This window comes from Sinimarinibacterium thermocellulolyticum, from assembly GCF_040327995.1.
In the GTDB taxonomy this organism is placed as follows: Bacteria; Pseudomonadota; Gammaproteobacteria; order Nevskiales; family Nevskiaceae; genus Solimonas; species Solimonas thermocellulolyticum.
The window spans coordinates 1-94,438 of sequence record NZ_JBEPIJ010000013.1 but is presented as its reverse complement, the minus strand read 5'-3'; the positions used below and the strand labels follow the sequence as shown (position 1 = coordinate 94,438).

Below are 94,438 nucleotides of genomic sequence, written 5' to 3'. Positions count from 1 at the left end.
CGTGCTTCAGGATCGCAACGATCTGGGTTTCGGTGAAACGCGACTTCTTCATCAGAACCTCCTGGCTGTACGATGCCAGAAAGCTCTACTTTCAAGTTGTCGCCGCGGCGGGGAAGCTTACGAAATGCTCCTCGGGAACCGCGGGCGCGAGAATGTTGAACAAGACCTCGCTCGCCGGGATCGGTTGCTCGGCCTTGCTGTAACCGAGGCGGAACTTGAACGCGGCGAAGCGATACTGTGCCCCGAACTTGAGCACCGACACGTCCTGCCAGCCAAAGCCCGGTCCGGTCGCCGAACCCAAGCAGGAAGGACTCGGATCCGTGCTGCCGCCGAAGCCCAAGCCGGCGAGCAGGCGCGCTCGTGCGCACTGGTTGACGAAGTCGTTGGGATCGAAGGGGTTGCCCACCGAGCGGATCTCGCTGAAGTTGATGCGCTGATAATCGACGGCGAAGCGCACGTCGGGATTCACGTGGACGGACAGACCGACGTTCCAGGTCGAGGGGATGTCGAAGTCCCCCTCCTCGGCGAACAGGCCAGCATATTTGTCGAACTCGGTCATGCGTATGCGCGACTGATAGGCCGCGCCGAGTCCCAACCCGGGGATCAGACCGGTCAGCACGCCGATACGCGCCCCATATCCGTAGGACAGGTCATAACCGTTGCCGCTGACCCGGTCGGGCGCGTTGGAAAACTGCGCAAAGGCGCGCAGACCATCGGCGCGAAAGCGCTGCCCGGCAAGCACGGGCGCGATGCCGATCGAACTGCGCTCGCCCAACTTTCGCGCGTAGTGCGGCACGATGAACAGCTGGATCAGGTTCACGCTCGCGGTCTGGTCGTGGTCGCCGCAGAAATTGCCGGTGTCGGTTTCACCCGGCAACGGCGCCCCGCCGCCGAACGTCCCCTCGCACTGCGTCTCCAGATCGATCAGATTCACGCCCACGGCACCGACGGCGAACCCCTCGGCAAAGTGCGCAGAATTGCCGTGGTACTCGGTGTTGAGCCCGCCGTTGCCGTACATGGCGATGCCGACCGTCGATACATCGTCGAGCCGGCGCGTGTACGCGAACGACGGGATGTAGAACATCTCGTTGTCGCTGGACAGGCGGCCTTCTTCGATGCGCAGGATGCTGTTGGCGGCGTCCGCGCCACGCGGGCCGGTGGTGTAATCGCGGTGTGGCGAGAAGAAGCTCAGCGAGGCATCGAAACGATTGCCGACCCAGGCCGAGCCCGCCGGGTTGATGGTGACGATCAGGGCATCCTCGGTCAGCGCCGTGCCGGCACCCCCGAGAGCCCGCTGCGACACGGAGTATCCGTGCGCGAAATAGCCGTTGGTCGCGTGCACCGGCGCCGTGACGCCCAGGATGCCCAGCACCATGCCTGCGGTGATTCCCTGCCGCAGTCGAATCGCCTGCTTCATTGCCGTTGTGCTTCCCATCGTTCGTCTCTCCTTGCCGATCGCACCCGGCCTTTGGGCCGTCTGTTGCTCCGTGCATCTAACTCTGTTCGCGGACCCGAAGCGCGACCGCGCTCATCCCGAAGCAGCGGCCAGGCTTTCTCGTTCCAACTCCAGAAACACCGTATACGCATTCGCCCGATGCGCCTGCTCGAAAGCCGGCAGATCGCGCCATCGCCGCCAGTCCGCCTGCCGATACGCGTCTTCGAAAGACAGCATGTCTTGCACCGCCACCGCCATCTGTGCCCGCAGGTCGAGCAGGTACGTGCGCATCCCGTCGATGGCGGCGCGAAAGTCCGTGCTGGCCGGTCCGTGTCCGGGCACGAAGACGCGCACGTGCGCATCGTCGAGGCGCTCGAGCGCACGCAGCCAGTCGCGACTGCCGGCCTCCCCCAGGGTGGGAATGCGGCCGACGAAGAGCAGATCGCCGCTGAACAGCACACCGTCTTCGGGAACCAGCATCACCAAGTCATCCGGCGCGTGCGCCGGTCCGACGTAGCGCAAATCGATCGTCACGCCGCCCAACTCCAGGCGCTCGTCGGCATCGAGCCAACGGTCCGGCAGCGGCAGGGTGAAGTCCGGCGCAAAGGCCTCGGGCAAGAGCCCACGGCGTTGCGCGAGACGTTCCCGGGCGCGCGGCGAATCGAGGTAATGGCGTGCCTCGCGGTGCATCCACAGCTGTGCTCCGGCAGCGCGCAACGCCTCCGCGCCATAGGCATGGTCGGCGTGATAGTGACTGAGGATCAGATAGCGGATGGGCAGCGAGGTCCGCCGCCGGATTTCCCGGACCAGCGCCTGTCCCAGCGCCGGCGTGCCCAGCGCATCGAAGACCACCACGCCCTGCGGCGTGACGACGAAGCCGGCATTGGCGTTGAAGCCGCGGTTCTCGGCGGAGGCGACGTCCAGCTCGCCCTGCACGTAGTAGCTGTGCGGTCCCACCTGGGTGCTGATCAGCTCCAGCGCCGGCGATGCGGCAGGCAGGCCGATGCCGACCCAAACCCACCACCGCGCGCGCCAGCGGATCATGACAGCCCGGGGTTGTTCGACATGCCGATCAGGCGCGGCTGCTCGGGCTTGAGCGAAGTGATCGACTTGCGGTCGCGCAGATCGCGGGCGACCACCGCCCACACCGGCTCACCCTCGACGTTCGGCGCCACGGAAGCCCAACCGGCGACGCGGTAGGTCTTGTCGGCGCGCAGCGGCTCGGCGCCCAGCCTCAGATCGCGGATGCGATGGCCCATCTCGGCTTCCGGTGCCAGGGCGTAGCCGAGACCACCGACGCGCACCATGTCACCGCCTTGTTGATAGTACGGATCGGGATTGAACAGGTTGTCGGCCACGTCTTCGAGCACGGCCTTGATCTGCTCCCCCGTCAGGGTGCTGACCGTGACCTGCGGATAGGTGATCGCGGTCTGATCCAGCAGACGCTCCATCGTGATCGTCTCGCCGGGCAGCACCGTCGTACCCCAGCGAAAACCGGGCGAGAACGCGATCGGCGTATCCAGTTGCCGCATCAAGGCGTCGAGGATCAGCTGATCGAAGCTGCCGTTGAAGTTGCCGCGCCGGTAGAGGGTGGTTTCGGTGACCGCCAGCGGCTCGTCGAGCTGCTCGCGAAATGGCGCGCGCAGACCGTCGATGAGGGCCTGCATGGCGCTGTCCGCCGGCAACAGGTTGGCGAACACCGGCACCAGGTGATAACGCCAAGAGTGCAGCCGCGCTCCGCGCACCTCGCAATCCAGCACGCCCACGAACTTGCCGCTGCTGCCGCCGTTGGTCACCAGCGTCACGCCGCCGGCATTGCGCACGACGACGGGTTGCGGAACGGCATCGTGAGTGTGTCCGCCGAGGATGACGTCCAGGCCGCGCACCCGCGCGGCCAGTTTGAGGTCGACGTCCATGCCGTTGTGCGACAGCAAGGCCACCAGTTGCGCGCCGGCCTTGCGCGCCGCGTCGATCGTCCGCTGCAGCTCGTCCTCGCGGATGCCGAAGGTCCAGTCCGGCACGAAGTGCCGTGGATTGGCGATCGGCGTATACGGGAAGGCCTGACCGATGATCGCCACCGCCACGCCGTTGACCTCGCGCAGCGCGTACGGGGCGAACACATCATCGCCGAAATCGGCGGTCTTGACGTTTTGCGCGACGAAGTCGATACGCCCTTTGAACGGACCGTCCACGATCTCGAGTACGCGCTCCGCCCCCAAGGTGAACTCCCAATGTCCGGTCATCACGTCGACGCCGAGCGCGAGCTGCGCCTCGACCATGTCCTGCGCGCGCGTCCACAAGGCCGTGGCCGAACCCTGCCAGCTATCCCCGCCGTCGACCAGCAGGCTGCCTTTGCGCGCCGCGCGCAGCCGCTTGACCAGCGTCGCCAGGTGGGCATACCCGCCGACCTTGCCGTAGACGCGCGCGGCCTGTTCGAAGTCCAGGCTGGTCAGGGCGTGGGCTTGGCGCGTGCGCGGCGGCACGCCGAAATGCCTCAGCAAGGCCTCACCGACGAGGTGGGGCACCTGCCCGCGGCTGCCGTGGACGCCCAGATTGACGCTCGGTTCGCGGTAGTAGATGGGCAGGAGCTGGGCGTGCGTGTCGGTCAGATGCAGCAGGCCGACATTGCCGTACACCGGGATGTCGTACAAGCGCTCGCCGTCGGCATCGGCGAGCGCCGCCTTCGACCCGAGTGCGAAACGCGCGGCGGCGGCAGCGGCCAGAAGCCGAACGAACTCGCGCCGGCTCAGACTCACGGCGACGAATCCCGATTGACCGGCGACTCGGGGTCGAACAGCAGCGCCATCACGTCGCGAATCTGCTGCTCGGTCAGGATCTGCTGATGTCCGAAGCGCGGCATCCCGCTGCAGGGGAAGTACGCCTGTGGGTTGTAGATCTTGCCCCAGGTGTAGCGCAGTACCGCCTCGCCACGGCCGCGGAGTTTGCCGTAAGCCTTCAGGCTGGGCCCGATGGTGCCGTAGGCGATCTCGTCAGGGGCGAGCTGGTGGCAGGCGTAGCAGTTGCCGCCCGAGGGCTCGGTAGGGTCGTCGCTGAACTGCTTGCCGGTGCCGCGCTGGGCGATCGCCTCGCCGGCTCGCCAGTCGCCGAGCCATTGCCCGTCGCTGGGGTAGCGGATGCTCGCCTGGTTGGCGGCAATGATCTCTGCTGCAGCGGCGCCGGTCACGGCCCCGGCCTGCGAACAGGCCTTTTGCGTCGGATCCTGTTCGAGTCGGTCCAGTCCGGCCTGTCCCTTGGCGACGAAACTGCGCTTGAGCACTTCCGGCAACTCCGAGGCCGATCCCTGCGTCGGCGCCATGCCGAACAGGACCAGTGCGGTGATCAGGGTCTTGGCATTCATGATCCGGGGCCTCAGCGCTTCAAGCCCGGCGCATCGATGACACCGCCCTCGGCCTTCTTCGCCAGGAACATCGTCAGCGCGATGGAGACTTCCGAGCCGTAGATCAGATCCGGCAGTCGTTGCTGGCGGAAGCAGTCGTTCAGTCGCCATTGCATCGTACGCAGCTCGCCCTGCGAGATCCGATAGGCAGGCCAAGTGGTGTAGGCCGCGCGCGCATCGTCCGCGCGGGTCAGATTGGGGAGTTTTTGCAGGCGGATACGCTTGCCATCTGCCGCGTGACAGGTGGCGCAGGCGAAATCGTGCGGGCCGGCGCGGTAGTAGAAGATGTGTTCGCCGAGCGCGTAGGCGGCCTTCTCTTGCGGGTGCGTCAGCGGCACCGACAGCGTCGCGCCACGGGACTGCGCAGCCACATAGGCGGCCAGCGCCTCCATGTCCGAGCGATGCGCCTCGCCGTTGCCGAAGCGCACCTTGAGCAGTGTTGCTCGATCGATGCCCTGCAATCGCTCGACGCAGGTGACCAAGCGCGATTCGAGATCCTGCACCTGACCCGTGTCCGCGAAATAGCGCGGCAATTGGGCGTATGCTCCGCGCACGACGCCCTTGCCCAAGCCAAGGTCGCAGTCTTCCAGGCTCCGATTCTTCGGCCCGCGCGGGGTCGTCCACAGCGCCTCGCCACGCATCTCCCAGAACACTGCCGGGTTGTCGTCGCCGAACATCGCGCGGTATTCGGCGATGGGGTCCTGCTCCGGCTCCGGCTGCGCGGCGCTGCCCACGTTGGGCGCCGCCGAGATCAACAGCGAGACCACCGCCCACAGCAGGCGCGCGATCGGACGGCGTTCGGGCTCAGGGCTTGATGTACGCATGCTGCTCCTCGATTTGCAAGCGGGCGATTTCCGCCACGCCCGACGGCACGATGTCGATGCCCTCGATCATGTCGCGCGCGTCCAAGCGGCGGCTTTCGAGCGTGTTGCGGCACGCGGCAAAGCGCACGCCACGGTCTTGGAGCTCGGACACCATCAGCGCGAATGGATAACCCCCGGGGGTTTGCGCATCCTGCAGCAGGAAATCCACCCCCGCCCCCAGCGCCACCACGGTAATGCGCGCCTTCGGATCGGCCGCGAGGTGGTTGCCGATGCTGCGCAGACCGCGCAGGGCTTGATCCAGACCGAGGTCGAACTGATAGACGACGCGAACCGCGACCTGCGCGCGGACCGCGTCAGCCGACGCGAGCCGCGGCAGCATCGCGCCACAGGCGAGCACGCCCAAGGCCAGCCATGCGGCGCGTGTGCGCATCAGCCGCTGATCGGCACCGAGTCGGTGCGCGTCTGACCGAGGTTGTCGACCCAGGTGACCGACAGCGTCTGTCCCGGAGCCGCCCCGGAAAAACGGAATGCCAGGTAGGGGTTCTTGGATACCGCCGGCCCCCAGTCCGCGGAGAGGACGACACGATCGGCGCAGCGCACTTCCACCTTCTCGATGTAGTGCGCCGGGACGGTCGTACCGTCTGCGCCCTTGCGCTGGCCGGTCTCCATCGGATGAGCCATCAGAATCTTCACATCGACCTTGCCGGCCGCATGCGTCGCGCGGATGCGCATCGGATCTGCCATCGTGATGCTCCTGTGTAGATATCCGACTCAGCCGCCACAGCCGCCGAGCGTGACCTTCACCGTCTTGCGGGCCAGATAGCTGCCCTCGTCGGTCTGCACCAAGGCGATGATCGCGCTGGTTTCCGCCACCTTGACGCGAGTGGCGACCTGCGGATCGGTACCCTCGGGAATCTCGAAGCGCGCCGACAGGACGCTGGGGTTCTTCTCCACCATGATCGCGATCGCCCGGGTGTTGGGCAGGCGGCTCTCGACGACCACCGGCACCACCGCGCCGTTCTCGGCAATCTCCGGCGTCTGCAGATCGATCAGCTCGGAGGGCTGCGCGCCGGTCGCACCCAGTGCCGCCAGCGCCTCGTCCGGCGACGGCGCACGAAATGCCGCGGCGTTGCGTGCCGCAAACGCGGTCAGGGGCTGCAGCACGGTCGCGGCACACAGGCCGGCGAAGAAGCGGCCGGCGGAAATGAGAACGTGTCGTCGGGTCGATGTCATGCGTGGACTACTCCTCGGTGTGGTTGGACGATGGCTGGGGCGACGCCCATGCGACGCGACGACCATGCCGCATCGTCTGCCGGTCGTGGCGGTGAACCCTCAGTGCCCCGGCGCATCATCGGAGGCTCCAGAAAGGATCCAGCGCACCAGCGCCTCGCGATCCGCCGGCGGCACATGGGCCTGCGGCGGCATGGGCACTGCTCCCCAGGCCCCCACGGTGCCCTCGGCGAGCTTGCGCACCAGCTCGGCCTCGGCCGCGGCCGCCGTTCGATACTTTTCATACACCGCGCGAAAACCCGGGCCGACGATGGCCTGCTCGATGCCGTGACAGGCCGTGCACGCGTACTGTCGCGCCAACGCCGCCCCCGACACGCTCGCCTCGGCGGGGGCCGGCGCCGCGACCTTGATCGGCCGGCCGTAGTGACGGAAATGCGTGGAGATGTCGCCGTAGAGCTGTTCGACGAACCCATCGGGCAGTCGTGAGGTGATTTCGACTTCTGCCTCGCAGTTCTTCATGCACGCGCGGTTGCGCACGTCGGGTTTGCCGTCGACCGTGGCCATGCCGTGGTCGGTGGTGTACCCGTCGCGATTGGGCATCTGCACCTTGGGCAAGCTGTCCTGGTCGAGGCGCGCGTCGGCCGGCAGGATGTCGTTCAGATGCAGGACGTAGGCGACGATCGCGTAGGTCTCGTCCACGCCAAGGGACTTGGGCGCGGCAAACGGCATGGCGCGGTAGACGTAGTCCCACAGGGTGGTGGCGTAGTTGAGTTTGCTACCGACGGTGCGCACCGGCGCGTCCGTACCCAGCGAACCGACGCCGCCGGCGATCGCCATGTATTCGGTGCTCTCGCCGAACACGCCGTGGCAGCTCGCACATTTGTCGTCATAGAGCACTTGCCCCTCGGCCACGGTGCCGGACCCGCGCGGCAGCCCCTGACCGTCCGGACGCACGTCGATGTCCCATGCGGCGATCTCGTCCACGGTCGCCGGGCGGCCGAGCTGCCCAGCGGATGCGGCCCCGCTGGCGGCACAGCAGAGCATTGCAAACAGCACGCGCGCCAGATCAGACCTGGACATTGTGTACCCGCCCCTGGGCATCCACCTGCCAGGTCTGGATCGCGTTGTTGTGGTAGATCGAACGCGTGCCCCGCACTTCACGAAGCTGGCGGATCTTGGGCTGGACGTAGCCGGTTTCGTCGACGGCGCGGCTCTGCAGTAGGGCGGGTTCCCCGGTCCAGTGCCAGTCCAGACGGAATCGCGTCAGGGCCTTGGGCAGGATGGGCTCTTGTAACTCGGCGATACGCCAGTTGCGCCCGCCATCGACCGAGACGTCCACGCGCCGGATCCGTCCACGCCCCGACCACGCCAAACCGGTGATCGGGTAGCGACCACGGTCGAGCAAGCGTTGGCCGCCGGACGGTGAGGTGATGACCGACTTGCATTCCTGGATCCAGGTGAACTGGCGGCTCATGCCGTCGGGCATCAAATCGCTGTAATGCAGGGTCTCCTCGCGCGTATGCCAGGGTTGATCGCCAACTTCGATGCGCCGCAGCCATTTGACACTGGACACGCCCTGCACCCCGGGAACCACCAGACGCAGGGGGTAGCCTTGTTCCGGGCGCAGCATCTCGCCGTTTTGGCCGTAGGCGACGAGGACGTCGTCGAGCGCCATCTCGATCGGAACGGTTCGGGTCAGGCTGGCGCCATCGGCACCTTCGGCGAGGATGAAGCGCGCGCGCTTGCGGTCGAAGCCGACGTCGTCGAGCAGCGTCGACAACAACACGCCCGTCCACTCGGCGCATGACAGCATGCCGTGCGTGTACTGCACCGTGGGTACTGCGACATTGCCCCATTCCATCGCCGTGTTGGCGCCGCACTCGATGAAATGAATGCGCGATACCGAAGGCAGGCGCAGCAAATCATCCATGCTGTAGATCTTGGGCTGGCGCACCAGGCCGTTGATCATCAGGCGATGCTGATGGGGGTCGATGTCGGGACGGCCGGCGTGATTGCGCTCGAAATGCAGCCCGTTGGGGGTGATGATCCCGAACAGGTTCTGCAGCGGCGTGAAGGCCACCGAAGAATGTTCGGTGGTCGTCAGCCCCGGCGAGATACGACGCACCGTATCGGCCTCGAACGGTGATGGACGCCCGTAGGGGTCGGCGCCGACCGGCTTGCCCAAGGTTTTCGACCACACGGGCACATCCAAAGCCTGCGCCGTCGCGGTGCCGCCGAGCGCAGCGCCGCCGGCGAACAACCACTTGAGCGCCCGACGGCGCCCCGGCGAGGGAAGCTGCAAGTGCCCCTCCGGCGCCAGTTCGATGCGTCCGAACGCTTGCTTCTCCTGCGTCATCTCTCCTCCGTGCGCAGGCCCGAGTCGCAAACGATCATACCAAGCCCCGCAGGGTATTTGACAAGTGCTGCGATGCACACCGCGCGCATGCCGCGGCCGACGTCGCGACGCAGAGCTCAGCGCATCAACCGATGGCTTGGTGGATTTGCCTGCGCACGCCGTCGCCGACGCGCCTCGTGGCGCGTCTGGACCGACGATGCATAGATTTGCGCGGCGCGACGATCGCATCGCGCCAGGCGAGGATCAGCCGGCGCGCCGCCCCAGACTCAGATCGTGCAGCCACATGCCCGCGATCATGGCGGCGACGATGGCCAGACTCGACAGGCTCAGCGTGGCCAGCGACGTCAGCGCCGGCCCCGGACAGTAGCCGCTCAGACCCCAGCCGATGCCAAACATGGCGGCGCCCGCGATCAGACGAGCGTCGAGGTCCGTGCGCGTGGGGAAGTGCAGCGGACCGCCGAGCAGCGAGCGCCCTTGGCGCTGCAGCAGACGGTAGGCCGGCATCACTACCAGCAGGGCGGCCCCCATAACGAGGATCAGCGACGGATCCCATTGACCGGCGAGGTCGAGAAAATTGAGCACCTTGTTGGGATCGGTCATCTGCGCAATGGAAAGTCCCAGACCGAACAAGACGCCCGCGACGGCGGCCACGATATCTTCACGGCGCATCACACAATCCTCCGATTTCCGATTGCGGATCCATACGCGCGCAGCGCGAGCCACGCCCCGCTACTCGAGCGTGCTCACAGCAGGTGCCTGGCGACGAACACGGTGGCGATGCCCGTCGACATGAACACTGCGGTGGCGACCAGCGAGCGCATCGACCCGCGCGACAGCCCGCAGATACCGTGCCCGGACGTGCAGCCGCTCCCCATGCGGGTGCCGAAACCGACCAGACCGGCGCCGATCAAGACCGGCAGCCACGCATCCGCCGCGCCCGATGGCGGACGGACCGGCCCAACGAAGGCCGCGTAAACGAGTCCCCCGACGACCAGTCCGATCAGGAATGCCCAGCGCCAGTGGCCGCCTTCGGCGGGCTTGGGCCCCAGGGCGCCCGCGGCGATACCGCTGATGCCGGCGACGCGGCCCGTGCCCGCGGCCAGGACGACGACGGCAAGGCCAATGAGCAAGCCGCCCAGGATGGCAGCACCGGGGGTGAACGGAGTTGCGGTCATCGCTCGGTATCGATTCGGTTGACGTGGCTGCACGCGCCACAGGTGATATTCTGCCGCGGCCTGCCGCGACCTGCGCAGGGAGCGTCACGGACATCAGTATACCCCCGCCTGTATCGGAATCGGAATGAGGATGCGCGTCGTGCCGACCAAAGCCACTGCCGAAACCCACCCGCCGCAACACTCCGCCGAGTCCAAGCAGGCCCTGATCGCCCGGCTCAAGCGCATCGAAGGACAATTGCGCGGCATACAGGCCATGATCGACCGTGACGAAGGCTGCGAGCGGGTACTGCAACAGATGGCGGCCGCGCGCAGGGCCCTGGAACGCGCGTTCTATGCCACGGTCGCCTGCGCCTACGAGTTCGAAGCCTGTGCGGAAAGCGCCAACGAGCGGCTCTTGCGCAAGGTGCATGCCGTGTCCGACCTGCTGGTCAAGTACGGCTGAGTCTGCCAACGTGACGGACACCCAGGCGGCCGGAGAGGGTCCGGCGCGTGCAGGTTCCGGCTTGCGCAGGGGGGATGAGCGCCCCGGCGGCCTGGGCAGGGGCGCGGAAGGCTCACGGCATGAAGTCGCGCAGATCGCCGTCGGCTTCGAGGCCCAGCACGCGCAGACTCTGCGGATCGACCGTCATCTCGACTTCGCGCCGATCCGCATCGCGCAGCTCGATCTCCACCAGACCATCGTCCGCCGCGAGCTGTTCGGGCGTCCCCGGATGCTGCGCTTGCAGCCAGCCGAGCACCCGGCGCATGGCGTCGATGTCGATTGCATCATCGTCGGCAGGCTCGGTGCGCTCGGTGCGCTCGCGCAACAGACTGCCGTCGGCGTCGAAGTGCAGATGCAGTTCACGCCCGTCGGCGGTGATTCCCTCGACTTCAACACGGCCGCGGCGGTCGATCTCGACCTCCTCGATCCGGCGTATGCCGTGCTGCGCCGCGGCATCCAGTGCGGCGCCGAATCTCTGGTAGGCCGCGGGTGAGTCCACGGCGGCCAGCGCAGCGGCGGGCAGTGTCGTGGCGCTCAGCAGGAGCATCGGTCGAATGGGCAACATGGGCGGGACTCCGGTGTGGGTGAAGGTGACGCCATTGTCCCGAGCGCAGTCATCGCCAGCATGAACGTCGGGTTCACGATCCGTTCATGCACCGCTGCCGCATGCTCGATCACATGATCCGCCCTTCGCCCCGCCCACCGCTGCTCGCCACTTGCGCTGGAGCCCTGCTGCTGCCGCTGGCCGCCGGCGGCGACGGCGACCACGATCGGCTCCGATCGGCGCTGGCGCGCGACGAGCTGGTGTCGATGCGCTCGATCTTCGATTGGATCACGCAGCGCTACGACGGCCGCATCGTGGAAGTGGAACTCGAAGACGACGACGGCTTGCTGGTCTATGAAGTCGATCTTTTGACCGCCGAGGGCCAGAAGATCGAGTTCGAGTTCGATGCCCGCGACGGCGCCTTGATCGCGGTCAAGGGACGCGCGATTCCGACGCCGCGCGCGCCATGAGGGTCCTGGTCGCGGAGGACGATCGCCGCCTCGCCGAGGGCATCGCCGCGGTGCTGCGTGACACCGGCTTTCGCGTCGATCTAGCACACGCTGGGGACCAGGCCGACTTCCTCGTGCGTACCGAGGCCTACGACGCCGTCGTACTCGACCTGGGCTTGCCGATGCGCGACGGCCTGTCGCTGCTGCGCGACTGGCGCGACGATGACCTGCGCGTACCGGTCCTGATCCTGACCGCGCGCGCACGCTGGCCCGACAAGGCCGCCGGTTTTGCCGCCGGTGCCGACGATTACGTCACCAAGCCGTTCGAGCCGCTGGAGATCGTGCTGCGCGTGCGCGCGCTGATCCGGCGCAGCCGCGGCGAGGCGAATCCGGTGATTCAGGTCGGTCGCGCCAGCCTCGACACCCACGCCGGCCGTCTGGTGGTCGACGGCGAACCGGTGACGCTGACCGCCCAGGAGTATCGGCTCATCGCCTACCTGTTCCATGCGCGCGACCGCGTCGTCTCGCGCACCGAGCTGGTCGAACATCTCTACGAGCGAGACCGCGATCCCGACTCGAACGTGATCGACGTACTGCTGAGCCGCATCCGCAAACGCATCGGCACAGATCTAATTGAGACGGTGCGCGGGCGGGGATTCCGTCTGCGCGACCCACAGCGTGACGCGTGAAAGCCTCGACCACCCTGCGATTGACGCTGGCGGCGATCCTCGCCTTGCTAGTGCTGCTACCGGCCGCCGGCTGGTTGATCAACGACGCTTTCGAACGCTCGGCGCTCGCCAGTTTCGACGAACGCCTGCGCGCGCACGTCGAAGCCCTCGCCGGGCGCACCGGGTTGGCCGCCGACGGCCGCATCCGTGTCGATCCAGCGCTGGGCGAGCTGCGCTTTACGCGGGTGTTCTCGGGTTGGTACTGGCAGGTGGCCTATCGCGGCGAGGTCGTCGCCACGTCGCGCTCGCTGTGGGACAGCAGCTTGCCGATCACGACCCCCGGCAACGCGGCTTTCGGCACATTGAGCTTGCAAGGCCCGCGCGGTGAACGCCTGCGCGCCTGCGTGCTAAGGATGCAGACGGCGGGACTGGACGACGAGCTGCTGCTCACTGTCACCGCCCCCATGGCCGAGGTCGAGCTCGAAACCGCCGCATTCCGCCGTCTGTTGATCGGTGCTCTGGGTGCGCTCGGTCTGATGCTGGCCGTAGGATTCGCACTGCAGATCCACTGGGGGCTCGCGCCGTTACGGCGCATGGCACAGACGCTGCGCACCGTGCGCAGCGGGCACGCGCAACGGCTCGATACCGATCTACCAAGCGACCTCGCCCAGATCGCGCTGACGATGAACGAGGTGCTCGATCACCATGATGCCATGATCCAGCGGGCGCGCACCTCGGCCGGCAATCTCGCCCACGCCCTCAAGACCCCCCTTGCCAACCTGCGGCTGGAAGCCGAGCGCGCGAGCCCGGACGGCGCGGCGCTCAAAGCCGATCTGCAGCGCATCGAAACCTTGGTGGAGCACCATCTCACCCGCGCCGGCGCCGCGGGCAAGGCCGCCGCCGGCCGGCGCACCGCGGTGCGCACGGCGATCGAGCCGGTGCTCGATGCGGTGCGCGGCATCTATCGCGGTCGCGGCATCGAGATAGATGCGCGATTCGACGCCGACGCCGAGGTGCGCGTCGACGCCCAGGATCTCCAGGAGCTGGTCGGCAATCTGCTCGACAATGCCGCGAAATGGGCCGCCCGGCGCGTGGAGTTACATTGCCAGCGCAGCGAGCATATGCTGCGGCTGTCCATCGACGACGACGGTCCCGGCATTCCGGCCGAACGCCTCGACGATGCGCTGCGGCGCGGGGTGCAGCTCGACGAACAGCGCCCCGGCGCCGGCCTGGGTCTGGCGATCGTGCGCGACATCGCCGCGCTCTACGACCTTCGCCTCGAACTCGGTCCGCGTCCCGGCACCGGCTTGCGTGCCCAGCTCTGGTTGCCACTCGCAGACCACCCAAATCGAAACCGCCCATGACCGGACCGTTGACGCGGTCCGGCGCAAGCGGTCAGTCCGGTTCTACGGCCCAGCGGCGGACCCCGGCGTCGCCCACCGTGATGAGCTCGCCGTTGTCGAGCACGACGACGTCGGAGAAGGCACTTGCCTCGATCGAGCGTGCTGGAACGAAGCCGTTGGACAGAGGCCGCAGTGACAGGGTGCGGACGTCGCCGTCGGCCGTGACCACGATCGCGGATGCATTGAAGCCAACGAGGATGAAGCCAGCACCGTGCTCGGCGATGCCGAACACCGAGTGCAGTGACCCCGTCTCGATGCGCGTCCAGCCGTCGGCGGCCACGTCGAGGGACCAAAAGCTGTTGCCGCGTAGGCCGCCGACGATGGCGCCGTGCGCCCCGTAGGGCTGCACGGCGAACAGCGAGCCCTCGTACGGCAACGCGCCGAGCATCCAACTCCGTCCCTCGTCCGCAGACACGCCGATCAGACCCAGCTCACCAACGATGAGCAGCCGGCCATCCGCAAGACGTGCAATCGCGTTTAGATGTTTGCCTTCCTCGGTGAGCGCGTTGTCGACCGCCTGCCACGTCTCGCCGCCATCTTCGCTGGTCAGAAACGTACCGTAAGCCCCGAGCGCGAAACCCCGCTGCGCATCGAGAAACATCACGTCGAGCAAGGGAACGCTTGTCGGATCGAAGCGGTGCATACGCCACGTCTCACCACCGTCCGTCGTCTTGAGCACGATTCCGTCATGACCGACGGCCCAGCCGGTTTGCGCATCCAAGAACGTGACGGCCGTAAGCAAACTACTCACCGGCGAAGCGACCTGGCGCCAGTGCTCGCCCGAATCGTCCGACAGCAGAATGTGTCCGCGCGAACCCACCGCGACCAAGCGCCGAGCTCCGGCGCGAGTGATCGCGGTCAACAGACTCTCGGCGGCGCGCGGTGCGATTACCGCCGGCTCAGGGGCGGGTGAAGCCGTGGCCACGGCGTGCGCGCCGATACTGGAGCTCAACAGCAGCACGGACGCGAACCAACGCAGAAGAGGCGTGACCACGAGCCGGTTCTCAGAACTGGTACTTAAAGAAAAAGCCGAGGTTGTCACGGTCACGGTAGACATTGTTGGAACCGGCGCCCCAAAAGGCGTTGTACGCGATCGTGAAGGAGAACGCTTTTTCATAGCGCGTCTCCAGCAGGAAGTTGAGCTGTTTGCGCCCCTCGACGAAGTTGGGCGCCGGCCCTGGCGCATTACCGTTGAGATCGTGAAAGAAGATAAACAGCGGCTGCACGCTGATCCCGGGCAGGACCGACTCGTAACTGATGCGTCCGACGATACGATAGCCCCACGAAAATGGATCGGCGAACGCGGAGCGCGGCGCCTGGAATGGATTGAAGCGGACACCGTCGGGACCGATGCTGCAGGCGGGATTGGTCGAGCAGGCGAGGCGCGAGCCGTCGGCGCCGCTACCATCGGCGCCCGCGCTCGCGTGCGTCGTCGCAAACGCCGGCCCTTCGATCTGCAGCTCGTCGAAGTCGGGCAGGTCGAGCACGTGGGTGGCCGCGAATTCGTAGAGCAGGATGACCTGATCGGCGCCAATCCAGTTCTCCGAAGCGCCGAGCACACGAGTCGCGCCCAGGTTGTACTGCAAGACGTTTCCGGGAATCCAGCCCTGGATGTAGCTGTTGGGCGGATTCTCGCCGACCATACCGCCCCGGTACGGGATGATGAAATTGGGAAACGAGCGCGCCGAACCGGGCGCCCCGCCGACCAGGAGATTGATCGTGTCGGGATAGGGATTGTTGCCCTCGGCATCGACGAAATCGTTGGCATCGTAGATTACGTAGTTGCCCGCCTCGTCGAAGCCCAGCCCCGCACTCGCGCCGGCGCACCCGATGGCCGGATCGTGACAGCGCGTCAGGGTCGGCCCGAAGGCGGCGAACGCCAGATCGACCACGGCGACCTGCAAAGGCAGGTTCGGTCGGTAGGCGATTTCGCCCTGGAACGAGTACTCGCCGTAACTGGTCGTGAAGTCGACGCCGTAGAGTTGCCGGTCCTCGGGATATTCAATCTGCAGACGCGCGGTATCGAACGGCACCGCATCCGACGCCGGTGCCCCCGGCACCGGCAGCAAGGCTTGGAGCAGGCCGAGCAAATCCGTGCCGAGCTCGGGCAAAACACCGGGTCGTTGCGCGATCAGCAGTGCCGCATCCGCCCCGAGATTGGCTTGCCCGCGCAGCGAGGTCTGGGTGATCGGCAGGTTCGGGCACGCTCGGAAGAACTCGGTGGTATTGCGCGCGTCGATGCCGAGCGCATTGCCCTCGCGTCGGGCACAGCTCGCGTCCGTGGAGAAGAAGCTGATGTACGGCAGCTTCGAGTGGTAGTTCATCGCGTAGAAGCCGAATTCGGTACCGTTGTTGAGCTCTTCGGCGTAGTACTTGAGCGATACCCCGAATTGCCCGCTGTCACGCGCCTCCCGGTCCGGATTGCGTAGCGCCGTCAGCGAGGTTGGCGTGATCGCGGTCAGGGGGTTGGCAAGACGCCCCCCGGCCAGCATTTCCGGATCCTCGGGGGAGCCGCCGAAATGCAAAGAGATGCGGTCACGCTGGTTGTCCGTACCGACATCGGCGAACGACATGAAACTGCCGGCGGTGGGGATCTCGATCGGCTGCCATTCGAACTGGTAGTAGGCTTCGAGCGTGCCCCCTTCGAAGATCTCGGTGCTCGCACGCGCCATCGCCACCGGCACGAACAACTCCTCGAGCAGACCGAAGCCCAGGCGATACAGCGAATTGGCATTGACCGGCTGTGCCTGGTTGAGGCTGTTGACCACGGCAACCGTGCTCTGCCCCCAGTTCACGGTCTGCCGACCGATGCGGAACGTCAGATCCTTCGTGCCGTCGGCGTACGGGATGCTGCCGAAGAAGTTCAGATCGAGTACGTCGTAGCGCAGACCGATCTCGCGCGCCTCACCGCGCTCGCGCTCGATTCGCGTGACTTCTCCGGGGCCGTAGACGCGGTCGAAGTAACGGTTGTCGACGCGATTCTGCCCCGTCGTTCCCACCCGATCGATGTTCTCGGAGGTCAGCAGATTGGGCTTGATCGTCTCGAAGTCGTGGTAGTTGACGTAGTCGTAGATGCCGATGCCGCGGAAGAACACGCCATAATTGCCGAACAGCAGGCGAAAATCCTGCGTGATCTTGAGCGGGGCCTGGATGATGTCGCCGCGACGGTAGTTGAGATTGCCGTCGTCGAAGTTGATGGAGGCCATACCCGGCGCATCGCGCAGACGCTCGGCCGGGAAGCTCTGCAGGCGGTACAGACCCTGACAGGACTGGAACGGGCCCGAACAGACGTTCGGGTCCAGATTGCTTTTGCCGATCAAGTCTGCGGCCGGGTCCTGCAAACGCCACGAGTAGCCGAAGGTGACCGAGTTGTTGAGGACGGCATTGAAGCGCGTATCCCGCCAATCGAAACCGAACTCGATCGCCGTGGCCGGCTGCATCGCCGTCGCGGCGACGGCGACGACCGCCGCGGCGATTCTTGCGCCAATAATCCTACGGTTCATTGAATTCTCCTCTCGCGCACCTACCGCCGAACTCGCGCCGGTCGCACAGGGCGACCGGTGCGCGTCACGCAACGGCGTCACTTCGAAGCGCGGTTCTGCACCGTGTTGGCTTCGAAGAAGTTGTTTGCGTAAGTCACCGTTGGATCATAGGGTTGATCCTCGTTGATCATCGCGGTGACGAAGTAGCGTCCGGAGTTGAAGTGATAGATCACCTCGGGGATCGTCGTGTGCACCTGCAGGTTCTGATAGCTCACGAGATGTCCTTCCTGGAACTGCATGAGCTTGCCCTGCTGGTCGTAATTGTCGACCATCACCGTATTCCAGGTGTCCTCGTCGATGTAGAAACGACGCAGCTTGAAGGTGTGTCGCAGCTCGGGGCGATTCTCGGCCTCGACTACCCACACACGCCGCAGCTCGTATCGCGGCAGATCGCTGTTGAGATGGTTCGGTCGCGCCATGTCGGCATACTTGACGCTGGGGCCGGCCAGCTTGTTGCCGTTGACGGGGATGTACATCTCCTTCTTGCCGACGAGCTTCCAGGTGAAGCGCTCGAACACGCCGTTGTACATGTCCACCTGGTCGTAGAACTGGTGCCCGTCGGTGCCCTCGTAGGGATTGTCACAGCACACCGCCGGCGCGCGGCGGATGCGCTTGAGCGCCGGCGCGTACAACCACGCGGCTCGGCCTTCCGGTCCAAAGCCGGCTTTTTCGTGCACCAGGATGTAGGTTCCGGCAATGCGCGGTGGCGCTACCGTCTCCGATAGATAGTTGATGAACGTCGTGCCGGGCTTGAGCTCCAGCGGCGGATTGCGCTTGAGACTGGCGTAGACGAACTCCACGTCCTCGACGATCTTGGTCAGCGTGAACTTGCCGTCCTGCTGCACGATCATCTGATTGTTGGAGCGTCGGATCGTCTCCCCGCGCCACTTCGCCCGATGATTCCACAGCGGTTCGGTTCCGGTCTTGGGGATCGGGAACGGAAAGCCGATATAAGCGCCCGAGGGGTTGTCGACGCCGTCCAGACTGGCGCGCGTCGCGTTCTTGATCGTCTCCTCGTAGATCCGCTCCGGAAAGCTCGCATGCCTGCGGCTCGGATAGACGTTGAGCTTGTACGTGTCGTAGCGCCGCAGCAGCTCTTTGTGGCCCTCACTGAGCTTGTCCGCGTACTGGGCGACGTTGGCCTGTGTGATGGTGAACAGGATCTTGTCGCCGTCGATGTCCGGATTGGACGGGAACATCGGCTTGATCTCGCCGCGCTGCGGTGCTGGTTGCCATTCCGGGATCGTTCCCTCGGCGTTGCCGGCGCGCTCAGCACCGATCGGTGTGAGCTTCTTGCCGAGTTGCGCGGCCTCCTCGGCGCTGACCTTTGCCCAAGCAGACCCGCCAGCCGCACCGATCGAAACGACCGTACCCACGGCGATGGCTCGCAATGCACTTTTCTTCGTGATCATGACGCTCCTCTCGATATGGCCCTGATGACTGACCGCGCGAATCGCTCAAGTCACCCCGTCACCACGGGCCCCATCTGGGCACGGTCATTGAGCACGACCGGCTCCTTGGGTGGCTTGAGCAAAAAGGTGGCGAAGGCCGGCAGCAGAACGGCTGCGGCGATCGCGTTGGCAAAGAACATCAACGTCAACAAAATGCCCATGTCGACCTGGAACTGAAGATTCGAGAACATCCAGGTGCACACGGTCGCACCGAGTGTCAGCGCGGTGAAGATGACTGCCTTGCCGGTCTGATGCAGCGTATTGGCATAGGCGGCCCGCAATGGCATGCCCTTGAGTAGCACGTTTTCTTCGAGCACGCTGTAGATGTAGATCCCGTAGTCGACACCGATGCCCGCGGCAAAGGCCGCCACGGCGAGATTGGAGAACTTCACGCCGATTTCCAGCCACACCATGACCGCATAGCTCACCACGTGGACCAGGGCCAGGGGCACGAGTACACAGACCAGCGCGGCGAAGCTGCGGAACGACAGTGCGACACAAGCACCGATGCCGATGAACAGCCAGAGCAGCACGGTGTACTCGGTCTGTTTGATCACGTCGTTGACCGCCGCCATGACCCCGACATTGCCGCTGGCGAGTTGGAAGGTCACGGGGCTGTCGTCCGCCTGCTGTGCCTTGAAGGCCTCGATGCTGTCGATGATCACGTCGATGGTCTCGGCCTTGTGATCCTCGGTGAAGATCAGTACCGGCATCGCGCTGCAGTCTTCGTTGAGCAGGCCCGTCGAACTCGGGAACGGCTGCACCGTCACGACCAGGGCGCCGCTCTCGCGAGGCAGTGTATTGAACTTGGGGTTCGACTCCATGAAGCTGTTGTAGACCTTGCGCTGCAGCGCTGGCAGCGAGAGGGTGGACTGCACGCCGGGCGTGTTCTCGATGTGCCACGAAAGCCGGTCCATTTCCGACAGGATCCGGTGATCGATACACCCGTCCGGCTTACCTTCGGCGATGACCTTGAGCACGTCCACACCGATGGAAAAATCGCGGACGATTCGGGCCGAGTCAAGGTTGTAGCGGGCATCCGGCCGCAGTTCGGGAACGCCGTCGTGCAGTTCACCGATCTTCAGGTCGCGCGCCACCCACTGCCCCGCGATCCACAGTCCGGCGCCCAGTAGAATCACTACTGCAGCGACCGGTCGGATCGTGATGGCGGACAGCGCATGCCAAATCGGCTTCAAGCGCTCGTCGCGACGATGCTGGTATTCGCGAAAGCGTCGCGGGTTTTTGAGCCTGGCAAACGAGAGCAGGCAGGGCAGCAAGACCTTCTTGCACAGTACGATCGCGACCAGGCCAAACATGGCATTGGCCGCCATCTCCTGGATGATGTCGATCGGAATCAGAAAGATCGTGCCAAAGCCGACGAAATTGGTCGCCAGCGCAGACAGACCCGGGATCACCAGTCGGCGATAGGTGGCCACCGCCGCGTCGAAGGCGTTCAGGCCGTTGTCTGCGGACTCGTTGAGCCAGAAGTTGGTGATCTGGATGCCGTGGGAAGTGCTGATGGCGAGCACGATGAACGGCATCAGGATCGCGAAGGGATCGAGGCCGAAGCCGAACAGGTGCATGAGGCCGAGCTCCCAAGTCACGGCCAGCAGACCGCAGACCGTCGGCATCAGAGCGACGAGTAGTGATCCGCAATACCACGCGAGCAACAGCCAGACCAAGAACGCGGTGATGCCAAAATACCCGAAGACTTCGAGCGCACTGTCGGCGATGTCACCGACGGCCTTGGTGAAGCCGATGATGTGGATGTCGATCTGCGGGTTGTAGTCGGGATTGGATCGCTCGATGACGTCGAGATCGGCGCCACGCACGCGCAGCGAGGCGCTGGCGGAGTCGGTGGGATCGAGCGGGATCTCGACGCTGCGCCACGCAAAGAACAGGTTACGCTCGTCGTGATAAGTGGTGCGAACGACCGAGCCGGCCGCGAAAGGCGCGACCGCTTCGCGCAAGCGGTATTCGTAAAGCGTGGGACTGGTGAAGCGCCGACGGATGTCCTCGAGGCGGTGCGCGGTCTTGACGTAGTCGAGCTTCTCGCCGGTGACCGGGTGACGCTCGAGCAACTCTGCGAACACCATGGCGCCGGTCTGGTCGTTGGCCACCAGCCGGCCGATGATGCCCGCTTTTTCGACGTTGGCGCGCACCCGCTCGAGCATTTCGCTCGTCGGCGTAAAGTCGGCGGGAACCACGTTGCCGCCGGCGAAACCACCCTCCACCACTTCGAGGTAACGAACGTCCGGCGTGAAGATCGAACTCACGCGTGCGCGATCGACGCCGGGTGTGAAGTACACAGCGTCGGTCAAGGCGCGCAGTGTCTGCATGAACGCCGCGTTGTAGATCGTGCCTTGCTTCTGCGTGAGAGCGACCAGCGTCGTATTCGCGCCACCGAATTCCCGTTCGTACTTTTTGTAGATCTGGATGTAGGGATGGTGCAGCGGGATCTGCTTTTCGAAGCCGGCGTCGATGCGTAGATGACTGGCGTGCCAGCCGAGCAGGAGCGTGATTGCAAAGAGCACGGACAAGGTGAACCAACGCCGCTTGAAGACCAAAGGCTCGGTCAGGCGAACGAAGGCCCGCGCAAATGCGCTTCGCGAATCGTGCATAGATCTCCCCGGCTAGGCTGGAGTCAACGGCTCCGATCCGTCTCCGATCGTTACGATCAGACCAAGGGCTCGGATTCGAGCGCAACGAAGTCGATCTTGTCACGAACGGCGCACTGCGGACACGACCAGTCCGGCGGCAGCGAGGACCAGGCGGTGCCGGCGGGATATCCCTCCTCGGGGCATCCCGTGCGTTCGTCGTAGACGAAGTCGCAATTCGGGCAGCGGTGGCGGTGCAGGGCAGGCGGCGCGGGCGGCGACGCCGAGCCACGCTCGGGCCTTGCCGCGCTGAGCACTGCCACGGACGCTTCGTCGCGGTTCATCCAGCGGCGCAGCAGTCGCCTGCGACGGGGCGGATGCAGATTGGCCCTGGTCAGATCACCGCCGTAGTGACGGACGACCCGGGGATCCATCAGGCGGAACCACAGTGGTGGGAAGTACGCGATCAAGATCATCGACGCGTATCCGGAAGGCAGCTGCGGTGCGTCGCCAAAGTCACGCAGGCTTTGATAGCGACGCGTGGGGTTGGCGTGGTGATCGGAGTGCCGCTGAAGCTGGTACAGGAGCAGATTGGTAACCACGTGATTGCTGTTCCACGAATGCCGTGGCTGGCAACGTTCGTATCGACCACTCGCGTCTTTGAGACGCAGCAGACCGTAGTGTTCCACATAATTGACCACCTCGAGCAAGCTGGCACCGTAAGCCGCCTGCAGGGAAAGAAACACCAGCACCCACGGACCCAACCACGCCGCCAAGGCGCCGAACAGGAGCGCCGTCATCGCGTAGGCTTGCAGAATCTCGTTGTGCAAGGACCACACCGGCTTGCCGTCGCGCCGCAGACGGGCGCTTTCGATGCGCCACGCCGAGCGAAAGCTGCCGATCACCGTACGCGGCAAGAACGCCCAGAACGTTTCCCCCATGCGTGCGCTCGCCGGATCCTCGGGCGTGGCGACGTGCTTGTGATGCCCCTTGTTGTGCTCGATGAAGAAGTGACCGTAAGCGACCGGCGCGAGTGTGAGCTTGGCCAGCCAGCGCTCGAGCCGGTTAGTCTTGTGGCCAAGCTCGTGGGCGGTGTTGATGCCCACGCCGTTGATGAGGCCCACCGTGACGAGCACTCCGATCCACTCCCACGCCGCGAGATCGCCGTTCACCGCGAGCCAGGCCCCGTAGACGGTCACGGCGTACTGCGATGGGATGTATGCGAACACGATGCGGCGGTAGTAGGCATCGGCTTCTAGCATCGGCACGGCACGCTCGGGGGGATTGACCGGATCGGCACCGATCAGCCAGTCGAGCAGGGGAACGACGCCGTAGAACACGACGGGCATCAGCCAGTACCAAGCCCCCTGAGCGCTCAGATGGCCGCCGACCAGCGCCGTCAGCGCCAGCAATGGCAGCGCGGGGCTCAGCAGCCACCAGTAACGTTTGCGGTCGATCCACACCGCATCGGGTGATGTCCGCGAACCGAGCACGGTGTCCATCGTCAGTCTCCTGCGCACGTACCTTCGTCTGCACCATGGCCATATTGCAAGCGCCGGGGCAGCGATGGCCTGTCATGAGCGGACACCGACCTGTTACGATGCGACAGCCTCACAGGAGCACCATGCCGCGACCACCCGCACGCGGGGGCACGCCGCTTCGGGTCCCCGCCCGCTACTACTTGAGACTGGCCGAGGTCTTGCCGCGCCAAGGCGTCGATCTGCGCGCCTGCCTGCGCGACCTGGGCTTGTCCGAATCCGAACTGCAGCAGCCCGACGCGAGCATCCCCTTCGCGCAGGTGGACGAGCTGATCAACCATCTGCTCGACGCCGGCGCCCGCTCCGACACCGCCTTCGAGCTCGGCCAGCTGCTGTCGGTGAGCACGCACAGCATCGTCGGCTTCGGCATGCTCAGTTGCCCGACGCTCGAGGACGCGCTGCGCTTCGTCGCGCGCTACTTTCGTCTGGTGATGCCGAGCTTCCGCCTGCGGTACACCATCGATACCGGTCGTAGCGAGCTGCTGTTCACGCCGGTGATCGGCATGAGCCGCGCGTGTCTCGACTTTCATCTCGAAGCGATCGCCATCGCCGCGCTGCGCGACATCGACGATCTGACGGGCGGACATCGCCCACGGTCCCGGCTCACGCTGTCGATGCCCGAGCCTGCGCACCTGTGCCGCTATCGGGCGCTGCGCGACGTGGAGTGTCACTTCGATGCAAACGCCAGTCCGCAGGTGCGATTGACGCTGTTCGGCCATCTGCGAACGCTGCCGTTGCGGCTGTCCGATCCCAACGCGCTGCAAGTGGCGGAGGAGCGCTGCCGCTCGCTCGCGCGACAGGTCACGCGGGTGGGGCGCTTTTCCGACTGGGTGATGATGACGATACGCGAGATGGGCGACGGCGTGCCAACGCTGCAAGAGCTGTCGAAGATGCTGAACCTGACCACGCGCACGCTCAACCGCTATCTCGAACGCGAAGGCACCTGCTACCGCGAACTCTTGGCCCGGGTCCGCTTCGAACTCGCCTGCGAGCGCCTGGCTGCCGGTCAGATGAGCGTGACGGAGATCGCCTACTCGCTAGGCTTTCACGACTCCGCCAACTTCGCCCGCGCCTTTCGCGCCAAGGCCGGCTGCACGCCGAGCGCGTATCGGCAACGCTATGGCATCGGCGCTGCCGACGCTCAGCCCGCCGGTCGCGGCTCGCGCGGCATGCCAAGGCCGCGCTCGGCGATCAAGTTGAGCTGAATCTCGTTGGTGCCGGCGTAGATCGTGTCGGCGCGCGAGAAGAAGGCCATTTGCTGTAATGGGCGCACCGCCGGGTCGTCGGAGATCACGCTGCCCTCGGCGCCGAGCACGTCCATGGCCAGCTCACCCAAGTCGCGGTGCCAGTTGGACCAGTAGTATTTGTAGATCAGCGCCTCGCGGCGCAGACCGAGGGGGTTGCCGTCGGAAGGCGCCAGCATGCGCAGGGCGTTATAGCGCATCACCCGCAGCCCGCACCAGGCGTGCGCGATGCGCGCACGGATCGCCGGATCGCGCGCTCGGCCGTTGCGCCGGGCGGCCTCGATGATCAATGCGAGTTCGTGGGCAAAGCGCATCTGCTGGCCGAGCGTCGAAACCCCGCGCTCGACGTCGAGCAGTCCCATGGCCACCTTCCAGCCCTCGCCTGGCGCGCCGACGATATGGTCGGCCTGCGCCAGCGCGCCGTCGAAGTACACCTCGTTGAACTCGGCGCCGCCGCCGAGCTGCCGGATCGGCCGGATCTCGATGCCCGGCTGATCCAGCGGCAAGAGCAGAAAGCTCAGGCCCTTGTTGCCCTTGCTGCCGGGCTCGGAACGCGCGAGCACGAAGATCCAGTCGGACTCGTGCGCGAGCGAGGTCCAGATCTTCTGGCCCTGCACGCACCATGAGCCATCGGCCTGCTGCCAGCAGCGCGTCTGCACGTTGGCGAGATCCGATCCGGCGCCGGGCTCGGAATAGCCCTGTGCCCAGAACTCCCGTCCGGCGACGATCTCGGGCAGAAAGCGCCGCTGCTGCGCCGGCGTGCCGAACTGGATCAGCGTCGGGCCGATCAGGCCCTCACCGATGTGGCCCATGCGCCCGGGTCCGCCGGCGCGCGCGTATTCCTCGTGGAAGATCACCTGCTGCTCGATCGACAGGCCGCGGCCGCCGAATTCGCGCGGCCAGCCCACGCAGGTCCAGCCGCCGGCGGCGAGTTCCTGCTCCCAGCGTTTACGCAGCGCCGGCTCGTACTCCTCGTCACCGGGGCCGCCACGGAATTTCAGCGCGGCGAACTCGCCGACCAGGTGCGTGCGCAGCCATTGCGCGACTTCGGCGCGAAAGGCCTCGTCGGCGGGGGTCGGATCGAGATTCATACGCCCTCCTCGAACACCGCGTCGGCCAGTTCGGCCGCGAGGTGCTCGGCCCTGCCGAACCAGTTCGCCGCCGCCAGCGCGCGCTTGAAGTAGAGCTGGGGATCGTATTCCCAGGTGAAGCCGACGCCACCGTGGAGCTGGATCGCCTCCTGGGCGCAGTAGAACGCGGCATCCACCGCGATCAGGCGCGCCATGGTGCAGTCCATGGCCAGCGCGCGCGTCGGCACGCGCGCATCGGCGGCAGCGGCGGCGGCGCCGTAGACCGCGGAGCGCAGGGCCTCGATTTTCACCATCATCTGCGCACAGCGGTGCTTGACCGCCTGGAACGCGGCGATCGGGCGGCCGAACTGCCGGCGCTGCGCCGTGTACGCCACGGTCAGATCCAGGCACTGCTGCGCGCAACCGAGCTGCTCGGCGGCAAGATACAGGCGCAGCAAGGCCGCGGCGCGCGGCAACCCCTTGGCGATGCGCGCAGCATCGTCGATGCGCCGTGCGGGAACGCCGTCGCAATGCACGCGCGCAAAGCGCCGCGTGCGATCGAAGGTCGGCAGCGCGGCGATCTCCACGCCCGGCGCACCGCGCTCCACCGCGAACAGGCCGAACCCGCCTTCGGTCTTGGCGAGCAACAGCAGCACATCCGCGCTCGCACCGTCCGCCACCTGCGCGACCATGCCGTCGAGACGCACGCGAGCGCCATCGACGTGCGCGCCGAGCGCCCGCACCTCGCTCGCGGCGGCATCGAACGCACCGTACAACGGTACGCCCAGCGTGCAGGCGCCGGCGGCGATTCTCGGCAACCACTGTGCGCGCGCGGCGTCGGTGCCGATCGCGTCGATCAGCGTCGCGGCAACGCACACCGTGCTGAAGAACGGCGCACACAAGAGCCGCCGCCCCGCCTGCTCCTGGATCAGCACCAGCTCCACCGGGCCGAGCCCGAGCCCGCCGTAGCGCTCGTCGATGGCCAGCGCACACCAGCCCAACTCCTCGGCGATGCGCCGCCACACCATGGGCTCGTAACCGAGCTCACCCGCCATCGCCCGCCGCACGGCGGCGGAATCGCTGACGTCGCCGAGAAAACGCTCGGCGGCGTCGCGGATCATGAGCTGATCGTCGGTGAGCGCGAGTCGCATGCGCAAAAAGGCCGGGGGAGATTTCCGCATTATCCGCAGCCCCGAGGCGCTCGGGCTTCACCCGTTGAGACGATCGCCGGCGCAGACTCGGCGCCGGCACCGCACCGGCCCGTGCGCCACCACGCCGGGCACCATGAGGCCCCCGCGAACACGGCACGACCTGCGCGCATGATCACCGGCGACTGAAGTGCCGCACCCATCGGCTGCGTTTCACGTGGACGTCGGTGTGGGACTCGGTACGACTGCCCACCGCGACGAAGGGACGCCTGCTGGAGTCGTTCGTGCTGGGCGTGCCGTCGTACCGGCAGCGGTTCCTGCCCGATACCAGCGCGGTCTCGCGGGAGCGGTCTACCGACTGGCGCGTGGCTGCGGTGCGCTGGAGGAGCAACTGCGCGAGCCGTTCAAGCAGATCTCGATCCAGGAGCGACGTCCCATTCTGGTCCGCAAAAGGTTAGGAATTACCTTTCGAAGACCGGACGGGCGATGGGCGCGAGTTCGCACTTTCCGGCTTCGTCGTCGGCGCGGATCAAACCCCGTTCATTGCGAAAGTGCGGGCGTTCCTTGGCGAGCACCTGGATCACGTCGCCGTGGCCAAGCTGCACACGAACCGGCCGCTCACGCGGACCGATCTTGCGGAGCTCAAGCCTGCTGGCGGATAGCGGGGCGGCTGAGCCGCGAGACATCCAGCAGGCGGCCGAGGATGCCCAAGGTTTGGGGCTATTGGTGCGCTCCCTCGTCGGCATGGACCGGGCGGCAGCCAAACAAGTCTTGGCGCAGTTCATCGATGGCAGGACGCTGAGCGCCAATCAACTCGAATTCGTGAACCTGATCGTCGATCACCTGACCGGGCACGGCGTGGTGGACGCGACGAGGCTCTACGAATCGCCGTTCACCGATCTCACGCCCCAAGGGCCTGATGCGCTCTTCGGGGCGGCGGATCTGGAGGAACTGCTGCGCACGCTCGACGCCGTGCGCACGACGGCGCGGGCGGCGTGAGGTCACGGGTCGGCGCCGCGGATCGGGATCGGCGCGTCGCCGGGCACCGGTCACGGGGATGCTCCGCCACCGAGTGCCGCGGCCTCATCCGCCCAGAGCATGCGCGCGATACTCGCCCAGTGCGGCGCGCTCGGCGTCATCGAGCTCGACCGCGCGGCGGGTCCTTGCATCGACGCGCGCGAACACAGTGACGACGGTGGCCGCACAGCGCTCGCCGTGGAAGATGCCGAGCCCGAGCGTGAATGAGCGCCGGCCGATGTCCAGCACACGCACACCGATGCGCAGCTCGGCCGGATAGTGCAGCTCCTGCCGGTAGTCGATTTGTAGACGCACGACGACGCTCTGGCGCGCGGCGTCTGGCCGCCACAGGCCGATGTGACGCAAAAAGGCCGCACGCCCGCTCTCGGCATAGGTGGCGTAGGCCTTGTTGTTGACATGCCCGATCAGGTCGAGATCGGCAAAGCGCACGTGCTCGGGCACCCAGAACCGATAGGCCGCCGGATCGCTTCCGGCGCTCACCGGCGCCGCGGCGTCCTCGCTCATGCGCGAAGCACGGCCTGCGCCGCGCACGACCACCGCCGCGCGCTGCTCACGTGCCGTACACCTTCTGCGCCGGCGGGGCTTCCTTGATCAGTGCGTCGATCACGTCGGTGAGCTCGGCCGGCTGCCAGCGCGCGCCCTTGTCGCGCACCGGGCCGGTGCGCCAGCCGGTGGCAATCGAGACTTTTCCGCCTTCGACTTCGAACACGCGCCCGGTGACGTGCGCGGACAGCGGGCTGCAGAGCCACACCACCAGCGGCGCCACGTTCTCCGGCGCGTAGTGGTCGAAAGCCAGCGGATCGTCCGGCTTTTTCATCATCGCGCCGAACACCGGCTCGGTCATGCCGGTGCGCGCGGCCGGCGCCAGCGCGTTGACGGTAATGCCGTAGCGGCGCAGTTCGGCGGCCTGCACCAGGGTCAGCGTGGCGATGCCGCCCTTGGCCGCGGCGTAGTTGCTCTGACCCACCGAGCCTTGCAGGCCGGCGCCGGAGCTGGTGTTGATGATGCGCGCATCGACCGTCTGCCCGGCCTTGGACTGGTCGCGCCAGCGGCGCACCAGATGGCTGGCGATGCAGAAATGGCCCTTGAGGTGGACCTTGATGACCAGATCCCAATCCTCCTCGGTCATCGACGCGAACATGCGGTCGCGCACGATGCCGGCGTTGTTGACCACGCCGTGCACGTCACCGAAGGCGTCGACGGCGGCCTGGACGATGCGCGCGGCGCCGTCCATGGTGGTGATGTCGTCGGCGCTGACGATGGCTCGTCCACCGGCCTTGCGAATCTCCCCGACGACCGCCTCGGCGGCATCGGCCTTGATGTCGTTGACGACCACGCCCGCGCCCTCGGCGGCCAGCGCCAGCGCATAGGCACGGCCCAGGCCGGCGCCGGCGCCAGTGATGATGATGCTGCGGTCGCTGCAAATCCCCATGCTCAGAGCCTCTCGATGATGGTGACGTTGGCGACGCCGCCGCCTTCGCACATGGTCTGCAGACCGTAGCGGCCGCGCGTGCGCTCCAGCTCGTGCAAGAGCGTGGTCATCAGCTTGACGCCGGTGGCGCCGAGCGGATGGGCGAGCGCGATCGCGCCGCCGTTGACGTTGGTCTTCTCGTGCGGATAGCCGGTTTCCTTGAGCCAGGCCATCGGCACCGGGGCGAAGGCTTCGTTGATCTCGACGAGGTCGATGTCCTCGAGCCGCATCCCGGCCTTCCTCATCGCGACCCGGGTCGCCGGGATCGGCGCGCTGAGCATCATGATGGGATCGTCGCTGTACACGCTCATGTGGTGGATGCGCGCGCGCGGCTTGAGCCCATAGCGCTTGAGCGCCCGCTCCGAGACGATGAGCATGGCCGCGGCGCCGTCGCCGGTCTGGCTCGACACCGCGGCGGTGATGGTGCCGCCGGGCGCGAGCGGTTCGAGTGCGGCCATCTGTTCGAGCGAGGTGTCGCGCACGGTCTCGTCGACCTTGAGCCCGGCGATCTCCACCAGCTCGCGATCGAAGCGGCCTTCGCGTTGCGCGCGGCGCGCGCGGCGGTGCGACTCCAATGCGAAAGCCTCCATGTCCTGGCGCGAGAGCTTCCAGTGATCGGCCATCATCTGCGCGCCATGGAACTGCGACACCGGCGCGTTGCCGAAGCGCTCCACCCAGCCCTTGGAGCCGGAGAACGGATCGGAAAAGCCGAGCGGCTTGGCGCAGACCATGGCCGAGCCGATCGGGATCTGCGTCATCGTCTGCACGCCACCGGCGACGATCACGTCCTGCGTGCCGGACATCACCGCCTGAGCGGCGAAATGCACCGCCTGCTGCGAAGAGCCGCACTGGCGGTCGATGGTCACACCGGGCACGTGCAGCGGCAGACCGGCGGCGAGCCAGCAGGTGCGCGCGATGTTGCCGGCGAGCGGCCCGATCGCGTCCAGACAGCCGAAGATCACGTCGTCGTAGTCCTCGGCGGGAATGGCATTGCGCGCGACCAGTGCCTTGAGCACGTGGGCGCCCAGATCGGCGCCGTGCAGGTGGGCGAGACTGCCCTTGCGCTTGCCGGTGGGCGTGCGCAGGGCATCGACGATGTAGGCTTCGGCCATTTTTTAGCTCCGTGAGACGTGAGACGTGATGCGTGAGACGTGAAGGATACGGTCGTCTTCAGCGATCGATGAAGGTCGCACCGGGCCCCAGGCGTGCGTCATCGCCGAGCACCGCCGCCGCAACCCGTGCCTTGTGGAACTTGGCGTCGCCCCAGGTCGCGTTGAGCGCCCAGGCGCGCTTCATGAACATCTGCAGATCGGCTTCCCAGGTGTAGCCCATCGCGCCGTGCACCTGGATGCTCTTGCGCGCGGCGAGCAGGGCGGCCTCGCCGGCGGCGAGCCGCGCCTGCGAGACGTACAGCGCCGCGCGCGGATCGTCATGGGCGAGCGCATAGGCGGCGCGGTGCACCACCGGCTCGGCGAATTCGATCTTCACCGCGACGTCCGCCATGTGGTGCTTGACCGCCTGGAAGCTGCCGATCGGTTTGCCGAACTGCTTGCGCTGCGCCGCGTGGTCCACGCCCAGGTCGAGCATGCGCTGCGCCAGCCCGATCAGTTGCGCACTGATGGCCAGCCCCGCGCGATCGATCACACCCGCCCACAGCTTATGACCGAGCGCCGCCTTGCACGAGCGCGTGGCCGCAGTGGGCGTCCACTCCACCTTGTACAGGCGCCGTGACAGGTCGATGCTCGGATTCAGGCGCAGCTTGGCCTGCTCGGGCCGCAGGGCGTGCACCTCGTCCTCGTGCCAGAGCAGCAGAAGATCGGCGTTCTTGGCGTCGGCGACCATCGGGTTGATCGGATGGCCGACGGCCACGCGCGCCTGACCGGAGGCGATGCGCGGCAACCACTGGCGCTTGAGTTCCACGTCGGCCGGCAATCGCTGCAAGAGATACACGGCGAGATAGGCCGTGGCGGTCAGCGAATCGGGGATGGCGAAATAACCCAGCTCCTGTTGCACCAGCACCCAGTCCAGATCGCCGCCGTTGATGCCGCCGAATTCCTCGGGCACCGACAGCGCGGTGAGGCCCTGATCGGCCAGCTTGGCGCGCAGCTCGGCGCTGCGGCCGGTCTCGGTGGTCTCCCAGATCTCGCGCAGCCACTCGGGGGCCGCCTCGACCATCAGGAACTTGCGGATCGCGTCGCGGAAGGCGAGCTGCTGCTCGTCGAAGGTGAAGTCCATCTGTTTACGCCCTGGGCAATCCCAACATGCGCTCGGCGATGATGTTGCGCTGGATCTCGTTGGTGCCCGCGTAGATCGGCCCGGCGAGCGAGAACAAAAAGCCATCGAGCCAGGCGCCGATGTCGCCGCCGTCGGGCGCGTTGGGCATCAGCTCGCCGCGCGCGCCGAGGATGCGCATCGCCGTTTCGTGCATCAGCAGGTCGAGCTCCGACCAGAAGATCTTGTTGGTGCTCGCCTCGGCGCCAATCTGGCCGCCCTTGGCGAGCCGGCACGCGGTGCGATAGGTCGCCAGTGCGTAGGCCTCGGCATCCATCCAGCTCTTGATCACGGCGTCGCGGATGCCGGGGTCGGCATCGGCCGTCTCGCGGTGGCGGCGGTACAGATCGACCAGTTGACGCGCGGTCTGCTGGAAGCGCGCGGGGGAGCGCAGCATCAGCCCGCGCTCGAAGCCCGCCGTGGCCATGGCGATGCTCCAGCCGGCGCCCTCGTCGCCGACGCGGTTTTCGACCGGCACCTGCACATCATCGAAGAAGATCTCGGCAAAACCCGGCAGGCCGTTGAGCTGCTTGATCGGGCGAATCGTGATGCCCGGCGTCTTCAGCGGCAGCAGCAGGAAGCTCAGGCCGTGGTGGCGCTGCGAGTCGGGATCGGTACGGAACAGGCCGAACAGCCAGTCCGCCCACACTGCGCGCGTGGACCACACCTTCTGGCCGTTGACCACGTAGTGCCCGTTGCGGCGCACCGCGCGGCTGCGGATCGCCGCCATGTCCGAGCCGGCGCCGGGCTCGCTCCAGCCCTGGGCCCAGATGTCATCGCCCGTGGCCATGCGCGGCAGAAAGCGCGCCTTCTGCTCGGGCGTGCCGTACTCCATCAAGGTCGGCGCCAGCAGGAACACGCCGTTTTGGTTGACGCGCAGCGGCGCGCCCGCGGCCCAGTACTCCTCCTCGAAGATCAGCCACTCGATGAGATCGCAGCCGCGGCCACCGTAGTCCTTGGGCCAGGTGACGGCCGAATAGCCTTTCTCAGCGAGCTTGCGCTCCCAGGCGCGGTGCTGCTCGAAGCCCTCGGGGGTATCGAAGCTCGCGAGCGGTTTCGCGGGCAGGTTTGCCGCGAGCCATTCGCGCACTTCCGCGCGGAAGCGGTTTTGCTTCTCGGTGTATTCCAGCCTCATCGGAATGTCCTATACCGGACCGCGCCATCCATGGCCCGGACCTTCGAAACACGCTGCGGCGGCACGGGTTGTTCTCGGCTTCACGTCTTGCCCTCGAACCGCGCTGCCCGTTTCTCCACGAAGGCGCGACGCGTCTCGGCGGAGTCCTTCTCGCTGTAGGCCTGCAGGGTGAAACCCTGCTCCCAGCGGTATTTGTCTTCGAGGTTGCCGTCCTCGATGCCGTTCAGGGACTCCTTGGCGAGCCGGATCATCGCCGTGCTCTTCGCCGCGATCGTGCGCGCGATCGCCAGTGCGGCGTCGCGCAACTCTTCGCGCGGCACCACGCGCTCGACCGCCCCCAGGCGATACGCCTCGGCCGCGCCGATCGGCTCGCCGGTGAAATACATCATGCGCACCTTCTGCACCGGGAACAGACGCTGCAGGTGGGCGCCGCCGCCCATCGCGCCGCGGTCGACTTCGGGCACGCCGAAGCTCGCGTCCTCGCTGGCGACGACGATGTCCGCCGCTCCGGTGATGCCGATGCCGCCGCCGAGCACGAAGCCGTGCACGGCGACGATCACCGGCAAGGGATTGCGGTGCACCGCCTTGAACGTGCGGTAGTTGCCGGCGTTGACGGAGACGATCTTCTCGGGATGTTTGTCGAGTTCCTTGATGTCGACGCCGGCGCAAAATCCGCGGCCCTCGGCACGGATCACGATCACGCGCGCCGCCGGATCGCGGCCGATGCGTTCGATCTCGTCGGCGAGCGCGTGCCAGCCGGCAGCGTCGAGTGCATTGACCGGCGGGCGGTCGATCACCAGTTCGGCGATGCCGTCGGTGAGGGTGGTCGAGAATGGAGCAGTCATGTCGATTCCTTCGTCTGCGCGTGCGCCACGGCGCTTCGCGCCGCCTCCTCCCCTTCCCCGCTCCGGCTCGCGGCAGCGGGGGGACCGCAGGGTCGGGACAGGGCGCCGAGCGCAGCGAGGCGTGCTTGTGCTTCGCGCACGATGGCCTCGATCACCTCGGCCACCGGCGGCAGCGTGTCGAGTACGGCAGCGACCTGCCCCGAGGGCAGCACGCCTTCGTCCGGATGGCCTTGGACCATCGCGCGCTGGATCAGGATCGGCGCATTCGCCGCCATCATCGTTTGGATCGCGCCATCGCCCTCGCGCAGCGCCGCGAAGAAGGTCTTGACCATCTGCGCCGGCGACATGCCGGTGTGCGCGCGCCAGCGCCAGGCGCTAAAGAGCGCGACGAACAGGCGCCGCAGCAGCCCCCCCTGTTCGAGCTTGCGCAGGAACGGGTTGTCGATCATGCGCTGCGGCAGTCCGTCCACCGCGGTCGACGCGCGGATGCGCGCGGGGTCATCGACCTCGATGTACTTCTGCAGCGTGCTGCGCGGCACCGGCGATTCCGCGGTCATCAAAAAACGCGTGCCCATCGCGATGCCGGCCGCGCCATAGGCCAGCGCCGCCGCCAGCCCGCGGCCGTTGTGGAAACCGCCGGCGGCGACGACCGGCACCTTCACGGCGTCGAGCACCTGCGGCAAGAGCAGCGTGGTCGGCACCGCGCCGGTATGCCCGCCGCCCTCGGCGCCCTGCACGGTGATGAGGTCGGCGCCGAGTTCCACGGCCTTGACCGCGTGCTTGAGCGCACCGACGGTCGGCATGCACAGCACGCCGGCGTCCTTGAAGCGACGGATCGTGGCCGCGCTGGGGCCGCGCCCATAACTGACCGCGCGCACGCGATCGGCGTTGTCGAGGATGAGCTCGATGACCTCGTTCGCGTTCGGCTGGAACATGTGGAAGTTCACGCCGAACGCACGATCGGTGGCCGCACGCACCGCGGCGATCTCGCGGCGCAGCGTCTCGGTGGTCATGGTCGCCGCGGCGAGAAAACCGAAGCCGCCGGCATTGCTGGTCGCCGCGACCAGCCGGCTGTCGGCGACCCAGCCCATCGCGGTCTGCACGATGGGATGGCGGCAGCCCAGCGATTCGGTCAGCGGTGTGGTGAGCCCGGTTGCCATCAGCGCTTGACGATGACCGAGGAACCGTGGCCGAACAGGCCCTGGTTCGCGGTGATGCCCACCTTGGCGTTCGCGACCTGACGCGCACCGGCCTGACCGCGCAGCTGCCAGGTCAGCTCGCAGACCTGCGCCAGCGCCTGCGCCGGCACCGCCTCGCCGAAACAGGCCAGGCCACCCGAGGGATTGACCGGGATGCGGCCGCCGATGCGGGTCGCACCGCTGCGCAGCAGGGCCGATGCCTCGCCGCGCGCGCACAGTTGCAGATCCTCGATCCAGTCGAGTTCGAGCGCGGTGGACAAGTCGTAGACCTCGGCCAGCGAGACGTCTTCCGGGCCGATGCCGGCTTCCTCATACGCCTTCTTCGGCAGCGCGGCGCGGAACGACTGCGGCGCGCAGGCCACCGCGGAATCGGTGGCGATGTCCGGCATCTCCACCAGTTCCGAGGGGAAGCTCGGCGTCACCGTGGAGATCGCCACGATGCGCGGTGCCTTGGCCTTGCCGATGCGCTCGGCGTAGCCGAGGCTGCTCACCACCAGCGCGGCCGCGCCGTCGGAGGTCGCGCACACGTCCATCAGCCGCAAGGGATCGGCGACCATCGGCGAGGCCAGCACCTCCTCGATGGTGAAGCGCTTTTTGTAGCGCGCATAAGGATTTTCGAGGCCGTGCTCGGCGTTCTTCACCTTGACCAGCGCGAAGTCCTGCGGCGTGTCGCCGTAGAGCGCCATGCGTCGGCGCGCGTACAGCGCGAAGTAGGTCGGGTTGGTGATGCCCAGCCGGAAGCGCACCCAGTCCGGATCGTCCGGACGCTCGCCCGGCGCCGGCCTGAGAAAGCCCTTGGGCGTGGTGTCCGCACCGATCACCAGCGCGACCTCGCACTCGCCGGCGAGGATCTTCGCGCGTGCCGCGGCCAGCGCCTGCGAACCCGAGGCGCAGGCCGCGTAGGAGGTGTTCACCTCGGCGCCCTGCCAGCCCAGCGCCTGCGCAAAGGTCGCGCCGGCCACCTGGCCCGGATAGCCGTTGCGGATCGTCGCCGCGCCGGAGACGAAGCGGATGTCGCGCCAGAGGACGCCGGCGTCGGCGATCGCCGCGCGCGCGGCGGCGACGCCGTATTCGACGAAGTTGCGCCCCCACTTGCCCCAGGGGTGCATGCCGACACCGAGGATGGCGATCTCGCGCGCGGCGCTCATGTCGCCACCTTCCACTTCCAGGTCAGCTTGCCGTCGTCGAGCGCTTCGAGCACCAGCACCATGGGCATGCCCAGCGCGAGCCGCGACAGCTCGGTGCCGCGCACGAGCTGGCCGAGCACGATCATGCGCTCTTGCTCGAGTTCGACCGCGGCGATGCCAAAGGGCTGGAACGGCTCGCACGCGACGTAGGGTTCCGGCGGCGCATAGGCCGCATTGGTGTAGGACCACAGCCGGCCGGTGCGCGACAGCGGCGTGTCCTCGAAGGATTCGCCGTCGCAGTCCGGGTTGCGGCAAAAGCCGGTCTTGAGCCTCGGAAAGTAGTACGTGCCGCAACGGCGGCAGCGGTTGCCGATGAGCCGCGGCTCGGCGTCCAGCGTGAACCAGCCTTCGAGGACGGGCGCACTCACTTGCGCACTCCAGGCGGGTTGTCCTTGATCTGCTTGCTGCGCAGGTCGTGCGGATCGAGCCTGCGGATGATCGCGAGCTGTTCTTCGGTCGGATACGCGGTCTCGACGAGATCCGCCGCCTTGACGAGCGGAAAACCGGTCGCCGCCTGAACCTGTTCGAAGCGCACGCCCGGGTGCAGGCTGATGACGCGGATGGCATGGTCCGGCCCGCCGAAATCCATCACGCACAGATCGGTGACGATGCGGTGGATGCGCATGTAGTCCGGCTTGACGCCGGCCGGCCAGCGCTCGCGCTTGTAGCCGACCGAGCAGACCACGTCGACCTCGCCCTCGACGAACACGCGCGGACCGTGGTTGGGGACGAAGAAGGAGTTGACGTGGTTGATGCTGTTGCCGGGGAAGCCGCGCAGGCCGAGCAACTGGCGCTTGGGCCGCGCAAACTCGCCGATGCAGGAGATGTTGGCCTGCCCCCAGCGATCGACCTGCACCGGGCCGACCAGCGCGTGACGGCGGCCGCCCCAGACGTTGTCGAAGACCCGTGCATACGGCATCCAGCCGGCATAGCGGCGGCCCTCGTGATCCTTCGCGCCGAGCACGACCGGTTCTTCGGTGAGATAGGCCTCGCCGTCGGTGATCATCAGCCCCGGGCTGTGCGTGAGCTTGGCCAGCCCCTGGGCGAGCCGCGGAATGATGCCGATGCCGGTCGCGAGCACCTCGCCCTCACCGCGCCAGACTTCGGCGCAGGCGCAGATCAGCAGCTCGGCCAGCGTGAATGTGCTTGCGCTGGTCATGATCAGAACACCTGCCGCGGCAGTGCGCGGATCGCATCCAGGCCGCCGACGGCCATCTGGTAGGCCGCCTCGTCGCCGCGCAGGAATTCCTCCGCGTATTGCTGCCAGCCGCCGTCTTGCTCCGCGGCCGCGCAGTAGCGCTTCAGATGCGCCGCGTCCCAGCCGTAGCCCAGACCCGCGCCGCGGATGTCGACGTTCGAGGTCGGATGCGCACCGCCCGGGGTGTGCACCACGCCGCTGACCAGGTTGCGCTCCACGAGGTTGAAGCGCGCGTCGATCTCGTCGCCGTCGATGCGCTCGACGAGCTGCTCGCAGCCGACATAGCAGCGCTCGGCCGCGCGTGCGAACAGCTCGTCGAAGAAGGGATCCGGCGCGTATACCCGCAGGTTGCCGAGACGGTCGGCGACGTGCACGTGCACGAGCGCGACGTCGAGCTGGATCGCCGGCATCGCCAGCAGCACTTCGCGATCCGCGTAGGGTGAGGTGATCGTGCGCAGGTCTGGATGGGCCTTGGCGATCTGGTCGGTGGCGAGCCCGACGCGAGTCGGCAGAAACGGAATGCGCATGGCCGCGGCGCGCAATCCCCAGTGCAGCAGTCCCTCGTCGAGCTCGACGGCCTGGATGCCGCCGGCCTCGCGCGCCTTGCGGAAGAATGGCTCCAGTGGGATGAAATCCAGCGAGACGAAGGCGTAGACCAGCTTCTTGACCTTGCCGGCGGCGCACAGCATGCCCATGTCCGGGCCGCCGTAACCGACGACGGTCAGGTCCTTGAGATCGGAGCGCAGGATCTCGCGCACGATCGCCATCGGCTTGCGCCGCGGACCCCAGCCACCGATGCCGATGGTCATGCCGTCGCGCAGCGTGCCGACGACCTCGGCCGCTGTCATGCGTTTGTCCAGGGTCATTTACTGAAACCCGACCGAGAAATCGTGGCCCCAGATCGAGACGCGCTGCGTCTCGGTGGGCCGCCAGCTCCCGGGGTCGACGCTGATGCCGCCCCAGCCGTACTCGAGCGCGAAGTTGCCCGGCGTCATCATGTAGAACGAGGTCATGCGGTCGTTCTCGTGCTCGCCGAGCGTCGCCATCAGCTTGACGCCGTGCTGCGCGCGGCGGTCGTGGGCGAGCCCGACGTCGGTCATCGAGTTGACCTCGACCATGATGTGCACGCAGCCACTGGGCGCCGGCATCTCGGCGAGCGCGAGGCTGTGATGGCGACCGCTCGACGCGTGCAGGAAATGGATGCGGATGGTCGGCGCATCCGGCGCCGGTTTGAAGTTGAAGCGATCCGACACGCCCATGCCGAGCACCTCGCGGAACAGCTTCTCGGTGGCGTCGAAGTTCTGCACCGCCGGCAGCACGGTGTGTCCCATGCCTTGCGCCCCGGTCTTGAAGCCGCCGACACCGATCGGCGACACGAAGGGCGCGCGCGTGCCGGTGTCGCCCTGCACCAGCTCGTGCGCGTTGCCGGACGGATCGGTGAACTTGACCATGCGCGTGACGCGGCGCAGCGCGCGCTCGGCCTCGCTGCCGTTGGTCACCGCGACGCCGGCGGCTTCGAGCGCGGCGACCGTCGCGTCGAAATCCACGCCCGGCGCCAGCGCCCAGCCCGAGGCGAGGTAACGATCGGTTGCGCCCGGAATCGCGGCGATGCGGAACTCGCGCTCGTCCATCTTCAGATACAGCGCGCCGTCCGGCCCCTTGGCGGTGGACATGCCGAGCACCTGTTCGGCGTAGTGCTGCCACTTGCCGATGTCCGTGGTCTCGGCGAGCACGTAGGCCAGTGACTCGATTTTCATGGGCGTGCCTTTTGTGTCGTCGTCTGGCCGGCATTATCGGAAGCCAAGCTCGGCGGTAGCTTCATCCGTTTTGATGAGCACGCCCGCGACGATGATCGCCATCGCTCACCCACATGCGGTATGCGCGCCCTACTCAGGACGGATGAAGCCGCGCCGGCACAGTTCGAAATAATGCGGCAGGCCATACCTGATCCCGCGCTCATGACCGCTGCCGCCATTGCGATGACGTCCGCCGAACCCGGCGTGCTCGCCGTCGAGCCGCCGCTGGACGGCAGCGCCCTGCGCGAGACCGACTGGGACCGTAGCTGCGATGTGCTGGTCGTCGGCCTGGGGGCCGCCGGCGGCGCCGCCGCGATCGCCGCGAAAGAAGCTGGCGCCGACGTCGTGGTTGCCGAACGCTTCGACGGCGGCGGCGCGACGATCAAGAGCGGCGGCATCGTGTATCTGGGTGGCGGCACGCGCATCCAGAAAGAGGCGGGCGTCGACGACACGCCGCAGGCGATGTTCGACTACCTGCGTCAAGAGTGCGGCGATGCGGTGAGCGAAGCCACGCTGCGCGCGTTCTGCGACGACAGCCGCGCGCTGCTCGACTGGCTGGAGTCGATCGGCGTGCAGTTCCGCGCCAACCCGAATCCACCCAAGACCTCGTATCCGCGCAACGGGACGTACTACTACTACTCCGGCAACGAGGCGGTGCCGGCGTATGCGGCCAAGGCCAAGCCGGCGGCACGCGGCCACCGCGTGATGGCGCCGGGCATCGATTCCGGCCGCGAGCTGTATCGTGCGCTCGAACGCCGCGTGGCTGCGCTGGGCATTCCGGTGCTGCGCCAGACCGCGGCGCGGCGCTTGATCACGGACGCGCAGGGCGCAGTCATCGGCGCCGAGTTGTATCAGCTCGCGGACGGCAGCGCCGCGCAGCGCGAGCACCAGAGGCTGATGCGCAAGGCCGAGAAGGTGCATGACTTCGCCGGCGGCTGGGCCGACCGGCTGCGCGCGCAAGCGGCCGAGATCGAACAGCAGCACGCCAAGCGTCTGCGCGTGCGCGCACGGCGCGGCGTCGTGCTGACCACCGGCGGCTTCGTCTTCAACCGCACGCTGCTGCGCGCGGTGGCGCCGCAATACCTGCCGGCGATGCGCCTGGGAGCCACCGGCTGCGACGGCAGCGGCATCCGCCTCGGCGCCTCCGTCGGCGGGCAGTGCGCTCGCATGCACAAGGTTTCGGCCTGGCGCTTCATCAATCCGCCGACGGCCTGGCCCAAAGGCATCGTCGTCGGCCCGGACGGTGAGCGCTTCTGCAACGAGCAGGTCTACGGCGCGCGCCTGGGCGTCGACATGGTGGAGAAGGCCGGCGGCCGCGCTTGGCTGATCCTCGACCGCAGGCTGCGCCGGGCGGCGCTACGCGAGGCGCTGTTCGGCCGGCTGTGGTTTTTCCAGAGCGTGCCGGCGTTGTTCCTGATGCTGTTCGCGCCGCGCGCGCGCACGCCCGAGGCGCTCGCCGAGAAACTCGGAATGCCTGCCGAGGCCTTGCGCCGCACGCTCGACGACTACAACGCCTGCGCCGACGGCAGCCGCATGGATGCACTCGGCAAGAGCGTGGACATGCGCGCGCGCCTCGATGCGCCGCCTTACTACGCGCTCGACATCTCAGCCGGCAGCAAGACCTTTCCGTGCCCGACGATCACGCTGGGTGGGCTTGCCGTGGACGAACGCAGCGGACTCGTGCGCCGCGACGATGGCTCGACGATCGCCGGCCTTTATGCGGCCGGGCGCACGGCGGTGGGCGTCGCCTCCAACGGCTACGTCAGCGGCCTGTCACTGGCCGACTGCCTATGGTCGGGCCGGCGTGCCGGTCGGCACGCAGCGACTCGCACGGACTGATCCACATTCACGACGACGGGAGCGAACATGGGACGAGTGAACGGCAAGGTCGCGATCATTACCGGCGCGGCCAGCGGCGTCGGCAAGGAGGATGCGATCCTGCTCGCGCGCGAGGGCGCGAAGGTCGTGCTGACTGACATCAACGAAGAGGCCGGACGCGAGGTGGCGAAGTCCATCGGCGAGGCCGCACTGTTCGTGAAGCACGACATCGCCTCGGAAGACGACTGGCGCGCCGTCATCGCCGCCGCGCAGCAGACCTTCGGCGGCGTCGACGTGCTGGTCAACAACGCCGCGATCCTCGCCCAGGCGAACATCGAGGATACGACGCTGGCGCTGTGGCAGAAGATCCAGCGCGTGAACTCCGATGGCTACTTCCTCGGCTGCAAGTATGGCCTGGAGGCGATGAAGCAGCGACCGAGCGGGTCCATCATCAACATGTCATCCATGGCCGGGATCGGCGGGGTATCGAGTTTTTGCGCCTACAGCGCGTCCAAGGCCGCCGTCGCCGGGCTGACCCGCAGCGTCGCCGCGCACTGCCGCGCGCGGCTCTACAAGATCCGCTGCAACTCCATCCATCCCGACGGCATCGCTACCCCGATGGTGTTCAACCTGCACAAGAACGACCACGGCGTACCGGCCTCGCAGGCCTATGTCCGCGAAAAAGACCCCAAGCAACTCCAGGCGCGCTTCTGCCAGCCGCAGGACATCGCCAACCTGGTGCTGTTCCTCGCCTCCGACGAATCGCGCTTCATCAACGGCGCGGAGCTGCGCATCGACAACGGTTATCTCATGTGGGCGGATTGAGCGCGAAGCCATGTACGTCCCGTACGAGACGGCGCCATCCATGGCGCCGGGATTCCAAACAAGCACATGAGCGCCTCGGTTCCCGCCGCCTTCGCTGACGCCGTCGCTCGTCACGCGACTCGCATCGCCGTCGTCGGCGAGGACGGCGCGACGCTCAGCTATGCCGAACTCGATGCACGCCGTATCGAGGCCGCGCGCGCCCTCGCGGCGCTGGGCGTTCGGCACGGCGATCGCGTCGCGATCTGGGCACCCAACGGCATCGAGTGGATCATCGCCGGCCTTGCGATCCACACGCTCGGCGCGGTGCTGGTGCCGGTCAACACCCGGATGAAGGGGCAGGAAGCCGCCTACATCCTCGAGAAGAGCGCGGCACGCGTGCTGTTCTGCGCCGGGCGTTTCCTCGGCCAGCACTTCCCCAGCGTGCTCGGCGCACATCGGCCGCAGACCCTGCGGCAGATCGTGGTGATCGGGCAGGCCGAGGCCGGTGATTTCACCTGGGCGGCGTTTCTCGCGCGTGCGCACGAGCGCGGCGTCGAAGACGTCGCCGCGGCGGCCGCGCGCGTCGCCCCGGGTGACCGTCTCGACATCCTGTTCACCTCGGGCACGACCGGCCATCCCAAAGGCGTGATCACAGCCCATGCGCAGAACCTGCGCGTGATCGCGGCGTGGTCAAAGGCTGTCGGCCTGAACCCGGACGACCGCTACCTCATCGTCAATCCCTTCTTCCATGCCTTCGGCTACAAGGTCGGCTGGCTCGCGGGCCTTCTGGCCGGCTGCACCGTGCTGCCGCACGCCGTGTTTGATGCCGGTGCGATTCTGCGGCGCATCGAACGCGATCGCATCTCGGTGCTGCCGGGTCCGCCGACCTTGCTGATCTCGCTGCTGAACGATCCGGCGCGTGCGAACACCGATCTGTCGAGCCTGCGCGCGACCATCACCGGTGCCGCGGCGATCGCGCCGAGCCTGATCGAACGCACGCGCGCCGAGCTCGGTTTCAAGGTGGTGCTGACCGGCTATGGCCTCACCGAAACCTGCGGCGTGGTGTCGCTGTGCGATGCCCACGATGACGCCGAGACGATCGCACTGACCTCGGGCAAGGCGATTCCCGGCATCGAGCTGCGCTGCGTCGACGCCGACAACCGGCCGCTCGGCCCCGGCGAGTCCGGCGAGATCGTCGTGCGCGGCTACAACGTCATGCAGGGTTATCTCGACGACGAGGCGGCGACACGTGAGGCGATCGACGCCGACGGCTGGCTGCACACCGGCGACGTCGGCGTACTCGACGCGCGCGGCTATCTGCGCATCACCGATCGCCTCAAGGATTTGTACATCTGCGGCGGCTTCAACTGCTATCCGGCCGAGATCGAGCGCATGATCGCCGCGCATCCGGCGATCGCGCAGGTGGCCGTGGTCGGCGTGCCGGACGCGCGCATGGGCGAGGTCGGCAAGGCCTTCGTCGTGCGGCGCGCCGACCAGAGTCTGGACGAGGCCGAGCTCATCGCCTGGTGCCGCGAACGGATGGCCAATTACAAGGTGCCGCGCCAGGTCGTGTTCGTCGATGCGCTGCCGACGAATGCCGCCGGTAAGGTCATGAAGTTCCAGTTGAGGAGCTGAACATGGGCAAGGATCTCAAGGGCAAAGTCGCCGTCGTCACCGGCGCCTCGCGCGGCGCCGGCAAGGGCATCGCCATTGCACTGGGCGCGCACGGCGCGACGGTCTACGTCACCGGGCGTACGCTCAAGGAAGGCGACGCCGCGCTGCCCGGCACGATTGCCGCGACCGCCGAGGCGGTGACCAAGGCCGGCGGCCAGGGCATCGCGGTTGCGGTCGATCATGCGAAGGACGCCGACGTGAAGGCCTTGTTCGAGCGCGTAGAGGCCGAGCACGAGCGGCTCGACATCCTCGTCAACAACGCCACGTTTTTGCACGACAAGCTGATCGACAAGGGCGGCTTTTGGGAAAAACCGCTGGACTTGGTCGACATCCTCGACGTCGGTCTGCGTTCGGCCTATGTCGCGAGCTGGTACGCAGCAAAGCTGATGGTTCGACAAAGAAACGGTTTGATCGCCTTTACGTCCAGTTTCGGCGCGAGCTGCTACATGCACGGCCCGGCCTATGGCGCGCAGAAAGTCGGCGTGGACAAGTTCGCCAAGGACATGGGCGTGGATCTCAAGCCGCACAACGTCGCCACGGCGTCGATCTGGATGGGCATGCTGCGCACCGAGCGCACCCGGCGCGTGATGGACGCCGACCCGCAAAAATACGCGGGCTTCTGGGAGATCGCCGAGACGCCGGAGTTCACCGGCCACGTGATTGCCGCGCTGTACAACGATCCGGCGCGCGCCGAGAAATCCGGCCAGGTCCACATCGGCGCCGAGCTCGCGCAGCGCTACGGCATCACCGACGAAGGCCGCCAGCCGCCGTCGCATCGGTCCATGCTCGGCGCGCCGACGCCACCGCATCCGGCCATCGTCGAGTAGGCCGATTGCCGGGCAGCACGATTCGTGACCATAATCGGCGGGCTTCTTTCGGATTATGGTCACAATGAGCGCCGAACAGATTCCCGTTCATGAGCTAAAAGCGCGGCTCTCGCATTACCTGGCGCAGGCACGACGCGGACGGCCGATCGAGATCACCTCGCATCGCCGCGTCGTCGCCAAGCTGATCGGCGTGAGCCCGCACGACGAGGCCAACGGGCTGGCCCGCTACATCGCCGAAGGCAAGGCCACCTGGAACGGCGGCAAGCCACAGGGTGGCGCGGTACGGCTGCCTCCGGGCGGCAAGAGCCTTGCCGATATCGTCATTGAAGATCGCGGACCGCGGTGATCGTCTACTGCGACACCTCGGCGCTGCTCAAGCTCTACGTCGATGAAGCACACACGCCGTCCGTCGAGGCCTTGCTCACGCGATCCGAGGCGGTCAGCGTCTGCCGCATCGCCTGGGCAGAAGCGCAGGCGGCGCTGGCACGTCGACTGCGCGAACAGCCGGATGCTGCCACCGCCATCGCCACGGCGCGCAGCGCACTCGCCCGCGACTGGCCGGCCTATGTCGTGATCGAAGTGTCACAAGCCGTGGTCGAACTGGCCGGCGACTACGCCGACAGTTTCGCCCTGCGCGGCTACGACGCGGTGCAACTGGCGGCCTGCGCCTCGTTTGCACGCGAGGTGTGCCTGCCCGTGCACTTCGCGTGCTTCGATCAACGCCTGAACAAGGCCGCGCGCGTGCTCGGGCTTGAAGTGCCCTTTATCGATCTATCTTGAGAGGCCCGGCACATGACCCCGGAACTGCTGCTGTACGTCGCTGCTGCCGCGCTCGTGGGCGCGCTGGTTGGCGCGCTGGCCGGCGTGCTGCTGCTGGGCCGCAACCGCAATGCCGAGCGGCTGCAGGTCCTGCAGACGGAAATCGAGCGTCTGGGACGCACGCTGCGCGAGGAGTCCGCGCAATCCCGGCGCGACATCGCCGATGCTGCCGACCGCCAGCGTCAGGAGCTCGCGGCTCGTCTGCAACTGTTCCTCGAAGAAGCGCGCGCCGGCCGTCGCGAGCAGGCCGAAACGCTGGCAAAGTTCGGCGAGCAGCAGACCCAGCAGGCGCAGGCCCTGCGCGGCAGCGTCGAGGAGAACTTAAAGACGCTGCGTCAGGAGAACGCCGACCAGCTCGAACAGATGCGGCGTACCGTCGACGAAAAGTTGCACGAGACGCTGGAGAGGCGGCTCGGCGAATCCTTCAAGCTGGTCAGCGAGCGGCTCGAACAGGTGCACAAGGGTCTGGGCGAGATGCAGGCGCTGGCCTCGGGCGTCGGCGATCTCAAGCGCGTGCTGACCAACGTGAAATCACGCGGCATCTTCGGCGAGGTGCAGCTCGCCGCGCTGCTCGAACAGGTGCTGACCGTCGAGCAGTACGCCGTCAACATTCCCACCAAACCCGGCAGCAACGAGCGCGTCGAATACGCGATCCGCCTGCCCGGCCGCAACGACGACGCCACGCCGGTGTGGCTGCCGATCGACGCCAAGTTCCCGCGCGATGACTATGAGCGCCTGATCGAGGCGCAGGAACGCGCCGATCCCGATGCCGCCGCCGCGGCGGCGCTCGCACTCGAACGGCGCATCCGCGCCGAGGCGCAGGCCATCGCCGACAAATACCTGTCGCCGCCGCACACGACCGACTTCGCGATCCTGTTCGTGCCGGTCGAGGGCTTGTACGCCGAGGTGCTGCGCCGGCCGGGGCTGTTCGAGGACTTGCAGCGCAAGCATCGCGTGACCGTCGCCGGGCCGACCAACCTGCTCGCCTTCCTCAACAGCCTGCAGATGGGTTTTCGCACGCTGGCGTTGGAGAAGCGCTCCAGCGAGGTCTGGCAGGTGCTGGGCGCGGTCAAGACCGAGTTCGAGAAATTCGGCGACGTGCTCGACAAGGTGCGCAGGAAGCTCGACGAGGCCTCGAACCAGCTCGATCACACCGGCGTGCGCACGCGCGCGATCACGCGCCGGCTCAAGACCGTGCAGGCGCTGCCGGAGAGCGACAGCGAGCGCCTACTCGGCGCTGCCACCGAGCAAGCGGACGACGAGTAGGGCCGGTCAGAACGGCACGCGAAAGCCGGCACGCACGGTATCGATGCGCAGCTCGGCGTCGCTGTCCGCGATGTCGAGATCGTCCCAACGGTATTGGGCGAAGAAGCCGAACACGTCCGGCACCCAATGAACGCCGATCACGTACTCGATGCCGTCGGCGTCGTCGAGATCGAGATAGCCGAGTGAGGCATGCACGCCGAGGCTGTACGGCAGGTCCTGCTCGAACTGCAGATGCACGCCGTAACCGTCCTGCGATTCCTTGACCTTTCCCCCGGGCGCTTGCCGTTCGGTGCGTAGCGACGCGTACTCGGCCTTGAGCTGGAAGAAGCCGACCGGGCCCGCCGGGAAGCCCCAACCCGCGCCGGCGCGGTAGTTTTCGAAGTCCAGATCGGCGCCGCCGTCGTCACGCTCGGTGGGCACGTACTCGCCGGAGAAGTCGCCGAAGAAGCCGACGCGCTGACCGCCGACCACGCGCAAGCCGCCGCCGATGCCGTCGAATTCTTCGGTCGTGGTGTCGTCCGCGTCGATCTGCGCCCACGACCCGAAGAACTCGATGCGCTGGAATTGGTCGCTGCCCGCATGCGCGGACGACAGCATGCCGGCGGCGATCGCGGCGGCGGCGAATCGGAAGGCGTGGTGCATGGCGACTCTCCCTGGGCTCGGTGACGGATCGCCGCATTGTGCATGAACTCGACGCCGCGTTGCGCAGCCGACACCGGCACGCTCACGCCCGGCGCTGCCGGACATGCCCGATCAGATGCGGCGCCGGCTGCCGGCGCGCGCTACCAGCGCACGACGCCGCTGATGCCGAAGGTGCGCGGCTCCTCGAAGTTGGCGACGGTCAGGCTGCCGAACACCGGGCCGAAGTCGATGAAGTTGGTCGCGGTGTCGTCGTCGAGCAGATTGCGCGCCCATAGCGCGAACTCGCCGCGCGCACGATCGCCCAAGGGGACGTCCACGACCGCCAGCCGCGCGTTGAGGATGCCATGCGCCTGCACCTCGGTATCGCGCGCGACCTGCAGGCCGGGGTTGGTCACCTCGATCTGGTACGGGTAGGTGTAGAAGTCGTCGGTCCAGGCGTAGTCGAGGACCGCGCGCAGCACGCCCCAGTCGCGGCGCAGCAGCTCGCTGTCGAGCACCAGGTTGAAGCTGTGCTCGGGCGCGTGGACGAAGGCGCGGTTGTCGGCGACGTTGACGCCGGCGTCGATGAACTCGTCGTACTCCGGGTCGAGCCAGGCGTAGTTCGCCATCAGCAGGGTGCCGCCCAGACGCAGCGCCGCTTCGAGCTCGATGCCCTGGATCGTCGCCTCGCCGGCGTTGCGCACGGCGGTGGCGGCGGCGCCGGTACCGAGGAAGATCGAGGCCTGGAAGTCTTCCAGCGTGTTGTGGAAGGCCGCGGCGTTGAACATCAGACGCCCGCCGGCGAGACTGGACTTGAGGCCGACCTCGACGGACTGCTGCTGCTCGGGCTTGAACGGCGTTTGCGTCTCGGCGATGTTGCGCGCGATCAGCGCGGCGAACTCCTCCGGCGTCTCGTTGCCGGTGGGCGGCTCGCTGTACTCGCCGTTGAAGCCGCCGCTCTTGAAGCCTTCGGCGTAGCGCACGTAGACGTTGAGCTGCGGGCTGAAGCGCCAGGCCGCGGAGAGCGTCGGCGTGGTCGCATCGAAGGTCTCGGACGCGCCGGTACCCTCGGGAATCAGGTAGAAGAACGGATCGGCGGGATCGGCGCGCAGGCCGAAGGTGCGTTCGATCTCCTTCTTCTCGCGCGTGTAACGGATGCCGGCGGTCAGCGTCAGCGCATCGAGCGGACGGAAGTCCACCTGGCCGTAACCGGCCCAGGCCGAGGTCTGGGTGCCATAGCGCGAGTCGAAATAGGCATCGCTGCCCGGATCGATGACGAAGAAACTCTGCGGATTGTCGGTGTCGCCGTCGTCGCCAAAGTAGTAGACGCCGACGACGTAGTTCCAGCGATCGAAAGCCCCGAGCAGTTGCAGGTCCTGTGAGACCTGATCGTAGTCGGTGAAGCGCTGCGTCCACACCACCGGCAGCGGCGAGCCGTCGAGGTCGAGCGAATCATCCCATTCGAGCCTGCGATAACCGGAGATCGATTTGAGGGTGTGGCGGTCGCTCAGATCCCAGCTCAGCGTGAACGAATGCCCCTGGACCTCCGAGCGCTCGAAGGACGGCGCGTCCACGCTCGCCCGCTCCAGGCGCTCGCGCGACGCAAAGGGTTGCAGGAACGGAATCTCGATCCGGTAGAGCTGATCGAAATTGTTGGTCTGATCGATCCGCGACCGATCGAAGCGGTACTCGCCCACAAGGCCCGGCGCAAAGTCGAAGTCGGCAGCGATGCGCAGACCGTGGTTGTTGCGGTCGTTGAGTTCGGGCACGGAGGCGTCGCGCGGGGTATCGACCCAGCCGTCGCGCTGCTCGCTGCGGGCGCCGATCGACAGGCTGACGATGCCCATCCGCGGCAGGTCCACCGAGGCGCGCTGCACGAGCGCGTTGTAGTTGCCGACCTCGACGCTGGCGCTGCCGCCGAACTCGCCGCTCGGCGCGCGCGTCACCAGGTTGATCGCGCCGGCGAGCGTATTGCGGCCGTACAGCGTGCCCTGCGGGCCGCGTAACACTTCGACGCGCGACAGGTCGACGAGATTGAAGATGCTGCCCTGGGCCTTGCCGATGTACACGCCGTCCACATAGATGCCGACGGCCGGATCCCAGTAGATCGCCGGGTTGATCTGGCTGACGCCGCGGATCGTCACCTGCGAGATCGTCGTGTTCGACGGCGTCTTGCTGATCTGCAAGCCGGGCGCGAGTGCGTTCAGATCGCCGACGTCGTCGATGCCGCGCGCCTGGATCTGGTCCTCGGGAAACGCGGTGACTGCGAGCGGCACATCCTGCAGTTTCTCCTCGCGGCGCTGCGCGGTGACGACGATGTCGTCGATCTGCGTCGGCGCCTTCGCGGGCTCGTCCTGCGATTCGGTTGGCTGCGCGTGCGCAGCGGTCATGGTCATGCACACGGCCGCGAGGGCCAGCGGCCGCAGCCGCATCGGGTTCTCCTGTCGCACCTGGCTTGCTCCTGACGTCGTGGTCGGCGCCCGGCTGGGAGCGGGCGCGATATCCTGGCCACGGTTGCGCCGAGCGAGCCTCATCCGGAAGGATGAGACGCCGCGTCGGCGTGTTGCGACGCTGCGCGGCACATCCACTCGTTCGTTCGGACGAAGCCCGGCGCCGCCGCGTACACCCATGCTGCACCTGCTTTCGATCGGAAAGGGCGCGGACATGGCAAGGCTCAAGGACAAGGTCGCCATCATCACCGGCGGTGCGCGCGGCATGGGCGCGGCCACCGCGCGGCTGTTCGTCGCCGAAGGCGCGAAGGTGGTGATCGGCGATCTGCTCGATGCCGAAGGCGACGCGCTCGCCGCCGAGCTCGGCGAGGCGGCGCGCTTCGTGCACCACGACGTCACCAGCGAGGTGAGCTGGCAGCGGCTGATCGACGCCACCCTCTCGGCCTTCGGCGCCATCGACGTGCTCGTCAACAACGCCGGCATCCTCATGTTCAAGACCATTGCCGAAACCACGCGCGACGACTTTGCGCGCGTGCTCGACGTCAACCTCATCGGCTGCTTTCTCGGCACCAAGCTGGTCGGCGCCAACATGGTCGCGCGCGGCAAGGGTTCGATCGTCAACATCTCCTCGGTCGACGGCATGAAGGCCGCGAACGGGCTGTCCGCGTACAACGCCAGCAAGTGGGCGGTACGCGGCTTCACCAAGGCGGCGGCGATGGAGTTCGGCCACAAGGGCGTGCGCGTGAACTCGGTACACCCCGGCGGCATCGACACGGCGATGGGCAATCCCTACGCCGAGCCCAAGGCCGAGGTGAACAAGCGCTATGCCATGGTGCCGCTGCAGCGCGTCGGCGAGCCGATCGAGGTCGCCTACACCAGCCTGTTCCTCGCCAGCGACGAGTCCTCGTACCTGTGCGGCGCCGAGATCGCCGTCGACGGCGGCATGCTCTGCGGGCAGTATTACGTCGGCTTTCCCGGCGCGCCGGGCCTGTGATGACGAGCAAGGCCGCACGCATCAGCCCGACGGCCCACGCCACCGGCTATCTGTGGTACCGGCTCGGCCTGTCGACCGAGGCCCTGGTCACGCCAGAGGGCAAGCGCCTGGATCGCGGTTTTCGCCTGCTCACGCGCCTTACCCAGGCGCTCGGCGGCGTGTCGCTGGAGGCGATGATGCTGGCCCGCCACCACGGCATCGACGCGCTGCTCATGCGCGCGATCGACGAGGGCCGGGTGACCCAGGTCATCGAGATCGCCGCCGGCCTGTCGGCGCGCGGCTGGCGAATGCGCCGGCGCTACGGCGATCGCCTCACCTATGTCGAGACCGATCTGCCGGCCATGGCCGCCGAAAAGCGGCGACGGCTGCAGGCTTCGGGCCTGCTCGGCGAGCGGCATCGCGTCGTCGAGCTCGACGCGCTCGCCGAGGACGGGCCGCAGTCGCTGGCCGCGGTGGCGGCAACACTCGATCCGGCGCAGGGCACGGCGGTCATCACCGAAGGCCTGATGAACTACCTCGCACCGGCCCGGGCCGATGCGCTATGGCGCCGCATCGCCGCCGTGCTCGCGAGATTCCCGACGGGACTCTACCTCTCGGACGTCTACCTGTTGCACGAAAACCGCAACGCGGCGATGGTGGCCTTCGGCGCCATCCTGCAGGTGTTCGTGCGCGGCCGCATGTTCGTGCACTTCGACACCGTCGCCCAGGTGCGGCAGCGGCTCGCGGGGCTCGGCTTCGCCGAGGTGCGGGTACATGCGACGCGCGAGCTGCCGGCGACCTGCGACATCGCGCGGACACCGGGCGGCGACCGCGTGCGCATACTCGAAGCCACCCGAAGCTCGGCGACACGACGAGAAAGCGGTTAGGCTGCGCGTCCGTCGTCTTCCTCGGTTTTCTCGATGTCGCGTTCGACCTTGTTACGGGCGGCGTGGATCGCCGCGATGCTCGTCGTCGGCGCGACCGCGCTGATCCCCACGCCCCAACTGCCCGCGCTGCCGGCCTACGCCGACAAGCTGGTGCATTTGGGTAGCTATCTTGTCCTCGGGGCGCTGGCGGTGCTGGCCCAGAACCACCACCGCCACCGCGTCATCGCCGCGATCGCGATGATCGGATTCGGCATCCTCATCGAGCTGGTGCAGGCGCGCCTGCCCTGGCGCAGCTTCGAATGGGCGGACATCGGCGCGAACGTGGCAGGGGTGTCGCTCGGCGCGGGGATGGTGTGGCTGCGCACGCGGTCCCCCAAGCCGTAGTCATCGCATCGTGCCTGGTTCGCTGTGTTCCGATCGACCGGGTCCGTGCGCCTACGCGCGAACGACGCTCAGTCCGAGGGTTTGGTTCCGACAAAGGCCGGCCCCTGCTGCGGCAGGCCGGCACCGCGCAGCACGCGCCAGGCCGGCGGCAGTTCGAGCACCGCGGTGGCGAGCACGCCGAGCCCGGTGAGGACCAGGGCGATGCCGTCGGCGAGGCGATCGAAGGACAACAACGCCAGGGAGAGCGCGACGACGATCGCGCTGGCGGCGAAGCCGCCGGCCGACATCCACAGGAACTGGCGGCGATCGTTGGCGCCGACGTCGAACTTGAACAAGAACACTGCGGCCACGGTGTCCGGCAGTTCGACGCGGCTGCGGCTGGCGAGCGCGCCGAGCAGGTGGCCCCACTCGTGCACCAGATAACCGGCGAGCGCGAGCAGCGCGCCGGCGACGAGCGCCAGCGGCCAGTGTGCCGCCGAGCCGCTGGCTTCGAGGCCGTGGCTCGCCTCGCGCACGACGATCGCCGCCGCGATGATCAGCAGATCGCGCAGCAGCAGCTTGAGCGGCAGTTTCATCGTTCGACGGTCGTGCTCATGCGGCCGCCGGCACGCGGTTGAGCGCCGGGTCCGGTGACGGCCGCAGCACGCAGTGGGTGCCGGCCTCGCCGTACATCGTCACCACGCATTGGTTGCACGCGGTGCAGCCGGAGGCGCTCGCGCGGCCGTCGCGGAACTTGTTGACCAGCTCCGGATCGTGAATCAGCGCGCGGCCCATGGCGACGCAGTCGAAACCCTCGCTGAGCACGGATTCGATGCCGGATCGCGACTTGGCCCCGCCCAGATAGGCCAGCGGCAGCTTCACCGCGGCGCGGATGCGGCGCGAGTGTTCGAGAAAGTACAGCTCGCGGAACGCGACCTTGGGTTCCCACAGCCGCATCATTCGTGTCGCCAGTTTCACCACCGGATTCTGGATCGTCTCGACCGCGGCGGCCGGCATGTTGCTGCCGAAGATCGCCCACGGCGCCTCGACGTTCATGCCGCCCGAGAGCACCAAAAGATGCGCACCCTCGCGCTCGAGCACGCGCGCGACTTCGATCGCATCGTCCACGGTCGCGCCGCCCTTGAAGCCCTCGGTGACGCAGATCTTGCAGGTCACCGCGAGCCGATCGCCGACCGCATCGAGCACGCGACGCAGGACCTCGGCCGGATAGCGCGCGCGCTGCGCGGCGCTGCCGCCGTAATCGTCGCGGCGGCGGTTGTACTTCGGCGAGATGAACTGACTCAGCAGATAACCGTGACCCATGTGGATTTCGACGGCATCGAAGCCGGCCTGCTGCGCGCGCCGCGCTGCGGCGACGAACTCGTCGGCGACGCGCGTCAGGTCGGCCGGCGTCATCGCCGTCTTGAACAGGCGGCCGCTGATCACGCCGGCGGCGTTGAGGCCGCCGCTGGCCGACAGCGGGTACTTCGTGGACAGCACCGGCACGAAGGTGAAGGCGCCGCCGTGCGTGATCTGCGCACAGACCGCCGCACCTTCGGCATGTACCGCGTCGGTGAGCACCCGCAGGTGCGGCAGGCTGGCGTCGTCGAGCGTCACCTGATCCTCGAAGGTGCGACCGTCGGGGCTCACCGCGCAGTAGGCGACCGTGGTCATCGCCGCGCCGCCGGCGGCGATCGCGCGGTGGTGTTCGACCAGCATCTTCGACGGCACGCCGCCCCTGGCCATGCCCTCGTTGGTCGCCGACTTGATGAAGCGGTTGCGCAGGCGCAGCGGGCCGATTGTCACCGGCGTGAACGCCTGGGCGATCGAGGCGGGTGGCGGCGGCGCGTGCGACATGCGGCTTCCCTGGTGCGGACCACCGCACTGTCGCGCCAGCGGCCGGCGACGTCCTCGTCCGAATTGCGCAGACGCGCCCTTGCGGGGCGCAACCGCTGCCGCCCCTTCACCCCAACCGCGATGATCATCGCCTTATGCCATCATGCTGGTTTAGGGCGGCGAGCGCGCGGCGTCGATCGCCCGACCATCGCCTAGGGGAATCGCCATGATCATGACGGGAGCCTGGTCCCGGGCGCTGTGCGCACTCGGCCTGCACCTCGGCGCGCTGATGACCGTGCTGGCGTCGGATCCGTCGACGGCCTCCGCGGAACCCGGCCTGCGCGACGTGGTCGTCGTCGGCAACAACTGGGACGGCACCGCCGACATCTTCGACCCGCAGACCTTCGAGGTCATCAAGCGTGTCAACATCATTCCGGACCGAGCCCAGCGCATCGACGAGATCGAGGCCAGCGTGTTGCGCTCGATCTACTTTCATCTGATCCGTAAGTTCATCGGCGAGGGCCACGACCAGTTCGTCGACGATTTGTTCACCTCCAACGACGGTCGCCGGCTGTTCGTGTCGCGGCCGAGCTTCGCTGACGTGGTCGCGATCGATGTCGCCAGCGGCGAGATCGTCTGGCGCACGCCGGTCGAGGGCTATCGCGCCGACCATGCGGCGCTCTCGCCGGACGGCAAGACTTTTCTGGTATCGGCGTCGACGGCGCGCAAGGTGCACGCCATCGACACCGCAACCGGCCGCATCAATGGCGGTTTTGATAGCGGCGATCAGCCGCACGAGAGCAACTACTCGCGCGACGGTAAGCGCATCTATCACGCCAGCATCGGCAGGGTGTTCCTGCCGACGACCGCCAAATGGCTGGACTGGCTCAAAGGCGATCGCTGGCTGCAAATCGTCGATGCACAGTCGTACGAGGTGATCGAGCGCATCGACATCGGCGAGAAGCTCGAAGCCTTCGGCATGCCGTGGATCGACCGCGCCGTGCGGCCGATGGCGGTCACGCCGGACGAGAGCCACATTTATCTGCAGGTCTCGTTCTTCCACGGCCTGTTCGAGTACGACCTTGCGCAGCACAAGATCACGCGGGCGCTCGAGCTGCCGGTGCCGGAGAAGATCCAGCAACTGCCGTATCACAAGTACCAGCTCAACTCCGCGCACCACGGCCTTGCGATCAACGCGCAGGGCTCCAAGCTGTGCGTGGCCGGCACGATGTCGGGCTATGCGGCGATCGTCGATCGCGCGAGCTTCGATTTCGACATCGTCACGCTGTCCGAAGATCCGCTCGCGGCCAAGCCTTACTGGTCGACCGAGAGTCATGACGGCCGCCACTGCTACGTCTCGGTCAGCGAACAGGACCGGGTTGCCGTGATCGACTTCGACACCGCGCAGGAGATTGCCAGCGTGCCCGTCGGCGATCATCCGCAGCGTGTGCGTACCGGGCGTCTGCACATCGACGCGCTGCAGTGAAGCGCCCCTGGTCGTCACGCGCCACCTGCCGTACGCGAGCTACCTCGATCAACTCGGGCGCACCGGCCGTCCCTGGCGCGGTGGTGCAGACGTTTGAAACCCCTGCCCGGCCCTCCTTGGCCGGACATTCGCAAGGCCGCCCTCACTCACCCCAGATACGCCTGGCCGCCGTCGACGCCGATCGACTGGCCGTTGATGTAGCGGCAGTCCTCCGAACACAGCGTCGCGACGAAGCGGCCCACGTCGTTCTCGCAGGAACCGACATAGCCCTGCGGCACGGTGGCGACGAAGGCGGCGGATTCCTCGGGGCGCTCGCGCATCCACCAGGCCATGGCCGGTGAATCGCCCAGCGGCAGGATCGCATTGGTGCGGATGCCGTCCTTCGCCCACTCGCAGGCCGCGGCGCGCGTGAGCTGGCGCGTCGCTTCCTTGATCGCGGCGTAGGCGCCATAGCCCGACACGTCCCAGCGCTTGGCGGCCGAGGTGCCGAAGTTGACGATCACGCCATCGCCCTTGAGGTACGGATAGCACAGCTTCATCAGCCGGAACGTCGCCAAGGGGCCGGACTCCCAGCCGGCGATCAAGGCCTCGTCGCTGACCTCGTTGAGCGTGCCGAGCGCGACCTCCTGAGCATTGTTGACGAGGATGTTGAGCTTGCCGAAGTGCGCGACCACGGCGTCGACGCAGGCCTTGGCAGACGCCGCACGCTTGACGTCGCACTCGACGGCGAAGGCCTTGCCGCCACGTCGCTCGATCTCGGCGACGGTGGCCTGCAGCTTTGAAAGCGTGCGCCCGGCGACCGCAATCGCCGCGCCTTCGGCCGCCAGCGCGTATGCGATGCCCTGCCCCACGCCCTGCCCCGCGCCGGTCACCAGCGCCACCTTGCCTGCCAGCCTCGCCATGCCACGTTCTCCGTTCGATCTGGACCAGACCGCAGTCTCGCTTCGCCCGCGCGCTTGGGCCTGATCCGCGTGGCGTAGATCGGCAGACCGTCCGGCGTGATCAAGTCTTGTAGCGCGCCAGCCCGTAGTCGCCGAACGGGTCGTCGCGCTCGCGCACCGCCTGCTTGAAGCCCGCTTCGGCCGCGCGCTGCTGGAAGGCGTAGCCCTCCTTGGTATGCCGCGCGATGCCATCGAACACCGTGCCGAGGATCTGCGTGGTGTGCAGGCCTTGGCTCATCACGCTCTGGTTGAGCAAGAGCTTCATCATCACGAGCTGGTTGATCGGCATGCGCGCGATACGTTCGAGCAGCGCCTCGAAGCGCGCATCGAGTTGGTCCGGCGGCGCCGACTCGATCGCCAGGCCCCATTCCTGCGCCTGCTTGCCGCTCAGGCAGTCCCCGGTGAACAGCAGGCGCTTGGCCTTTTCCAGGCCAATGCGATGAAACCACAGCGAGGTCGTCGGCGAACCCCAGACCCGCGCTGGCGGATAGCCGATCTTGGCGTCGTCGGCGATCACCAGCAGATCCGAACACAAGGCCATGTCGGTGCCGCCGCCCACGCAGTAGCCGTGCACCTTGCACACCACCGGCTTTTCGCTGTGGAACAGGCTCATGAAGCCCTTGACGTTGCGCGACATCATCGCGTAGTCGATCACCGGGTCCCAGACCTCGCCGGGCGCGTGGTTGTGCATCTGCACGCGCGGATCCAGCGGCGAGCCCGGCGGACGCGAGGCATGCTCCTCACCGATCTGCAGCTTCTCGGCACTGTCGACCAGATCGTAGCCGCCGCAGAAGCCGCTGCCGTTGCCGGCGAGCGCGATCACGTGCACGGCGGGATCGAGATTCGCGCGCTCGACGCATTCGGCCAGCTCGCGCGGCAAGTCCAGGGTGATGCCGTTGCCGCGCGCCGGTCGGTTCAGCGTGATCCGTGCGATGCGGCCGGTGACCGCGTAGGTCATGGTGCTCAATGTGTCCATCGCTGCTCCCCGTCAGAACCTTCCGTGCCGCCCATCGCCGCCGGCAAAGCGCGCCGCGCCCGCAACCGTCTCGCCCGATTGCAGCGTGCGCAGCCCGTGCTCGAACTCGTTGGCGATCGCCACGTCCTGCGCCATGCCCCACTGCTCGTACACGCTCGCGCGATCGCCGCGCAGGCACTGCTGCGGGAACGCGGCAAGCTGCAAGGCAAGCGTCGACGCCTCAGCCAGCGCCTGCCCGGTGGGCACGACGCGGTTGGCCAATCCCATCGCGTACGCCTCCTGCGCATCGACCGCGCGGCCGGTCAGGATCAGATCGAGCGCGCGGCTCATACCGATCAGCCGCGGCAAGCGCACGGTGCCGCCGTCGATCAGCGGCACGCCGAAGCGGCGACAGAACACGCCGAACACGGCGGTCACATCGGCGACGCGCAGATCGCACCAACACGCGAGCTCGATGCCGCCGGCGACGGCATATCCCGAAATCGCGGCGATCACCGGCTTGGACAATCTCATCCGGGTCGGCCCCATCGGACCGTCGCCATCGGCATCGATGCGGTTCGCGCGTTGCGGATCCCCGGTGGCCACCGCCTTGAGATCGGCGCCGGCACAGAAATTCCCGCCGGCGCCGGTGAGAATCGCGACCTTGAGTTCATCGTCGGCATCGAAGGCGCGGAAAGCGTCGGCGAGCAAGGCGGCCGTCGGGCCATCGACGGCATTGCGTGCCGCTGGCCGGTTGATGGTGACGATCACGAGCGGCGGGCGCCGCTCGACGATGACGCTGGCCTCGGACATGGCCATCTCCATTACATGACGTTGAACCAAGTATCACGATCTGTAATATTTCTGTCCATAGCATCTTGTCCATACATCTGTAATGATCTCGAAGCCGAGACCGCCCACGCCGCGATCACTGATCCTCAACCTGCTGCTCGCTGCCGACGACGCGACACTCGGCGCGCGTGAAGCGATCAACGCCTGTGCGCTGTTCGGCATCCGCGAGAACAGCGTGCGTGTGGCCCTTGTGCGGCTTTCGGCGGCCGGCATGGTCGAAGCAGCGGAACGCGGCCGCTACCGGCTGGGCCCGGCGGCCGTCGGCCTCGCCGGCGAAGTCGCGAACTGGCGCGACGCCGAGCGGCGCACCCGTGACTGGCGCGGCGACTGGATCGCCGTGCACCTTGCCAAGCTGCCGCGCCGCCGCGCGCACGAGCACGAGCGCGCGCTGTCGATGCTCGGCCTGCGCGAACTCGATCCGGGCCTGCATCTGCGCCCGGACAATCTGGCCGGCGGTGTCGACGCGGTGCGCACACGGCTGGCCACGCTCGGCGTCGACGAGCGCGCCGCGGTGTTCGTGATCCGCCATCTCGATACCGCGCGCGAGGCACGCGCGCGCCGTCTCTGGGACGGCAAGCACCTGAGCCGGCTGTACCGGGAACGCCGCGCCGCGCTGGAACGCTGGATGACGCGCGCCGACGCGCTGGAGCTCGAAGTCGCCGCACGCGAGGCCTACCTGCACGGCAACGAGGCGATCCGCCAGCTCGTGTTCGATCCCTGGCTGCCGGCGCCGCTGGTGGACGTGGATGCGCGCCGAGCCTATGTGGCGACCGTCAAACGCTTCGACGACTTCGGCCACCGCATCTGGCGGCGCCTGCACCAGCTTCCGCTGCCCACCGGTACCGAGCACGGCGCGCATGCCCTTCACTGAGCCATGAACGAGACGATCACATCTTCCCGCCTGCGCCCGCGCGAGCTGTTCACACCCGAGCAGATCGCCCAGCTCACCGCGCGCTCCGACCTGCGCGGCGCATGGATGGTGCTGTCGACCTGGGCCGCGATCGGTGTCTGCTTCACGGCACTGGCGATCTGGCCGTCGATATGGACCTTCATCGCCGCCGTGTTCGTGCTCGGCGGCCGCCAGCATGCGCTCGCGATTCTTGCGCACGAGGCCGCGCATCGCCTGCTGTTCCGCACGCCCACGCTCAACGAGTGGATTGGCGACTGGCTGTGCGCACGGCCGATCTGGAACGACGTGCCGCGCTACCGCACCCACCATCTACGCCACCACACGCACACCGGGCTCGAGGTCGATCCGGACCTGAGCCTGGTCACGCCGTTTCCGACCACGCGCGGCTCGCTGATCAAAAAAGCGCTACGCGACGTGAGCGGCCAGACCGCGCTGCGCCGCATCGCCGCACAGCTTTTGATGGACATCGGCGTGTTCGAATACACCGTCGCCGCGACGGTGACGCGCCGTCCGCGCGGCACGCGCCCCCTCAGCGACTACGTGCGCGAAGGCCTCCGCCACATGACGCCAATGCTGGTCACCAACGCCGCCTTGTTCGGCGTCCTCTATGCCCTCGGCATCGGCTGGACCTACTGGGCCTGGATCGCGGCCTACATGACCACGTTCAGCCTGTACATCCGCATCCGCTCGATCGCCGAACACGCCTGCATGGAACGCAGCGCCGACGTCCTGCGCAACACCCGCACCACGCGCGCCGGCTGGCTTGCGCGCCTTACCGTCGCGCCGATGCACGTGAACTACCACCAGGAACACCACCTGATGGCCTCGGTGCCCTGCCATCGCCTGCCGGAGCTGCACCGCATGCTGCGGGCAAACGGCGTCGTAGAAGCGCCGTCAGGATATGGAACCGTGCTGCGGATGGCCGCAGCGCGCAGGTGATTCCCGAAAAGTTGGGCACGTTCCTTTCGGAACTTTGCGCCCGCGACGGCCCAATGGGGCGGCGAGGTCAGCTTTCCCGCAGCACGTCGCCGGACAGCCGCGCGTACTGCCGGCGCAGCAGGATGCCGCCCCAGATCCAGGACGCGACGATCAGCAACACGCCCGTGAGCTTGGCGAGTCGGGCGAGCGCCTGGTCATGGGCGAGTGGGCCGATGCGGCCGAGGATGTTGTGCCAGTCGTGGCGCAGGGCGCGGGCGTCGACCATCTCTTCGGATCATTCACCGACGAGCGGCAGCGCCAGCGCACGGGCGTCGGCGATGTAGGGGGCGACGTCGATGAAGTTCTGGCCGCACCACCACAGGCACACTGCCGCCGAGAACGGCTGGTGCTGCTTGCAGACGAAGTAGACCGCCAGCAGCAGCGGTACGAGGATCTGCAACAGGCTGCCGCCCAGATACATCATCCACTCGCCGAGAAAGCTGAACAGCAGGTGGCCGAACTCGTGAAAGGCGAGATCGACGCCGTGCAGGAAGGAGCGCATCAGCGCGTCCGACGACAGCGGCTGCGCGATGAACCAGATGCCCCAGGCAAGGATGCCGACCAGAACCAGACAACGCCCGATGAATGCGGTCTGGTCGACGCGCTCGGGCACGGACCACAGCGTGCCCCAGACCCGCTCGCGCCATGGCGGATCGGCGAACTGACGGCGCGCTCGGCGACCATCGCCGCGCGTAGCCGCCGTTGCAGGTACTTCTCGGAGTAGATGCCGCATCGCGGGCGCTCGCCGGGCGCGGCCTGATCTTGCGCCTGGCGCACGTAGGCGCACTTCGGACAGGGCTCGCTCGTGAGCGGCTACGGCACGTGCGTCCAGGCGCGTAGCTCGGCCTCGTGACGGCGCACCACGTTCCGACCTTCCTCGATCGCCTGGTCGGCGCGGTGGAAGTCCATCAGCGCGTAGTCTTCGAGCAGCGGAATCAGCGTGACCTCCGGCGGATCGCCCGCCATGCGGCTGCGCGTGATGCGGTCCTGCATGATGTTGATGCTCGACGCGAGCACGTCGAACAGACCCGGGTGTTCGGGATCGCTGCTCTCGAAGTAGCCGATCACGCGCTGCCAGAAACCGCGACTCGACGGGCTGCGGTCCTTGGCTGGTTGTGCCGCCGACGCGCCCTGTGCGCGCTCGGCGCGCGCTGCGGCCTCGGCTGCTTCGGCATCGATCTCTTTCTCGACGAGCTGACGGCTCGCCCGCGACAGATGTGCGCCGACGAGCTGCGCGTTGAGGTTGACCGCGATCACCACGTCGGCGCCGAGCGCGCGCGCCGCCGAGACCGGCACCGGATTGACCAGGCCACCATCGAGCATCCAGCGGCCCTCGTGCTTGACCGGCGAGAACACGCCGGGCAGCGCGCAGGAGGCGCGCGCCGCGGCGAGCACCGGCCCGCGTGTGATCCAGATTTCGCGGCCGCTCTTCATCTCGGTGCAGACGCTTGCGTAGCGCTGCTTGAGATCCTCGATGTTCGGATTGGCATGACGTTCGCTGAACGAGCCGAACAACTTCTCGCCACGCACGACGCCGCCGGAGAAGGTGAAGTCCATCAGGCCGACGACGTCGCGCACAGTGAGCTTGCGCACCCAGTCGGCGAAATCGTCGAGTTGGCCGGCGACGTAGACCGCGCCGACGAGCGCGCCGATCGAGGTACCGGCGACGACCTGCGGGCGGATGCCCATGGCCTCCAGCTCCTGGATCACGCCGATGTGCGACCAGCCGCGCGCCGAGCCGCTGCCCAGCGCAAGCCCGATCGTCGGTGTCTGCTCCACTGGCTTCATGCTTCTTGCGCCCCGCGAGCGATGCGTGTCTGCGACGCCGCGCACGGCGTCGCCAGCGCGCATCTTGGACTTGCCGCTCGACAGACGCCAGTCTCGACGCCCCCGGCACCTTCGAAGTTCCGTCGCCGCATGATCAGAGGCGAGCGCTGCGTTGCGCCGATCAGCGCCGCTCGATCTTGCCGCCGTAGAAGCGCGGATCGTCGCCGCCCAGCGGCACGGCAAAGCCCAGCTCGAGCTCGAACTGGGTCAGGCGCCGCGGGCGCAGACGCAAACCGAGGTTGAGGCTGACCTTGGGCGTGTCCAACAGATCCCGGGTCTGCCAGTCGGCATTGCCCAACTCGATGCCGATCACGCCGCGCAGACTGTCCCAGTACAACGGCCGCAGCCACTCGGCATGCGCGAGATAGAAGCTGTTGCCCTCGAAGGCGCGCCGCTCGTAACCCTTGAGTCCCTCGATGCCGCCCAAGGAGAACAGGGCGCGGTGATCGAGTGCGTGGTTGCCGACGCCGAGCGAAAGGCCATAGACGAATTGCTGATGCGCACGCGTGCCGATCGGCAAGGCCTGCTCCCAAGAGAGCCGAAATACGGAGTAACTGTAGTCCGACAGCAGTGAGCGGTCGGCGATCTCATGGCGCGCCCAGAAACTGCGGCCATCGTCGCTGAAGATCAGGTCGCGGCCGTTGCGATAACTCAACTCGCTGACCCAGCCGAGGCTGTCGCCGAAACTGCGCGCCAACGTCTCGTCCGACACGCGCTGACGGCGCAGCAACGGGCCGCCGCCCAGGCTCCAACCCTGGCCGGGGCGCTCGGGCAACCCGAAGGTGCGCATGACCACGAGCTCGATTTCGTCGATGGTCTCGTCATAAGCCATCGGCGCCTCGTAAGGGATCTGGTTGTGCGCCAGCGCAAGGCGCAGGCTGTCGCGCTCGGAAAGCAGGTATGGCGCGACATAGCTGGCGCGCACGCTGAGGTCGCGTCCGCGATCGGCTTCGCGCGTGTCTCGCGAGCGCGCGATCAAGCGCAGGCTGTGATTCAGGCCCCATAGATTGCTCAAGCGGACTTCGCCGCCCAGACTGTTCTGCCCTTCGCTGTTCGCAGACAGGCGCGGATACAACTGCCAGAACCATTTCTCGCGTACCGTGTACACGACGCGCGCGGCCTCGCCCATCGGCTCGATGCGCGCGTCCACACTGCGGAACAAGCCGAGGTTCTGAATCTGCTGACGACCCTGCTCGACGCGCGCAGCATCGAGAACATCGCCGGGCTGCAGCACCACTTCGCGCCGCAGCACCTCGACCCGCGTGTGCTCGTTGCCCTCGAAGACGATCTCGGCCACGCGCACGGCATCGGCACCCGCGACGCAGCACGGTCCCGCCGCGGCCAGCATCAGAGCGGTTTGTAGCGCCGCGACCGCACCGGCCCAGCGTGTGACGGGCCTGGCCCTCATCCGCGAGGCTCGGCGGCGCGCGCGGCGGCCATGGACGGTGGGCGACTCGACGCCGCGCCGAGCGCGTAGGCGCGACGTGCGTAGAGCCAGTCGCCGAGACTCGCCTTGGCGAGCAGGCGGCGTCGCTGCGGCTCGGACAAGGCTGCCGGGGAGGTCGGCTCACCGCTGGCAGTGACCACCCAACGCTCGCCCACGCCGCCCGCGTGCAGCACCAGCAGCTCGCCGTCCGTGAGCCACGCGAAGCGATCATCGAACTGCATCAGCGCGCGCGGCTCGGGGCCGTCCGCGACGCCGAACTCGGGCAACGTCGCGAGCAGGTCGCGTCCCGGAAACGGCGTCCACGCGTCGACGCCAGCCAGTGACAGTAGCGTCGGTGCGAGGTCGATCTGCGAAGCCAGGCTGCGCACGCGCAGCGGCTCGACATCCGCACCGACGATGAGCGCGGGGATCTGGAAGCGCCGCAGCGGAATCACGGCGTCGCCATAGACGCGCACGTCGTGATCGGCGACGACCAGCAGCAGCGTGTCCGCAAACCAGGGACGCCGCGCCGCGTCATCGAGGAAGCGGCCGAGCGCGAAGTCCGCGTAGCGCACGGCGCCGTCGGCGCTTCCCGGCTCGCCCGCATCGCTCGGCAGGCGGCCCGGCGGAAAATCGAAAGGCTCGTGGTGCGAGGAGCTGAACACCAGATGGAAGAAACGCTCGCCGCGCGCCACCGCCGCATCGGTCTCCGCCAGCGCGCGCTCGAACAAATCCTCGTCGGACACGCCCCAACTGCCGACATGACGCGGGTTCACGAAGTCGCCGCGCTCGATGACCTGGTCGAAGCCATTGCCGAGGAAAAAGCCGCGCATGTTGTCGAAGTGCGCGCCGCCACCGTAGATGAAGCGGCTGCGATAGCCGGCCTCGCCGAGCACGCTGGCCAGCGTCGCGAAGTCCTCTTGCGCCTTTTCGCGCTTGAGCACGGCGGGTGCCGGCGAAGGCGGAAAGCCGGCGACGATGGCCTCGAGTCCGCGCGCCGAGCGCGTGCCGGTGGCGTAGATCCGCTCGAACCAAATGCCGCGCGACGCCCAGCGGTCGAGCTCCGGGGTCAGGCCGCGTCCGCCGAGCCGCGCCGAGAAGTCGGCACCGAGGCTCTCCTCGACGACGACGATCAGGTTCAAGGGGCGCTCGCGCACGCGCCGCGGCGACTGGCGATGCCAGCTCGGGCGCTCCTGCGGGCTCGTCGAGAAGCGAGGATCCTCGCGCAGCCACGCCAGCAGCTCGGCGTCGTCGAGCCTGCCGTAGACGTCCGCTGCACTGCGCTCGTGACGCAGCGCGTATACCGCGTAGCCGAAGCTGTAGGCGCTGTTGAGTGCGAGCTGATTGAGCATTTGGTCCGGCCAGCGCGCGAACATCGCCGGGTTGGCGGGGCGGTGATCGAGCGTGCCGCGGATCAGCAGCACGTCACCGGCGATCAGCAGCGGCCACAGCAACAGTGCGTAAGCCGGCAGCGCCGACGCACTCGGCCGGCGCAGGAGCCAGCGAACCAGCGCGAGGCTGCCCACACCAAGCACCGCGGCGCCGGTGAGCAGTGGCACGCGAAACCCGGTCCAGAGCATCGGTAGGATGCTGTCCCAGTCGCGCAGGTACTCCACCGCGAGATGGTTCGGCCGCGCCTCGTACTCCAACAAAAAGCTCGGCGTACTCACCTCCAGCAGCAGCATGGCCAGCGCGATGACCCCTATCCAGGCGCGCGCGAGCACCCACCAGACGGCCGCTGTGCGTGCCCAGGCGAGCAAGGGCCACAGCAGCACCGGCACACTGAGCAGGATGCCGACGACGATCAGATCGACACGCAGGCCCAGCACCAGCAGCGTGCAGAGCTGATCGGAAACCCAGCGATCGGCAAACCAGGCCAGCAACAGCAGGCGCGATGCCATCAGGGCGATCAGGGTGGAAGCTGCCGTGATCGCCAGCAGGCGCGAGGCGGAAGAACGCAGAATGGGAATCATGCACCGCAGACTGCGCCAGCCGAGCTTGCCGGCCGGCTTGCGGCGTCATGACAGGAAATTCATCCGGTCGCGAACATGAAAATCCGTTCATGTTGTTGCCATCGGCCGGTGCGGCAGCATCCCGCATGCTCTGGTTTCCACCCGTCCGGAGACTTGTGTGAGAGCCTGGCTGTTGCTCGCATCCGCCCTGTTCACGACGACCACAACGACGGCGGCGATGGCCGCCGACCGCCCCCCGGCGGCGCTGCAAGCCATCCTGCGGGCCGCAGAAGGGCGACCGGTCTACGTCGATTTCTGGGCCAGTTGGTGCGTGCCCTGCGCCTTGAGTTTCCCGTGGTTGAACTCGGTGCGACATCGCTATGGCGGGGAACTGGTCGTCGTCGGCGTGAACGTCGACCAGCATCGCGCCGATGCGGATCGCTTCCTGATGCGTCATCCGGCCGAGTTCATGCTGTTGTTCGACCCGGCCGGCGAAATCGCCGCGCACTACCAGTTGCAGGGCATGCCCAGCGCCGTGCTGCTCGACGCCGACGGCGACGTGATCTGGCAACACAGCGGCTTTCGCAAGGACGAGATTCCCGAATACGAGGCCGCCATTCGGAGTGCATTGAAATGAACCCGCTGCGACTCACGGCGATGACCCTCGCATTGGCCCTTGTGTCCGGCTGCGTGACCGTACAACCCTGGCAACGCGGCACGCTGGCGCGCGAGGACATGCAGCCCGGCGGTGAGCCGGCGCTCGCCGCCTTCGACGATCACACGTATTTCAGCAAGGAAGCGTCCAGTGGCGGGCGCGGCTTTGGCGGCGGAGGCTGCGGATGCAACTGAATCCCTCACTCAACGCGGCGGCGCTGGCCTTGCTCGGCCTGAGCCAGGCCTCGGCGGCGGCCGATGCCGTCCCCGGCTGGACCTTCGAGGGCGCGACCCTGATCTACAGCGAGGCCGACGGCCGCGTACAGGCCGCGGAACCGCGCTTTCGCGCGACGCGCAACTGGGACAGCGGCCGCAGCCTGTCCATGGGTCTGACGCTGGACGCACTCACCGGCGCCTCGCCCAACGGCGCCGCGCCGGCATCGACGCCGCAGACCTTCACCACGCCGTCGGGCAACGGCAGCTACACGATCGCCGCCGGCGAAACCCCGCTCGACGACACCTTTCGCGACACCCGCGTCGCCCTCGACGCGAGCTTGAGCACGCCGCTGGGCAGGCGCAACACGCTGACGACGACGCTGTTCGCGTCCAACGAGTACGACTATCTGTCCATCGGCGCCGGCGCGACGATCGCGCGCGACTTCAATCTGCGCAACACCACGGTCAGCTTCGGGGTGAACGTCGAGCAGGACCGCATCGAGCCGGTCGGTGGTGCGCCGCAGCCCTTGTCACGGATGCCGGCCGAGGGTGAACCGCGCGCAAGCCGCGAGGCCAGCGTGTCCAAGACCGTGATCGACGTGCTGGCGAGCTTCACGCAGGTGCTCTCGCCGGTGAGTCTGGTGACCCTGACCGCCTCGCTGAGCAAGTCCGACGGCTACCTGAGCGATCCGTACAAGCTCCTCTCCGTGGTCGGCGCCGACGGCGAGCCGCTGCGCTATGTCTACGAGGGACGCCCGGACACACGCCTCAAGCAGGCGCTGTACGGCGAGTACAAGCGCTTCGTCTACGACCGCGACGCATGGACGATCTCGCTGCGCCTGATGAGCGACGACTGGGGCGTGTTCTCGCAGACCGTGGACACGACCTACCGCTGGAACTTCGGCGCGCGTGATCACCTCGAACCGCATCTGCGCTACTACCGCCAGAGCGAGGCCGATTTCTACCGCGCCGCATTGTTCGACGGCGAGGAGAACCAGATCGGCGAGGCCAGCGCCGACCCACGGCTCGGCGCCTTCGATGCGATCACCGTCGGCCTGAAGTACGGCCACACCACGCGCGGCGGCCTGCCCTGGTGGGTGCGCCTGGAGGGCTATACCCAGCTCGGCCGTAGTGCCGGGGTGCCGGCCGAGGCGGCGGATGGCCTTGCGAAGTTCGACCTCGAACCCGAGCTGACGGCGGTCCTGTTCACGACGGGTTTTCGCTTCGGCCGATGAGATGCTCTCGCGCCTCGACGAGGGTGGCTACGCGTTCCGCTTCCAGGCGATGGCTTCGCCCTGCGAGGTCCTGATCGACTGCGACGACGCCGCACTCGCCGCACGGCTCGGTGCCATCGCCCAAGCCGAGGCGCGACGCATCGAGACCAAGTGGAGCCGCTACCGGTCTGACAACCTCGTGCATGCGATCAACACCGCGGACGGCGCCGCGATCGAGGTCGACGAGGAAACCGCGCGCCTGATCGACTACGGCGCACACCTGTACCGGCTCAGCGAAGCGCGCTTCGACCTGACCTCGGGGGTGTTGCGCCGCCTGTGGCGCTTCGACGGGACCGAGCGCTGGGTGGACGCGGACGCCGTCGCCGCCGTGCTCGCGCGCGTCGGCTGGCAGCGCGTGCGCTGGGACGGCCGACGCCTACAGATGGAACCGCAGATGGAGATCGATTTCGGCGGCATCGGCAAGGAATACGCGGTCGATCGCTCGCTGGCCCTGCTTGCGGCCGCAGCGGCAGTGCCGGTGCTGGTGAACTACGGTGGCGATCTCGCCGCCAGCGGAGCGCGTCGCGATGGCCGGCCGTGGCAGGTCGGCATCCTCGACAGCGACGTGCGCATCCAACTCCGACAGGGCGCGGTAGCCACCAGCGGTTCGGCCTACCGTTATCTCACGCACGCCGGCCGGCGCTACGGCCACCTGCTCGACGCGCGCAGCGGTTACCCGGTCGCCGATGCGCCGCGGGCGATCACCGTCGCCGCGCCGACCTGCTCGGCCGCAGGCGCACTCAGCTCGCTGGCCCTGCTGCACGGCGCCGACGCCTGCCGCTTCCTCGAATCACAGGGTGCCGACTACCATGTCCTGCCCTGAAAGCGTCGCGGTGCTGCGCGGCGCTGTGGACGCGTCGATGCGCCTGCTGCTGATCGAAGACGATGCCGAGCAAGCCCGCTTTGCGCTCAAGGCGCTGCGCGAGGCCGGCCACGCCGTCGACCATGCGGCCGATGGCCGTGAGGGCCTGTACCTCGCACTGTCGGAACCTTATGCGCTGTGCATCGTCGACCGCATGCTGCCGGGCATGGACGGCCTGGCCATCGTCAGCGCGCTGCGCGCCGCCGGCAAATCGACACCCGTGATCATCCTGTCGGCGCTCGGCCAGGTCGACGACCGCGTGCGCGGCCTCAAGGCCGGCAGCGACGATTACCTGGTCAAGCCTTACGCGCTGGTCGAGCTGATGGCGCGCATCGACGCCCTGCTGCGACGCGTGCGTGAGCAGGGCCAGACCCAGACCACGCTCACCGTCGGCGACCTGCGCCTGGATCGGCTCGCGCGCACGGCGTACCGCGGCGAGCGGCTCATCGACCTCAAGCCGCAGGAATATCGGCTGCTCGAATACCTGATGCTGCACGCGGGCCAGGTGGTCACGCGCACGATGCTGCTCGAAGGCGTCTGGGACTACCACTTCGATCCGCAGACCAACATCATCGACGTGCACATCTCGCGCCTGCGCGCCAAGCTCGAACCCGAAGGCAGCACGCGGCTGATCCACACGGTGCGCGGCGCCGGCTATCGCCTCGGTCCGGCATGACACCGCGCGCCGGCCGGGGGCTCGCACTGCGGCTGACGCTGCTCAATGCGGCGATCGTGGGTCTGGCGCTCTTGGCCGTCGTCGTCGTCATGGTGTGGATGGCCGAGCGCGCGATGCGCGAGCATCTGGCCGAGAGCGTGGCCGCCGAAATCGAGGTGCTGGTCGCGGACTACCTGATCGACGGCCTGGATGGCGTGATCGGCTTCATCGAGCACAGAGAAGTCTTCGAGAGCCCCCATCACGGCCGCAGCTATCGGCTGGAGGACACCACCGGCCGCCACCTCGCGGGCCACTGGCCGGACTGGCCGGCCGGACTTTCCACCGACGGCCGCCTGCTGCGCTTGCCGAATGCGCAGCGCCAGCCGCCGACGCAGTGGTGGATAGCGGCGGCGCGCCTGCCGGACGGCAGTCGCGTGCTAGTGGCCTTCGACAGCATCGAAGTGCGCAGCGTGATGCACACCATCCACCGCGCGGCCGCGCTCACCGTGGCGGCGTCGCTGATCCTCGCGCTCGTGCTCGGGATGCTCATCTACCGCGCCGCACTGGCGCCGATCGCCACCGTGCGCAGCGTCGCCGAGCAGATCATCGACGGCGATCTGTCGCGCCGCATTCCGGAGCGCGGCAGCGGCGACGAGTTCGATGCGCTCGCGCGCACGCTCAACCGCATGCTCGACCGTATCAGCCAGCTGTTCGAGAGTCTGCGCAACAGCACCGAAGCGATCGCCCACGATCTGCGCTCGCCGCTCGCCCGCCATCGCACCCGGCTCGAACAGGCCCTGCTCGAAGCCGAGCGACGCGGCGCCGATGCCGACTGGCTGCAAGAGGCGATCGCCGAGGTCGACCAGGTGCTCGGCACCTTCCAGTCACTGCTCCAACTGGCGACCGTCGAAGCCGGCGCCGCCCGCAGCGCCTTTTGCCAGGTCGATCTCGCCGCGATCGTCGAGGACGCGGTCTCGCTGTACGACGCCGATGCCGCGGCACGCGGCATGCGCATCGAGACCCTCTTGAGTGCGCCGTGTCCGCTGCTGGGCGATCGCCACCTGCTGTTCCAGGCGGTGATCAACTTGATCGACAACGCGTTGAAATACGGCGCCGCCGAGCAGTGCGTGAGCGTGCAACTGCACTGCGCGGCCGGCAGTGCCGAGCTGCGCGTGCGCAACCAGGGCGCAGGCTTCGAGCATCCCGAACGCGCCTTCGAGCGCCTGTTCCGCGGGGACACCGCGCGCCGCTCCCCCGGCCACGGCATGGGCCTGACGCTGGTGCGTGCCATCGCGCGCCTGCATGGCGGGGAAGCGACCGCGAGTAATTGCAGGGATGGCGCAGAGGTCAGGATCCGACTGCCGATCGCACCGTCCGCTTGATTCACATCAGCTCTCCATCCAAGGTACGTGTACGTTAAGAACAACGGGATGCCGACATGAACACGCCGGATCATTGTCAGCAGAAGCTCGTGTGGGACGTTCCCACGCGCTTGTTTCATTGGCTGAATGCCGCCTGCGTGCTCGCGCTGATGGCGATCGGCCTGGTCATCCTCAATGCCGGAGCACTGGATGTGTCCAACGACGGCAAGGTCGCGCTCAAGACCCTGCACGTGTGGATCGGCTACGTCTTTGCGCTGAACCTTATGATGCGCATCGTCTGGGCCTTTGTTGGCGGACACTATGCGCGCTGGCGCCAGATCCTGCCGGGCGGTGCCGGCTACCTGTCCGCGCTTCGCGACTATCTCGCCGCGTTCGCGGCCGGGAGGTCGGAGCCCTGGCTCGGCCACAACCCGGCCGGACGCCTCGCGATCGGGGTGCTGCTGATCCTGCTCACCATGCAGGCCGTCACCGGCCTCGTGCTCGCCGGCACCGATCTATTCTACCCCCCGCTCGGCGCGTGGATCGCGCAGAGCATCGCCGCCCCCGGCGTCGATCCTTCCACGCTGGTGCCTTATGCAACGGCGCTCTATGACGCCGAGGCCTACGCACGCATGCGCGAGCTGCGCGAACCCGTCGTGAATCTGCACGTCTGGGGTTTCTATCTGCTGCTGGCGATGAGCCTGCTGCACATGATCGCGGTCGTCGTCACCGAGATCCGCGAAGGCGGCAACCTGGTGTCGGCGATGATCACCGGGCGCAAGACCCTGCGCGGCCAGCCACGCGACGCCGAATCCGACGCCACCGACCGCGAACCGGGCTGATCCGGCACACGCACCGGCACGGCTGCGCGCCGATCACCATCCCCGCGACGCGACGACGGGCGTCGTTTCACGGCGGCCCCGGTACGGTCGCAGGTGACGGGACGGCGCGGCGAGCTCTTGTCCACTGCGATCAGGGGCCTCCCGCGTGCATCCCCTGGCGTGGTCTCACGCACGAACGGTGCTCTGGTCGCCACCGGTGTGCAACAACTAGAATCGGCCGCCGCTGCGAGATCGACGAGGCCGTTTCCCCGCTGCGGCGGACCGCAGCAGCTCGCTCCGGCGATATGCTGGCCGCGGATAGCGGGCGAGGACCGTCGCGATGCGCTCATACCGAAGTTTGATCGGCCTTGTGGTGCTTCTCGGCGCTGCCCATTGCCGGGCTGCAGGCGCGAGAGTTTCGCGCCTTCGCGGTCACGCATTTCCACCAGTTGGATCAGGTGCACAGCATCGCGAGCTTTCGCGCCGCGGTGCGCGCGCAGTTTGCGCGTGACATCGCGCCGAAGCTGCGTGATGACGTGCCCAACTTCGTCAGCTACCCGGAAAATCAGACCCTGATGGCCTACTTCGTCGGCGAGCGGGGCGCCCTTGGCCGCGCACTGCTCGACGAGGCGGGTGCGGTGCCGGCGCTGGCCAGTCTGACCGGCCCGTATGCGCCGCAGATCGCGCTGTATGCCGCGCGCTTTCCTGGTGTGGATGCCCCTGGCCAGCTGCTGAATCTGGCACTGACCGACACGCTGGCACGGCTGATCGGCGTCTTCGCCGAGCTCTCCGCCGAGTACGGCGTTTACCTTTTTGTGTCGTCCAACCTCGCACCATTCGAGCGCATCGACGGTCCGCAGGCAGCGCCCTTCGCCGATCCGCTGCACTTCGATGGTCACGCCTTCGTCGCGACCGAGCCCAACGTGCGCAACCGCAACTTCGTGTTCGGTCCGAACGGCGAGCTGATCACGGTGCAGGACAAGGCTTATCTCGTGCCGCTGGAGCGCGAACGAGGGCTCGGCCTGGGCCTACGCGGCATCCAGACCGTCGATTTGCCGGCGTTCGATCTACCGTTCGCGCGCATCGCTACGGTGATCAGCAAGGATGCGTGGATGATCGATGTCAACGACCGGCTGGATCAGCTCGGCGCGGAATTGATGTTGCAGCCCGAGGCCTACGGATCATGGGGACTCCCTGCGGGCGATCTGTGGCCACCGGACAAGCTCCAGCGCGGCGGCTGGTGGATGCTGCAGAAGCACCCGGCGCTCGCCGCCAACGTCACGCCGATGCTGGTGGGCAATCTGGGCGACCAGGTGTTCGACGGCCAGTCCTTGCCGTGCACAGCCTGGAGCTACCGGCGGTGAACGAGCGAAGGTCCGGCGGCGGCAGCGCCGCCGCGCTGCTGATCGTGCTGCCGTTCTGGCTGCTGGGGCGCCGCGTCGAAAAACGCTGGTGTCGCGTCGGCGCGGTGCCGCGGGCGGCGTCGTGCGAGCCGGTATCTGCACATGGCATCACCGGCATCGGAACTCGCGAGCGCGCATGATCGGCGATCCGCCGCCTGGGTGCGGCGGTCCGCGCGAGCCACGACCGCCCGTCGGCTCGCCGCATCCGGCGCATGGACGGCGTCGCCGTCTGCGCTATGCTCTGGTCATACGGTTCATGCGGTGAAGCGAACAGTCCGGCGCTGCGCGGTGGTTGCAGGCCTGCGACGAGTAGCCCGCTCTTGCAGGCCCTCGGCCGCCGTGACGGCACGGCGACTCTACGAGGAGACTGCGATGAAAATGACCCGCTACTTTTTCCTGAGTGACGATCTGGACGATCTGGAACGGCTCGAAGAAGAGCTCGAAGCCGCCGGCGTCGTCACGCCGCAGATCCATCTGCTGACCAACGACGATCGCGCGGCAGACCAACATCATCATCTGCATCAGGTGGTGTCCTTCATGAAGAAGGACGTGATCCACTCCGGCCTGATCGGGCTCGCGCTCGGCGCCTGCGCGGCGATCCTGGTGCTCGGCGTGGCTTGGGGCGCGGGCTGGACCGAGACCGCCGCCGGCTGGGTGCCGTTCATCTTTCTCGCCGTCGTCCTGCTCGGCTTCTGCACCTGGGAGGGCGGACTGATCGGCATCCAGACGCCCAACGTGCATTTCAAGCACTTCAAGAAGGCGCTCGACGAGGGCAAGCACGTGTTCTTCGTCGATCTCGAACCGCAGCAGGCGAAGATCCTGGAAGCGATCGTGAAGAAGCATCCGCGGCTCAAGGCCGCGGGCACTGCCGCCGGTGCGCCGCACTGGATCGTGTTCGGCCAGCACCGCTTGACGCGGTTCTTCACCAAGACGTTCCCGTGAGCATGGGCGGCAACCGAGCCGCGCGCCGCCAGGGCGCGCGGCTTCGTGGGTCTGTGCGTCAGTTCAGCAGAAAGCGCAGCCGCGAGATCAGCGTGTAGTTGGCCTCGATCGCCATCAGGCCCATCAACACGACGAGCACCCCGGGCGGAATCAGGATCGCGCAGGCAATCGCCATGCGCTCCCACATCATGTGCATGAACACGGCGATGATCAGCCCGGCCTTGAGCAGCATGAACAGGCAGATCAGCGACCAGCGCAGCAGCCCCTCGAAGCCGACGTAGTCGACCAGATACGACAGCACGCTGAGGACGAACAGCAGCCCCCAGATCCACAGGTAGACGCTGAGCGGATGCTGCTGCTGGGCTTGATCGTGCGCCATGACGGTCTCTCACCACAGATAAAAGAACGCGAAGATGAAGACCCAGACCAGATCGACGAAGTGCCAGTAAAGGCCGAGCGTCTCGACCATCTCGTAGCGTCCCTTGCGCCCGGTCAGAAAGCCTGGGCGCTGATCGTCGAGCGCGCCGCGGATGACCTTGACCGCCATGACGATCAGGAAGATCACGCCGATCGTGACGTGGGTACCGTGAAAGCCGGTGATCATGAAGAAGGCGGCACCGAACTGCGGCGCGCCCCAGGGATTGCCCCAGGGGCGCACGCCCTCGCCGATCAGCTTGGTCCACTCGAAGGCCTGCATGCCGACGAAGGTCGCGCCGAGCAGTGCGGTCAGGACCAAAAGAATCGCGGTCATCCTGCGGTTCTTCTCGTAACCGTACTTCACCGCGAGTGCCATCGTTCCGCTGGAGCTGATCAGCACGAAGGTCATGATCGCGATCAGCAGCAACGGCACGTCCACGCCGCCGACGCGCAGACCGAAGACGATGCTGGCGTCCGGCCACTCGACCGTGGTCGAGGCCCGCGCGGTCATGTAGCTGATCAAAAAGCACGCGAACACGAAGGTGTCGGAGAGCAGGAAGATCCACATCATCGCCTTGCCCCAAGGCACCTTCTTGAAGGCGCTCTGGTCGGACGCGACGTCGGCGACCAAGCCCTTGATGCCGGGTTGCAGTGCGGCCGAGGCCTCGCTCATCTCGTTTCTCCCGTGGCCATGGTCAGCTCCGGCACCAGGCGTACAGCGGCTCGGCGCCGACGAACAGCACCGTGAACAGCACGGCCCAGACCAGCAGCAGGAAATGCCAGTACAGCGCGCACAGGCCCACCGCCTCGCGCAGTTGCCACAGCGTCGCGCCGCGCTGCAGGCGCAGCACCACGCGCAGCAGCGCATACAGTCCGCCGAGCATGTGCAGGGCGTGCAGCATGGCCATCAGCACGAAGAAGGCGCTGCCGACGTAGCGCGTCATCGTATAGCCGGCGCCGGACAGCTCGCGCCACAGCAGCGCTTGGCCGGCGACGAAGGCCACCGTGCACGCGCCACCGAATCCCATGCCGCGGGCGAAGCGCTGCGGCTGTGCGCGACGTGCGGCGGACCAGGCCGTCTGCAGAGCCAGGCTGGCGAACACCAGCAGCGCATTGTTGATCCACAGCAGCGGCGGCTGCGGCAGGAAGTCCCACTGCGGCGCCGCCGCCATGCGCATGACATAGGCGCTGACGGTCAGGCCGAAGATCGAGGTGACGACGGCGAGAAACACCAAAAGGCCGAGCGACGGCGCGCTCAGGATCGGCCCCGGCGGGCGCGTCGCGCCCAGCGCGTCGGCCACCCAGGGCTGCACGCCGACGGACTGGCGCACCAGATAGGCGGCGAACATCGCCATCAGCAGCGCGAGAAAGGCGAGTGTGATCGTCATGCCTTCTTCGCCACCGGTGCATGGCCGGGCAACATCTCGACCTTTTCGGGCGGCACGTTCTGCGGGATGAAGTCGTCCTTCGCGCCGGGCACGCTGTAGTCATACGGCCAGCGGTAGACCACCGGCAGCTCGGGCCCGAAATTGCCGTGCCGCGGCGGATTGTGCGGCGTCTGCCACTCCAGCGTCGTCGCCTTCCACGGATTGGGATCGGCCTTTTCGCCGTGGAGCCAGCTCCACACCAGGTTGAAGATGAACAGGATCTGCGCCAGCGCGACGACGATGGCGGCAAGGGTGATGAAGGCGTTGAGCGCCTGCACCGAGTCGGAGATGAACGCGGTCTCGCCGTAGGCGTAGTAGCGCCTCGGTACGCCTTCGAAGCCGAGGTAGTGCATCGGGTAGTAGATCGCGTAGGTGCCGAGGAAGGTGATCCAGAAATGGATCTTGCCGGCGGTCTCGTTGAACATCTTGCCGGTGATCTTCGGGTACCAGTGATAGATCGCGCCAAAGATCACCAGGATCGGTGCCACCGCCATCACCATGTGGAAGTGGCCGACGACGAAGTAAGTGTCGGACAAGGGCACGTCCACGGTGACGTTGCCGAGGAACAGACCCGACAGACCACCGTTGACGAAGGTGAAGATGAAGCCGATCGCGAACAACATCGGCACGCTCAGGCGCACGTTGCCGCGCCAGAGCGTCAGCACCCAGTTGTAGACCTTGATCGCGGTCGGCACGGCGATGATCAGCGTCGTCGTCGCAAACAAGAAACCGAAGTACGGATTCATGCCGCTGACGTACATGTGGTGCGCCCAGACCACGAAAGAGAGCGCGCCGATGGCGATGATCGCCCACACCATCATGCGGTAGCCGAAGATGTTGCGGCGCGCGTGCGTCGCGATCAGGTCGGAGACGATGCCGAAGGCCGGCAGCGCGACGATGTAGACCTCCGGGTGGCCGAAGAACCAGAACAGGTGCTGGAACAGCAGCGGACTGCCGCCCGAATGCCGGGACTGCTCGCCGAGATTGAGCATCGACGGCAAAAAGAAGCTGGTGCCGAGCGTGTGGTCGAGCAGCAGCATCAGCGCGGCGACGAACAGCGCCGGAAAGGCCAGCAGCGCGAGCACCGTCGCCATGAAGATGCCCCAGACCGTCAGCGGCATGCGCATCAAGGTCATGCCGCGCGTGCGCGCCTGCAGCACGGTGACGACGTAGTTGAGCCCACCCATCGTGAAGCCGATGATGAACAGGCCCAGCGACACCAGCATCAGGATGATGCCGCCGCCGACGCCGGGCGTACCCGGACTCACCACCTGCGGCGGGTACAGCGTCCAGCCACCGCCGGTGGGCCCGCCGGGCACGAAGAAGCTCGCGGCCAGCACCAGCACCGCGAGCAAATAGACCCAGAAGCTCATCATGTTGAGCCACGGGAACACCATGTCGCGCGCGCCGATCATCAGCGGGATCAGGTAATTGCCGAAGCCGCCGAGGAACAACGCGGTGAGCAGGTAGACGACCATGATCATCCCGTGCATCGACACCGCCTGCAGATAATTGCTCGGGTCGATCAGCGAGAAGGTCTCGGGAAAGCCGAGCTGCAGGCGCATCACGATCGACAGCGCCAGCGCGACCAGGCCGATCGCGGTCGCGGTGATCGCGTACTGGATCGCGATGACTTTCGCGTCCTGACAGAACACGTATTTGCCGATGAAGCTGTGCGCATGCGGCGGCAGCTCCATCTCCGGGCCTTCGGCCGGCGGCGCCGTGGAAACGGCGTCATAGATACTGTGGGCCATCAGTCGCTCCTGTGTGCGAGCTCGGTCGCGCCATCCGCCGGGCGCGATGCCGCGAGCGCCAGCATGTTGATGTGCGCGATCAGATCACGGGTCGCGTCTTCGCCACGCACCAGCTTGGCCATCTCCGTCATCTGCCAGCCGTAGGCATCGTCCGGATGGCGGCCGCGGATGCCGCGGCGGAAGTTGTCGAGCTGGCGCTGCAGATACCAGTCGTCGATGCCCGCGAGCCGCGGTGCCTGTGTCGCCTGGATGCCCTGCCCTTCGTTGCCGTGGCAGGCGGCGCAGTTGCGCCACACGCGCGCGCCACGCTGCGGATTGCCGTCGACGCTGATCACTGGCGGTGGCACCGGGAAGGTCTCGATGTAGGCGGCGAGATCCGCCATTGCCGCGCGATCCACGAGCATCGACGCGAAGGCGCGCATCTGCTGACCGTGGGTGTCGTCGGCATGCGCGCCGCGCACGCCGGATTTGAAGTATGCGAGCTGGCGGATCAGATACCAGGCGTCCTGGCCGGCGAGCCGCGGTGCGTTCATCTGCGCATTACCTTGGCCTTCGGTGCCGTGGCAGGCGGCACAGGGCGCGTACAGCGTCCTGCCCTTGGCGGCATCGGGTTCGGGGCGGGCGAGGATCGACGCGTACGTGGGCTGTGCCGCCAGCCATTGCTCGAAGGCCGCGGGTTCGACCACCTCGACCATGCCGCGCATCGCGAAGTGGCCGATGCCGCACAGCTCCGCGCACAGGATCTCGAACTCGCCGGTGCGCGTCGGCGTCAGCCACAGATAGGACAACTGCCCCGGCACCAGATCCATCTTGGCGCGGAACTGCACGACCTGGAAGTTGTGCAGCACGTCGCGCGAGCGCAGCAGCGCCTTGACTGGCCGGTCCACCGGCAGCAACACGCGCGAGCCGTGGATCAAGACGTCGTCCAGGCCCGCCGGGTCCGCGGCGTCCATGCCAAAGGGATTCTCGCCGCTCAATAGCCGCGTATCGACGCGCCCGAACGCGCCGTCCTTGCCCGGAAAACGGAATCCCCAGTGCCACTGCTGGCCGACGATCTCGACCTCGTGGGCCTCATCGGGCACGGTCACGTAGCGGCCCCAGACGAACAGCCCCGGTGCCAACAGCGCCGCGATCCCCACGGTGGTGACGCCCATCAGCCACCATTCGAGCGTCTTGTTCTCGGGCTCGTACTCGGCGCGCCGGTCGGAACGATAGCGGTAGCGCACGATCGCCCAAGCCATGAACAGGTTCACCGCGACGAAAACGAAGCCGGTGACCCACAGGGTGATGTCGATGGTGTCGTCGATCGAACCCCAGTTCGACGCCAGCGGCGTAAGCTGCCACGGACTCAGGAAGTGAAACAGGATCGAGCCGAGCAGCAGCAGGACCAGGACGATGGCGATGGCCATTCAACACCCCCCTTGCGCTGTGGTCGCTGGCTCGCCGCAGCACGCGCGCACCGGCGCGTGGGGAGGCGCGACGATCGTCGGCGCGGTTGCGAAGAGAGGGGGGACGGCGGCACGAGGAGGTCTGTCATCCGCGGCGCGCGCCGCGGGTGTGCGTGATGACGGGCCGGCGCTGCCGGCCGGGTAAGTCAACGCATCCATCGATGTGCCCCCGGTTCGAGCCGTGGGTGTGCGTCGCGGCTCCTCCACCGGACGCTCGCCTAGTGTGTCCTCAAACCGCCGACGGATACAAGCCCGAGCGCAGCAAAGGGCGCCCGGGCGCGTACACCGTTCGGATCAGGCCGCTCTGCGCGGCGCCGAGGTGCCCGCCTCCACCGCCTGCGCCAGGTCACGCGCCGCGATGTAGCCGAAGGTCATTGCCGGGCCGAGCGTCGAGCCGGCGCCGGCATAGGTCGGCCCCATGACCGCCGCCGAAGTGTTGCCGATCGCATACAGACCCGGAATTACGCTACCGTCTTCGCGCAGCACGCGCGCGCGCTCGTCGACGTCGAGCCCGCCCTTGGTGCCGATCTCGCCGGGCCACATCGGCACCGCATAGAACGGCGGCTTGACGATGGGGCCCAAACAGCTGTTCGGCTTGACGCTGGGGTCGCTGTAGTAGCGATCGATCGCGGTCTCGCCCTTGTGGAACTCGACATCGATGCCGGTCTTCGCGTACTCGTTCATCTTCGCGACGGTGCGCAGCAGGTTCTGCGTGTCCACGCCGATCTTCTGCGACAGGGTCTCCAGCGAGTCGGCGCGGTAGTACACGTTGTCGAGCCAGTCCTTGGGTAGCTTGCTGTCCGGCTCGATCTGGCCCGGTAGAAAGATGCCCATCGGATATTTGTAGCGGAAGGCCGCGTCGAAGATCAGCCACGCCGGAATGCAGCCGTTGCCCTTGGCGTCGTCCGCGTACATCGCATTGCGGAAGTCCGGATACGCCGCCGCCTCGTTGACGAAACGCAGACCCTTTTTGTTGACGGCCACACAGCCCGGCATGCCGCGCTCGACGAACAGTGTGATCTGCTGCGCGGCGCCGGGTTTGCGCACCGTGGGCGAACCCCAGACCAGATCCATGTGCCGGAGCCGCGCACCCAGGGCCTGGCCGGCGCGAATGCCGTCACCGTGATTGATCGGCGGCGCCGCAGTCCAATCGGCCTTGGTTGGCCTGGCGAGATACTGCTCGCGCATCTGCTGGTTCGACTCGAAGCCGCCACAGGCGAGCACGACGCCACGGCGTGCGCGGTAACGCAGCGTGCGTCCCTGCTGGCGCACGACGACGCCGATCACGCGGCCGTCCTGCTCGATCAGCGATTCGAGTGCGGTGTTGAGCTGCAGCGGAATACCGTTCTGCAGCATCGCGTAGCGCAGCGCCGCGACCATGCCCTGGCCGAGCACTTGGCGGCGGTCGCGATGCGTGCGCAAGCGCCAGCCGATGTCGAGCCAGTACTTGAGCAGCAGTTTGAGCGTCAGCGCGATCCAGCCGGGGCCCCGGGAAAACAGCGTGTGCGCCTCGATCTGGTCCATGGCGATGCGCCCCATCAGCAGCGTGCCCTTGAACGACTCGCGTTGATGGTCGAACTCGGCGCCGAGCCGCTTGGCATCGAACGCCGCCGGCTGCATCGAGCGCCAGCCCTGCTTGCCGCCGGGAACCTGCGGGTAGTAGTCCGGATACTTCGGGACATTGCTGTAGCGGACATCGAAGCGCTGTGCCAGATAGCGCACCATCTCCGGCGCATGCTTGAGATAGGCCTCGATGCGCGCTAGCGGCACCGCATCGCCGATCAAATGCTTGAGATAGGTCAGCGCTTCCTCGTACGAGTCCGTGCCGCCGGTGCGCGCGATGTCGTCGTTGCACGGAATCCAGATGCCGCCGCCGGACACCGCGCTGGTGCCGCCGTACTTGTCGGACTTTTCGATCACCGCGGCGGTAAGGCCGTGCCCGTGTGCCACCAGGGCCGCGGTCATGCCGCCACCGCCGGAGCCCACGACGATCACGTCGTACTCCTGATCCCAGTTCGTCTGACTCATGCGCCACCGCCTCCGCTGGTTATGCAAGTCCCGGACGGAACGTCTCAAACGAAAAAGTCCGTGTTCTCGCGGCCGAGCATCACGCCGCCGAAGTTGCGGCCGAAGATGTCCGGGTTGTTGGCGTAGTGGGCGCGCGCGGTCAGAATGTCCAAGAAGTAGCGCACCAGCGGAAAGTCGAGGAAGACGCCGCGCCCGCCGCAAGCCGAGTGCAGCCGGTAAGCGTGCTGGCAACAGCGCTCGACGACCAGAGCCGCCTGGTAACGGAACTTGAGTCGGGTGTGCAGATCCACCTCGGCACCGCCGCGCGCAGCCTCCATCAGCGCATCGAAATTGCGCTTGAGGGTGATTTTCATCTCGTCGATCGCGACCGCGGCGTCGGCCACGGCCATCTGCGCCGGCACCTGCTCGGCGGTCTTGGCCCCCATGTTGCCGGTCCAACTGCCGCCGAATTCGGTGAAGCAGTTCAGCGCGCCCTGCAGGCCGCCGATCGCCGCCGTCGACACCGCGCGCACGAAGATCTGTCCGAAGGGCAGCTTGTACAGCGGCGCGGTGAAGGTGTCGCGCCCGGGGTTGGTCCCCAGAAAGCCGTCGCTGGCCTTGTGTGTGCGATATTCCGGCACGAAGGCGTCCTTGACCACGACGTCCTTCGATCCGGTGGCTTTCAACCCCATCGTGTGCCAGGTGTCGACCACCTCGTAATCGGACTTGGGTAGCAGGAAGGTGCGGTATTCCGGTGGCTGGCCCTCATTGAAGATCAGGCCGCCGAGGAACACCCAGTCACAGTGGTCGATGCCGGACGAAAAGCCCCAGCGTCCAGAGAACCTAAAGCCGCCGTCGACCTTCCTGACCTGCCCCTTGGGCATGTAGGTCGAGGCGATCAGCACCGAGGTATCGCCGCCGCCCCAGACGTCTTGCGCCGCGCGCGGGTCGAACAGGGCGATTTGCCAGTTGTGCACACCGATGACCCCATACACCCAGGCGGTGGACATGCAGCCCTCGGCCAGGATCATCTGGATGTCATAGAACACCTGCGGGTCCATCTCGTAGCCGCCGTACTGCTTGGGCTTGAGCACGTCGAACAATCCCGCCTCCTGCATATCGGCGATGGTCTCGCGCGGCAGCACGCGCTCGGCGTTGGCTCGCTCGGCGCGCTCGCGCAACTTCGGAATCAAGTCGCGTGCGCGCTGGACCAAGAGTTCGGGCGTGACCAGCTGGGCCGTCTTCTTCGCGGTGGCGGGCATGTCGTTCTCCTTGCGTGCCCATGCGAGCGCAGCACGATCCGCTGACGTCCGCAGGGGCGATGGACACGCTGGCTTTTTCACAGAATCGCCGGCTCGCAGCATCGTCCGAAATGGGTAGCCCCGTCAGGCTCTGCGGCCTTTGCGGGGCGTGCATGATCAAGCGAGGCGGATGCGTTCACTCAAACGGGTGATGCTGCAACACCCGCAGCTTCCCAAACTGCTGGCGAACGTCGGGCGCTGCGCGCCCGGCCCGGCTTGGAACAGGTCCGCGCAGCAAACCGTGCGGACCGGGAGTGCGAGATGGCAACGACGAAGGATTACGGCCTTGGCGAATTCACGTTTCCGCGCGGCTGGTTCATGATCGCGGAAAGCGCCAAGGTCACCGACAAGCCGCAAGGCGTACGCTTCTTCGGGCAGGACTTCGCGCTCTACCGCGGCAAGCACAGCGGCAGGGTGGTCCTGCTCGACGCCTATTGCCCGCACATGGGCACGCACCTTGCACGCAACAGCACCTCGTACGTGGCGATGGACGGCGCCGTCGAAGGCGATTCGATCCGCTGCCCCTACCACGCCTGGCGTTTCGGGCCCGATGGCAAGTGCAACCAGATCCCGTATTCGCCGGGGCCGATCCCGCCGCAGGCCAGGGTGCGCTCGTGGAAAGTCGAGGAGCGCATGGGCGCGGTGTTCGTCTGGCACGACCCGGAAGGCGGCGAGCCGGACTACGAGATCCCCGTCATCCCCGAATGCTCGGATCCGGCCTGGGTGCCGATCGCCTTCGACGACCTGGGCATCGTCAACTGCCACACGCAGGAGATCGTCGACAACATCACCGACGTCGCCCACTTCGGCCCGATCCACGGCTCGTTGACCCAGTACTTCGAGAACGAGTTCAGGGGGCACGTCGCGATACAGCGCATGGGCGGCGGCCACCGCACGCTGACCACCGCCGACGGCCCGCTGCTGGAAACGACCGCGACCTACCACGGCCCGAGCATCCTCATCACCAAGATGGTCGGCACCCACGAGTCGTACATCTTCATCGCGCACACGCCGGTCGACGATGGCAGCGCCTATGTCTGGCACGGCCTGATGGTCAAATCCCCGAGCGGCGCCGCCCGCTACACCCAAGAGGATGTCGCGATCGCCCGCCAGTACCAGGAGATGGCGCTCGCCGCCTTCGCCCAGGACTTCGAGGTGTGGAAGCACAAGCGCCCGAACATCCGCGGCCTGTACGTGCAGGGCGACGGGCCGTTTCTCAAGCAGCGCGCCTGGTACAAGCAGTTCTACAACCCGCGCGCGCAGCGCGAAGAACTGCTCAAGGGCGTCGAAGGCATCTACCACGCGCGCGGCGTGGAACCGGCACCGGCGAGCCGGGCGGCCTGATCGGCCGAATCCGCCGCGCACATCCGTTTGCGCGAGGCGCGTGCGCCATGTCCGGTCGTGGCCTCGTCGAGCGAACCAAGGGGGGCGCCATGCACGGACCGGCACGGTGGATTGCCGCACTGTGGCTGGCTTTGCCGAACGGCGCGCTGGCGCAGGATGAACTGGATGCGGTGATCGGCGTCGCACCGGCTCGGGGCGAATCCGCCGTCGTGGCCGCTCCCCTGCCGCCGGCGCCGCGGGCGGCGATGCTCGAGGAGATCATCGTGACCGCCGAGCGCCGCGTCGCCAGCCTGCAGGACACGCCGATCTCGATCGAGGCCTTCGACGCCGAGGCGATCGAGCAGCGCGGCATCAAGGGCGTGCAGGATCTCGGCGGCCAGGTGCCGGGCCTGACGCTGGAGCCGTTCCCGACGCACAACGCAACGTTGCGCCTTTTCATCCGCGGCGTCGGCATCAACGATGCGCAGCTCACCCAGGATCCTGCGGTCGGCGTCTACATCGACGGCGTCTACGTCGCGCGCTCGGTCGGCCTGGCCCTCGATGTCGCCGATCTCGAACGCATCGAGGTACTGCGCGGCCCGCAGGGCACGCTCTACGGTCGCAACACCACCGGCGGCGCGGTCAATCTGATCACGCGCAAACCGCAGGTGGATGGCTTTGCGATGTCGCACACCGTCAGCGGTGGCGAGCGCAATCGCCTGTCGGCGCGCAGCAGCATCAACCTGCCGGTCACCGACACGTTCGCCCTGGGCGTCGCCGTACTCGGCAGCACCGGCGACGGCTTCGTCGACAACGCCGGTCCGGGCGCGGACTTCGGCGACCGCGAGGAATTCGCCGGACGGCTGGCCGCGCGCTGGATGCCGACGAGCGAGCTGACCGCGGACTATGCCTTCGATCACAGCGACACGCGCTACGTCAACGCCGCGTTCCAACCGGTGCTGCTGCCAAACACGAACAAGGGCGCCGCCGAGCTGTTCAAGCCGTATGCGGTCTCGCAGAGCGTCTATTCCGATCGTCGCCTGGAGCGGCTGGCGACCGGGATGCCGATGGAAGCATCCGGCACGCGCATCGACGGCCACGCCCTGACCTTGACCGCCGCGCTGGGCGCGCACGAGCTCAAGTACATCGGCGCCTACCGCGAGCTGCGCGACCGCCAGTACGCCGATCTGGGCGGTGGTGCCGGCTCGACCACCTACCGCGTCGACAGCCACGCCTACGACGGCCCCGCGGCGCTGACCGCCAACGGCGGCCCGACGCCCCTGGTGATTCCGACGGTGACGCAGGAGCAGTGGTCGCATGAGCTGCAGCTCTCCGGGCGGCTGCTCGACGATGCGCTGCAGTACGTCGTCGGCGTCTTTCACTTCGCCGAAGAGGGGCGCGAGGATCGCAATCGCCTCAACCACAACTTCAGCTCGATCGTGCCGCTCGATCAGCTCGACGAACTATCGACCTCGCTGCCCGAGCTCGACCCGCTCTTGGGCCTGCCCGGCATCGACTTCAACCAGGTCGAGGTGATCAAGCTGGTCAATTTCGTCAATCTCGACTGGACCATCGACAACGAGGCCGTCGCCGCCTTCGGCCAAGCCACGTGGACACCGCCGGTGTTCGACGAACGCCTGCACCTGACCGCCGGTTACCGGCATTCGCGGGACGAGCGCCGCGCGGAGAAGTTCCGCATCAGCGACACCTATCTCGAAGTGCAGACGAGCGGCGTCGGCATCGGCGTGCCGCTGTCCTCGGCCGAGAGGTTCGACCACGTGCCGGCCGCGCGCGCGTTCGACGACGACGCCTTCTCCTTCGTCGCCGCCTTCGACCTCAGCGACACGCTGAACGTCTACGCAAAGTCCGTCGAGTCGTACAAGAGCGGCGGCTTCAACGTGCGCGACCCCAATGTCTCCGGCGCGACCGCCGATCCGGCCTACGGCGTCGGCTTCACCGACGGCTTCGATCCGGAGTTCGTGCACAGCGTCGAACTCGGCCTAAAAAGCGAGTGGCTCGGCCGGCGCCTGCGCGCGAACTTCGCCGCCTTTCGCGCCGACTACGAGAACATGCAGATCAACTTCCTGATTCCGGGCACCATCTCCGACACCAAAACGATCAACGCCGGCCGCGCGCGGATGCGCGGCGCCGAAGTCGATCTCACCGCGCTGATCACGCCGGAGCTGACGCTCATCGCCGACTACGCCTACCTCGATGCCGAGGTCCAGGAAGTCCTCGATCCGGCCGGCAACAACGTCGCCGATCTATACCCGTTCACCTCGGCCCCGCGCCACAGCGGCGTGCTGGCGGCCGACTGGACTCTGTGGCGCGCGTCCTTGGGCGAGCTGCGTGCCTTCGTCTCGTACAACTACACCGACGTGCGCCAGGGCCAGGTCATCACCGAAGACCGCCGCGGCCTGACCTCGATTCCCGCCTACGGCCTGTGGAACGCCCGACTCACCGCCGCGGGTTTGCCGCTGGGCCGCCACGGCACGCTAGACCTCGCGGTGCACGCGCGCAACCTCGCCGACGAGGTCTACCCGGTGATCGCGATCGACAACCTGCCACACGCGGACCGCGCCGTGGTCTGGGGCGAACCGCGCTACATCGGGCTGGAGTTGGTGTATCGCTATCGCTGAGTGAGGCTCGCCGCCGCGCCGACGGGACTGACCTTACCTACACCAGCTTCAGCGCCCGCTTCATCCACGCCGGCATGTTGTGCAGATAACACCTCTGTTCCGCACGGCGCGCGATGCGCCAGCCGTCAACGGTGCGCCGGTACTCATCGAGATACCACAGGCCGAGGAACATGGTCTCGCCCTCGCCCCCGTTGGGATCGGGCACCTGCATCGGATTGAAGCAGGCGACGCGACCGTGCGCCGTGTCTCCGTCGATCTGGAACTCGACGTTGCCGATCAGGTGCATGTAGGCCGGAAACGATCCGAGCGCCTGCGGCAACCAGGCCTTCACCGTCGGGTAATCGCCCTGGATGCCGCCCATGGCCCGGTAATCGATGTGCGCATCCGGCAGGAACACCGCATCGAGGGCGTCGAAATCGCGCCGGTCGATCGCATTGGCGTAACGGATGACCAGATCTTCCAGCTCGATGCGGTCCGCCAGGCGCTGCAGCGCGGCGGCGTTCACTGCTCCAGCACCATGTCCGACTTGCCCCAGTAGGCCTTCATCGACGTGAACTTGCCGGCCTCGTCGAACGTCATCACGTCGATCACCCGGATGTGCGCCCGCCCTTGCGGCATGTTCAGACGCACGTCGAAGGCCATGGCCGCGGCCTTGCCGTGCGAGGCGCGGATCGGCGCCGCCAGTTCCAGACGCGCGCCGGTGGCCACCGCCATCTGGTAGAACTCGGCGATCGCCCTCTTGCCGGTCTTGGGCGGGCTGCCGACCGGATCCTCGACGGTTGCATCGTCCGCATACAGATCGGCGATGGCGGCGGCGTCGCTGCGGTTGAAGGCATCGATGTACGCCTGCATCGCCGCCTTCATGGTGGCTTCGTCGGTCATCTCGGCAGTCCCGTGTGCGGATGGAGTCGTGGCCCGCATGATCGCGAGGCCGCGCCGGCACAAACTCATCCGTTCAGATGAGAACGGCACACTGCAAAAGCGGCCATGATCGCGCTTGACGCCGCGCGCGCCGCGGCCTATTCATAGCGCCGCGGCCCGCGCATCCGGGCTCGGTGCCCCGACACGAATCGGCAGCGCCCCGGCCGACACGGGGCGCGAGAGGAGAATGCAATGGCTGTACAGGCCAGCACGTCCGCGATCACGCATCTGCAGGCCCGTCGTGCGGGCGGGAGAACCGCGATGAACGGAGCCACGTCCGCCACCACGCCGACCTTCGAGTTACAGCAGATCGACCGCCTGCTCGGCGCGATCTACGAGGGCCCCACCGAGACGCCGCCGTGGCAATCCGCACTGCAGTTGCTGCGCGAGCAGTTGGGCGCCGCACACGTCACGCTGATGCTGCGCCCGCCGTCGCCGGACAGCACCGGCGTGATGATCAACACCGGCCCGGTCACGCGCCAGGGCATCGAGTCCTACGAAACCCATTTCTTCTCGCTCGACCCCTTCGTGCGCCTGCCCGAGGGCGAGGTCGTGACCGCCGAGGAGCTGATCGGCCGTCAATGGTTGCAGAGCGCGGTCTATCTGGAGTACTTGAAACCGCTCGGCATCCGCCATCTGCTCGGTGCCGACATCTACACCAAGGATGGCATCGAATGCCGGCTGCGCGTCACCCGCGCGCACGATGCCCGTCCGTTCTCCGACGAGGACAAGGCCCTGTGCCGCTTCCTGCTGCCGCATCTGAAGCGCTCGATCCAGCTACACGCGCGCCTGGACTTTCTCGAATGCGAGCGCAGCCTGTTCGCGGGTACCGTCAACCGCATGCTGCTCGGCATGCTCAGCTTCGCGCAGGACGGCTCGCTGATCGAAACCAACCAGGAGGCGCGCCGCATCCTTGCCGAAAAGGACGGCATCTGGCTGTCCGGCAACACGCTGTGCGTCGATTCCAGCCAGGAGAGCCGCGAGCTGCAACGCATGATCCGCAGCGCCCTGGCCGATGCGAACGCCTCGCCACCGCAGGACGGCGGCGAAACCGAGGCGGCGAGCGTGGTGGAAGCCATGTCGATCACACGTCCCTCGGGCCGCGCCAAGCTCGGCGTGCTGGTGCGTGCCGTCCCGCTGGGCCCCTGGTCCGAGAGCAAACAGCGGCCCGCAGTGGTCGTGTTCCTGCGCGATCCGGAGTCCAACGCCGCGCAGCCGTCGCAGGAGCTGGTGCGGCGCCTGTTCGGTCTGACCCGTATGGAGGCGCAGCTCGCACTGCTGCTCGCCGAGGGCTATACGCTGGACGAGGCCGCGGAAAAGATGAACGTGCGCCGTAACACCGCGCGCACGCATTTGCGCTCGATCTTCTGTAAGACCGGGGTCACGCGCCAGACCATGCTGGTACGGCTGCTGCTGAACAGCGTGTTGACCTTGGGCTGAGCCGGCCGGCACGTCCAAGCGAAAAAGCCCGGGCATCGCCGGGCTTTTTCGCTTGCGGGACCAGGTGTCTTCCCGACGCGAGGATCGCCACGCCTGTGGCGCAGGGCCCGCGCGCCGCCCGGGTACTCAATTCCGCTTCATCGATTCGAAGAACGCGGCGTTGGTCTTGGTCTGCTTCATACGGTCGATCAGCAGCTCGATGGCCGCGACCTCGTCCATGTCGTGCAACAGCTTGCGCAGGATCCAGACCTTGTTGAGGTCGGCCGGGTCCATCATCAGCTCTTCCTTGCGGGTGCCCGAACGGTTGATGTTGATCGCCGGGAACACGCGCTTCTCGGCGATACGGCGTTCGAGATGCAACTCCATGTTGCCGGTGCCCTTGAACTCCTCGTAGATGACCTCGTCCATCTTCGAACCGGTGTCGATCAGCGCCGTGGCGATGATGGTCAGCGAGCCGCCTTCCTCGATGTTGCGCGCGGCACCGAAGAAGCGCTTGGGCTTCTGCAGCGCGTTGGCGTCGACGCCGCCGGTCAGCACCTTGCCCGACGACGGCGCCACCGTGTTGTAGGCACGGGCCAGGCGCGTGATCGAGTCGAGCATGATGACCACGTCGCGTTTGTGCTCGACCAGACGCTTGGCCTTCTCGATCACCATTTCGGCGACTTGCACATGGCGCGCCGCGGGCTCGTCGAAGGTCGAGGCCACGACCTCGCCACGCACGGTGCGCTGCATGTCAGTGACTTCTTCCGGACGCTCGTCGATCAGCAGCACGATCAGGTAGACATCCGGGTAATTGTTCGCGATCGACTGCGCGATGTTCTGCATCATGATGGTCTTGCCGGCCTTGGGCGGCGAGACGATCAGTCCGCGCTGACCTTTGCCGAACGGCGCGACCAGGTCGATGATGCGCGCTGTGATGTCCTCCGTCGTGCCATTGCCGCGCTCCATTTTCAGTTGCTCGTCGGCGAACAGCGGCGTCAGGTTCTCGAAGCTGACCTTGCGCTTGGAGACTTCCGGCGGCTCGTAGTTGATCGTGTCGACCTTGAGCAGCGCGAAATAGCGTTCGTTGTCCTTGGGTGAGCGCACACGGCCGGCGACCGTGTCGCCGGTGCGCAGCGCGAAGCGGCGGATCTGGCTCGGCGAGATGTAGACGTCATCCGGCCCGGCGAGGTACGAGCTGTCGGGGCTACGCAAAAAGCCGTAGCCGTCGGACATGATCTCGAGCACACCCTCGGTGTAGATGTGATCGCCGCGCTTGGCCGCGGCACGCAGCAGCGAGACGATCAGATCGTGCTTCTTGGCCCGGGCGATGTTTTCCAGGCCCTGCTCCTCGGCCATGCGCAGCAGCTCGGCGGCCGTCTTGCGCTTGAGATCCGGCACGCGAATGATCCGGGGTGGCTCCGCCGGCGGTTGCGGGCGGGTGATGACGATCGTCTCCCCGTTCTCGTCGACGACGGTTTCCTGAATCAGCGGCGTGTCCACTGCCTCGGCCTCGGCCTCGGCCATCTCCTCCTCGAGGGCGAGATCGTCCGGGAATCCGCCTTGCGGCATGGCGTTGCCATTGTTGCCGCCGCGGTTCTTGCCGGAATGAAAGCGCCGACGGTGTTTCATGGACTTGTTTCTCGGAGACTGCGGCTTGGGGGGCTGCTCAGACGACATTGAGGTGTGGCGTCACGAATGCGGCGAGTTGGGCTTTGGCGAGCGCGCCGACCTGGGTGGCGACCGGCGCGCCGTTCTTGAACAGAATCAGCGTCGGGATGCCGCGGATGCCGAGCGCCGCCGGCGTCTGCGGGTTCTCGTCGACATTGAGCTTGACCACCTTGAGCCTGCCGGCCTGCTCGGCCGCGACCTGGTCGAGGATCGGCGCGATCATGCGGCACGGCCCGCACCACTCGGCCCAGAAGTCCACCAGCACCGGCTGCGAATGACTCGCCTGCTTGACCTCGCGCTCGAAGCTGGCATCGGTGACCGCGGTGACGTGTTCGCTCATGGAAGTACCTCTAAAAGTGACCTGGGGCAGCGGTGATCGACCCGCCCGTCGACCTTGAGGACCGATGAATCGAACCTCAGGCCGCGCAAAACCAACGTCAGGACGTTATGATTTTTCGGTCGGGGAGCTACAGCGGGGCCGAATCGGTCGGCCGAATCAGTCGTGATTCTGGGCGGCGGTGCTGGAAAGTCGCCGCGCAGCCGGTAGAGGTCCTATTTGAGCCGATCCGCCCGCTCCTTGCAAGAGTGTGCCCGTCCCCCGCAGCGTTTTGCGAAATGCAGCCCAGTCATCTCACCGACATCCGCTTCGCCGATCTCGACCTGCACCCGACCCTGCTCGCGGGTCTGAACCGTCTCGGCTTCACCCACTGCACGCCGATCCAGGCGGCCGCGCTGCCGCGCGCGCTCTGCGGGCACGATCTCGCCGGGCAGGCGCAGACCGGCACCGGAAAGTCGGCCGCGTTCCTGCTGGCGACGATGCAGCGCCTGCTCACCGTGCCGCGCAAGCCGGAGGACGACCCGGGACAGCCGCGCGCGCTGATCCTGGCGCCGACGCGCGAGCTCGCCGTGCAGATCCACAAGGACGCGATGGCCATCGGCGCCGACACCGGCCTGCGCATGACCGTCTGCTACGGCGGCGCCGGCTATGAATCGCAGCGCGCCAGCATCGCCGCCGGCGTCGACATCCTCATCGGCACGCCGGGCCGGCTGATCGACTATTACAAGCAGCACACCTACACGCTCAAGCACATCGAAGTGCTGGTGCTCGACGAAGCCGACCGCATGTTCGACCTCGGTTTCATCGCCGACATCCGTTATCTCATCCGCAAGATGCCGCCGCCGGCCCAGCGCAAGAACTACCTGTTCTCGGCGACGCTGTCGCATCGCGTGCTCGAACTCGCCTACGAGCACATGAACGATCCGCAGAAGATCGAGATCGAGCCCGAGCAGGTCACCGCCGACCGCGTGCGCCAAGCCATGATCCACGTCGCCAACGACGAGAAGATGCCCCTGCTGGTCGGCGTGCTGCGACAGCACCGCTCGCAACGCAGTCTGGTCTTCGTCAACACCAAGCGCGAGGCCGAGGAGGTGGAGCGCGGCCTGTGCGCCAACGGCTTCACCGCGGCCGTGCTGTCCGGCGACGTCGCCCAGGGCACGCGCCTGCGCCTGCTCGAAGAGTTCAAGACCGGCAAGCTGCCGGTGCTGGTGGCCACCGATGTCGCCGCGCGCGGCCTGCACATCCCCGGCGTCGACCTGGTCATCAACTACGACCTGCCGCAGGACCCGCAGGACTACGTCCACCGCATCGGCCGCACCGCGCGCGCCGGCGCGAACGGCGATGCGATCTCGCTGTGCTGCGAGACCTGGGTCTATTCGCTGCCGGACATCGAGAAGTACATCGGCATGCGCATCCCTCCGCTCGAGGGCGGTCATGATCTGATCGCCGCCGATTACGTCGCGCCGGCACGCGAGCCGCGGCGGCACCGCAGCGGCCACGGCGGCGCACGTCGCGGTGGTGGCGGCGCAGGCCGCTCGCGCAGGCGCCGCTAACGCGTCGCGGCGCGCAGCGACGGTGTCAGTTCCGCCAACGTCCGCACCGAGGCGAAGGCCTCGAGCGGCCGCTCCGGCATCTGACTGTCCGGCTTGCGCATGCCGATGACCCAGGCGATGCCGAAAGCCCGCGCCGCCAACAGCACCGGCATGCTGTCGTCAGCGAACAGCGTGCGTGCCGGATCGAACGGGTGCGCCGCCTGCGCCGCCTCCCAGAACCGCAGGTCTTCCTTTGGAAAACCGTAATCGTGCGAGCAGATCACCTGCTCGAAGTAGCGGTCGAATCCGGTGTATTCGAGCTTCAGGCGCCAGCTATCGGGGTGGGCATTGGTCACCAGCCACAGCCGCTTGCCGGCGGCCAATACGGCCTTGAGGAAATCCTCGGCACCGTCGATCGGCGCGATGCGCGCACGGATCTCACGCTTGATGCCGGCCATGTCCAGGCCGGTCACCTCACTCCAGTAATCCGTGCAGTACCACGGCAGGGTGTGCTGCACCGCCTCGAACTTCGGTGCCAGCACCGAGCGCGCCTGATCGAGCGTCAGCCCGTTCTTCTCGGCGTAGCGCAGTGGCACCAGCTCGCGCCAGAAATAATTGTCGAAGGACAGATCGAGAACGGTGCCGTCCATGTCGAGCAGCACCCATTCCACGGCGCCCCAATCCACCGTCGCATTCACGATCGCCGACATAAGCCCCGTATGATACGAGCTTCACCTGCCGAACCCGATCCCGTGAGCCTTGCCATCAGCGCGTCGCTGCTCGACGCCGTCATCGAGCTGTCCCGCACCGCGGGCGAGCGCATCCTCGACATCTACGCCCGCGACATCGCCGTCCACCACAAGGACGACGACTCGCCGCTGACGCAGGCGGATCTGGCTGCGCACCAGACCATCGTCGCCGGGCTCGCGCGGCTCACCCCCGGGATCCCGGTGTTGTCGGAAGAAGGCGCGGACACGCCCTATGCGACGCGTCGCACCTGGCCGCAGTACTGGCTGGTCGACCCGCTCGACGGCACCAAGGAATTCATCAAGCGCAACGGTGAGTTCACCGTGAACATCGCGCTGATCGAGAACCACGCGCCGCTACTCGGCGTGGTCTGGGCGCCGGCCAAGGGCGTCGGCTACGCCGGCGCGCGCGGGCTGGGTGCGCTGCGCATCGAGGGCAAGGTGCGCGCGCCGATCAAGGCGCGCGCCGCTGCGAATCCGCCGGTGTTCGTCGTCAGCCGCTCGCACAAGGACGCGGCGCTCGACACCCTGCTGGCGAAGCTGCCCGAGCACGACGCCGTCAGCACCGGCAGCTCGCTGAAGTTCTGCCTGGTGGCCGAGGGCAGCGCCGACCTGTATCCGCGCACCGGCCCGACCTCGGAATGGGACACCGCGGCCGGGCATTGTGTCGTCGAGTGCGCCGGCGGCGAAGTGCTGCGCCTGCCGGACCTCGCGCCGCTGCGCTACAACGAGAAAGATTCCCTGCTCAATCCCGGCTTCGTCGTCATCGGCGATCGCCGCGCCGGCTGGCGCGAGCGCCTACTCGCGGCCGCCTGAGCCGCAAGGCCTCCGCTGAACGCCGATTTCCTCAGGCGACGACCTCGGCCAGGCTCGTCGCCCGCGGGTGCGCAGGCGCCGGCACGGTCTTGTCGTCGCGCACGATCTGGCAGGTCGCAAGACCCGCTGCGCGCGCGGCATCGAGCTCCTCGCCTACATCTGAGAGGAACAGCACCTGCGGGCCGGGCAGCGCGATCTCGTCGAGGATGCGTCGGTACGACGCCGCCTCACGCTTGCCGCCAATTCGGGTGTCGAAGTAGCCCGAGAACAGCGGCGTGAGATCGCCGTAGTCGGTATGGCCGAAGATCAGCTTCTGCGCCTCGACCGAGCCGGAGGAGTAGACATAGAGTCGCTTGCCTGCGGCCTGCCAGCGGCGCAGCGCATCGGGTGTGTCCGCATAGACGTGGCCCTTGAGCTCGCCGGCCTCGTAGCCGGTCTTCCAGATCATGCCCTGCAACGCCTTGAGCGGCGTGAGCTTGCGATCCTCGGCGATCCAGCGTTCGAGCACGTCTGCGGCCTCGTCCAGCGACAGGTCGCGGTTCTCGATCTGCTCGACATCCGCCAGCAGACGCTGCACGCGATCGTCACCGGCGTGCGCGCGCAGAAAAGCACGCATGCGCGCCTTCGCGTACGGGAACAAGGTCTGGTGGACGAAGTCGATCGACGACGTGGTTCCTTCGATGTCGGTGACGATGGCTTTGATCATTGGTCGTTGCCCCAAGCCATCCATGGCGAGACTTCAGTTCTCATAGTCCACCGCTGCCCGGCCATCCGTGGCCGGGCGTTCGCCGGGACGAAGTGCCATTCATGGCACTTCGTCTTATCCCGGCTCACCATATTTCGGAAACCGGTCGGCGATCTTGTCACCAGTGAAGTGGCCGACCCAGCCGTCTTGGATTCGAAAGAAGCGGATCGCCTTGAAATTCGGCTTTGGTCCCATGTCGAACCAGTGCGTGGTGTCGGCCGGCAGGTTGATCAGATCGCCCTTGGTGCAGACCGTCAGGTACACCTTGCCGTTCTTGCGGATGTAGAAGGCGCCGGCGCCGTCGACGAAGAAGCGCGTCTCGAAATCGGCGTGGGTGTGCTCGGCGAGGAATTTGCCGCGCGCCGCCGCCGCGTCCGGATGCTCGGGGTGCATGGAGACGACATCCACCGACACAAAGCCGTACTTGCGCTTGAGCGCATCGATCGAATCCCGGTACGCCGTCATCACCTCGTCCGGCGTCGCCGTCGGCGACAGCGGCTGGCTGGCTTGCCAGCGCTCGAACTCGACGCCGATGCCGGCGAGCTGCGCACGGATATCGGCGTAGTCCGTGTACGTCGCCAGCGGCGTGCTGGCATCTTGATCCGAATACACCGTCAACGTGGTCATCGTGCTACTCCTTCAAGGCTTGCGACCGCAGCTCGCATTCGAACATGAACTCCAGTGCCTCGACGCGCCAGCGCGCCTGATCGACGTCCGCGCCCCAAGCGTACAGGCCGTGGCCGGCGATCAGATAGGCCGGCGTCTGCGGCCGTTCGCGCAGATGTGCATCGACTCTCGCGGCGAGCCGGGCGATGTCCTGGTCATTCTCGAACACCGGAACGATGACCGCAGCATCGTGGGTCGAGATGCCCGGCAGCAGCTTGAGCAGCTCGTAGCCGGCCAGGCAAATACCCTCGTAGCGGCGCGACAGCACGGTGTTGGCGATCGAATGCGTGTGCAGCACGGCACCGATCGCCACATCGAAGCGATACAACTGGCAGTGCAGCAGGGTCTCGTAGGACGCCTTGCGCCCGACCTGCAGCGGCTTGCCGTCGAGATCGGCGACCAGAAAGTGCTCCGGCTCCAGCTCGCCCTTATGGCAGCCGGACGCGGTGATGAGCATCGTGCCGGCGTCGCGGCGTGCCGAGAAATTGCCGCCGGTCGCCGGCACCCAGCCACGCCGATGGAACAGCCGTCCAGCCGCAATCAGACGCTGCACGCGCGTGAGATCTTCGGCATTCATCGAAGCGTCCATCGGCCGCGCACTCTAGCCCGGATCCGTCACGAGTAGGCTGCTGAGAAGGCACGGCGGATTCGCTGTTGCCCAGTAGAATTCGGTTGTCGAAGCCAATTCTCTGGAGCGAATCCGCCGTGACGGAATGCTACCAAG

The 94,438-nt window shown here is 67.1% G+C and carries 93 protein-coding genes; 34 read left to right on the top strand and 59 right to left on the bottom strand.

All coding sequences use genetic code 11. The features are described from left to right. Positions 1–91 precede the first annotated feature (91 nt). The 12 genes from ABSH63_RS11915 to ABSH63_RS11860 form a co-directional block, all read right to left on the bottom strand. Entirely contained in the window at positions 92–1,435 is a 1,344-nt protein-coding gene (locus tag ABSH63_RS11915; protein WP_352890030.1) for an OmpP1/FadL family transporter, read from the bottom strand. A 93-nt stretch (positions 1,436–1,528) separates the two neighbouring features. Next, positions 1,529–2,479 carry an MBL fold metallo-hydrolase gene (locus ABSH63_RS11910; RefSeq protein WP_352890028.1) on the bottom strand — a complete coding sequence of 317 codons (951 nt, stop codon included), beginning with the start codon at positions 2,477–2,479 and terminating at the stop codon, positions 1,529–1,531. Continuing rightward, on the bottom strand, positions 2,476–4,185 hold the full coding sequence (gene soxB, locus ABSH63_RS11905; RefSeq protein WP_352890042.1) for a thiosulfohydrolase SoxB: 1,710 nt from the start codon (positions 4,183–4,185) through the stop codon (positions 2,476–2,478). Before soxB ends, ABSH63_RS11910 begins: the two co-directional genes overlap by 4 nt. Before the next feature lie 2 nt (positions 4,186–4,187). Further along, positions 4,188–4,793, bottom strand: coding sequence for a sulfur oxidation c-type cytochrome SoxX (gene soxX / locus ABSH63_RS11900; RefSeq protein WP_352890026.1), 606 nt, complete (start codon positions 4,791–4,793; stop codon positions 4,188–4,190). Between the two features lie 11 nt (positions 4,794–4,804). After that, entirely contained in the window at positions 4,805–5,656 is an 852-nt protein-coding gene (gene soxA, locus ABSH63_RS11895; protein ID WP_352890025.1) for a sulfur oxidation c-type cytochrome SoxA, read from the bottom strand. Beyond that, positions 5,637–6,053, bottom strand: coding sequence for a DsrE family protein (locus ABSH63_RS11890; RefSeq protein WP_352890040.1), 417 nt, complete (start codon positions 6,051–6,053; stop codon positions 5,637–5,639). The genes soxA and ABSH63_RS11890 overlap by 20 nt, the downstream gene beginning before the upstream one ends. 32 nt (positions 6,054–6,085) lie before the next feature. Then, on the bottom strand, positions 6,086–6,400 hold the full coding sequence (soxZ, locus tag ABSH63_RS11885; protein WP_352890023.1) for a thiosulfate oxidation carrier complex protein SoxZ: 315 nt from the start codon (positions 6,398–6,400) through the stop codon (positions 6,086–6,088). Positions 6,401–6,427: 27 nt separating this feature from the next. Next, positions 6,428–6,889 (bottom strand): thiosulfate oxidation carrier protein SoxY, encoded by a 462-nt coding sequence (gene soxY, locus ABSH63_RS11880; RefSeq protein WP_352890021.1) that lies wholly within the window; start codon positions 6,887–6,889, stop codon positions 6,428–6,430. 99 nt (positions 6,890–6,988) lie between these two features. Beyond that, positions 6,989–7,966: a c-type cytochrome gene (locus ABSH63_RS11875; RefSeq protein WP_352890019.1), complete on the bottom strand. Its 978-nt coding sequence runs from the start codon at positions 7,964–7,966 to the stop codon at positions 6,989–6,991. Continuing rightward, positions 7,953–9,242, bottom strand: coding sequence for a sulfite dehydrogenase (gene soxC / locus ABSH63_RS11870; RefSeq protein ID WP_352890017.1), 1,290 nt, complete (start codon positions 9,240–9,242; stop codon positions 7,953–7,955). Before soxC ends, ABSH63_RS11875 begins: the two co-directional genes overlap by 14 nt. Positions 9,243–9,485: 243 nt before the next feature. After that, the gene (locus tag ABSH63_RS11865; RefSeq protein WP_352890015.1) at positions 9,486–9,911 is read right to left on the bottom strand and encodes a DUF6691 family protein; all 426 of its coding nucleotides are present in this window, start codon (positions 9,909–9,911) and stop codon (positions 9,486–9,488) included. A 74-nt stretch (positions 9,912–9,985) separates the two neighbouring features. Beyond that, positions 9,986–10,450 (bottom strand): YeeE/YedE family protein, encoded by a 465-nt coding sequence (locus ABSH63_RS11860; RefSeq protein WP_352890014.1) that lies wholly within the window; start codon positions 10,448–10,450, stop codon positions 9,986–9,988. Between the two features lie 91 nt (positions 10,451–10,541). Between ABSH63_RS11860 and ABSH63_RS11855 the strand changes: the two genes are divergently transcribed. After that, entirely contained in the window at positions 10,542–10,859 is a 318-nt protein-coding gene (locus tag ABSH63_RS11855; protein WP_352890013.1) for a metal-sensing transcriptional repressor, read from the top strand. A 112-nt stretch (positions 10,860–10,971) separates the two neighbouring features. Here ABSH63_RS11855 and ABSH63_RS11850 read toward each other — a convergent pair whose 3' ends face one another. Beyond that, a complete protein-coding gene (locus tag ABSH63_RS11850; RefSeq protein ID WP_352890011.1) occupies positions 10,972–11,463 on the bottom strand; it encodes a hypothetical protein in 492 nt (163 codons plus the stop codon). Positions 11,464–11,549: 86 nt separating this feature from the next. Here ABSH63_RS11850 and ABSH63_RS11845 point away from each other — a divergent pair, with 86 nt between their 5' ends. Genes ABSH63_RS11845 through ABSH63_RS11835 form a run of 3 tightly spaced genes read left to right on the top strand, consistent with a single transcriptional unit; the run spans position 11,550 to position 13,923 of the window. Beyond that, a complete protein-coding gene (locus tag ABSH63_RS11845; RefSeq protein WP_352890010.1) occupies positions 11,550–11,912 on the top strand; it encodes a PepSY domain-containing protein in 363 nt (120 codons plus the stop codon). After that, on the top strand, positions 11,909–12,580 hold the full coding sequence (locus ABSH63_RS11840) for a response regulator transcription factor (RefSeq protein WP_352890009.1): 672 nt from the start codon (positions 11,909–11,911) through the stop codon (positions 12,578–12,580). The genes ABSH63_RS11845 and ABSH63_RS11840 overlap by 4 nt, the downstream gene beginning before the upstream one ends. Further along, the gene (locus ABSH63_RS11835; protein WP_352890007.1) at positions 12,577–13,923 is read left to right on the top strand and encodes a sensor histidine kinase; all 1,347 of its coding nucleotides are present in this window, start codon (positions 12,577–12,579) and stop codon (positions 13,921–13,923) included. The genes ABSH63_RS11840 and ABSH63_RS11835 overlap by 4 nt, the downstream gene beginning before the upstream one ends. 31 nt (positions 13,924–13,954) lie before the next feature. Here ABSH63_RS11835 and ABSH63_RS11830 read toward each other — a convergent pair whose 3' ends face one another. The 5 genes from ABSH63_RS11830 to ABSH63_RS11810 all read right to left on the bottom strand — a co-directional run bounded on the left by ABSH63_RS11830 (position 13,955) and on the right by ABSH63_RS11810 (position 23,054). Then, on the bottom strand, positions 13,955–15,010 hold the full coding sequence (locus ABSH63_RS11830) for a WD40/YVTN/BNR-like repeat-containing protein (protein WP_352890006.1): 1,056 nt from the start codon (positions 15,008–15,010) through the stop codon (positions 13,955–13,957). Continuing rightward, a complete protein-coding gene (locus ABSH63_RS11825) occupies positions 14,967–17,465 on the bottom strand; it encodes a DUF1302 domain-containing protein (protein ID WP_352890005.1) in 2,499 nt (832 codons plus the stop codon). The genes ABSH63_RS11830 and ABSH63_RS11825 overlap by 44 nt, the downstream gene beginning before the upstream one ends. Positions 17,466–17,542: 77 nt before the next feature. Next, on the bottom strand, positions 17,543–18,916 hold the full coding sequence (locus tag ABSH63_RS11820; RefSeq protein WP_352890004.1) for a DUF1329 domain-containing protein: 1,374 nt from the start codon (positions 18,914–18,916) through the stop codon (positions 17,543–17,545). A 50-nt stretch (positions 18,917–18,966) separates the two neighbouring features. Further along, on the bottom strand, positions 18,967–21,576 hold the full coding sequence (locus ABSH63_RS11815) for an efflux RND transporter permease subunit (protein ID WP_352890002.1): 2,610 nt from the start codon (positions 21,574–21,576) through the stop codon (positions 18,967–18,969). A 56-nt stretch (positions 21,577–21,632) separates the two neighbouring features. Next, positions 21,633–23,054: a fatty acid desaturase gene (locus ABSH63_RS11810; protein ID WP_352890000.1), complete on the bottom strand. Its 1,422-nt coding sequence runs from the start codon at positions 23,052–23,054 to the stop codon at positions 21,633–21,635. A 122-nt stretch (positions 23,055–23,176) separates the two neighbouring features. On the opposite strand from ABSH63_RS11810, the gene ABSH63_RS11805 reads away from it, so the two are divergent. Then, positions 23,177–24,295: an AraC family transcriptional regulator gene (locus ABSH63_RS11805; RefSeq protein ID WP_352889998.1), complete on the top strand. Its 1,119-nt coding sequence runs from the start codon at positions 23,177–23,179 to the stop codon at positions 24,293–24,295. On the opposite strand, the gene ABSH63_RS11800 is transcribed toward ABSH63_RS11805, so the two are convergent. Both ABSH63_RS11800 and ABSH63_RS11795 read right to left on the bottom strand, forming a co-directional pair. Next, positions 24,232–25,425, bottom strand: a complete 1,194-nt coding sequence (locus ABSH63_RS11800) for an acyl-CoA dehydrogenase family protein (protein ID WP_352889996.1) — start codon at positions 25,423–25,425, stop codon at positions 24,232–24,234. The two genes, ABSH63_RS11805 and ABSH63_RS11800, sit on opposite strands and share 64 nt — an antisense overlap. Next, positions 25,422–26,555, bottom strand: coding sequence for an acyl-CoA dehydrogenase family protein (locus tag ABSH63_RS11795; protein ID WP_352889994.1), 1,134 nt, complete (start codon positions 26,553–26,555; stop codon positions 25,422–25,424). Before ABSH63_RS11795 ends, ABSH63_RS11800 begins: the two co-directional genes overlap by 4 nt. Positions 26,556–27,185: 630 nt before the next feature. Between ABSH63_RS11795 and ABSH63_RS11790 the strand changes: the two genes are divergently transcribed. Further along, a complete protein-coding gene (locus tag ABSH63_RS11790; protein WP_352889992.1) occupies positions 27,186–27,551 on the top strand; it encodes a type I restriction-modification enzyme R subunit C-terminal domain-containing protein in 366 nt (121 codons plus the stop codon). An 84-nt stretch (positions 27,552–27,635) separates the two neighbouring features. Here the strand turns inward: ABSH63_RS11790 and ABSH63_RS11785 are convergent, their stop codons facing one another. The 12 genes from ABSH63_RS11785 to ABSH63_RS11730 all read right to left on the bottom strand — a co-directional run bounded on the left by ABSH63_RS11785 (position 27,636) and on the right by ABSH63_RS11730 (position 38,653). Further along, on the bottom strand, positions 27,636–28,094 hold the full coding sequence (locus ABSH63_RS11785) for an acyl-CoA thioesterase (protein WP_352889990.1): 459 nt from the start codon (positions 28,092–28,094) through the stop codon (positions 27,636–27,638). 46 nt (positions 28,095–28,140) lie between these two features. Next, positions 28,141–29,022 carry an SDR family oxidoreductase gene (locus ABSH63_RS11780; protein WP_352889988.1) on the bottom strand — a complete coding sequence of 294 codons (882 nt, stop codon included), beginning with the start codon at positions 29,020–29,022 and terminating at the stop codon, positions 28,141–28,143. Between the two features lie 2 nt (positions 29,023–29,024). After that, positions 29,025–30,173 (bottom strand): acetyl-CoA C-acetyltransferase, encoded by a 1,149-nt coding sequence (locus tag ABSH63_RS11775; protein ID WP_352889986.1) that lies wholly within the window; start codon positions 30,171–30,173, stop codon positions 29,025–29,027. Positions 30,174–30,231: 58 nt separating this feature from the next. Beyond that, positions 30,232–31,296, bottom strand: a complete 1,065-nt coding sequence (locus ABSH63_RS11770) for an acyl-CoA dehydrogenase family protein (protein WP_352889984.1) — start codon at positions 31,294–31,296, stop codon at positions 30,232–30,234. 4 nt (positions 31,297–31,300) lie between these two features. Then, positions 31,301–32,467, bottom strand: a complete 1,167-nt coding sequence (locus ABSH63_RS11765) for an acyl-CoA dehydrogenase (RefSeq protein WP_352889982.1) — start codon at positions 32,465–32,467, stop codon at positions 31,301–31,303. 80 nt (positions 32,468–32,547) lie between these two features. Further along, the gene (locus tag ABSH63_RS11760) at positions 32,548–33,312 is read right to left on the bottom strand and encodes an enoyl-CoA hydratase family protein (protein ID WP_352889980.1); all 765 of its coding nucleotides are present in this window, start codon (positions 33,310–33,312) and stop codon (positions 32,548–32,550) included. Further along, the gene (locus tag ABSH63_RS11755) at positions 33,309–34,472 is read right to left on the bottom strand and encodes an NAD(P)H-dependent flavin oxidoreductase (RefSeq protein WP_352889978.1); all 1,164 of its coding nucleotides are present in this window, start codon (positions 34,470–34,472) and stop codon (positions 33,309–33,311) included. The genes ABSH63_RS11760 and ABSH63_RS11755 overlap by 4 nt, the downstream gene beginning before the upstream one ends. Beyond that, positions 34,472–35,659, bottom strand: a complete 1,188-nt coding sequence (locus tag ABSH63_RS11750) for a lipid-transfer protein (protein ID WP_352889976.1) — start codon at positions 35,657–35,659, stop codon at positions 34,472–34,474. Before ABSH63_RS11750 ends, ABSH63_RS11755 begins: the two co-directional genes overlap by 1 nt. Next, entirely contained in the window at positions 35,656–36,066 is a 411-nt protein-coding gene (locus ABSH63_RS11745) for a Zn-ribbon domain-containing OB-fold protein (RefSeq protein ID WP_352889974.1), read from the bottom strand. The genes ABSH63_RS11750 and ABSH63_RS11745 overlap by 4 nt, the downstream gene beginning before the upstream one ends. Further along, on the bottom strand, positions 36,063–36,857 hold the full coding sequence (locus ABSH63_RS11740; RefSeq protein WP_352889972.1) for a CoA-transferase subunit beta: 795 nt from the start codon (positions 36,855–36,857) through the stop codon (positions 36,063–36,065). The genes ABSH63_RS11745 and ABSH63_RS11740 overlap by 4 nt, the downstream gene beginning before the upstream one ends. Before the next feature lie 2 nt (positions 36,858–36,859). Continuing rightward, positions 36,860–37,756 (bottom strand): CoA transferase subunit A, encoded by an 897-nt coding sequence (locus ABSH63_RS11735; RefSeq protein ID WP_352890038.1) that lies wholly within the window; start codon positions 37,754–37,756, stop codon positions 36,860–36,862. A gap of 6 nt (positions 37,757–37,762) precedes the next feature. Further along, positions 37,763–38,653 carry a VOC family protein gene (locus ABSH63_RS11730; RefSeq protein ID WP_352889970.1) on the bottom strand — a complete coding sequence of 297 codons (891 nt, stop codon included), beginning with the start codon at positions 38,651–38,653 and terminating at the stop codon, positions 37,763–37,765. Between the two features lie 201 nt (positions 38,654–38,854). Here ABSH63_RS11730 and ABSH63_RS11725 point away from each other — a divergent pair, with 201 nt between their 5' ends. From ABSH63_RS11725 to ABSH63_RS11695, 7 genes are all read left to right on the top strand, one after another. Continuing rightward, a complete protein-coding gene (locus ABSH63_RS11725) occupies positions 38,855–40,531 on the top strand; it encodes an FAD-binding protein (protein ID WP_352889968.1) in 1,677 nt (558 codons plus the stop codon). A 27-nt stretch (positions 40,532–40,558) separates the two neighbouring features. Then, the gene (locus tag ABSH63_RS11720) at positions 40,559–41,335 is read left to right on the top strand and encodes an SDR family oxidoreductase (RefSeq protein WP_352889966.1); all 777 of its coding nucleotides are present in this window, start codon (positions 40,559–40,561) and stop codon (positions 41,333–41,335) included. Between the two features lie 66 nt (positions 41,336–41,401). After that, on the top strand, positions 41,402–42,949 hold the full coding sequence (locus tag ABSH63_RS11715; protein WP_352889964.1) for a FadD3 family acyl-CoA ligase: 1,548 nt from the start codon (positions 41,402–41,404) through the stop codon (positions 42,947–42,949). 2 nt (positions 42,950–42,951) lie between these two features. Continuing rightward, the gene (locus ABSH63_RS11710) at positions 42,952–43,815 is read left to right on the top strand and encodes an SDR family NAD(P)-dependent oxidoreductase (protein ID WP_352889963.1); all 864 of its coding nucleotides are present in this window, start codon (positions 42,952–42,954) and stop codon (positions 43,813–43,815) included. 64 nt (positions 43,816–43,879) lie between these two features. Continuing rightward, complete coding sequence (locus ABSH63_RS11705; RefSeq protein ID WP_352889961.1) at positions 43,880–44,161, top strand: type II toxin-antitoxin system Phd/YefM family antitoxin; 282 nt, start codon at positions 43,880–43,882, stop codon at positions 44,159–44,161. Further along, the gene (locus ABSH63_RS11700) at positions 44,158–44,595 is read left to right on the top strand and encodes a type II toxin-antitoxin system VapC family toxin (RefSeq protein WP_352889960.1); all 438 of its coding nucleotides are present in this window, start codon (positions 44,158–44,160) and stop codon (positions 44,593–44,595) included. The genes ABSH63_RS11705 and ABSH63_RS11700 overlap by 4 nt, the downstream gene beginning before the upstream one ends. A gap of 12 nt (positions 44,596–44,607) precedes the next feature. Further along, positions 44,608–45,900 (top strand): DNA recombination protein RmuC, encoded by a 1,293-nt coding sequence (locus tag ABSH63_RS11695; protein ID WP_352889959.1) that lies wholly within the window; start codon positions 44,608–44,610, stop codon positions 45,898–45,900. 6 nt (positions 45,901–45,906) lie between these two features. Here the strand turns inward: ABSH63_RS11695 and ABSH63_RS11690 are convergent, their stop codons facing one another. Both ABSH63_RS11690 and ABSH63_RS11685 read right to left on the bottom strand, forming a co-directional pair. Further along, on the bottom strand, positions 45,907–46,542 hold the full coding sequence (locus ABSH63_RS11690) for an outer membrane beta-barrel protein (protein ID WP_352889957.1): 636 nt from the start codon (positions 46,540–46,542) through the stop codon (positions 45,907–45,909). A gap of 140 nt (positions 46,543–46,682) precedes the next feature. Next, positions 46,683–48,971, bottom strand: coding sequence for a TonB-dependent receptor (locus ABSH63_RS11685; RefSeq protein ID WP_352889955.1), 2,289 nt, complete (start codon positions 48,969–48,971; stop codon positions 46,683–46,685). 214 nt (positions 48,972–49,185) lie between these two features. Between ABSH63_RS11685 and ABSH63_RS11680 the strand changes: the two genes are divergently transcribed. The 3 genes from ABSH63_RS11680 to ABSH63_RS11670 are packed head-to-tail and all read left to right on the top strand — an operon-like array spanning position 49,186 to position 51,215. Continuing rightward, positions 49,186–49,965, top strand: coding sequence for a glucose 1-dehydrogenase (locus tag ABSH63_RS11680; protein WP_352889953.1), 780 nt, complete (start codon positions 49,186–49,188; stop codon positions 49,963–49,965). Further along, the gene (locus ABSH63_RS11675) at positions 49,965–50,831 is read left to right on the top strand and encodes a class I SAM-dependent methyltransferase (RefSeq protein ID WP_352889951.1); all 867 of its coding nucleotides are present in this window, start codon (positions 49,965–49,967) and stop codon (positions 50,829–50,831) included. The genes ABSH63_RS11680 and ABSH63_RS11675 overlap by 1 nt, the downstream gene beginning before the upstream one ends. A 33-nt stretch (positions 50,832–50,864) precedes the next feature. Beyond that, positions 50,865–51,215: a VanZ family protein gene (locus tag ABSH63_RS11670; RefSeq protein WP_352889949.1), complete on the top strand. Its 351-nt coding sequence runs from the start codon at positions 50,865–50,867 to the stop codon at positions 51,213–51,215. Between the two features lie 68 nt (positions 51,216–51,283). Here ABSH63_RS11670 and ABSH63_RS11665 read toward each other — a convergent pair whose 3' ends face one another. Further along, entirely contained in the window at positions 51,284–51,790 is a 507-nt protein-coding gene (locus ABSH63_RS11665) for a hypothetical protein (RefSeq protein WP_352889947.1), read from the bottom strand. 16 nt (positions 51,791–51,806) lie between these two features. After that, a complete protein-coding gene (locus ABSH63_RS11660; protein ID WP_352889945.1) occupies positions 51,807–53,051 on the bottom strand; it encodes an NADH:flavin oxidoreductase in 1,245 nt (414 codons plus the stop codon). Positions 53,052–53,256: 205 nt separating this feature from the next. On the opposite strand from ABSH63_RS11660, the gene ABSH63_RS11655 reads away from it, so the two are divergent. After that, the gene (locus ABSH63_RS11655) at positions 53,257–54,516 is read left to right on the top strand and encodes a YncE family protein (RefSeq protein ID WP_352889944.1); all 1,260 of its coding nucleotides are present in this window, start codon (positions 53,257–53,259) and stop codon (positions 54,514–54,516) included. Between the two features lie 146 nt (positions 54,517–54,662). Here ABSH63_RS11655 and ABSH63_RS11650 read toward each other — a convergent pair whose 3' ends face one another. From ABSH63_RS11650 to ABSH63_RS11640, 3 genes are all read right to left on the bottom strand, one after another. Beyond that, positions 54,663–55,418: an SDR family NAD(P)-dependent oxidoreductase gene (locus ABSH63_RS11650; protein ID WP_352889942.1), complete on the bottom strand. Its 756-nt coding sequence runs from the start codon at positions 55,416–55,418 to the stop codon at positions 54,663–54,665. Positions 55,419–55,518: 100 nt separating this feature from the next. Continuing rightward, positions 55,519–56,433 (bottom strand): crotonase/enoyl-CoA hydratase family protein, encoded by a 915-nt coding sequence (locus ABSH63_RS11645; protein ID WP_352889940.1) that lies wholly within the window; start codon positions 56,431–56,433, stop codon positions 55,519–55,521. 12 nt (positions 56,434–56,445) lie between these two features. After that, positions 56,446–57,225: a crotonase/enoyl-CoA hydratase family protein gene (locus ABSH63_RS11640; protein ID WP_352889938.1), complete on the bottom strand. Its 780-nt coding sequence runs from the start codon at positions 57,223–57,225 to the stop codon at positions 56,446–56,448. A gap of 82 nt (positions 57,226–57,307) precedes the next feature. On the opposite strand from ABSH63_RS11640, the gene ABSH63_RS11635 reads away from it, so the two are divergent. Together ABSH63_RS11635 and ABSH63_RS11630 are read left to right on the top strand one after the other, a co-directional pair. Then, positions 57,308–58,135 (top strand): PaaX family transcriptional regulator C-terminal domain-containing protein, encoded by an 828-nt coding sequence (locus ABSH63_RS11635; RefSeq protein WP_352889937.1) that lies wholly within the window; start codon positions 57,308–57,310, stop codon positions 58,133–58,135. Between the two features lie 3 nt (positions 58,136–58,138). Then, complete coding sequence (locus tag ABSH63_RS11630; RefSeq protein WP_352889936.1) at positions 58,139–59,113, top strand: fatty acid desaturase family protein; 975 nt, start codon at positions 58,139–58,141, stop codon at positions 59,111–59,113. 67 nt (positions 59,114–59,180) lie between these two features. Here the strand turns inward: ABSH63_RS11630 and ABSH63_RS11625 are convergent, their stop codons facing one another. From ABSH63_RS11625 to ABSH63_RS11605, 5 genes are all read right to left on the bottom strand, one after another. Then, on the bottom strand, positions 59,181–59,378 hold the full coding sequence (locus ABSH63_RS11625) for a hypothetical protein (protein WP_352889935.1): 198 nt from the start codon (positions 59,376–59,378) through the stop codon (positions 59,181–59,183). 9 nt (positions 59,379–59,387) lie between these two features. Beyond that, the gene (locus tag ABSH63_RS11620; RefSeq protein WP_352889934.1) at positions 59,388–59,885 is read right to left on the bottom strand and encodes a hypothetical protein; all 498 of its coding nucleotides are present in this window, start codon (positions 59,883–59,885) and stop codon (positions 59,388–59,390) included. Between the two features lie 80 nt (positions 59,886–59,965). Beyond that, positions 59,966–60,940: a patatin-like phospholipase RssA gene (gene rssA, locus ABSH63_RS11615; RefSeq protein WP_352889933.1), complete on the bottom strand. Its 975-nt coding sequence runs from the start codon at positions 60,938–60,940 to the stop codon at positions 59,966–59,968. Between the two features lie 160 nt (positions 60,941–61,100). Next, entirely contained in the window at positions 61,101–62,387 is a 1,287-nt protein-coding gene (locus ABSH63_RS11610) for a POTRA domain-containing protein (RefSeq protein ID WP_352889931.1), read from the bottom strand. Beyond that, the gene (locus ABSH63_RS11605) at positions 62,384–64,378 is read right to left on the bottom strand and encodes an LTA synthase family protein (RefSeq protein ID WP_352889929.1); all 1,995 of its coding nucleotides are present in this window, start codon (positions 64,376–64,378) and stop codon (positions 62,384–62,386) included. Before ABSH63_RS11605 ends, ABSH63_RS11610 begins: the two co-directional genes overlap by 4 nt. A gap of 157 nt (positions 64,379–64,535) precedes the next feature. Between ABSH63_RS11605 and ABSH63_RS11600 the strand changes: the two genes are divergently transcribed. The 10 genes from ABSH63_RS11600 (at position 64,536) to ABSH63_RS11555 (ending at position 72,545) form a co-directional block, all read left to right on the top strand. Continuing rightward, a complete protein-coding gene (locus ABSH63_RS11600; RefSeq protein ID WP_352889928.1) occupies positions 64,536–64,994 on the top strand; it encodes a TlpA family protein disulfide reductase in 459 nt (152 codons plus the stop codon). Beyond that, entirely contained in the window at positions 64,991–65,206 is a 216-nt protein-coding gene (locus tag ABSH63_RS11595) for a DUF4266 domain-containing protein (RefSeq protein WP_352889927.1), read from the top strand. The genes ABSH63_RS11600 and ABSH63_RS11595 overlap by 4 nt, the downstream gene beginning before the upstream one ends. Then, complete coding sequence (locus ABSH63_RS11590) at positions 65,197–66,462, top strand: DUF3570 domain-containing protein (RefSeq protein WP_352889926.1); 1,266 nt, start codon at positions 65,197–65,199, stop codon at positions 66,460–66,462. The genes ABSH63_RS11595 and ABSH63_RS11590 overlap by 10 nt, the downstream gene beginning before the upstream one ends. Before the next feature lies 1 nt (position 66,463). Then, complete coding sequence (locus ABSH63_RS11585; RefSeq protein ID WP_352889924.1) at positions 66,464–67,324, top strand: FAD:protein FMN transferase; 861 nt, start codon at positions 66,464–66,466, stop codon at positions 67,322–67,324. Between the two features lie 37 nt (positions 67,325–67,361). Next, complete coding sequence (locus ABSH63_RS11580) at positions 67,362–68,039, top strand: winged helix-turn-helix domain-containing protein (RefSeq protein WP_352890036.1); 678 nt, start codon at positions 67,362–67,364, stop codon at positions 68,037–68,039. Next, positions 68,036–69,400, top strand: coding sequence for a sensor histidine kinase (locus ABSH63_RS11575; protein ID WP_352889923.1), 1,365 nt, complete (start codon positions 68,036–68,038; stop codon positions 69,398–69,400). Before ABSH63_RS11580 ends, ABSH63_RS11575 begins: the two co-directional genes overlap by 4 nt. A 56-nt stretch (positions 69,401–69,456) precedes the next feature. Continuing rightward, the gene (locus ABSH63_RS11570; RefSeq protein ID WP_352889922.1) at positions 69,457–70,221 is read left to right on the top strand and encodes a cytochrome b/b6 domain-containing protein; all 765 of its coding nucleotides are present in this window, start codon (positions 69,457–69,459) and stop codon (positions 70,219–70,221) included. Between the two features lie 347 nt (positions 70,222–70,568). Continuing rightward, entirely contained in the window at positions 70,569–71,564 is a 996-nt protein-coding gene (locus ABSH63_RS11565) for a carbon-nitrogen hydrolase family protein (protein WP_352889921.1), read from the top strand. Next, positions 71,561–71,743 carry a hypothetical protein gene (locus tag ABSH63_RS11560; RefSeq protein ID WP_352889919.1) on the top strand — a complete coding sequence of 61 codons (183 nt, stop codon included), beginning with the start codon at positions 71,561–71,563 and terminating at the stop codon, positions 71,741–71,743. The genes ABSH63_RS11565 and ABSH63_RS11560 overlap by 4 nt, the downstream gene beginning before the upstream one ends. 238 nt (positions 71,744–71,981) lie before the next feature. Continuing rightward, a complete protein-coding gene (locus tag ABSH63_RS11555) occupies positions 71,982–72,545 on the top strand; it encodes a magnesium transporter (RefSeq protein ID WP_352890034.1) in 564 nt (187 codons plus the stop codon). A gap of 58 nt (positions 72,546–72,603) precedes the next feature. Here the strand turns inward: ABSH63_RS11555 and ABSH63_RS11550 are convergent, their stop codons facing one another. The 7 genes from ABSH63_RS11550 to ABSH63_RS11520 form a co-directional block, all read right to left on the bottom strand. Beyond that, positions 72,604–72,924, bottom strand: coding sequence for a cytochrome C oxidase subunit IV family protein (locus ABSH63_RS11550; protein WP_352889918.1), 321 nt, complete (start codon positions 72,922–72,924; stop codon positions 72,604–72,606). Between the two features lie 9 nt (positions 72,925–72,933). Continuing rightward, positions 72,934–73,635, bottom strand: coding sequence for a heme-copper oxidase subunit III family protein (locus tag ABSH63_RS11545; protein WP_352889916.1), 702 nt, complete (start codon positions 73,633–73,635; stop codon positions 72,934–72,936). A 22-nt stretch (positions 73,636–73,657) separates the two neighbouring features. Further along, positions 73,658–74,350, bottom strand: coding sequence for a cytochrome c oxidase subunit 3 (locus ABSH63_RS11540; protein WP_352889915.1), 693 nt, complete (start codon positions 74,348–74,350; stop codon positions 73,658–73,660). Next, complete coding sequence (locus tag ABSH63_RS11535; protein ID WP_352889914.1) at positions 74,347–76,143, bottom strand: cytochrome c oxidase subunit I; 1,797 nt, start codon at positions 76,141–76,143, stop codon at positions 74,347–74,349. The genes ABSH63_RS11540 and ABSH63_RS11535 overlap by 4 nt, the downstream gene beginning before the upstream one ends. Continuing rightward, entirely contained in the window at positions 76,143–77,552 is a 1,410-nt protein-coding gene (locus tag ABSH63_RS11530; RefSeq protein WP_352889913.1) for a c-type cytochrome, read from the bottom strand. Before ABSH63_RS11530 ends, ABSH63_RS11535 begins: the two co-directional genes overlap by 1 nt. Positions 77,553–77,885: 333 nt before the next feature. Beyond that, the gene (locus ABSH63_RS11525; protein WP_352889911.1) at positions 77,886–79,619 is read right to left on the bottom strand and encodes an FAD-dependent oxidoreductase; all 1,734 of its coding nucleotides are present in this window, start codon (positions 79,617–79,619) and stop codon (positions 77,886–77,888) included. A gap of 44 nt (positions 79,620–79,663) precedes the next feature. Beyond that, complete coding sequence (locus ABSH63_RS11520; protein ID WP_352889909.1) at positions 79,664–80,860, bottom strand: acyl-CoA dehydrogenase family protein; 1,197 nt, start codon at positions 80,858–80,860, stop codon at positions 79,664–79,666. Between the two features lie 300 nt (positions 80,861–81,160). Between ABSH63_RS11520 and ABSH63_RS11515 the strand changes: the two genes are divergently transcribed. Both ABSH63_RS11515 and ABSH63_RS11510 read left to right on the top strand, forming a co-directional pair. Next, the gene (locus tag ABSH63_RS11515) at positions 81,161–82,243 is read left to right on the top strand and encodes a 3-ketosteroid-9-alpha-monooxygenase, oxygenase component (protein ID WP_352889908.1); all 1,083 of its coding nucleotides are present in this window, start codon (positions 81,161–81,163) and stop codon (positions 82,241–82,243) included. An 89-nt stretch (positions 82,244–82,332) separates the two neighbouring features. Continuing rightward, on the top strand, positions 82,333–84,861 hold the full coding sequence (locus ABSH63_RS11510) for a TonB-dependent receptor (protein WP_352889906.1): 2,529 nt from the start codon (positions 82,333–82,335) through the stop codon (positions 84,859–84,861). 37 nt (positions 84,862–84,898) lie between these two features. Here the strand turns inward: ABSH63_RS11510 and ABSH63_RS11505 are convergent, their stop codons facing one another. Further along, complete coding sequence (locus ABSH63_RS11505) at positions 84,899–85,366, bottom strand: nuclear transport factor 2 family protein (protein WP_352889905.1); 468 nt, start codon at positions 85,364–85,366, stop codon at positions 84,899–84,901. After that, complete coding sequence (locus ABSH63_RS11500) at positions 85,363–85,743, bottom strand: steroid Delta-isomerase (RefSeq protein ID WP_352889903.1); 381 nt, start codon at positions 85,741–85,743, stop codon at positions 85,363–85,365. Before ABSH63_RS11500 ends, ABSH63_RS11505 begins: the two co-directional genes overlap by 4 nt. A 300-nt stretch (positions 85,744–86,043) precedes the next feature. On the opposite strand from ABSH63_RS11500, the gene ABSH63_RS11495 reads away from it, so the two are divergent. Continuing rightward, on the top strand, positions 86,044–87,222 hold the full coding sequence (locus ABSH63_RS11495; protein WP_352889902.1) for a helix-turn-helix transcriptional regulator: 1,179 nt from the start codon (positions 86,044–86,046) through the stop codon (positions 87,220–87,222). A gap of 126 nt (positions 87,223–87,348) precedes the next feature. Here ABSH63_RS11495 and rho read toward each other — a convergent pair whose 3' ends face one another. Next, a complete protein-coding gene (rho, locus tag ABSH63_RS11490; RefSeq protein WP_434223270.1) occupies positions 87,349–88,560 on the bottom strand; it encodes a transcription termination factor Rho in 1,212 nt (403 codons plus the stop codon). Between the two features lie 310 nt (positions 88,561–88,870). Continuing rightward, positions 88,871–89,212: a thioredoxin gene (trxA, locus tag ABSH63_RS11485; protein ID WP_352889901.1), complete on the bottom strand. Its 342-nt coding sequence runs from the start codon at positions 89,210–89,212 to the stop codon at positions 88,871–88,873. Between the two features lie 275 nt (positions 89,213–89,487). On the opposite strand from trxA, the gene ABSH63_RS11480 reads away from it, so the two are divergent. Beyond that, the gene (locus ABSH63_RS11480) at positions 89,488–90,762 is read left to right on the top strand and encodes a DEAD/DEAH box helicase (protein ID WP_352889899.1); all 1,275 of its coding nucleotides are present in this window, start codon (positions 89,488–89,490) and stop codon (positions 90,760–90,762) included. On the opposite strand, the gene yrfG is transcribed toward ABSH63_RS11480, so the two are convergent. Further along, the gene (gene yrfG / locus ABSH63_RS11475) at positions 90,759–91,451 is read right to left on the bottom strand and encodes a GMP/IMP nucleotidase (RefSeq protein ID WP_352889897.1); all 693 of its coding nucleotides are present in this window, start codon (positions 91,449–91,451) and stop codon (positions 90,759–90,761) included. The genes ABSH63_RS11480 and yrfG overlap by 4 nt on opposite strands. 9 nt (positions 91,452–91,460) lie before the next feature. On the opposite strand from yrfG, the gene cysQ reads away from it, so the two are divergent. Next, positions 91,461–92,303 (top strand): 3'(2'),5'-bisphosphate nucleotidase CysQ, encoded by an 843-nt coding sequence (gene cysQ / locus ABSH63_RS11470; RefSeq protein WP_352889896.1) that lies wholly within the window; start codon positions 91,461–91,463, stop codon positions 92,301–92,303. A gap of 31 nt (positions 92,304–92,334) precedes the next feature. Here cysQ and mtnC read toward each other — a convergent pair whose 3' ends face one another. The 3 genes from mtnC to ABSH63_RS11455 form a co-directional block, all read right to left on the bottom strand. Next, complete coding sequence (mtnC, locus tag ABSH63_RS11465; protein WP_352889895.1) at positions 92,335–93,009, bottom strand: acireductone synthase; 675 nt, start codon at positions 93,007–93,009, stop codon at positions 92,335–92,337. Positions 93,010–93,123: 114 nt separating this feature from the next. Beyond that, positions 93,124–93,675 (bottom strand): 1,2-dihydroxy-3-keto-5-methylthiopentene dioxygenase, encoded by a 552-nt coding sequence (locus ABSH63_RS11460; protein ID WP_352889894.1) that lies wholly within the window; start codon positions 93,673–93,675, stop codon positions 93,124–93,126. 4 nt (positions 93,676–93,679) lie between these two features. Beyond that, the gene (locus tag ABSH63_RS11455) at positions 93,680–94,291 is read right to left on the bottom strand and encodes a methylthioribulose 1-phosphate dehydratase (RefSeq protein ID WP_352889893.1); all 612 of its coding nucleotides are present in this window, start codon (positions 94,289–94,291) and stop codon (positions 93,680–93,682) included. Positions 94,292–94,438: the final 147 nt, after the last annotated feature.

Coding starts and splice junctions, on each gene's coding strand:
- ABSH63_RS11915 (WP_352890030.1), bottom strand. CDS start 1,435: ATGGGAAGCACAACGGCAATGAAGCAGGCGATTCGACTGCGGCAGGGA.
- ABSH63_RS11910 (WP_352890028.1), bottom strand. CDS start 2,479: ATGATCCGCTGGCGCGCGCGGTGGTGGGTTTGGGTCGGCATCGGCCTG.
- soxX (WP_352890026.1), bottom strand. CDS start 4,793: ATGAATGCCAAGACCCTGATCACCGCACTGGTCCTGTTCGGCATGGCG.
- soxA (WP_352890025.1), bottom strand. CDS start 5,656: ATGCGTACATCAAGCCCTGAGCCCGAACGCCGTCCGATCGCGCGCCTG.
- soxZ (WP_352890023.1), bottom strand. CDS start 6,400: ATGGCAGATCCGATGCGCATCCGCGCGACGCATGCGGCCGGCAAGGTC.
- soxY (WP_352890021.1), bottom strand. CDS start 6,889: ATGACATCGACCCGACGACACGTTCTCATTTCCGCCGGCCGCTTCTTC.
- ABSH63_RS11875 (WP_352890019.1), bottom strand. CDS start 7,966: ATGTCCAGGTCTGATCTGGCGCGCGTGCTGTTTGCAATGCTCTGCTGT.
- soxC (WP_352890017.1), bottom strand. CDS start 9,242: ATGACGCAGGAGAAGCAAGCGTTCGGACGCATCGAACTGGCGCCGGAG.
- ABSH63_RS11865 (WP_352890015.1), bottom strand. CDS start 9,911: ATGCGCCGTGAAGATATCGTGGCCGCCGTCGCGGGCGTCTTGTTCGGT.
- ABSH63_RS11855 (WP_352890013.1), top strand. CDS start 10,542: ATGAGGATGCGCGTCGTGCCGACCAAAGCCACTGCCGAAACCCACCCG.
- ABSH63_RS11850 (WP_352890011.1), bottom strand. CDS start 11,463: ATGTTGCCCATTCGACCGATGCTCCTGCTGAGCGCCACGACACTGCCC.
- ABSH63_RS11845 (WP_352890010.1), top strand. CDS start 11,550: ATGCACCGCTGCCGCATGCTCGATCACATGATCCGCCCTTCGCCCCGC.
- ABSH63_RS11840 (WP_352890009.1), top strand. CDS start 11,909: ATGAGGGTCCTGGTCGCGGAGGACGATCGCCGCCTCGCCGAGGGCATC.
- ABSH63_RS11825 (WP_352890005.1), bottom strand. CDS start 17,465: ATGAACCGTAGGATTATTGGCGCAAGAATCGCCGCGGCGGTCGTCGCC.
- ABSH63_RS11820 (WP_352890004.1), bottom strand. CDS start 18,916: ATGATCACGAAGAAAAGTGCATTGCGAGCCATCGCCGTGGGTACGGTC.
- ABSH63_RS11815 (WP_352890002.1), bottom strand. CDS start 21,576: ATGCACGATTCGCGAAGCGCATTTGCGCGGGCCTTCGTTCGCCTGACC.
- ABSH63_RS11810 (WP_352890000.1), bottom strand. CDS start 23,054: ATGGACACCGTGCTCGGTTCGCGGACATCACCCGATGCGGTGTGGATC.
- ABSH63_RS11805 (WP_352889998.1), top strand. CDS start 23,177: ATGCCGCGACCACCCGCACGCGGGGGCACGCCGCTTCGGGTCCCCGCC.
- ABSH63_RS11800 (WP_352889996.1), bottom strand. CDS start 25,425: ATGAATCTCGATCCGACCCCCGCCGACGAGGCCTTTCGCGCCGAAGTC.
- ABSH63_RS11795 (WP_352889994.1), bottom strand. CDS start 26,555: ATGCGACTCGCGCTCACCGACGATCAGCTCATGATCCGCGACGCCGCC.
- ABSH63_RS11785 (WP_352889990.1), bottom strand. CDS start 28,094: ATGAGCGAGGACGCCGCGGCGCCGGTGAGCGCCGGAAGCGATCCGGCG.
- ABSH63_RS11780 (WP_352889988.1), bottom strand. CDS start 29,022: ATGGGGATTTGCAGCGACCGCAGCATCATCATCACTGGCGCCGGCGCC.
- ABSH63_RS11775 (WP_352889986.1), bottom strand. CDS start 30,173: ATGGCCGAAGCCTACATCGTCGATGCCCTGCGCACGCCCACCGGCAAG.
- ABSH63_RS11770 (WP_352889984.1), bottom strand. CDS start 31,296: ATGGACTTCACCTTCGACGAGCAGCAGCTCGCCTTCCGCGACGCGATC.
- ABSH63_RS11765 (WP_352889982.1), bottom strand. CDS start 32,467: ATGAGGCTGGAATACACCGAGAAGCAAAACCGCTTCCGCGCGGAAGTG.
- ABSH63_RS11760 (WP_352889980.1), bottom strand. CDS start 33,312: ATGACTGCTCCATTCTCGACCACCCTCACCGACGGCATCGCCGAACTG.
- ABSH63_RS11755 (WP_352889978.1), bottom strand. CDS start 34,472: ATGGCAACCGGGCTCACCACACCGCTGACCGAATCGCTGGGCTGCCGC.
- ABSH63_RS11750 (WP_352889976.1), bottom strand. CDS start 35,659: ATGAGCGCCGCGCGCGAGATCGCCATCCTCGGTGTCGGCATGCACCCC.
- ABSH63_RS11740 (WP_352889972.1), bottom strand. CDS start 36,857: ATGACCAGCGCAAGCACATTCACGCTGGCCGAGCTGCTGATCTGCGCC.
- ABSH63_RS11730 (WP_352889970.1), bottom strand. CDS start 38,653: ATGAAAATCGAGTCACTGGCCTACGTGCTCGCCGAGACCACGGACATC.
- ABSH63_RS11725 (WP_352889968.1), top strand. CDS start 38,855: ATGACCGCTGCCGCCATTGCGATGACGTCCGCCGAACCCGGCGTGCTC.
- ABSH63_RS11720 (WP_352889966.1), top strand. CDS start 40,559: ATGGGACGAGTGAACGGCAAGGTCGCGATCATTACCGGCGCGGCCAGC.
- ABSH63_RS11715 (WP_352889964.1), top strand. CDS start 41,402: ATGAGCGCCTCGGTTCCCGCCGCCTTCGCTGACGCCGTCGCTCGTCAC.
- ABSH63_RS11710 (WP_352889963.1), top strand. CDS start 42,952: ATGGGCAAGGATCTCAAGGGCAAAGTCGCCGTCGTCACCGGCGCCTCG.
- ABSH63_RS11705 (WP_352889961.1), top strand. CDS start 43,880: ATGAGCGCCGAACAGATTCCCGTTCATGAGCTAAAAGCGCGGCTCTCG.
- ABSH63_RS11695 (WP_352889959.1), top strand. CDS start 44,608: ATGACCCCGGAACTGCTGCTGTACGTCGCTGCTGCCGCGCTCGTGGGC.
- ABSH63_RS11690 (WP_352889957.1), bottom strand. CDS start 46,542: ATGCACCACGCCTTCCGATTCGCCGCCGCCGCGATCGCCGCCGGCATG.
- ABSH63_RS11680 (WP_352889953.1), top strand. CDS start 49,186: ATGGCAAGGCTCAAGGACAAGGTCGCCATCATCACCGGCGGTGCGCGC.
- ABSH63_RS11675 (WP_352889951.1), top strand. CDS start 49,965: ATGACGAGCAAGGCCGCACGCATCAGCCCGACGGCCCACGCCACCGGC.
- ABSH63_RS11670 (WP_352889949.1), top strand. CDS start 50,865: ATGTCGCGTTCGACCTTGTTACGGGCGGCGTGGATCGCCGCGATGCTC.
- ABSH63_RS11665 (WP_352889947.1), bottom strand. CDS start 51,790: ATGAAACTGCCGCTCAAGCTGCTGCTGCGCGATCTGCTGATCATCGCG.
- ABSH63_RS11660 (WP_352889945.1), bottom strand. CDS start 53,051: ATGTCGCACGCGCCGCCGCCACCCGCCTCGATCGCCCAGGCGTTCACG.
- ABSH63_RS11655 (WP_352889944.1), top strand. CDS start 53,257: ATGATCATGACGGGAGCCTGGTCCCGGGCGCTGTGCGCACTCGGCCTG.
- ABSH63_RS11650 (WP_352889942.1), bottom strand. CDS start 55,418: ATGGCGAGGCTGGCAGGCAAGGTGGCGCTGGTGACCGGCGCGGGGCAG.
- ABSH63_RS11645 (WP_352889940.1), bottom strand. CDS start 56,433: ATGGACACATTGAGCACCATGACCTACGCGGTCACCGGCCGCATCGCA.
- ABSH63_RS11640 (WP_352889938.1), bottom strand. CDS start 57,225: ATGTCCGAGGCCAGCGTCATCGTCGAGCGGCGCCCGCCGCTCGTGATC.
- ABSH63_RS11635 (WP_352889937.1), top strand. CDS start 57,308: ATGATCTCGAAGCCGAGACCGCCCACGCCGCGATCACTGATCCTCAAC.
- ABSH63_RS11630 (WP_352889936.1), top strand. CDS start 58,139: ATGAACGAGACGATCACATCTTCCCGCCTGCGCCCGCGCGAGCTGTTC.
- ABSH63_RS11625 (WP_352889935.1), bottom strand. CDS start 59,378: ATGGTCGACGCCCGCGCCCTGCGCCACGACTGGCACAACATCCTCGGC.
- ABSH63_RS11620 (WP_352889934.1), bottom strand. CDS start 59,885: ATGCGGCATCTACTCCGAGAAGTACCTGCAACGGCGGCTACGCGCGGC.
- rssA (WP_352889933.1), bottom strand. CDS start 60,940: ATGAAGCCAGTGGAGCAGACACCGACGATCGGGCTTGCGCTGGGCAGC.
- ABSH63_RS11610 (WP_352889931.1), bottom strand. CDS start 62,387: ATGAGGGCCAGGCCCGTCACACGCTGGGCCGGTGCGGTCGCGGCGCTA.
- ABSH63_RS11605 (WP_352889929.1), bottom strand. CDS start 64,378: ATGATTCCCATTCTGCGTTCTTCCGCCTCGCGCCTGCTGGCGATCACG.
- ABSH63_RS11595 (WP_352889927.1), top strand. CDS start 64,991: ATGAACCCGCTGCGACTCACGGCGATGACCCTCGCATTGGCCCTTGTG.
- ABSH63_RS11590 (WP_352889926.1), top strand. CDS start 65,197: ATGCAACTGAATCCCTCACTCAACGCGGCGGCGCTGGCCTTGCTCGGC.
- ABSH63_RS11585 (WP_352889924.1), top strand. CDS start 66,464: ATGCTCTCGCGCCTCGACGAGGGTGGCTACGCGTTCCGCTTCCAGGCG.
- ABSH63_RS11580 (WP_352890036.1), top strand. CDS start 67,362: ATGCGCCTGCTGCTGATCGAAGACGATGCCGAGCAAGCCCGCTTTGCG.
- ABSH63_RS11575 (WP_352889923.1), top strand. CDS start 68,036: ATGACACCGCGCGCCGGCCGGGGGCTCGCACTGCGGCTGACGCTGCTC.
- ABSH63_RS11570 (WP_352889922.1), top strand. CDS start 69,457: ATGAACACGCCGGATCATTGTCAGCAGAAGCTCGTGTGGGACGTTCCC.
- ABSH63_RS11555 (WP_352890034.1), top strand. CDS start 71,982: ATGACCCGCTACTTTTTCCTGAGTGACGATCTGGACGATCTGGAACGG.
- ABSH63_RS11550 (WP_352889918.1), bottom strand. CDS start 72,924: ATGGCGCACGATCAAGCCCAGCAGCAGCATCCGCTCAGCGTCTACCTG.
- ABSH63_RS11545 (WP_352889916.1), bottom strand. CDS start 73,635: ATGAGCGAGGCCTCGGCCGCACTGCAACCCGGCATCAAGGGCTTGGTC.
- ABSH63_RS11540 (WP_352889915.1), bottom strand. CDS start 74,350: ATGACGATCACACTCGCCTTTCTCGCGCTGCTGATGGCGATGTTCGCC.
- ABSH63_RS11535 (WP_352889914.1), bottom strand. CDS start 76,143: ATGGCCCACAGTATCTATGACGCCGTTTCCACGGCGCCGCCGGCCGAA.
- ABSH63_RS11530 (WP_352889913.1), bottom strand. CDS start 77,552: ATGGCCATCGCCATCGTCCTGGTCCTGCTGCTGCTCGGCTCGATCCTG.
- ABSH63_RS11525 (WP_352889911.1), bottom strand. CDS start 79,619: ATGAGTCAGACGAACTGGGATCAGGAGTACGACGTGATCGTCGTGGGC.
- ABSH63_RS11520 (WP_352889909.1), bottom strand. CDS start 80,860: ATGCCCGCCACCGCGAAGAAGACGGCCCAGCTGGTCACGCCCGAACTC.
- ABSH63_RS11515 (WP_352889908.1), top strand. CDS start 81,161: ATGGCAACGACGAAGGATTACGGCCTTGGCGAATTCACGTTTCCGCGC.
- ABSH63_RS11510 (WP_352889906.1), top strand. CDS start 82,333: ATGCACGGACCGGCACGGTGGATTGCCGCACTGTGGCTGGCTTTGCCG.
- ABSH63_RS11500 (WP_352889903.1), bottom strand. CDS start 85,743: ATGACCGACGAAGCCACCATGAAGGCGGCGATGCAGGCGTACATCGAT.
- ABSH63_RS11495 (WP_352889902.1), top strand. CDS start 86,044: ATGAACGGAGCCACGTCCGCCACCACGCCGACCTTCGAGTTACAGCAG.
- rho (WP_434223270.1), bottom strand. CDS start 88,560: ATGGCCGAGGAGCAGGGCCTGGAAAACATCGCCCGGGCCAAGAAGCAC.
- trxA (WP_352889901.1), bottom strand. CDS start 89,212: ATGAGCGAACACGTCACCGCGGTCACCGATGCCAGCTTCGAGCGCGAG.
- ABSH63_RS11480 (WP_352889899.1), top strand. CDS start 89,488: ATGCAGCCCAGTCATCTCACCGACATCCGCTTCGCCGATCTCGACCTG.
- yrfG (WP_352889897.1), bottom strand. CDS start 91,451: ATGTCGGCGATCGTGAATGCGACGGTGGATTGGGGCGCCGTGGAATGG.
- cysQ (WP_352889896.1), top strand. CDS start 91,461: ATGATACGAGCTTCACCTGCCGAACCCGATCCCGTGAGCCTTGCCATC.
- mtnC (WP_352889895.1), bottom strand. CDS start 93,009: ATGATCAAAGCCATCGTCACCGACATCGAAGGAACCACGTCGTCGATC.
- ABSH63_RS11460 (WP_352889894.1), bottom strand. CDS start 93,675: ATGACCACGTTGACGGTGTATTCGGATCAAGATGCCAGCACGCCGCTG.
- ABSH63_RS11455 (WP_352889893.1), bottom strand. CDS start 94,291: ATGAATGCCGAAGATCTCACGCGCGTGCAGCGTCTGATTGCGGCTGGA.